Below are 111,336 nucleotides of genomic sequence, written 5' to 3'. Positions count from 1 at the left end.
CAGGAGCACACGGTCCAGGATTTCATCTTCCGGGCGATGAAGCAGCGCGGCTTCACCATGGATCGCTTCGCCATGGACAAGGAGGCGATCGCGGACCATCCCGGCGGTGCTCCCTTCTCCGAGACGCATTCGGAAGCTCCGATCGTCGTCGGCATCCATCGCCCCCGCGAGGAGAAGGGCCGCTCGCTGATCCTACAGGCGCATGTCGACGTCGTCCCGGCCGGCCCTGCCGATCAATGGAAACATGCTCCCTTCGACCCCGTTATCGAGGGCGACTGGATGTATGGCCGCGGCAGCGCCGACATGAAGGCTGGCTCCGCCGCCAATCTCTTCTGCCTGGATGCGCTGCGCCGTATCGGCATGCAGCCGGCGGCCACGGTCTATGTCGAATCCGTCGTCGAGGAGGAATCGACCGGCAATGGCGCGCTGATGACGCATCTGCGCGGTTATCGCGCCGAGGCCGCGCTGATCCCCGAGCCGGAATACGAGATGCTGGCCCGCGCCAATGCCGGCGTGCTCTGGTTCCAGTTCGAGGTGCGCGGCATCCCTGCCCATGTCCGCGAGATGGGCACTGGCGCCAACGCGATCGATGCCGCCTACCGGGTCGTCGCGGCGCTCCGCAAGCTCGAGGAGCAGTTCAATCTCGAGAAGGCCGGCCGCGAGCATTTCGAGGATGATCCGCATCCGATCAATCTGAACATCGGCAAGATCGAGGGTGGCGACTGGGCCTCCTCGGTGCCGTGCTGGTGCCGCGTCGATTGCCGCGTCGGCCTCTATCCCGGCGTCACCGCCAAGGAGACGGCGCAGCGCATCGAGGATTGCATCCGCGAGGCTGCGCGCGCCGATTCCTTCCTCGCGAACAATCCGCCGAAGGTCACCTTCAACGGCTTCTGGGCCGAGGGCTATGTGCTGGAGCCGGGCAGTGAGGCCGAGGCCGTGCTCGCACGCGCCCATGAGGCGGCGCTCGGCAAGCCGCTCAAGAGCTTCATGACGGCCGCCTATCTCGATACCCGCGTCCACGCGCTCTACGACAAGATCCCGGCGCTCTGCTACGGCCCGATGGGCGAGAACATCCACGCCTTCGACGAGCGCGTCAGCCTCGCTTCGGTGAAGCGCATCACCGGAGCCATGGCGCTCTTCGTGGCCGAGTGGTGCGGGCTCGAAAGCATCGAGGGATGAGCGAGAGCAAGCCGGGCAGGGCGCTGCTGCTTGTCCCGCTGCTTGGGCTGCTCTGGGGTTTCAACTGGCCGGCGGTGCGGATATCGCTGACCGAGATCGCGCCCTGGACCTTGCGCGCCGCCGGGATGAGCTTCGCCGGCCTCGTCCTTGTCGCGGTCGCTCTCACGCGCGGCGTCCCGCTCGCGGTGCCGCGCGCGCAGTGGTTGCGGTTGGTCGTCGCCGGCTTCCTCTCGATCGCCGCCTTCAACGTGCTGCTCGCCTTCGCGCAGCTCGCAGCCCCCACCTCGCGCGCGGCGATCCTGACCTTCACCATGCCGATCTGGGCGACGCTGCTCGCCCGCTTCGTGCTGGGTGAGGCCTTCGACGGTAGGCGCCTCGCCGGGCTCGCGCTCGGCATCGCCGGGCTCATCTGCCTCGGCCTGCCACTGATCCTCGCCGGGCAGCTTTCCTTCGGCTTGATGCTGGCGCTACTCGCGGCGGTGAGCTGGGCGCTCGGCACGATCGTGACCAAGCGCTGGCCGGTCTCCGCTCCGGCGCTGACGATCGCCGCCTGGCAATTATTGATCGGCGGGCTCGTCGCCGGCATCGGCATGCTCGTCTTCGAGGGCCTGCCCGTGCCGAAGCTGCTCTCGCCGCGTGTGCTGACGGCGTTGAGCTTCCACATCATCGGCGCGCAGGCACTGGCCTATTTCCTCTGGTTCACGGTGGTGGCGCGCCTGCCGGCTGGGATCGCGAGCCTGGGCACGCTGATGGTGCCGGCGGTCGGCGTGCTCGGTTCGGTGCTGCTGCTCGGCGAGCGGCCGACGCCGACCGATTGGTTCGGCCTCGCTTTGGTGATCGCAGCTTCCGGCGCGATCCTGGTTCCGGCCCGGCGGCCATGAGCCCAGGTGCCATGTCCGATGTCTCCGGCTATCTTTCCCGTCGAAGCGCGTCGGGTCGGGTCTACCGGAACGGCGCCGGTCGCAGTCCAGGGAGACGGAATTGCCCCGATTTTCGCCGATCCTGGCCTTTGTTGTTCTCCTGCTGGCCTTCGGCCCGCAGACAGTATCCGGACAAGCCATGACCGAAACCAGATTGCATGCCGCTGCGGCCAGGGATGATGTCGCCACGATCAAGCGGCTCCTCGTCGAGGGCGCAGTCATCGACGCACGCGACGCGCGCGGCCGGACCGCCCTGCTCGTCGCGACCCATGAGAACCGCGTCGACGCCGCCCGTGCCCTGATCGAGGCCGGCGCCGACGTCAACGCCAAGGACGGGATGAACGACAGCCCTTATCTCTATGCCGGTGCGCGCGGCCACCTCGCCATCCTCAAGCTGACGCTGGAGCATGGCGCGGACCTGAAGAGCACCAATCGCTACGGCGGTACGGCGCTGATCCCGGCTTGCGAGCGTGGCCATGTCGAGACGGTCCGCACCCTGATCGCGGCCGGCGTTGCGGTCGATCACATCAACAATCTCGGCTGGACCGGGCTTTTGGAGGCGATCATCCTGAGCGATGGCGGCGACAGGCACCAGCAGATCGTCAAGGACCTGCTTGCGGCCGGTGCGAATGTGAACCTGGCCGACCGCGATGGCGTGACCCCGCTCCAGCACGCCCGCAGCCGCGGCCAGGCCGGGATGCAGCAGATCCTGCTCGCGGCCGGGGGGCGTTGAACTGAAGGGCGCGATCATGAATCAGGCACAGAGGTTTCTCTGCGAGGCGATCGAACTTGCGCGGTCCAATATGGACAAGGGCGGCCGGCCCTTCGGGGCTGTGATCGTCCGGGAGGGCGAGGTGATCGCGACCGGCGTCAACGAGATCGTCGCGACCAACGACCCGACCGCCCATGCCGAGCTGACCGCCTTGCGCGCGGCGAGCCGCAAGCTGGCTTCGCCGAGCCTCGCCGGCTGCGTGGTCTATGCCAGCGGCCATCCTTGCCCGATGTGCATGGCGGCGATGCGGATCTCCGGCGTCAGCGAGGTCTACTATGCCTATTCCAACGATGACGGCGCGCCCTATGGCCTGTCGAGCGCGGCGGTCTATGCCGATCTGGCAAAGCCCTTCGCCGAGCAGTCGATGAAGATCGCCTATAGTCCGGTTCGCCTCGAAGGCGGGCCCGATCTCTATGCCGAATGGAAGCGGCGTCAGGCAGGGCCGACCTGAGGCCATGGCTCCCCGCGGTCGGGCGCCCTGAAGCGGTCTAGCGGAGTTTCGCGATCCCGATTCCGTCGCGTTTTGCGCGGTCCTTGATGGACTCTTCGCTGCGTGTCATCGCTCTCGCGATCGCCTTCAGGGCCATGCCCTTTCCGGCCAGCAACCTCAGCTTCTGGAGTTCCTCAGCTGTCCAGGGTTGGCGATGCCGTTCAAATCGCTCGGTCACAATCCACTCCGCTTTGCGGTCGCACCTGATCGGTCGACCTATAGTGGCATGAGCGAGCCGATTGATCGATATGTGCTGCCAGCGACGGTCGATCAGTGTACCTGACGCGAAGGCTGGAACGGAGTCCATCCGCTCGCCGCGATGGGTCACCGCCGAGGGGCATGGTCTCCGGCGGAGATCCAGAATGTTCCCTCCAGCGGTGCTGCCAGGAACCGGCTGTTGATCTCGCGCAGCGTGGCGTCCAGGTCGATATCGGAGAAGAGTCCTGGATGCTGCCATTTTGCCAGGGCCTCGATTGCAACGACATGCGCGGGCGTATGGACGAAGAGGTGCCAGAGACCATGGGCGCGGCCCTGCGCGACGGCATCCAGAGCCGCGAGGTCGCGACCTTCGAGGCGTCTGGCGAAGCTGCGGGCGGCTTTCTCCGCCGGTACGGCCGGGCCAAGCGCGAAGGCTTCGGCGTCGGCATTGTCGGAGGTCGTGGTCGCGACGTAGACCTTGGGATTGCGCGTCAGGACGAACTCCAGGCTGAGTTGTCCGACCGCGCCGGGAATCTTCTCCGCGCCGATGTTTTCGCCCCCGGCCAGACGAATGAAGCCGTCGATCGTGCCGGGGCCGGCGGAAAAGCAGCATTCGGGCCTTGCCGCGAAAGCATGCAGGAAAACCGAAGGACGCTCGACCGTATCCTTGGCCAGCCGTGTCGCGATACGGTCGAGATGCTCGCGATAGAAGGCGATGAACGCCTCCGCCTGCGCCTCGCGCCCGATGAGCTTGCCGAGGATGCGCAGGCTCGGCTCCGTGCTCTTCAACGGGTCGAGGAAGAAATCCACGATGGCGACCTGGATGCCCGCCGCCTCCAGCTTCGCGATGCCTGGGGCGGCGTCGGAGCCGTAGCGATAGGCGTCGAAACGGCTGAGCAGGACGAGATCCGGCTGGCGCGCGATGATGGTTTCGATGCCGATGGCCTCGAAGGAGCCACGGCCGACGACCGGAACCCGGTCGATCGCCGGAAACCGGCCGCGCAGGATCGCAGGCTGGATCGTATTGGCGCCGCCTTCCGCCCAGCCTGCGAGCAGGCTGACGGGATCGGGATGCAGCAGCGACAGCGCATCGAGGCTGACCCAGGCGCCGAGCACGATCCGCTTCGCCGGCTCCTTGAGAACCACCTCGCGGCCGGCGAGATCGGTGACGCGGATGTCCTTCGCCGCGGCCGGCGCAGCAAGCAGCAGCGAGAGGGCGAGGCCGACCAGCGCGGCCGCGCGCCTCCCAAGTCCGGTCGCGCGGTTCATCATCCTCACCAGCGATAGCTCAGCGTTGCCAGCACCGTGCGGCGAGAGCCCAGCGTGCAGCCCGGGACGTTGCCGCATTGCGAGACGTAGTAGCGGTCGAACAGGTTCTTGGCGACGACCGACAGCTTGGCGCCGTTCAAGGCCGGCATCAGCTTGCCGAGATCGTAACCGATGGTGGCGTCGACCAGCGTATAGGACGGGATGCGCACGGTGTTGTTGGTGTCGTAGGTGCTGCCGACGAACCTGACGCCGCCGCCAAGCGACAGGCCGGCGAAAGGGCCGCCCTGGATCGCATAGTCGGCCCAGAGCGAGCCCTGATGCATCGGTGTGCCCGGCAGCCGCTTGCCGATATCGGTTGCGATCGAGCTCTTGGTGATCTCGTGGTCGAGGAAGGCATAGGAGGCGATCAGCCCGAGGCCTTCGGTCAGCTGCGCTCTGGCCTCGACGTCGAAGCCGCGCACGGAAACCTCTCCGAGCTGGACCTGCGCGAAGGGATGCGCCGGGTTCGGATCGCCCGTCAGCGTATTGTCCTGGCGAATGTCGAACACCGCGGCGGTGAGGGAGGCATTCATCCATGCCGGCTGATATTTGACGCCGGCCTCGTATTGCCGGGAGGTCAGCGGCTTGAAGGCCGCGCCGGAAAAGTCGGTCGCCGCCGTCGGCTGGAACGACGTGGAAACGCTGACATAGGGTGCGATGCCGTTGTCGAAGACGTAGCTCAATCCGGCACGGCCGCTGAAGGCGCGGTCCGTCGTCGATGTCCGGGTCAGCGTATTGGTCGTCAGGGTCTGCGTGCGCGTCCGGGTCTCGGCGATGTCGTAGCGGCCGGAGAAGGTCGCGATCCAACGGTCGAGCTTGATCTGGTCCTGTGCATAGAAGCCGAGCTGGCGCAGTTCCGCATCCTTGCGCTGGAAGTTGATGCCGGGATCGGCGACGGGCGCGCCATAGACCGGGTTGAAGATCTGGATCGAGGGCGCCGGGCCGCGGCCGACATCGTATTGGCTGATCTCGTTGCGGTAATCGAGGCCGATGAGCGCGGTATGCGACAGCGGGCCGGTGCCGAATTTGGCCTCCAGCCGGTTGTCGAGCGTGAAGGCGCGCGCCGCGGCGTCGATGCGGAAGGCGGCGCGGTTCAGCGTGCGGTTGTCGGCCAGCAATTCGCCGTTGCGGTTGAGCGCCCGCAGATAGACGTCGTTCTGGGTGTAGCGCAGGTTCTGGCTGAAGGTCAGGCTGTCGTTGAAGCGATGCTCGAAGGCATAGCCGATCGAGCCCTGGTCGCGCTCGAAGCGGTCGAAGCCCGGCTCGCCGGCATAGCGGTTCCAGGGCAGGCGACCATTGACGGGATTGGGATGGAGCGTGCCGGAGGTCGGCAGGTAATTGAAGCTGGTCTTGCCGTTGCGCTCACGCAGATACTGGCCCATCACCGTCAGCGTGGTGTCGGCGCTCGGGCGCCAGGTGAAGGCGGGCGCGATGAAGAGCCGGTCGTCATCGATGAAGTCGGTCTGCGTTCCGGAATTCCGTGCGAGCCCGGTCAGACGATACAGGAAGGTGCCTTGCGGATCGATCGGCCCCGACAGGTCGAAGGCTCCCTGAAGGCGCCCGAAGCTGCCCGTCTGGAGTTGGATCTCGCGCAGCGGCGTGGCGGTGGGGCGCTTGCTGACCATGTTGACGAGGCCGCCCGGGCCGCTCTGGCCGTAGAGGACGGAGGAAGGACCCTTGAGAACCTCGACGCGCTCCAGCCCATAGGGCTCGACGACCGAGGTCGTCCAGTCAGCCGTGGCCGCGCCGTCGGGCAGGCGCAATCCGTCGAGGAAGAGATCGCCCTTGAAGCCGCGGATCTGCGTGTAGCTGTCGAATTGCGAGGCGGCTCCATAGGTCTCGCCGCGAACGCCTGCGGTGTAACGCAAGGACTCGCTCACGCTCTGGGCCCCTTGCGCGCGGATCTGGTCGGCCGTGACGACGTTGACGGTCTGCGGCACTTCGATGAGCGGCGTGTCGGTCTTGCTGCCGGTGGCGCTGCGGGTCGCGACATAGCCATTGACCGGGCCGAGTGCCTGCTCGCGGGTGCCTTGCACCTCGATGGTGTCGAGGCGGATCGCAGGCCCGCTCTGCTGGGCCGAAGCGTCCGTAGCAAGCGCAACGAACAGCGCCGGCAGTGAAATCTGTGACAGGGCACAGGCGCGAACGCTTCTTTGTATCGCGGTGAAGCGCCGGAATACGGTGGTGTATAGCATACGCGTCGTCGGCCCTGGATTTGAATTTAATCTATGTTTCTTGACGAATGCTCTTGCGTCGACCTAGTTTGAACTGATTATAAACTGGCTCGACTGCCCTTGAATTATAGCTGCGATCCTTCTACGGACGTGGATCATAATTGACCGTGTCCGGGTCAAATTTGGTCGCACTCATGCGCGTTCAGGAAAAACCACCGAGTTCGGATCAAGCGGGTCCGCAGACCGTCGACAGATTGTGGTTGAGCGAGGAAACGCCTCGTCCGGTCACGGTCCTGCACCAGTCGTTTCTCAACGGCGCCCGCACACGCTGGCACAGCCATCGCCGCATCGAGCTGCTCCATGCCTCCGGCGGGCTGCTCCTGCTCCATACGGAGATCGGCACCTGGACGGTCCCGTCGGGCTATGCGCTCCTCGTGCCGGCCGACCTGCCGCATGAGTTGGCGGCCTATGGCTGCTGCGAAATGCGGGCGGCTTTCTTCACCGACGAGGCGCTCGGCGATGCCGTTCCGCGCAGTTGTCGCGTGATCGCGGTCTCGGAATTGCTCGACGTCTCGCTGCGCGCCCTGGCGAGCGGGCCCTTGCTCTACGATCTCGGTAGCCGCGGCGGGCATCTTGCGGCGCTGATCGTCGACGAGATCCGCGAAGCCAGCGAGATCCAGATCGCGCTGCCGATGCCGCAGACGCCGCCCTTGCGGAAACTGGCTCGCGACATGATCCAGAAGCCGGCGCTTGCCCATGATCTGGATGGCTGGGCGGAGCAGACCGGCGTCAGCCGCTCCACCTTCACGCGCCGCTTTCGCGGCGAGACCGGATTGAGCTTTGCGGAGTGGCGGCGGCGGTTACGCATGCTCCATACGCTGACGCTCCAGGCAAACGGCGTCCCCTTGCGGCAAGCGGCAGTGACCGCCGGCTACCGAAATGCCAATGCGCTGCGCGACATGATGCGCCGGACGCTGACGACGACGGTCTTGCCGCCATCGCCGGAGCTGGACAGATGAAATTGTTCAGCCCGGCTTGATGGGGCAATCAACTGGCCGCTGACTGCCTCACCAGGCGAGGCCGAAGGCTTCCAGCTCCTTTTCCGCATCGGTCCGGTCCTGATGAGGGGCGGTCGCCATCGCCGGCAGGAAGCGGCCGCGCCCGCGTGTGCCGCAGAACTCGTGATAGCGGCTGATCACCTCGCCACGGCTCAGCGTGACCGCCGGCCAGGCCGTGACCTTCAGGCCTTCATAGGGAGTGAAGTCTACGTTGTGATGCATCATCGCGTTGTCGATGACGCGGTCGTAATTCTCGTCCCAGATGCACAGATCGGCGTCGGCTCCGATGGTGAGATCGCCCTTGCGCGGTGCCAGCCCGTAGATCCGTGCGGCATTGGTCGAGGTCAGCTGGACGAATTCAGGCAGGCTGATCCGGCCTTCCTTGACGCATTGCGTGAACAGCAGCGGCATGCGGATCTCGACGCCGGGCACGCCGCTGGCGATCTTGTCGAAGCTCGCGCCGAAGCCGTTCGGGAATTTCTCGACCTCGTCGAACCTATAGGGCGAGTGATCCGAGGAGAGTACGTCGATGCGCCCGTCGGCGACCGCGCGCCAGAGCTCGGCGCGGTTGGCGGCGTCGCGGATCGGCGGGCTGAAGATGCCCTTGGCGCCTTCATGGCCGGGCTTGTCGAGCAGGCTGCCGTCGAGGGTCAGGTACTGGGTGCAGGTCTCGACGAAGAGCGTGGTGCCCTTCGCGCGGGAGAGTGCGACCACGTCGAGCGACCGGCCGGTCGAGACATGCACGATCATGGTCGGCACGTTGAACAGTTCGGCGTAGGCGCAGATCCGAAAGACGGCCTCGGCCTCGGCGATGGTCGGCCGCGAGGCGAGATGGAACTTCGGCGCAATATGGCCCTGCGCCAGCAATTGCTGCGTCACATGGTCGATGATGTCGGTGTTCTCGCAATGGACCATGACCATGAAGCCGTGCCGGCGGGCGGCGGCGAAGACTGTGACGATGTCGCGGTCGGCGATCCCGACGGCGGCATAGGTCGTGAAGATCTTCAGCGAGCGCAGGCCCCCGGCTGCGGCCTGAGCGAGGTCGCGGTCGAAATCGGGATGGGAGGGGTCGGTGACGACGATGTGGAAATTATAGTCCAGGACCGACTTCCGCGCGCGCTCGTGATAGTCGGCCGCCGCCCAGGCGATCCCTTCGCCGCGATGCTGCGGGGCGAAGGGCAGGACCGTCGTCGTGCCGCCGCAGGCGGCCGAGACCGTTCCCGAATAGAAGTCGTCGGCATTGATCCGGCCCTGGCCCTTGCGCTGGTCGATATGGAGATGGCTGTCGACGCCGCCCGGCGTGACCAGCCGGCCCGCCGCGTCGATGATCTCCGGCGCCTTGTCGCCGATGGCGCCGAGCGCGGCGATCCGGCCGTCACGGATGCCGATATCGGCGTTGAAGACGTCGCTGGAGCTGGCGCAGCGGGCATTGCGGATGACGAGATCGAACATGGAATTCTACCGGCTTGAGCTGACGAAGCGACCGCCCGGTCTGGGCACGAGATCGACGACGAGGCTGTAATTGGTCGGGTGGAAGATGCCGTCGATGACGATGAGCGGCCTGTCGGAGCGGTCGTAATAGAGGCGGCGCGAGGCGACCAGGGCCGTGCCTGCGGGCACGCCGAGATTCGAGGCCTGCTCGGCATCGGCGACGATCGCGCCCAGAGTCTGCTGCCCGCGTTGGATCGCGAGCCCGGCCCGGCGCAAACGCACCACGGTCTGCTGCTCGCCCGGCGGCAATTCGGCGTCGTCGACGCGGGGCGAGACCGAGACGGGAATATGGGACGTGCCGATCATCAGCGGCTTGCCGGCCTGCAGGATGAGCGAACGATAGCGGGTCGCGGGCCCCCGGTCGGCCGGCGCGAACAGGGCAGCAATATCGGGCGCCGGCTCAACGTCGTCGATCGCCAGTGTCCGGAAGCTCAGGCGCTCGTCGGCGATCAGGATATCGTCGAGATAGCCGCGCAGCCGCACGCTCTGGCCGACCTTGACGCGATCGTTGACATAGGTGCCGAGCCCCTGGAGCTTCATCACGACGCCGCCGGCCGAGAGCTCCTCCATCGCCTTGCGGATGGTCGCACGGCTGACCCCGTAGCGGGCCTGCAGCTCCGTCTCCGAGGGAAGCTGCTCGCCGACCGGGAAGTCGCCGCGCTCGATCGCTCCCATGATGTCGGCCTGGATCTGCAGATGAAGCGGCACGGGCATGGCGTTTCCGATGTTGCGGGGGACGGTGTTCATGCCGGCTTGAAGGGTTGGCGCTTCTCGATCAGCGAAAGCAAGCGCACGAAGGGCCAGAATATCGCGAGATAGACCAGGGCGGCCATGAGCAGGGGCGTCGGATCATAAACCGCTCCTTGCGCGATTCGCGCGTTGCGCAGCAGTTCGGCGATCGCGACGACCGATGCAAGTGAGGTCGCCTTGGCGAGCTCGAGGACGTTGCTGAGCAGGGGCGGGCGCACCTTCTTCAGTGCCTGGGGCAGGGCGACATAGGCGAGCACCTGAAAGCCGTTCAGGCCGGTTGCCTGCGCAGCCTCGTACTGGCCCTTCGGCACGGCCGCGAGCCCGGCCCGGACGATCTCGGCGAAATAGGCCGAGCCGTTCAGCGTCATCGCCAGGACGAAGGCCGGTATCTCCGGCAGGCGCAGGCCCAGGAAGGGCAGGGCATAGAACACGAAGATGATCAGGACGAGCGGCGGGAAGGCGCGGAAGAAATCGATGTAGAGATAGGCGGCGAGCCGCGCCGGCCGCGATCTCGAATTCGCGACGATGGCGACCAGCGTGCCCACGCCGAAGGCCAGCGGCACGATCAGGATCGCGAGCAGGAGCGTGACCTTCAGCCCCGAGAGCAGGTAGGGAATGGTCAGCGCGACGGTGTCGGGGTGAAACATGGTGCCTACCTCTTCACCGCATAGCGGCTCTCGATGTGCCGGCTGAGCACGACCAGCGGCGCGAACACGGCCAGGTAGAACAGGGCGGCGACGGTGAGCGGCGTCGGGTTGGCATAGAGCGCCTGCTGGCTCGACGCCTGGTTCAGCAGTTCCGAGACCGAGACGACGGAGGCCAGCGCCGTGTTCTTGGTGATGCTGATCGTCTTGTTGGTCAGCGGCGGGATGACCATCTGCACCGCCTGGTAGAGCACGATGTAGAACAGCGTCTGGGTGAAGGTCAGGCCGGTCGAGAGGCCGCCCTCCCATTGCCCCTTCGGGACCGAGGTGATGCCGGCCCAGAAGATCTCCTCGGAGAAGGCGGCGAGCACGAGGCCGAGCGTCAGCACCGTCGCCCAATAGGCGTCGATCCGGATCTCGTATTCCGGCAGCACGAAATAGATGCAGATCAGGATCACCAGCGCCGGCAGCGAACGCAGAATGTCGACGAAGGCGACGATCAGCAGGTTCAGCGCCGTGATGCCGTAGGCGCGGGCGCAGGCGAGTGCGAGCCCGAGCGACAGCCCGAACAGGATCGTCAGGGCGGACAACTGCAGCGTGACGAGGAAGCCCTGGAACAGGAAGGGCAGCACGGCGGCTGCTATGGTGCCGTCGAAGAAGAACTTGCCGATCTCGCCCATTTCTAGGCCTCCTTGCCGCGATAATTGCGCAGGAAGCTGCTGAGGCGCGGATTGATGGACTGGCGGAAGATCGCGTCGGGCGTCCCCTGCTCGACGATGACGCCTTCGTCCATGAAGATCACCCGGTCGGCGGCCTGCCGGGCGAAAGCCATCTCATGGGTCACGACCACCATGGTCTGGCCCTTCGCCTTCATCTCCTGCATCACCGCGAGGACCTCGCCGACGAGTTCGGGGTCGAGCGCGGAGGTCGGCTCGTCGAAGAGATAAAGCTTCGGCGCCATCGCCATCGAGCGCGCGATGGCGACGCGCTGCTGCTGGCCGCCCGAAAGCTCGGCCGGAAAGGCCTTGGCCTTGTGGCGCAGGCCGACCTGCTCGAGCGCTGCCAGCGCCCGCTCCGAGGCTTCCGCAGCCTTCAGCTTCAGCACCTTCGACAGGGCGAGGCTGACATTCCGCTCGGCCGTGAAATGCGGATAGAGATTGAAGGCTTGGAAGACCATGCCGATATCGCGCCGGATCTTGCTCAGGTTGACGCGCTTTCCGGTGATCTCGATATCGTCGAGGTGGATGGAGCCGGCTTGCGGCTCCTCCAGGCGATTGATGCAGCGCAGCAGCGTCGACTTGCCGGAGCCCGACGGGCCGATGATCGCGACCAGCTCGCCGGCGGCGACATCGAGGTCGATACCCTTGAGGATCGGGACGGCACCGAAGCTCTTCTCGATCCCCCGCATCTTCAGCAGGGCCCTGGCAGGCGCGCTTGCGGCCATCACTTGCAATCCGGCTTGTGATAGCTGCGCTCGTAGCCTTCGAGCCCGATCGGGCCATAGCCGGCGAAGACCTTCATGCTGGAATCGGCCGGATCGGGCTGCTCGCCGAACCATTTCTCGTGCAGGCCTTGCAGCGTGCCGTCGAGCTTCATGCATTCCAGCGCGTTCTCGACCTGGTTACGCAATTCCCTGGCGTCCTTGCGGAAGCCGTAGCCGAGATCGTAGTCGACGAAGATCCGGTGCACGACCTTCATGCGGCGGTTCTTCGAGGCCGCGTACTGGCCGACATTGAGGTTGACCACATCGGCATCGGCGCGCTTGGCGATCACGGCCTGCAATGCGTCGCTGTCCTTGTCGTAGCGTTGGATCTTGTAGCCGTACTTGGCCTCGTTCGCCGTCGCCCAGGTATCGGTGAAGCTGCCGCTATTGGTCGCGAGCACCTTGCCGCGCAGGTCCTCGGGCTTGGTGATGCTGTCGTCGTCGGAGCGCGTGACCAGGCCGATCCCGCCGGTCAGGTAACCTTCGGTGAAGAGCAGCTGCGCTGCGCGCTCCTTGGTCATGGACATCGGGGCGACGATCATGTCGTAGCGCCCGGCGAAGAGGCCCGCGAAGATTGCGGAGAAATTGACGTCGACGACTTCGACGCCGGTGCGGCCGATGCGCCGGGCGATGTCCTTCGCGACCTCGATCGAGAACCCCTCGATTTCGCCTGAAGGCTGGCGCATCGCCCACGGCGCATAGCCGACATCGGCCGCGATCTTCAGCGGTTCCGCTGCTGCGCCGGACAGGGTTGCAGCCAGGAGGCTGGCGGCGCCGGCTGCCAGGCTGATCTTCCTTCGCAACAGGAGAATGAAGTCTAACGTCATTGGATTTCCCCTCGTTTGATTGACATTATTTTGATGAACATTAAACGTACGGACGACCGGATGACAACATGATCATCCGTGATATGCAAGGGGGAGGCAGGGCATGGCGGTTCTGAACTACGCATTGATCGGGCTCGGCGGAGCAGGTGCGGGCTTTGCGGTCGCTGTCGCAGCGCGGGGTGCGCGCATTAGCGGATGGTATGACTGCGACGATGCGGTGCGTTCATCGACCGACATGGCCGGGGGGCTGTCCTTCGAGGGGCTGGGCGGGCAGGGGGCGGTTGCCCTGCCGAAAAGTGCGACGGATGGCGCTGCGGCCGTCGCCGGAGCGGATGTCGTCGTGGTCTCCACCACGGCTGACCGGCATGCAGCCGTGGCACGCGAGATCGCGCCCGGCCTCGCGCCCGGCCAGATGGTCGTGCTGCATTGCGGCTATGTCGGCGGTTCCAAGGTCTTCGCCGACACACTGATTTCAGCAGGCAATCCCCAGGGCGTCGCGGTCTTCGAACTCAACAACACGCTGCATCTGGCCGGGAAGCTCAATCCATCGACTGTCGTGCTCAAGGGGCAGAAGCGCTGGCTCGAGCTCGCCGGCCTGCCTGAAGCGAAGGACAATCCGCATTATGCGGCCTTCCTCGAGCAGTTCCCGGAATTCACCTATTCCGCGAACGTGCTCGAAAGCGGCCTGAACAACCCGAACTGCATCGGCCACGTTCCCGCCTATATCGGCGGCGCGATGACGCTGGACCGTGACATGGGCGATCTGACGACCGGCATCCTGCATTTCGACGAGGCGCGCATGGGCCGGGTCAACGTCATCGCCGCCGCGCTGGAGCAGGAGCGCGATCAGGTCATGCGCGCGGCCGGGCTCACGCCGCTGCCGTCCGCCACCTTCTCCCAGCGGGCCTATCCGGCGGGAACGCGGTTGTTCGGCGCTATTCCACGCTTCGGGCCCAAGCTGCAGAAGCGCTTCCTGCATGAGGATGTGCCCTGCTCGCTCGTGCCGCTGGAAGTTCTCGGTCGGCAGGTTGGCGCCACGACGCCGTTGACGACCGCTCTGATCGCCCTTGCGAACATTCTGGAGGCCGTCGATTTTCGGGCGATCGGCCGGGACGAGCGGGTTCTGTCGGCGGACTGGATGCGCATGCACTCCCCCGGCCTGCGCCAATAACAGGTCGGGAACTGAAGGCCGGTCAGCCTGGAACGATATCGGGCGCCGGTCGGCCTGCGCGATCTTGCGCCTGCACGACCATCGCTGCCTTCAGAAGCTGACTCTGATCCGGGCCGATCCACCGAGGCGGCTGCTGTTGGCGGAGAGCTCTCCGTCGAGGTTGAGGCCGAAGGTGACGCGTTCGGAGAGCCTGGCGTTGAGGCCGGCACTGAGGAGGGCGCTGTTGCGGTCTGCCTCGGCTCCGGTCGCGGTGAAGCTCGCGCCCGGCAGCCCGATCAGGCTTGCGGTCAGATCCGCATCGCGCCGGAAATAATGCCCCCAGGCCGCCCGGACATAGCCCGTGACCGGAACCGAACCGAGCACGGTATCGGCATCGAGCTGCAGGCCGAGCTCGCTGCGGGCGGTGACGTCGCTGCGCCCGCCGAGTGCGAGTGCCCCGGCATTGGCGCCGGCCCAGTTTGCCTCGACTACCACAGGGCTATGCGCCCGGGTCGCCTGGATCGCCGCCAGCGGCGAGACCGTGAAGCCGTTCCAGCCGAGCAGCGCGGCACTCGCCTGCAACCTGCCGCTCCAGGCCGTCGTCGCATAGGAGGACGAGAGGCTCGAGCCCAGGGCCGGAATGCCGCGGCTGACATCATTCTCCAGCCGGGCATAGCTCAGCGCCCCGCCGAGCTTCACCAGGCCGAGCTGTGTCATGCCGTAGAGGCCGGCCTGGAACACGTCGGCGTCGATCTTGCCGATCAGGCCCGGCAGCGAGGCCCGCGCCTTGCCGCCCGAGACCGCGATGCCCGCGACCGTCCCCGGCATGAGCCGGATATCGATACCCGTCGCCAGATGCGCATCGTCGATCGTGCGCTTCGCCGAGCCGATCGCGGCGTCACCACCGGTGCGGCCATAGGAGCCATAGGCCGAGCCCCAGACCGAGTAGAACGGGGTGTCGAGGCGTGAGGGAAGGGCGGGTTCGTCCGCGCCCTTGCGCATGAGACCGGAGAACGCCGCTGTGCCCGGTCCGACGCCGGCACCATTCAGCCGCCCGGCCGCGAACGGGTCGAGCATGATACGCAGGAACTGGTCGGAGGCGAGGCTCGCCATCGCCGGCGCCGCGGTATGGATCTCGCCCGACAAGCTGTTCACCGCTGCCGGGATCGCGGCTGCCGGCAGGTTGTAGATCCCGAACAGCGTCGACGGATCGCCGCCATTCTCGACCGCCGTGTCGATCGAGCGCGCGATGGCATAGGCATTGCGCGGATGGGTCACGCCGAGCGTCGGCGAGCCCGGTGGCGAGCCGGGATCCCCGGGCCCCTCGGGCGTGAGCGGCTTCGGCGCGAGCGTCAGCAGCACGTCATTGGTGGTGTAACTCACCGTCGTGGTCACGCCGTCGCCGAAGGTTCCCGCCGTGTCGACCGGGCTGAAGGTGCCTGTTCGTCCCCCCGCCGCCGAGAGCAGCGTGTAGGCGCTGTTGAACGCATAGGCGCCGCCGAGCGGCGCCAGACGCAGCGTGCCTGCCAGTGCGGCCGTGCCGGTCACGTTGACGCGGTCCGCATTCGCGCCCTGGATCTCGGCGAGATAGGTCGAGCCGGGGTTGAAGGTCAGGTTCCCCCGGACCGCCAGCGTTCCGGGAGAGTTGCCCGGCGAAAGCGTCCCGCCGTTGATGATCGTCGTCGGGACCGTGCCCGAGCCGCCCAGCAGCGCGCCGGCCGCGACCGTCACGCCCGAGGACGATGCGATCGAGCCGTTCACGATCAGCGAACCGCCGGTGACGACCGTCGCGCCCTCGTATGTGTTCACTCCGTTCAGGGTGAAGCTGCCGGTGCCGACCTTGGTCAGGGAGCCATCGCCGAAAACGCTGCCGATGGTGCCGCTGAAGACGGTGCTCGTGTTGTTCGTCCCCGTTGTCAGCACCACTCCCAGGCCGGGGATCACACTCGTATCTGCCCCGCCAGCAAGCGAGCCGATCTGCTGGTCGAATAGTATCTCGAATTGCGAGCCGGCCCCCGTCAGGCTGACCGCCCCCGTGGGTGACAGGGCGTTGGGCTCGAAAACGACGAACCGAGAGCCGTTGGAGATGTTGATCGCGGTCGAGTTGCGGATGGACCCGCCCTGGCCAATTCTCAACGTCCCACCGGCGACATTGGTCGGGCCGGAATAGGTGTTGGCCCCAAAGATATTGAGACCCGCCGACCCGGTCTTGGTCAGGCCGCCCGATCCGGAAATATCTCCCCTGAAGACGAAAAAGGCGCTGTTGTCGATGGTCAGCGTCGCCGCGCCCAGATTGACGGCCGTGCCGGCGTCCCCTTCCAGTCTCTTGACGGTCTGGTTGTAGCCGTCGAGGTCCCAGGTGCTGCTGCCCTGAAGACCGATGCCGGCTGAAGAGGCCAGCGCGTTGGCCGCCCCCATCCGCAGCGTGCCGGCATTGACGGTAGTCGTACCCGTATAGCTCTGCTCATTGGTCAGAGTGAGGGAGCCCCCTCCCGTCAACGTGAAGTTGCCATCCCCCGAGATGGTCCGGGAATAGATGCCGCCACCTCCCTGATTGAAGACGACACCGCGCGTGCCGGCACCGGCTGCGAAGGTCAGGTTGCCGGCCATGCTGGCGGCGTTGCCGGCAAGCGTTCCCTCGTTGATCGTCCAGTTCTGGTTGCCGGGGCCCGACAGCGTCCAGGTCGACGACCCCGTCTTCTCGTAGGCCGTGAAGCCGGTATGCGAGGCCACGAGGTTGCCGATATTGACGCTGCCATCCGTGGCGCCACCCAGCGCCAGGACATTGTTGGTGCCGCCGCCCTGAACCACGACATTGCCGTCGGTCGTCGAGCCGGCCCGGATCTCGAAGCGGTTGTTGCTGCCGGAGAGCGCGACCGCATTGGCGCGCGTCACGCCGTCGCCGGAAAGCCCGCCCGCGATCGTCCCCGAATTGATGATGGAGATGCCGCCGCTCGCCGCGCCGACGATGCCGACGCCGCCAACGCCATGGCTGGTGGAGGCGGCGGTGCCGCCACGACCGCCTGAAATCGTCCCGGCATTGTCCAGGCTGGCGATCTGGCCATCCCGGAAGACGATGCCGGCGCCGCCGACGCCCGCGACATAGACTGGGTTGAGGTCGGACTGGTTCCCGCCCGCACCGCCCGTGATGCTGCCGCCCGCCATATTGGCGATCGAGCCGCCCCAGGCTTCCAGGCCGGCACCGCCTCGGCCGTAGCCAGTCCCACCTGCGTTCGAATCGCCTCCCTTGCCGCCTGTGATCGCGGCCCGATTGTCGATGATGCCGAGATTGCTCAGCACGCCGGCACCGCCGGAGCCGGCCCAGGCCCACCCCCCGCCCGCGCCGCCGGTGATCGAGCCGGCCTGATGGGACAGGCTGCCGCCATTGTACAGGAACAGCCCGGCGCCGCCGTGCGCGCCCTCATATTCGTTGCTGCCCTGGCCGCCGGCAATGACGCTGGTACCGCCCGCTCCGGCCGCGACGGTGATCGTGCCGCCGTTCAGCAGCACCAGCCCGGCGCCGCCGCCGCCAGCGCCCGCACCGCCAGCGCCCGCGCCGCCCGAGACAGCGAACCCGTTCGTATTCATGGTGACGCCGGCACCCGTCAGGATGAGGCCGCCACCGCCACCGCCACCGCCGCCGCTGCCCGCTGGGGAGGCGCCAAAGGACCCGGTCGCTCCTGTGCCGCCAGCATAAGCCGAGCCGAGGGAGAGCGGAGACGTTGTCGTGAGGAGGTTGCCGCTGCCGCCGGCGCCGCCCGCTCCGCCATTGCTGGGGAATCCGGGATCATAACCGCCGCGGCCGCCGCCGCCGCCGCCGCCGGCAGAGAGGTCATTGGGAGCGCCCGGCGCCCCGCCTGCTCCGCCGGCCCCACCGACATCGTCGTAACCACGCATTCCCGCGGTCGCCGAACCGCCGGGTGTCTGTGCTGCCGAACCGCCATCGCCCCCAAAAAAGCCGATGGTGCGGTCGCCGCCGCCGCCGCCGCCGCCCGCGATGCCGCCCAGGCCGAAGCGGTCGCCCGCGCCGTTGCCGCCTCCCTGGGTGATCTGCTGCGCGGAAGCGGCGTGCGGCCATAGCGGCAGCCCTGCGCCTAACGACACCGCAAGGGCCAGACAGGCTCGCGACGTCGTCCTGCGCAGGCTGCTGCGCTGCTGGGCAAGAGAACTGGAGACCGGGCCGATGGCTTCACCGGCAACAGCCGGAGACGCAGCATGCGATCCAGATGGGGAGGTCATCGGCGTCGTGGCGCTACGGGATGCGGGCGCGCATTTCGGCAAATCGCGGCTGCGAAGCGTCATCATTCCCCCTGCCGAGCGACCGGATCGGGAGCCCGTTCGTCACTCGTCTCGCGACATCGTCGGTGGCGTTGCGCTCGGCGCCGCGTCGACGGTTCCGGCAACCGCCTGGCGAAGAACGAAGCAAGCCGATTCTCAGGTTAGATTTCTGCCTCCGGTCAGGCTACCGTTGAATTCAGTTGAATTCTGACAGATTCTTACGAAGCCCCTGACGCTACGGCATGTTGTTTCGTATCAATCGGGGCGATAGCCGAGCTTTCGGAGAAATCGCCGCCGGATAATGCTGCAGCAGCCATGGTTGAACGCATGGCGGCTTGATACAAAGCTTCGGAATCATCGTCCACGTCGAATTTCAAGGCCGGATACGCGGGAAGATCCGGTGGTGGGTTGAAGTAAACCTGAGAGACGAAATGCAGGACCTCGGAGCCGTTCGTATCGCAGAGGCCATGCCGAAAGCAGAACCCTCCATCCGGGACCCGGCCACAGTAGCGGGCCGTGACATGCGCGGCTCCATGCACCTTGTTCGACGCCGGTTGCGGCAATCCCGCCCCGGCGATCACCACGCTCCGGACCCGGCCTCGATGAACGCCGCACACCTCGCTGCGCCATTTCACCGCGGCGGATCGTGCCGCCATCCGCAACCAGGGCTCGGCGATGCCACCTCCCGCCTCGGCATCGCGCAACGGAAGGCGAGCCGGGATGAAGACCTCGTCGGTGGGCACCGACCAGCCGGCGGTCCAGCGATCAAGCAACCTGGACTTGAGGGCTTCGACGGCCCCGAACAGCACGCGAACATGCATCCGCAATCTCCCCCTTGTGAGAGCGGTGTCGGCAAGGTGTCTTTTCACGCGGCGATCGGGCCACTGCCCTGTGACCGTCGGTCAGTCTTGTCTCAGTCAGGGCGCCAAAAGTATTTTGTATTGGGTAAATCAAAATGGGGGCGGATTTCTACCTATGAATTCGTTCAGATTCTGACGAAATCAAACATGAATATCTTCTACTGAATCTATACATAGGTTATTAAGGGTAGAATTTTATCCAATATCGAGTATTGGCTGGGGCATGAGAATGCGGCGAGATGCTTGATCTCAAAACGGTCCTGATCGTGGCATTAGCGACTGCAAGTCTGCAGGCGGTGGCCTGGGTCTTCGTCTGGCGGGCCTGGCGCCATCTCTACGAGCTCAAATTCCTTGCGGCGGGCTTTGGAGCGATTGCCGTCGGCCTCCTCCTGATGATCATCCGTGGTCCGGAGCCGGGTGCCCTGGCTATCGTGCTGCACAACACGGTCATCAAATTGGGACTCGTCCTGCTCGCGGAGGGGCTGGCCCGCTTCCTGGGGCAGCCGCGCTATACCTGGATCGGCATCTCGCTCCTGGTTCTGCAGATCGCCGTCTGGAGCGCGGCCGTCGCGATCGACCCGGACGACATCGCGACCCGGATTTACAGCTCGACCGTCTTTACCGTGATCATGATGTCGGTGATGTGCCTGGGCCTCGTGCGAGACCGGACGCAACCCCCGCTCCTGCGCCTGATCACCATCGCCATTCTCGCCGAATACATGGCGGCTAGCATCCTGCAGAGCGTCCTCGAATATCGCCTGCCCGCCGATTTCGACGGCGGCCCGATTCTGGCGGACCGCAACGCCTGGTACCTGTTGCAGGGCACGCTTTTCCTGATCGCGTTGTTCGCCTGCCTGCTCTTCATGGTCAGCTCGCGGCTCTCCGCCGATCTGCGCAGGAAGCACGACGCCCTGTTGCAGGAAGTGGAGGAGCGCCGCAGGCTCGAAAGCCGGCTGAATGCCAGCATCGAGGCCGAGCGGGCCCTGCGCGACGAACAAGCGGATTTCATGCGCGTGGTCAGCCATGAGTTCCGCACGCCGCTCGCGATCATCCGCAATGCCGTCGACATGATCGGTCTCGTCGGCGACAGGTCGCCCGAAGCCACGCGAGAACGCCTCTCCGGCATCGGCGAGGCGCTCAATCGCCTCTTCTCCCTCATCGACAGATTCATGGCGGATGACCGCGAGAACGGCTTCCAGCCCGAACCGGTCCAGCTCGGCTCCCTGATCGGGGATGCGCGCCTGCATTTCGAGATGACGGCACGCGGCGGCAGGCTCCATTTTGCCGTGGCCGACGAAGCCGCCTCCCTTTATGCCGACCCGGAAATGCTGGGGACGGTCATCATCAACCTGATCGACAACGCCTTGAAATATGCACCCGACGACCCGGCGATCCGCATCGAAGCCTGGGAGGAAGCGGCTTCCGTCGTGATCCAGGTTCGCGACCGGGGCATCGGCATTCCCCATGCCGAAGAAAGCAAGATCGGGCGCCGCTTCTTTCGCGCCTCCAACGCCAAGGCGATCACCGGCACCGGCCTGGGGCTCTACGCAGCGCGCAAGTTCCTGGCCTATCACGGCGGAACCCTGCAGCTCGTCTCCGACAACGGCGAGGGTACGACGGCCATCGTGCGCGTGCCGTCGTCGCGTGAGGCCGCCGCCGCCGATTTGCCAGAGGAGACTGCAGCGTGACGCAGGTTCTGATCGTCGAGGACGAAACCAGGCTGCGCAAGGACCTGGTCGATTTCCTGGGGCTGTGCGGCTTCTCGGCCAGCGGGGTCGCATCAGCGCAGGAATTGCGCCAGGCGCTCGCAACCGGCCACACGGCCGACATCATCATTCTCGATGTCGGCCTGCCCGATGGAAACGGCTTCGAGCTCGCCAGCCAGATTCGCGAAACCCATCACTGCGGCATCATCATGCTAACGGCGCTCGGCGACAGCGACGACCGCATCCGTGGCTTCGAGAGCGGCGCGGACATCTACCTCGTCAAGCACAGCACGCTGCGCGAGATCGAGGCGGCCATTCGCAGCCTGCTGCGGCGGAGCGGAAACCTGCCCAGCGCGGCGACCGGCATCAGCGATCAATGGCTGCTGGACGGCACGAATTGGATGCTGGTCGCACCCAATCTCCGTTCGCTCAAGCTCACCGCGACCGAATTCGCCTTCATGAGTGCGTTGTGCAGCCGCGGCGGCGACATCTGCCAGCGCGAGGAATTGATGGAGACGCTTGCCCGCCCACGGTCGAACTTCGGCAACCGCCACCTCGATGCCATCGTCAGCCGCCTGCGCCGCAAGATCGAGGAGCGCACCAGCCTGCCAGCGCCGATCAAGGTCGTCTACGGCGTCGGCTATACCTTTACCGCAACCTTGCAATGACCATCCGTTGAACGGCTGCTGGGGCCCGTTCGCACTCGACGCGCGCTGATGGCTTTCGATCAGGCGGCGGCTCGATCCGGCGCGGGCGCCTGTTCCGCTCCAGGCCCGAGTTTCGGCGGGCTGAGATAGCGCTCGCCGCTATCGGCGATGACCGCGACGATGGTCTTGCCGGCATTTTCGGGCCGCCGACCGAGTTCGGAGGCGGCGTAGAGCACGGCGCCGGAGGAGGTTCCGGCGAGTATGCCCTCCTCCTGCGCCAGCATCTGCGCGAAGTGGCGGGCCTGGGCGGTCTCGGTCACGATGACCTCGTCGACGACACGCGGGTCGAAGTTGTCCGGAAGGTAATCGGCCTCGACTTCGGTGACCTTGTGAACGCCCTCGATGCTGTCCGGATAGGGGTTCTCGACCGAAGGCAGCGAGGCTGCGCCGGGTTCGACCACCACGACCTCCACGTCGCTCTTCTGCTCTTTGAGGAAGCGACCGGTGCCTGAGATGGTGCCGCCGGTGCCGACCGCTGCGACGAAAATGTCGACCTCGCCCTGTGTCGCCCTCCAGATTTCTGGACCGGTCGTCTCGAAATGGACGCGCGGATTAGCCGGATTGCCGCGCTGGTTGGTGTAATACGCATCCGGGTTCTCACGCCGTACCCGTTCGATGATCCGATGGATGGCGCCCGCTTGCAGAAAGACCGCGTTGTCGATCAGCACGACCTCGGCGCCGTATTGCTGGAGCAGCCGGATCTTGTCCTCGCTGATCGTATTGCGCAGGTAGAATTTCGAGCGATAACCCCGCGCCGCGGCGATAGCGGCCAGGCCGATGCCGGTATTGCCGCTGGTCAGGTCGACGATCAGCTGCCCCGGCTTGAGCAGACCCCTTTCTTCGGCGTCGCGGACGATGCCCCAGGCGGTGCGGTCCTTGATGCTGCCGGCCGGGTTCAGATACTCGATCTTCGCGAGCAGCTTCGCCTTGAGGTTCTGCCTGTCTGCGAAGCGTTGAAGCGGCAGCAGGGGCGTGTTGCCGACGAGTGCAGCAAAGTTGTCGGTTCCCATGGCGTTTCTCCCTGAAAAGATCGATGACGGCCGCCCGTCTCACTGACGAGCGGCCGGCGCCGATCTCACTTCCTCGGCAAGCCCGGCGGATTGGTGCGCGATTCGGGGACGGCCTCGCTGGCGAGGTTCCAGCGGGCGAGGACCTTGCCGTAGTTGCCATTCTTGATCTGGCCGTTGAGGGCGGCCGTGATCGCCTCGGCAAGCCCCGCGCCCTTGCGCGTCGTCACCGCGATCTCGGCGGTCAGCGGCCAGCCGCCGCTGAAATTGCCGGCGAGCCTGGTCTTGCCTTGCGTGGACTGGAAGCCGAGCGTCGGATTGGGGCCGAGATAGGCGTCGGCGCGGCCGCTCTCCAGGGCGATATAGAGTACGACGTCGTCGTCGAAATAGAGCGGCTCGACCGGCTTCAGCCCCGCCTTGACGTTCTGCTCGTTCCAGCGGAGCAGGATCTGCTCCTGATTGGTCCCCGACCCGACGATGACCTTCAACCCGGCCACATCCTTGGGCTCGCGGATTTCGATCGGGTTGCTGGCCTTGACGTAGAAGCCGAGCAGGTCCTGCCGATAGGTCGAAAAGTCGAACTTCTCCTTGCGCTCCTCGGTCACCGTCACGTTCGAAAGCACGGCGTCGTATTTTCCGGAGATGACGCCGAGCGGCCAATCCGCCCACGCCACGTTGACGATTTCCAGCCTGCGCCCCAGCGCATCGGCGACCAGGCTGGCAAAATCGATCTCGACGCCGATCTTGGTCCTGTTGTCCTCGGCGAAAGCGGCGAAGGGCAGGCGCACCGAGGCGCTGGCGACGGTAAAGACGCCGTCCTTCACGAATTTTGCGTCCTTGCCGATGGCCTTGATCGCGGCCTCGTCCGGTTCGGCGCGTGGGCGGGTCGCCTGCGCGGCAGAAAGGTCCAGCGCCTGCTGGGCCAAGCCGGGTGCGAGGCTCAGGGCCAGGGAAGCGGCGCTGCCGAGCAGGGCGAGCAGGTGTCTGCGGTGGATCATCGAGTGCTTTCTCCGGGAGTGAGCGGTCACAGGACCTTGGCCAGGAATTCGCGGGTGCGGGGATGGTCGGGCGTGTCGAGGACACGGGCCGGCGGGCCGGATTCGACGATGCGGCCGGCTTCCATGAACACCACTTCGTCGGCGACCTCGCGGGCGAAGCCGATCTCGTGGGTGACGATCACCAGCGTCGTGCCCGAGCGGGCGAGTTCCTTGATGACGTCCAGCACCTCGTTGACGAGTTCGGGGTCGAGCGCCGAGGTAGGTTCGTCGAACAGCAGCACCTTGGGCTTCAGGGCCAGCGCGCGGGCGATGGCCACACGCTGCTGCTGGCCCCCCGACAGCTGGCGCGGATAGGCGCCGGCCTTGTCGGCGAGGCCGACACGCGCCAGCAGATTTCGCGCCTCCGCAAGCGCGTGCACGCGAGGAATTCCGCGCACCGAGACCGGCGCCTCGACGATGTTCTCGATGGCCGTGAGGTGCGGGAACAGGTTGAAGTTCTGGAAGACCATGCCGATATCGACGCGGCGCTTCAGGATCTCGCGTTCCTTGAGCTCGTAGAGCGTGTCACCGTCCTGGCGATAGCCGATCAGCGCGCCGTCGATGGTGATGAAGCCTTGGTCGGCGCGCTCGAGATGGTTGATCGCGCGCAACAGCGTGGACTTGCCGGAGCCCGATTGCCCGATGATCGCGGTGACGCTGCCGGATCGCAGGGTGAGGCTGACATTGTCGAGGACCGTGAGCGGGCCGAAGCTCTTTGAGACGCCGCCGATCCTGATCTCGCCGCCGGGGCGGGTCGCAGCAGCGGATGGTGACGGGGCCAGGGCAACTTGCTCGCCACCGGGAGCGCGACCCGCCGGCACATGCCGCCTGAGCCATGCGAATGCTTGCGTCAGCGCGGAAGCCGGCGGATTGCGCAAGGCGCCGCGCGAATAATGCCGCTCGATATGGTGCTGCACGAAGGACAGCACGCTGAGGATCACGAGGTACCAGACCGTCGCCACCATCAGCAACGGGATGACCTCGAGATTGCGCCGGTAGATGATCTGGATGGTGTAGAACAGCTCGGGCAGCGCCAGGATATAGACCTGACTGGTGCCCTTCGTCAGCGAGATGATCTCGTTGAAGCCGTTCGGCAGGATCGTCCGCATCGCCTGCGGCAGCACGATGCGGGTGAACTGCCGCCGTTGCGGCAGGCCGAGTGCGGCCGCGGCCTCGTGCTGCCCCTGATCGACCGAGAGGATGCCGCCGCGCACGATTTCCGAGGAGAAGGCCGCCGCATGCAGGGTCAGTCCCAGCACCGCCGCGAAGAAAGGCGTGATCAGCTGCGTCGTCGACCAGGTAGCGAAGGTGATGTCGGTGAACGGAACGCCGAGCCAGACAGTGCTGTAGAGATAGCCGAGGTTGTTCAGGATCAGCAGCAGGACGATCAGCGGCACCGAGCGAAACAGCCAGACATAGGCGAAGGACAGGGAGGCCAGCAGCGGCGAGCCCGAGACCCGCGCCAGGGCGAGCAGCGTCCCGAACAGAAAACCGAGCGCGGTGCCCGCGAGCGTCAGCAGCAGCGTGCGACCAAGGCCGGCCAGGACCGGCTCCGAGAAGAACCATTCCGCAAAGACGTCCCAGCCCCAACGCGGGTTGGAGAATACGGAGTTCAGCACCGCGAAGATCACCAGGGCGGCGAAGATGGTGCCGATGGTACGGGCCGGATAGCGTGCGGGCACGATCCGGAACCGGCTGAAATCACCGACGTACGGTGCCGTCTGGGCGCGCGCGGGCAGGCCCGCGAGATCGCTGGCGAGGGTCATGATCTGGCTCGTGTGATGGATGTCGGTGCGTCAGCCCGTCCGCAACTGCGGCCAGGTATCCGGCTGCTTCGCCGGCGAAGCGAGCGCGGGTGGCAGGCGGTTTTCGAAGGGCAGGATCCGATAGCTTTCCGGATCGAACGCCTTGGCCCCGGCTGCGATACGGATGGTCATTGCCGCTCGCCTCAGCCGGCCCTGCGCGCCTGTACGCCCGCGCTGGCATCGACGTAGCGGCTCGTCTTGCGGGGCAGTCCGAGGTGGTCGCGCAACGTCGTGCCCGAGAGCGAGCGGTCATAGACGCCACGCTCCTCCAGCACCGGGATGACCAGCTCGATGAAGTCGGAAAGGCCCTGGCCCAAGACCGGAAAACCGAGCACGAAGCCGTCGGCTGCCTGCTTCTCGACGCGCCCGATCAGCACGTCGGCGATCTCCTCCGCCGTGCCGATCAGATCCGTGCGCGGCGTCGCCGCCTCCAGCGCGGCCTCGCGCAGCGTCTGATGTTTCAGCGCGGCGTTGCGCTTGATGCGGTCGGTGGTGGAGCGGAAACTGTTCTTGCCGATTTCGCCGAGCTCCGGGAAGGGCGCATCGAGCGGATAGGCCGTGAAGTCGTGATGGTCGAAATAGCGGCCGAGATAGGCCAGCGCCTCGTCGATCGAGACGAGATTGCGGATCGCCTGATACTTCTCCTCCGCTTCGGCATGAGTGCGCCCGACGATGGGGCCGGCGCCAGGGAATATCTTGACGTCGTCGGCACTGCGGCCATGGGCGAGCGCGCTGGTCTTGATGCTGCGGTAGAGGGCCTGGGCATCCTCGAGCGGCACATGATTGGCGAAGACCGCATCGGCATGCCGGCCGGCCAGGCCTATTCCGGCTTCCGAGGCGCCGGCCTGGAAGAGCACGGGCTGTCCCTGCGCCGAGCGCTGGATATTGAGCGGCCCCTCCACCTGGAAGAAGCGGCCCTTGTGGCCCAGCGTATGCAGCTTCTCGCGGTCGAAGAAGCGCCCGCTCTGCCGGTCGCGAACGAAGGCGTCGTCATCCCAGGAATCCCAGAGCCCCTTGGCGACATCGAGATATTCCTGCGCGATCTCGTAGCGCAGGGAATGTTCGGGGTGCGGCCGGCTGTAGTTGCGGCCCGAGCCCTCCAACGGTGAGGTCACTGCGTTCCAGCCGGCGCGGCCCCCGCTGATCAGGTCCAGCGAGGCGAACTGCCGGGCGATGGTGAAAGGGTCGCTATAGGATGTCGAGACCGTGCCGACGAGCCCGAGCTTGCGCGTCGTCGTCGCCAGCGCCGACAGGATCGTCAGAGGCTCGAAGCGGTTGAGGAAATGCGGGATCGACTTCTCGTTGATGTAGAGCCCGTCGGCCACGAAGGCGAAGGCGATGCCGTTCTCCTCGGCCTTGCGGGCATTGGCGATGAAGAAGTCCAGGTTGACGCTGGCATCGGCCGGATTGCCCGGGTGCCGCCAGGAGTTCATGTGGCTCCCGGCGCCCTGCAGCATCACCCCGAAGGTCAGGCGGGTCTTGCGCGGCTGTGTCTGGGCCATGGCGAGTCTCCTTTGACGATCAAGCGGCGAGAGCAGGCGCTTCACCGGCCAGCAGGCTGACCGATGTGGCGCGAAGCCGCGTCGCCGCGACGGGGGTGTCGATGATGAATTCCGAGACGCCCAAGCGCGCGTGCAGGACGTCCAGTTCCCGGCGAACATCCTCGGCCGTGCCGGACAGGACATGCGGCCTGCGGACCTCGGCTCTGAAATCCGTTGCGCCGGCCTGCCGCGCAAACTCCGCGGCCTGTTCCTCGCTGCCGAGATTGACGCTTTGGCCGTCCGCCAGCGAAACCCGGACGACCCTGAGCTGATCGGTGATGCTGCGCGCTTCTTCGGCAGTCGGGGCCGCGAGCGCTGCGACGCTCAGCAGCGGCGTCCCGATGCCGCCGGATTTCGCGTAAGTCTCGAAGCTGCTTTCGAGCGCTTTGGGATCGCCGTTGAGCTGGCCCGCGAAAACGAGTCTCCAGCCCAGTCCGGCGGCAAGCGCGGCACTTTCGGCACTGGCGCCCAGCAAGAAGCGCTCCGGCGGAGCGGGCGGTGCTGGAAAGGCCTTGGCGACGTCGATACCCGGCGAAGCCTTGCTTCGGTCGAGCAGATAGTCGTTCAGTTCGCGCAGGAGTTCGCCGAAGGGCGCTGCCTCGGCTTGGCGGGCTCGCAGCGCCCGTGTCGAGAAAGGCAGCCCGCCAGGTGCCTTGCCGATGCCGAGATCGACGCGATCCGGCGCCAGGGTTGCCAGCAGATTGAAGGTCTCCGCCACCTTATAGGGGCTGTAATGGCCGAGCAGCACGCCGCCGCTGCCGATCCTGATGCGCTGGGTGCGGGCCGCAAGATGCGCAATCAGGATCTCCGGCGCGCTGCTGGCGAGCCCAGGGGCTCCGTGATGCTCGGCCAGCCAGAATCGGGCGTAACCCAATCGCTCGGCCGCCTGTGCGAGCGCGACGCTTCGGCGGACGGCGTCGGTGGCGGGCTCGCCGTCCAGGATCGGACTCTTGTCGAGAAGGCTCAGGCTATAAGGCATGACTCCGCTCGCGCTCAAAAGGCCCGAAGGCCGACGGAAGGAAGCGATTGCTGCGGCGATAGCGACGATTCGAAGCGCCCGTCGCGGTAGATCAGGGCTGGTTGCTGACGGCCGACGCGAATCTCGCGGATGCGGCCGATCACGATCGCATGGGTGTGACGCTCGATCAGTTCCTCGACCTCGCAATCCAGCGAGGCCAGCGCGCCATCAAGCAGGGCCGAGCCCGTCACGCCCTCGCTCCAGTGCGCGCCGGCATAGCGCTCTTCGCCCTTCTCGCCGCGGCGGCCGGAGAAGCGCTCGGCAACGTCAGCCTGGGAGGCGGCCAGGAAGTTGACAGCGAAGGCACCTTGCCGGCGCAGCACCAACGCTGTCGAAGACGCCAGATTGAGGCCGAACATCAGGGTCGGTGGTTCCGCCGAAAGTGACGAAACGGATGTCGCGACCAGCCCGGTCCGCCCGCCATCGCGTCCGCTCGTCACAACGCTCACTCCGCCTGGCAGCTGGCGCATCGCCGCCCTGAACGAGCCGGCGGAGACCGGTCCGGACGAAGCCGGCTCCGGATGCGGTGCGCTGCTGACGATCTTGCGGGATGCGAGCGGCACGATGGTCATCGGATACTCCGAACAGGCTGAAGCGGGCAGGCCGCAAGGAAATGGACACAACGGCGCTCAAGCCGCCCGGAGCGAGACCCAGGTTGTCCCAATAATCGGATGGAGGAAAACTTGGTGCGGATCGAAATCGACCCGTCATCACAAGTGTCGGGTTCATCTCTGCTTCGATCAATAGTTCAGATTTGCAAATATTCCGGCCGGTGCAGATCGATTACCTTCTGGACGGCGAACACGCACCGCGATTTCACTTCACGCGGCGTCAGAGCGCGGAGCAGCCAGCCGCAAGGCGATCCGGGTCTCCTGCTCCGCCTTGATGGCTGCGACCCGGGCACTTGCCTCCGCGAAGGATGCGGCTGGCGGATGGATCGGCGTTGCCGGTGTCGTACCTGCCCTGGTCCCGATGGATTTCTCGAAGGGCAGCGACCGATACAGTTCCGGCTCGACGGACATGTCGAACAGGGGCCGATAGCCGAGCGAACGATACAGATTGGTCGCCTCGGGCTGGCGGAAGCCGGTCGTGAGATAGGCCCGCACATATCCTAGCGCTGCCGCGGCGTCCTCCAGGGCCGCAACGATCCGCCGGGCAAGGCCCTGCCGCCGCATATCCTCGCGCGTCCAGATCCGCTTCAGCTCCACGGTCTCGTCGTCATGGCTCATGAAGGCGCCGCCGGCGATTGTCTCGTCACCACGACGGAGGAGGATGAATTCGCCCAGCGGCGGCGCGAAGGCCTCCGCCGGATAGCGCATCAGCTCGGAGCGTGCGCCGCCAGGGCGGCTATTGGCTCCGTAGCGCCCGTCATATTCCGCTATGAGCCCCTCGACCAGGATTTCGGCACGAGGATCTAGCGGGGAGGTCCTGACGATCAGGTCTGGCATGAAAAGGCTCCGGCAGATGGCGCTGGCTACGGCGCATTATCGGTCAGAGCAGAGTATCGGCAGATTCATCTCGATCAATACTGCAGAAAAAATAAGTATGATGTTCCTATCTGGCGCGATTATTCGAAAATTACCTTTTGCCAAACTGAGGATTGGTGAACATATCCTGCTCATGCGGTCGCGAAAACGGACAGGCCTCTGGCGTTTACCTCTGCGAACTGCGCCCCGTTAGATGACTTGGGCGGCATCGACCGGTTCCCGGTCGATCGGCAGTGTCGATGCGAGCCACGCCCGGCCAGGTCGCAGCCGAGATGGATCGCTTTCGTCGCAAGGCCTCGCACCTCTCGCGCCTGCCGCCATCGGACATCGATCTGGCGCACCTCCACGTTTGGGTCAGGCGAAGGCGCCGAGGCTTGGTATCGGGAGGGCGAAGCGCGCCCGCAAGGTCGTCTCCTCATAGCGTTCGCGGAACAGCCCGCGCGCCTGCAATTCGGGCACGACCAGATCGACGAAATCGTCGAGCCCGTCCGGCATGGTGGCGGGGATCAGGTTGAAGCCGTCAGCGCCGCCCTGCTCGAACCAATGCTGAAAATCGTCGGCGATGGTCTTGGGCGAGCCGATGACGATACGGTGCCCATGCGATGCGATGGCGAGGGCCGCGAGTTCCCGCAGGGTGTAATTCTCGGCGCGCGCCTTGTTCAGCAACAGGCGCACCCGGCTCTCGCCATGGATGCGCTCTCCCGGCTCCGGCACCAGGCCGTCAAGCGGATGGGTCGACAGGTCGTAGCCCCAGCGGCCGGAGAGCTGCCTGATGCCGGCCGCAATGTCGGTATGTTCCTGCAGCGCCGTGAATTTCTCCCGCGCCTCGGCATCGGTGCGGCCCACGATCGGCATGACGCCCGGGAGGATCGGCGGCGTCGGACGCCCGGCCGCCTCGGCTACCTCCGCCAAGGCATGGCGGTAGACGCGTGCGTCGTCGATCGTGTCCTGCGCAGTGAAGGCGAGGTCGGCTTGCGCCCCGGCGAGTCCGATGCCGTCGCGCGACGAGCCTGCCTGAACGATCACCGGATGTCCCTGGGGTGGGCGAGAGATGTTGAGAGGCCCGCGCACGGAGAAAAACGCTCCCCTGTGCTCCAGCAGACGCACCCGGCTGGTATCGAGGAACCGCCCGGTCTCGCGCTCCATCACGAGCGCTTCGTCGGCCCAACTGTCCCAGAGCCCGCGCACCACCTGCACGAACTCCCCGGCCCGGGCGTAGCGGGCCGCGTGGTCGGGCAGCGCGGAGAGGCTGAAGTTCTCGGCCGACCGGTCGGATTGCGTCGTCACCACGTTCCAGCCGACGCGTCCGCGGCTGATATGGTCGAGCGAGGCCAGTTGCCGGGCGATGTTGTAGGGCTCGGAAAAGCTGGTCGAGATCGTGCCGACCAGCCCGATCTTCGACGTCGCGATCGCGAGCGCCGAAAGCAAGGTGATCGGCTCGAGGCCGCCCGCCTTGCCCTGCGCGCCCGGCTCGGGGCCGGCCAGGTTGTCGGCCACGAAGAACATGTCGAACAGGCCTTCCTCGGCCTTGCGCGCGTTCCGGATGGCCCAGTCGATATCCTCCGGATGTCCCTGCGCCTCGGCCCGGCGCCAGGCGGCGGGGTGGCGCCCCAGCGGCTGGTTGAACAGGCCGAGATGGAGTTTGCGCTTGCCGGAATGGCGGTGATGCATCGTCATTGGTCTGGGTCGCTTCGATATCGGGAAGGAGATGCGCTCAGTCGAGGCGCGGATCGAGATGGTCTCGCAGCCAGTCGCCGAGCAGGATCACGCCGAGCACGGTCAGCGTGATCGCGATGCCCGGGAAGGTCGCGACCCACCAGCTGGTCGCGAGATACTGCCGGCCCTCGCTGAGCATCTGGCCCCAGGAGATATCCGGCGGCTGAATGCCGAAGCCGAGAAAGCTCAGGGCCGATTCCGCCAGGATCACCGTTCCGACATTCATCGTCGAGACCACCACGAAGGAGGAGAGCGTGTTGGGCAGGATATGGCGCAGCAACAGCCCCAGCGGCCGGGCGCCCAGCGCGCGTGCCGCGGCGACATAATCCATCTCCTTCACGCTGAGCACATCGGCTCTGACGATCCGCGCGGCGCCGACCCAGTTCGTGGCGGCGATGACCACGACGAGCGGCAGCAGCCCGCTCCCGGCCACGAGCGCCACGACCAGCATGAAGAGCATCGTCGGGATCGCCAGCATGGCATCGATCAGCCGCATGATGAGGAGATCGACCTTGCCGCCTGCCATGCCGGCGACGAGACCGAGCGCAAGCCCGATCAGGCTCGACAGCGCCACGGCGGCGACACCGACTGCAAGAGAGGTGCGTGCGCCGAAAAGGATGCGGCTGAACAGATCGCGTCCCTGACTGTCGGTTCCGAGAAGATGGCGCAGATCGCCGCCCTCCAGCCAGGCCGGCGGCATCAGCTTCAGCGACAGGTTGCGTCGCAGCGGGTCGAGCGGCGCCAACTGGTCGGCGGCGAGCGCTACCGCCACCATCATGGCGACGATCAACAATCCTGCGACGCCCGCCTTGTTCGACAGGAGCGATTGCGCCAGGCGCGGAATCACGATTCTGGTTTCGCGCGGGATCGGCAGCGATAACGGTGTCATGTGCCTGGAACTCCGGTCAGTGCCGCAGGCGCGGGTCGATCAGGCGATAGAGCGCATCTGTCGCCAGGTTGATCGTGAGCGCCATGATGGTGATGACGAAGACCGCGATCTGGATGACGGCCATATCCTTGACGTAGACCGCTTGCACGACGAGCTGGCCGAGGCCGGGCCAGGAGAACACGGTCTCGGTGACGAGCGCCCCCCCGAGCAGGGCGATGGCGTGCAGCGAGGTCATCGTCAGGGCCGGGATCAGTGCGTTGCGCAATCCGTGGCGCAGCACGACCAGCGTCTCGGGGACCCCCTTGGCGCGGGCCGTGCGGATATAGTCCTGTCCCATCACCTCGAGCAGGCTGGAGCGGATCAGCTTGGTCAGTTCCGCCGCGAAACCCGTCCCCAGCGTCATCGCCGGGAGAATGAGATGCGCAAAGCCGCCGCTGCCCGAGACCGGCACCAGCCGCAGCCAGACGCCGAAGATGAGGATCAGCATGATCCCGACCCAGAAATTCGGCATCGCCTTGCCCAGCACCGTCACGGCCGAGATCGCGAAATCCGGCAAGCTGTTGCGCCTCAGCGCGGCGAAGATGCCCGTGGGGAGCGCGATCAGGATCGCGACGACGAGCCCGCCGGCTGTCAGCGTCAGCGTGGCGGGGATACGCTCCAGCACGACGGGCAGGGCATCTGTGCCATAGCGATAGGATACCCCGAAATCCCCGCTGAGGATGTTCGCCATGTAGTGCAGGTACTGCGTGTACCAGGGCTGATCGAGCCCCCAGGCTGTGATGAGGGCGAGCCGGTCCGCTTCGCTGGCGTCCTCCGGGATCAGCAGGGCAGAGGGATCTCCGGTCAGGTAGACCAGGACGAAGACCACCAGCGAGACGATGTAGAGCACGGGCACGAATTGCAGCAGGGCCCGCAGCGGGGAGCGCTTGGTCATGGCCGCCCGACATCCTCCGCAGCGATCATCTCGTCGAAGCGGCCGTCATAGACCACGCGGTCGCTGACGCCGTAGATCGACTGCGGCAGCAGCAAACCGATACGCACGCGCTGCTCGGCGACGATCTTCTGCGCCTGCTGCGAGAGCGCGATGCGCTCCGCCTCCGTCTTCGCGTTGCCGGCTTTCCTGGCCAGGTCTTCGAAGGCAGGGTCCGACCAGTCGTAATGGCGCTTGAAGTCCTGCACGAAGATCGAGGAAGCGTCCGTGTAGGAGCCCATGCCCCAGAGGTAGAGTTCCCCGAAGCCGTCGCCGGCAAGCCTGCTGTTGTAGACTGTCCAGTCGAGCACCTCGACCTGCACCCGGAAGCCGACATCCTCCAGATAGCCTCCCACGGCCTCGACGATCTCGCGATCCTTCACATAGCGACCGCTGGGCGTGCTGATCTTGATCGCGGGGCGCTTGCGGCCATCGAACCCGGCCTCTTTCAGCAGCGCTTTGGCGCGTTCAGGGTCGAAGCGGATATTCGTGTTGAGGTCCGGCGCGAAGCCCGGGATGGCGGGCGGGAAGAAGCCGCGGGTCGGCTTGCCATGTCCTTCCAGCACCTGTTTCACGATGGCATCGCGGTCGATGGCGAGGTCGATCGCCTCGCGCAGCTTCGGATCGCCGGTGACGCGGTCCTTGCCGGTGCGTACATGCAGGGCGATGTTGCGCGCGATGTCGAAGGTGATGGCGCGGGTGCCCTTGTTGTCGTTCAGCCGGGCGATGTCCTCGGGCGGGATGTTGACGGCAATGTCGACGCCGCCGGTCAGCAGTTCGGCGACGCGGGTGGTGGTCTCGGGGATCGAGCGGATCACCACCTTGTCCCATTTCGGCGTGCCGCCCCACCAGCGCGGGTTCCGGCTCAGGATGACCTGGTCGGACTTGATCCACTGTTCGAAAACATAGGGGCCGGTGCCGACCGGCTTCTTGAAGAATTCCTCCTTCCCGCCGGCCTTCTCGAAGGCGGCCTTGGGCAGGATGCCCGCGCCGTTGCCGACGAAATAATGCAGCAGCAGCGTGTCGGGCCTGTCCGTCTCGATCACCACCGTCGTGTCGTCGGGCGCCTCGACCGATTTGATGCGACGAAACTTCGAGGCGTTGATCAGCTTCTTGTCTTGCTGGGCCCGTTCGATGGTGAACTTCACGTCTGCCGCAGTAAAGCGATCGCCATTGTGCCAGAGCACGTCGTCGCGCAGTTTGAAGGTCCAGCGGACGTTGTCTTCTGTGCTCCAGGAGCGCGCGAGACGCGGCGTGAAGCGCAGCTGGCCCTGGCTGAAATCCTTGTCGACCAGGTACTCGTAGATATTGACGAGCGCCGACTCGGTACTGTTGTTGCCGTGATTGGCCGGGTCGAGCGACAGGATGTCGTTGCCCTGCGCGATGGTCAGGGTCTGCGCCGCAGCGGCGCCCGCCATGCTGGCCAGGGCCAGGCCTGCCGAGAGGATGAAACCAGACCAGTATGTAGGACGAAACAGGGGCATGCGGAGCGCGTCTCTTGCAAGGTTGTCGTCCTCTAGGATTAGCGTCCTCCGCCTGGAAAAGGCCTCCGAACATCGACGTGATTGGAAAGCGATGCTTTCCGGCTCAGCTGTCGCGCGACAGTTTTATTCTCCCGCCCGCCGTGGGTCAGACCATTTCAATAGCCTTGTCGGGGCGAGGGGAGACGGTCGGGAGAGAAAGCCGGTCCACTTCGGCGACGGCCTGGTCGGCTGCGGAAACAGCGCGTCTCTCCCGAGATCGCTGGAGAATAATCGGCTATCCGGAGAATGGCTGGTGCTGCGAGCGAGGATTGAACTCGCGACCTCTCCATTACCAATGGAGTGCTCTACCACTGAGCTACCGCAGCAGGTCCGGCGGCCGAAGCGTTCGCGGTCGCTTTGAGGCGGTTGCGTGCGCTGGCGTCGTTCCGAAGCGGCGCCCTGATGCCACAACCTTGTGACGGACGCAACCCGCTCTCTCAATCCGGCAGCAATAACCGTGGATCGATCCGGAAGAGCCGGCCGTCGCCAAGCAGATGGGCGCTCAAGCCTTCGCGGAACAGCGGCCGGAAAGCGGCGTCGCGCAGGTTGAGGCCGCCGGCATAGGCGCCCATCGCCGGCATCACGCAACGCCGCGCCGACATCGCGAAGCAGCGCCGCCGGATCGCGCGCCCGCGCATCCGGACCTTGGCGGCCGGATGCAGGTGGCCGGCGATCTCGTATTCGCTTTCGGAAGCTGCCGGCTCGTGGCGCAAGGCCACGCCGGCAAGCACGATCTCCGCCGCACTCTCGCCGCCCATGGCACGGCTGATCGCCGGGTCGTGGTTGCCGGTGATCCAGAGCCAGTCGCGGCCCTGCTGCATCAGGCTGAGCGTGGCTCGTGTCTCGGGCGCAAGGCGGTTTTCGGCATCACGATCGTGGAAGGAATCGCCGAGCGCGATCACGCGGGCCGGCTGATGGCGCCGGATCGCGTGGCCAAGCGCCACGAGCGTTGCAGTGGAATCATAGGGCGGCAGCATCACGCCGCGCGCCGCATAGGCGGAGCCCTTTTCCAGATGCAGGTCCGCGACGACGAGCGTGCGCTCCTCCGGCAACCAGAGCGCGCCCGAGAGATCGGGCACGAGCGCAAGCCGGCCCAGCATGAAGGCCTCGTTCGTCGCTCCGGGCCTCTTGGCCAGCATTGCGGCTGCAACCGTCACGCCATCGCCTCTTCCGTCAGCATCGCCTCTGCTTCCGCCAGGATCTCGTCCGCCGCCTCGCCATAGACCGCCTCGCGCCCGATCTCGAGCATGACTGAGACGCCGAGCGGCGAGACATGGTCGAGCGGCTGATGCACGATTCGGCCGCTGATCCGTGTCAGCATCTCACCAAGCCGGCGAATGTCGAGCAGGCCCGTCGCCGCATCCGCCCGCGCCGCCTTGAGCAGGATATGGTCGGGCTCGTGCCGACGCAGCACGTCGTAGACGAGATCGGTCGAGATCGTCACCTGCCGGCCGCTCTTCTCCTGGCCGGGGAAGCGCCGCTCGATCAATCCGCCGATGATGGCGCAGGAACGGAAGGTGCGCTTCATCAGCGCCGATTCCGCCATCCAGTCCTCCAGATCGTCGCCGAGCATGTCCTGTGAAAACAGCTCGTCGAGATCGAGCGCGCCGCGCGCGATCGCGGCGGTCATGTCGCCGAGCGTCCAGCAGGCCATGCCGTAATCGTTGCAGACGAAGCCGAGCGGGCGCATCCGGGCGCGCTCCAGCCGGCGCGTCAGCAGCATGCCGAGCGTCTGGTGGGCGAGGCGTCCCTCGAACGGGTAGGCGGCGAGATAGAAGCGCCCGCCGCGCGGAAAAGTCTCGACCAGCAGTTCACCCGGCTGGGGCAGCCGCGATATCCGCTTCTGCGCATGCAGCCAGGCCGAGACCTCCTCCGGCAGCGTATGCCAGAGGCTGGGCGAGGCCAGGATCGCGCGCACGCGCGCCGCGAGAAAGGTCGAGAGCGGGAACTTGCCGCCGTCATAGGAGGGAATTTTCGGATCGGTGCCGGGCGAGGCGCGCGAGCAGACCGCCTCGTTCTCGACGATGCCCTCGAAGCGCAGGACTTCGCCGGCGAAGACGAAGGTGTCCCCCGCCACCATGGTCTCGGCGAAATATTCCTCGATCTCGCCGAGCACGCGCCCGCCGCGGGTGATCATGCCGGGCTGGCCCGGCCTGCCGGCGCGCGCCCGGCCGAGCCGGACCTTCAGCATCGTCGCCTCGACGATGGTGCCGACATTCATGCGGTATTGCTGGATCACGCGGGCGTTGCTCGCACGCCAGAGGCCGGCCTTGTCCTGCCTGAGCTTGGCGAAGCGCTCGTAGCTCTTCAGCGCATAGCCGCCGGTCGCGACGAAATTGACCACCGCGTCGAAATCTTCGCGGGTAAGGTCGGCGTAAGGCGAGGCGGTGCGGACCTCCTCATAGAGCGCATCGGCTTCGAACCCATCGGAACATGCGACGCCGAGCACATGCTGCGCGAGCACATCGAGCGCGCCGATGCGCGGTGGTGGCGTGTCCTGCGCGGCCTCGTGCACGGCTTCGAGCGCGGCGCGGCACTCCAAGAGCTCGAATCGGTTGGACGGCACCAGCAGCGCCTCCGAGGGCTCGTCCATGCGGTGGTTGGAGCGGCCGATGCGCTGGATCAGGCGGCTCGCGCCCTTCGGCGCGCCGAGATTGACGACGAGGTCGACATCGCCCCAGTCGATGCCGAGATCCAGCGTCGCGGTGCAGACCACGGCCTTCAGCCGCCCATCCGCCATCGCCGCCTCGACCTTGCGGCGCTGCTGGGCGTCGAGCGAGCCGTGATGCAGCGCGATCGGCAGGTTGTCGTCGTTGAGGTTCCACAAGGCCTGGAAGGCGAATTCCGCCTGCATCCGCGTGTTGACGAAGACCAGCGTCAGCTTGTGCGTGCGGATGGCCTGATAGACCTCGGCCATCGCATGCAGGGTCGTGTGGCCTGCGATTGGCAGGTTGCGCTCCGTATCGAGGATGCCGATGCGCGGCTTGGCCCCACCCGCGACCGTGACGAGCCCCGCCGGCGTCCCGGCGCCGCCGAGATAGCGCTGGAGATCGGCCGGCTCGCGCACCGTCGCCGAGAGGCCCACGGCCGAGACCTGTGGTGCCAGCGCCTTGAGGCGCGCGAGATCGAGCGCCAGCAGGTCGCCGCGCTTTGAGGTGACGAGCGCATGCAACTCGTCGAGCACGATGCGGCGCAAATTGGAGAAGAACGGCGCGGCGTCGCGATGCGAGACCAACAATGCGAGCTGTTCCGGCGTGGTCAGCAGGATATCGGGCGGGCGCTGGATCTGGCGCGTGCGCTTGGCGGCGGAGGTGTCGCCGGTGCGGGTCTCGATCGTGATCGGCAGTGCCATCTCGTGCACGGGCGCTTCGAGATTGCGGGCAATGTCGACGGCGAGCGCCTTCAGCGGCGAGATATAGAGCGTATGCAGCCCGTCATGCCGGCCCTCGCGCTCAGCCAGCTCCACCAGCGAGGGCAGGAAGCCGGCGAGCGTCTTGCCGGCACCGGTCGGCGCGACCAGCAGCGTCGAGCGCCCGGCGCGGGCTTCTTCCAGCAACGCGAGCTGATGCGGCCGCACGCTCCAGCCGCGCCCGGAAAACCAGGCCTCGAAGGCGGGAGGGAGCGGGGAGGGAGCGGCCATGCCGGCCGAAGATAGGGAGTGATGAGGGAGAACGAAAGGGGAATAAGGAGGGTAAGGCTTTGGTTGGCCGCGGGCTGCAGGCTGGTTCACTTCGAGAGGCCGGAATGCCTGCTGGCGGCCCAATGGAAATATTGCGGGGCGCTATCTCGTGTCCTATCCACGATTATGGATGCATTTGCCGACCCCCAACTTGCCGCGCGTTATGCGGAGAACCCACCTCGGATGGTGCCCGGTTTTGCAGACATGCAACGCATGGCCATGCTTCTTATCGCAGAGCGCGCACCAGAAGACGCGAAGGTCCTGGTTCTCGGTGCGGGCGGAGGCCTCGAGATGAAGGTCTTCGCCACGGCGAAGCCCGGCTGGGGCTTCGTCGCGGTCGATCCGTCTGCCCCGATGCTGGACTTGGCGCGATTGACGCTCGGAGAGCTGGCAGCGCAGGCCTCGTTTCACCAAGGGTTCATCGATATCGCGCCGGCGGGGCCGTTCGACGCGGGAGCCTGCATTCTGACGCTTCACTTCATCGAGCGGGAAGAGCGCTTGCGCACGCTTCGAGAGGTCCGCAGGCGGCTGAAACCCGGCGCTCCATTCGTCGTTGCGCATTACAGCATCCCGCAAGACGAGGTCCATCTGTGGATGTCTCGGGTTGCCGCCTTTGCGATTTCATCCGGGATCGAGCCTTCGCATGCCAGGAAGGCGCAAGATGCGGTCGCGGAACGTCTACCCATCCTTTCGCCCGAAGACGACCAGCAGCTTTTATATGAGGCTGGCTTTAGCGAAATCAGCCTCTTTTATGCAGGATTCGCGTTCCGTGGCTGGGTCGCCTACGCCTGACAGCGGCTTTGGTTATCGACCCAGGCGGGCATCCTCACCGCTTCTCCGCCACGACCAGCAGCCCCGGCACGGGGGTGCCGCGATCCTGCCGCGTGCTGGCGGGTTCGACGAGTACGGGAGTGAGCCCGGCTTCCAGGAGCCGCTCTCGTAGCCAGCCTTCCGCATGCGCGAACCGCCTGTCATCACCCACCACGACGCCTTCGCCGTCATGGCTCTGCACCGTGAAGGCCAGGAGTCCGTCCGGTTCCAGCACGCGCGCGCTCTGGGCGAAGCAGGGCGCGAGCTCGCCGAGATAGACGAAGACATCGGCCGCGACGACGAGATCGGCGGAAGCGTCGGGCCGGCTGGAGAGAAAGCTCGTCAGGCCGGTGACGGCGAGCTTATCGTAGAGCGGCGTGCCATCCGGCGCGAGCTTGGTGCGCGCCCGCTCGATCATGCGCGGCGAGAGATCGCAGCCGGCGATGAAGCCGCTCTGCTCGTGGATCGCCTCGCCCATCAATCCGGTGCCGCAGCCGAGGTCGTAGACGATGTCGAACCGGAAGGGCCGGCCGGCGTTGCTGCAGCAGCGGACGAGCGCCGCCTTCAGCAGGTCGGGCGCGTTGTATTGCAGGATTTCGGTCAAATGGCTGTCGAAGCGGTCGGCATAGGCGTCGAAAAGCGCGCCGGAGAAATTCTCCGAGGTCGCCTGCTCGGCCGGCAAGGCGCCGATGCGGGCAAGGTCGAGCCGCGCGCCGAAATGGTCGTTGGGATCGAGGTCGAGGCATTGCCGCCAGGCGGTGGCGGCGTCTTCCTTGTGGCCGAGCGCTTCCTGCGCCAGCCCGTAGAGATGCCAGGCGGCGGTGAAGTGATAGGCTTGCGCCACGGTTTGGTCGAGGATGTCCACCGCGGTTTGTGGATCGCCGTCTTCCAGCGCCGCTTTGGCTCGGCCGTAGCGGCGGTCGAGCACTGGGTCGCCGGAGCTGGCGAAATGCATGGGCGAATCCTCGGAGGTGGGGGAAGCGGGTCTAGAGTAACGCAACGCGAAGCGAAATTCGCCTTTCGAAGCAGTCCAATGCCAATTTCGGGTGGTTGGCGGCCATTCGTCCGCCTCGCCACGCTGCACGGGGGAATCTGACGCTGGCCAGACAAAGCGCCCGCTGGCGCCCCTCCGAATTGCTGCTGCCGACGCCGGCCGGGCTCTATTGCCCGCCCGCCGACATCCATATCGACCCCGTTCGCCCGGTGGCACGGGCGCTGATCACCCATGGCCATTCCGACCATGCCCGCGCCGGCCATGGTGCCGTGCTGGCGACGCGCGAGACGTTGGCGATCATGGCGCTACGCTACGGCGAAGGCTTTACGGGCTCGCAACAGGTTGCAGTGCCCGGCGAGGCAATCCGCATCGGCGAGGTCGAATTCACCTTCGTGCCGGCGGGCCATGTGCTTGGCTCCGCCCAGATCGTGGTCGAGAGCCGCGGCCTGCGGATCGTCGCTTCAGGCGACTACAAGCGCGAGCGCGACCCGACCTGCGCCGGGTTCGAGCCCATGCCTTGCGACATCTTCATCACCGAGGCGACCTTCGGCCTGCCGGTCTTCCGCCACCCATCGGCGGCGGGGGAGGTGGCCAAGCTGCTTGAATCCGTCAGGCTCTTCCCGGAGCGCACGCATATCGTCGGCGCCTATTCACTGGGCAAGGCGCAGCGCGTCATGGCCCTGATCCGCGAGGCCGGCTACAACAGGCCGATCTATATCCATGGCGCGGTCGAGAAGATCACCGCCTTCTACGAAGCCGAGGGCATTCCGCTCGGTGAGATCAGGCTGGTCGCCGAGACCGATCGCAAGACGCTGGGCGGCGAGATCGTCATCTGCCCGCCGAGCGCGGCGCAGGATCTGTGGGCGCGCCGCTTTCCCGATCCGGTCACGGCCTTCGCCTCGGGTTGGATGCGGATCAGGGCGCGGGCGCGCCAGAAGGGCGTCGAACTGCCGCTCGTTATCTCGGATCATGCCGATTGGGACGACCTGCTCGCGACGATCAAGGAGGTTCAGGCGGGCGAGATCTGGGTCACCCATGGCGAGGCCGATGCGCTCGTCCATTGGTGCGGCACGGCGGGCTTGAAGGCCAGGCCGCTGCATCTCGTCGGCTATGGCGACGAGGGCGAGGCCGATCCGGTTGAGGAGGCTGCCGATGCGGCGGCCGTCTAGGTTCCGATCAGCGCGAGGCGGCGACGACCGGGCGCGATGGCGCGGCCATGCCGACCATGGCGTTGGCCATGTCGCGGGCGAGGCAGTCATAGCCCGCATCGCTCATGTGGAAACCGTCGGTCCAGAGCGCGGCCTTGAAGGCTTCGGCATCGCTGCGGTGCCATTCGCGCATCGCGTCATAGCGGCCGAAGACCGGAACGGCCTCGCGCCGGGCGACGTCGCCGACGGCCTCGACATATCGGCCGTAGCGCTGTGGATCGCGCACCGAGGGGAAATACTGCGGGTCGAGGATGGCGAGCGCCGGGCCGGCTTCGCGGACGAGCGAGATGCCTTCGCCCACCATCGCCTTGAAGGCGTCGAGATCGCCGCCCTTGACTGCATCATTGGTGCCGACCTGCCAGATCACGAGATCATAGGAACGCGCGGCAAGCGCGGTCTTCAGGCGGGCAAGTGTCTGCGGAGCGGTCTCGCCGCCGATGCCGGCATTGACGATCTCGACCTGGGACTTGGGCCACGCCTTGCCGAGCAGCGCCTGGAGGCGGGCGGGATAGGTCCTGTCCTTGGCGCTGGCGCCGATCCCTTCGGTCGAGGACGAGCCGATGGCGAGGATGGCGAGCGGCTGGCCCTGCGAGACCTTGGCGGAGAGCGGCGCGAGCGCGGCGTTCGAGCGCACGATCGGCGTCTCGCGGCAGGAGAAGCTCGCCGCCTGCGCGGGGGCTCCGACCGAAAGCGTTGCAGCGATGGCAGGCAAGGCAAAGGCAAGAAACCGCATCGCTGCGCGCATCGGCGTGGCTCTCCCAGCTACTCCGCTGCCGTTAAGGTTTCCTTCATGAACGGTATCTGAACGATGCGCTGTAACACGCATGAAGGAACTCGGTGTGGCGCGGGAGCGACAGCATGAACCGCTTCGCCTGGCTGCTCGATCGCCTGGCCTATGAGCCGCGCCGCAACGCCAAGATCGCGCTGATCGCCGATTACTTGCGCACCACGCCCGATCCCGATCGCGGCTATGCGCTGGCGGCGATGACGGGCGGACTGGTCTTCCGCAATGCCAAGGCCGGATTGATCCGCGCGCTGATCGCCGAGCGCACCGACCCCGTGCTCTTCGCGCTGTCCTATGACTATGTCGGCGATCTCTCGGAGACGGTCGCGCTGATGTGGCCGGCCCGACATGGCGCCAACGCAGTGCCGCATCTGCCGGAGGTGGTCGAAAGCCTGCGCGAGGCCGGCAAGACCGACCTGCCGCGCCTCGTTGCCGGCTGGCTCGATGCGCTCGACGAGACCGGCCGCTGGGCCCTGCTCAAGCTCATTACCGGGGCCTTGCGCATCGGCGTCTCGGCCCGGCTCGCCAAGACGGCCGCCGCCAGCCTAGGTGGCGTGCCGCCGGACGAGGTCGAACAGGTCTGGCACGGGCTGGAGCCACCCTATGCCGAGCTCTTCGCCTGGCTGGAGGGCAGGGGCGCGCGGCCCGAGGCGCGCGATCCCGCGCCTTTCCGCCCGGTCATGCTCTCGCACCCGATCGAGGACGGCGATTTCGACAAGCTCGACCCGGCCGAATTTTCCGCCGAGTGGAAATGGGACGGCATCCGGGTCCAGGCCGTCAGCGGCCGCAAGGCCGACGGCATGCGCGTGACCCGCCTCTATTCCCGCACCGGCGAGGACATCGCCGCTGCCTTCCCCGACCTCGTCGAGGAATTGACGGTGGACGGCGCACTCGACGGCGAATTGCTGGTGATGCGCGAGAGCGCCGTGCAGAGCTTCAACACGCTCCAGCAAAGGCTCAACCGCAAGACCGTCACCGCCAAGATGCTGGGCGAATTCCCCGCCCATATCCGCGTCTATGACCTGCTCGTCGATGGCGAGGAAGATATCCGGCATCTGCCGCTGGAGGACCGGCGCCAGCGTTTGGAGGCCTTCCTGTCGCGCCTCGCCAGCATCCGCTTCGATCTCTCGCCGGTCATCCCCTTCGCCTCCTGGGAGAAACTGACGGCCGCCCGTGCCGATCCGGCTGGTGCGGGGGCAGGCGCCGATGCGGAAGCGGTCGAAGGCTGCATGATCAAGCGCCGCGATTCGCCCTATCTGCCTGGCCGCCCCAAGGGCTATTGGTGGAAATGGAAGCGCGATGCCCGGCTCGTCGACTGTGTGCTGATGTATGCCCAGCGCGGCCACGGCAAGCGCTCCTCGTTCTATTCGGACTACACCTTCGGTGTCTGGCGCGTCGGCGAGGATGGCGGGGAGGAACTCGTGCCGGTCGGCAAGGCCTATTTCGGCTTCACCGACGAGGAGCTGATCGAGATCGACAAATATGTCCGCAAGAACACGCTGAACCGTTTCGGCCCGGTGCGCGAGGTCACGCATGACGCGCAGTCGGGCCTCGTCTTCGAGGTCGCCTTCGAAGGTTTGCAGCGTTCGACCCGGCATAAATCCGGCCTCGCCATGCGTTTTCCCCGGATCAACCGCATCCGCTGGGACAAGCCACCTGGTGAAGCCGACCATATCGAGGTGCTCGAAGCGCTGTTGCCGACCAATGGTTGAGCCGGAATGGGTTGCAGCCTTGCGCTTGCGGTGCTTGTGATGCGCGGCCGGCCTGGGGCAAAATGCCCGGGTCGGACGAATGCATCGGCCCGAAGCGGATAACGCGGTTTCGGGCGGGGGACGGTGCAGGCTTTAAGGAGTGGGGCGATGAGCAAGCAGCCTTCGACGCGGATCGTCATCGCGGACGATCATCCGCTGTTTCGCGGCGCGCTCCGCCAGGCCGTGTCGAGCGCCATCGGCGGTGCCGAGGTCAGTGAAGTCGGCTCGCTCGAGGCCCTGACCGAGGCACTGGCCAGCGGCGGTGATGCCGATCTCGTCCTGCTCGATCTGACCATGCCGGGTGTTCAGGGCTTTTCCGGCCTGCTCTTCCTGCGGGCGGACCATCCGGAGATCCCGGTCATCGTCGTCTCCGCCAATGACGACCCGGCGGTGATTCGCCGCTGCATCGAGTTTGGCGCGCTCGGCTTCCTGCCCAAGACCGCGGACGTCGCGCAAATGGGCGAGGCGATCCGCGCCGTGCTCGACGGCGGGGTCTGGACCCCGCCGGGCGTCGATCTCTCCGCCCCGGTCGATGCCGAGATCGCCGACATGGTCCGCCGCATGTCGACACTGACGCCGCAGCAGGTGCGCGTGCTGATGATGCTGTCGGAAGGGCTCCTCAACAAGCAGATCGCCTATGAGCTCGGCGTCTCCGAGGCGACGGTGAAGGCCCATGTCTCGGCGATCCTGACCAAGCTCGATGTCGACAGCCGCACGCAGGCCGTGATCGCAGCCTCGAAGATCGCCGGCACCGCCTGGGCGACGGCGGGCGCCAGCGCGACAGCTTGAAGCCATCCGTTCAGGCGCCATTCAAGCGCGGCGGGTTTCAGGTTAAGACAGCGCGGAAGCGCCCCGGAACGGCTTGGGGCGCAACGGGATGACGATGGCTTCCATGGAACGGTTTCTCGGCGGCTCGCCCCTCAGTGTCCTCGTCCGCCTGATCTTCATTTCGCTGCTGGTCGGCGCGGCGATGGCCTTCCTCGGCCTGTCCCCGCAGAATCTCTACGAAGCGGCCGCACGCTTCCTCCGCTCGATCACCGGGCTCGGCTTCGGCGCGGTGCGCGAGGTCGCGCAGTGGCTGATCGCCGGCGCCCTGATCGTCGTGCCGCTCTGGCTGCTGATGCGGCTCTTCGCGGCGCGGAAGTAAGGCTTACAGCCCTTCGCCCCGGGCGATCGCCGCGGCGTCGCGCCCGATCAAAGCGGTCAGCCGCGTCAACCCGGCGCGGCGCGCCTGGGCGGCGAGCCCTGCCTTGATCTCTTTGGCGAGGCCCGGTCCCTTGAACACCATCGCCGAATAGAACTGCACCAGCGTAGCCCCAGCCCGGATCTTGGCGAAGGCGGTCTCGGCCGAATCGACGCCGCCGACGCCGATCAGCGGGAACTGCCCTTCGACGCGCAGGAAGGCTTCGGCCAGGATGCGGGTCGAGGCGGTGAAGAGCGGCTTGCCGGAGAGCCCGCCCGTCTCGGCCTTGCTGGTGCTGCGCAGGGTCAGCGGGCGCGTGACCGTGGTGTTCGAGACGATCAGACCATCGATGCTGCGCTTGCGTGCGACCGCGATCATGCCGTCGAGCTCTGGCAGGGTCAGGTCCGGCGCGACCTTGACGAGGACCGGCGTGCGCCTGCCGCCGGTTGTCGCCTCGTCCCGCGCGGCGAGCGTGCGCGCCACGAGGTCGTCGAGTGCGCTTTCCGCCTGCAGGTCGCGCAGGCCCGGCGTGTTCGGCGAGGAGACGTTGATGGTCAGGAAATCGGCATGTGGTGCTAGCCGGCGCGCCAGCGTGGCATAGTCGGCGGCTCGGTCGGCAGAATCCTTGTTGGCCCCGAGATTGACGCCGACGAGCCCGCCGCGTCCCCGCCGGGCTTCGAGCCGCTTCGCGACGACCTCCATGCCCTCGCTGTTGAGGCCGTAGCGGTTGATCACGGCCTCGTCCTCGAGCAGCCGGAAGACGCGCGGGCGCGGATTGCCGGGCTGCGGCAGCGGCGTCACGCCGCCGATCTCGACGAAGCCGAAGCCGAGGCCCAGTGCACCATCGACCGCTTCCGCATGCTTGTCGAAGCCGGCGGCGAGGCCGACCGGATTGGGGAAGGAGAGCCCGAAGGCCTCGGTCGCGAGCACGGGGTCGTCGGCACCTGGCCTCAGGGCAGGCGCCGCGGCCAGTGCCGCGACGGTCAGGCGATGGGCCGTCTCCGCATCCATGCGGTGGATCAGCGGCCGGGCGAGGTTGAACAGGCCGCCGATCATGCGAGCGTCTCCGGAATGGCGTGGCTGCCGTCGCGTGTCAGCGGCATGGGAGCGACCCAGTGAACCGCCTTCGGATCGAGCGGGGCGTAGAGATGCGGAAAGAGCGCCCCGCCGCGCGAGGGCTCGTAGCGCAGGGCCGGGCCGAGGCGCCCGTCGTCGACGGCGATGAGCAGGAGGCCGTCCTGCCCGGCAAAATGCTTCGCTGCGGTCTCGGCGACCTGGGCACCCGTGGAGAAATGGATGTAGCCGTCGGCGAGGTCGACCGGAGCGCCGTCGAAGCGGCCCTTGGCTTCCGCCTCGGACCAGAGCGCGGCAGGGCATATCTTGTAGATCAGGGGCACCGGAGGTCTCGCGCGCGCATGTCGGGCACCGGCTTAAACGCTGGCAGGAGGATTCCGCAAGTCGCTGTCGGATTGCGGCGAGATTCGGATTGAAATCTTATCTGATAGGGGATATTTCCTATCTTCAATCCCCGCCGAACGGCAAGAGCGCAGCGAGGCCCTCAGCGATGCTGTCACATGACCAGATCTGGGGGGCGATCGACACGCTGGCCCAGCGTTACGGCTTCACCGCCTCGGGGCTGGCGCGCAAGGCCGGGCTCGACGCCACCACCTTCAACCGCTCCAAGCGCGTCGCCCCCGACGGGCGCGAGCGCTGGCCCTCGACCGAATCGATCTCCAAGATCCTGGCCGCGACCGGCGCCTCCTTCGACGAGTTCATGAGCGTGGTGCTACGCCGCGATCCCGCGCCTGCCCGGACGATCCCGCTGATCGGTTTCGCCCAGGCGGGCTCGGGCGGCTTCTTCGACGATGGCGGTTTTCCGGTCGGCACGGGCTGGGAGGAGGTCGCCTTTCCCGGCGTCGCCGACGAGAAGGCCTATGCGCTGGAAATCTCCGGTGATTCGATGCTGCCGCTCTACCGCGACGGCGACACCATCATCGTCTCGCCGACCGCGACGGTCCGGCGCGGCGATCGGGTCGTGGTCAAGACGGTGGAGGGCGAGGTGCTGGCCAAGCAGCTCAGGCGCCAGACCGCCAAGACGATCGAGCTCGCCTCGCTCAACCCGGAGCATGCCGACCGCGTGCTGAACCTCGCCGAGATCGCCTTCATGGCGCGGGTGATCTGGGCGAGCCAGTAGGCGCAGATGATCCGTCAGTGCCCGTTTGCGCGGCGGGCCGGCAGCATCACCGCGAAGACCGCGCCGGCATCGGATGGCTCGAGCGCGATCGTGCCGCCATGGAGCCGGACCAGCTCGGCCGCGACCGCAAGGCCGAGGCCGGTCCCGCCGGGTGTCACCGAGCCCCGGAAGGCCTGGAACAGGTTGGCTCGCGCCCGCTCCGGCACGCCGGGGCCGTTGTCGATGATGCGCAAAGCCACCGAGCCGTTCTCCGGCCCGCCCGTCACCGTCAGCACCGGCAGGTCGCCGGGCTCCGCCCCGGCCCGCGTCAGCGCCTGGACCGAGTTGCGCATCAGGTTCGTCAACACGCGCGCCATCTGGTCGGGATCGCAGGGCGCCGACAGTTCGGGCGGAACCCGGTTCTCGAAGCGTGGCTGCTTGCCGTCGCCGAGGCCGAGCATTTCCGCCTGCTCGGCGACGAGCTGCCGCAACGGGACATCGCGGATCGCAGGCGTGGCCTCGGCCGCGCGGCCATAGGCGAGGGTGGCCTGGCAGAAGTCGATGGCGCGCCCCAGCGTCGCGATCAGGCGCGGTGCGAAGCGGCGGATCTTGGCGTCGCGGGTCTCGATCAGCTGGTCGGACATCAACTGCGCCGCCGCCAGCATGTTGCGCAGGTCGTGATTGATCTTCGAGACGGCAAGGCCGAGCTCGGCGAGGTGCTTCTTGGTGCGCAACTCGTCGGCGAGCGTCGCTTCCATGCGGGCGAGCGCGCGTTCCGCCTCGCCGATCTCGTCGGCGCGCAGGGAGGGCTCGATGATCCGCCGCGGGTTCTCGGGATCGGCCTCGAACTCCATGACATTGGCCGCCAGATGCCGGATCGGTCCGATGATCAGCGCATTGAGCGCGATATAGACGGCCAGCGCCGTCAGGCCGGTGATCAGCAGCGAGATCAGCAGCAGGCTCCACGAGAATTTCAGCATCGCCCGGCGCAGCGGCGCCTCGTCGATGACGATCTCGACGAAATCGGCGCCGCCGACGGCTTCGCCGACCACGCGGATCGGCATGGTCGCGGGTGCGACGAGGACGGCGAGCGCCTCCTTGATCGCATTCATCCAGTCGAGGCTGCGCAGGTCGATCGAGCGCGAGACCTCCGGCGGGGGCATCGAGTCGAGGCTGAGCAGCCGGCGTGCGCCGCCGACGCGGGCCGCGATCGCGCGGGCTCCGACGCCCATCAGCAGGCGGTTCTCGCTGCCCTCGGGCAGGCCGTCCTCCGGGGCGCCTTCCAGCACCAGCGCCGCGACCTGGGCGGCGGCGATCCGGTCATGCAGCCAGTTGCGGCGGAAATTCGCGATGGAGGGCAGATAGATCAGCACCTCCGCCAGCATGACGAAGAGCACGGTGACGAGCAGCAGCTTGGCCGAAAGGCCGAGGCGCGTGAGGCCGCGCGGCTGGCTGACCGACAGGGTTGGCTTGGGCGCATGCATCGTCAGCGATCTTAGCCGAAACGCCTGAGAAAGCCGATCAGGCGGCGCAAGGCCGGCCGCGTGGTCAGTGTCGCATGGAACGACAGCGCGGCGCGCCGAGAGGCGTCCGCGCGGGCGAAGGCGGGCAGAGGCATGCCGGCGAGCTCGCTGACGCCGAGCCCGGCCCGCATTGCGATGCACCAAGGGGCGATCAATTCCCCCGCATCGTCCCCGACGATGGTGGCGCCGAGGATGCGGCCCTTGCGGTCGACGACCGCCTTGACGAAACCGTCCGTCTCACCGGCAGCCTGTGCGGCCGCATTCTCGGAGAACGGCCAGCGCAGTACCCGGATCGCTCCGGCCCTGGCAAGGGCTTCAGCCTCCGTCAGACCGATCGCGGCGATCTGGGGCCGGCTCCAGACGACGCGCGGCTCGCTCGCCGGATCGATCTTCACCGGCTGGCGAAACAGGATGCTGCGCAGCACGAGTCCGACATGGTCGTCGCCGGCCCGGTCGGGCGAGGCGGCCGCTGCGCCACCTGCACAGGCCCCCATGGCATGGACGCGGCGATTGCTCGTCCGCAGGCTCCGGTCGACGCTGATACCGGATGCATCGTGACGAATCCCGGCGAGATCGAGGTCGAGGCTGCCGATCGCGGGGCGGCGCTGGCCGCAGACGAGAAGATGCGAGCCTTCGATCGTGGTTTCGCCCGAGGGCGTCGCGAGGACGAGGCGAAGCCCCGAGCGGCTGCGTTCCACCCGCAGCGGCTCACAGCCTTCATGGAGATCCAGCCCCTCGCGCAGCAGCCGGCGCCGCAGGATCATTGCAGCTTCTTCATCGCGATCTGCGAGCAGCCCGTCCGGAGCGACGAGGTTTGCGAGGCAGCCGAGGCGGCGCAGGGCCTGGGCCAGGGCGACGCCCGCGTCGCCGATCACGATCGGCCGTTCGGGCAATCGGGTCAGGCCGGCGAGATCGGACTCATAGAGAACAGGGACGGAATCGAGCCTCGGCATCGCCGGCGACACAACATGCGCGCCGGTGGCGATCACGAAGCGGCGCGCCTTGATCGGGCGGCCATCGACGGTGACCGTGCTGCGGCTGGTGAAATGGGCCTCGCCCCGGATGACGGTGATGCCCAGCGCAGCCAGGCGCTCGGCTGAATGATTGGCGCGGTCGGCGGACAGGGCACGCTGGATATGGTCGTGGATCTGGGCCGGGTTCGGCTGCGGCTCGGCCGCCGCGAGGCCGAGGCGCGCCGCATCGCGCAGCGCCTGTGCCCGGGCGGAGATCGCGATAAGGGCTTGAGTTGCGAGCGGTCCCCGGTCTCCGCCGATGGCGTTGCGCTCGACCAGGACGACCGGGGCGCCGAAAGTCGCGGCGGCGATCGCGAGCGCAATGCCGTTCGCGCCCGCGCCGATGACGCAGATATCGGGTGTCAACGCGGCTGGTTTCGCCGCCTTGGCCGTGCCGTCGCTCACCGGGTGTCCCGTTTTGCTCGCTTGTCCAATCGCTGATGCGTTGCCGGGCCGGCGGAATCAAGGCCGCTGCGCAGGCGCTTCGGAAAAAGAACGCTGCTTGCCCGTTCAGGCCACGCTGCGGCTGCCGTTCCTGGCCTTGATACCGGCGAGCGGCTCGGGGCGGCCGAACAGGAAACCCTGGGCGCGATGGGCGCCGAGGAGCTGGACGGCAATACGCTGCTGCTCGGTCTCGATGCCCTCGACGACGACGTTCATCTGCAGGCGGCGCGCCAGTTGGCAGACCGCCTCGATGACAGCCTTGGAGGCCTCGTTGGTGTGGACCTCGCGCGTGAAGCTCTGGTCGATCTTCACCTGCGCGAACGGGTAGGTCGAGAGATAGGCGAGCGAGGAATAGCCGGTTCCGAAATCATCCAGCGCGAAGGTGACGCCCAGGGCCCGCAACTCGTCGAGCACCGAGAGCGCCAGCTTCTCGTCCTCGATCAGCAGCGATTCCGTCACCTCCAGCATCAGGCGACGCGATTCGAGCTGCGAGGCGAGGAGGGCGTCCTTGACCGTCTCGACGATCCGGCGTGGCTCGCGGAACTGCAAGGGCGAGACGTTGACGGAGACGCCGATGCCCGGCTCCCAGCTTGCGGCATCGCGGCAGGCCTGGCGGATCGCCCAGTCGCCCATGCCGGCGATCAGGCCGGATTGCTCGGCGATCGGGATGAACACGCCGGGCGGCACCATGCCGCGGGTCGGGTGGCGCCAGCGCATCAGCGCCTCGCGCGATACGACCTTCTGGGTCTTCAGGTCGATGATCGGCTGGTAATAGAGTTCGAGCGTGCCGTCGGTGCAGGCCTTGCGCAGATCGATCTCGATCTCGTGCCGCTCCATCATCTCCTCGGCCATGGCCGGGTTGAAGAACATCACGGTGTTCCGGCCAGCCGATTTCGCCTTGTAGAGCGCGGTATCGGCATGGCGCAGCAGGTCGGCCGGATTGGCGCCGTCGTGTGGCGCCATCGCGATGCCGATGCTCGCCGTCACGTAGACGGTCTTGCCGTCGACGTCGAAGGCCCGCGCCATCACGTCGATCATGCGCTGGGCGATGGCGGTGACGACGACATGGTCTGCGGAGGGGAGGATCAGCAGGAACTCGTCGCCGCCGAAGCGGGCGAGCTGGTCGTTGCTGCGGATCGCGCTGCGCAGACGGCTCGCGGTCTCCATCAGCACATGGTCGCCGGTATCGTGGCCGAGGCTGTCATTGACCTGCTTGAAGCCGTCCAGGTCGAGATAGAGCAGCGCGAAGGCATCGCCGGTGCGCTCGAGCTTGGCGAAGGCTTCCGCGATCTGCGTGCTGTACTCGAACCGGTTCGCCAGCCCGGTGAGCTCGTCGAAGCGCGCCATCTGCTCGATGCGCGCCTCGGTCGCCTTGCGCTGGGTGGCATCCTCGGTGAGCATCAGGATGCCGCCCTCGGCAGCAGGCGCCAGCGTCACGACCAGTACGAGGCCGCCCCGCGTCACCAGCTCGCGGCTGGTCGCCTGCTGGGTCGCCTGCAGCTCCGTCAGTGCCGCGCGGATGTCCCGCAGCTGGTCCTGGCTGATCACCTGCCGTTCGACCAGGAAGCGCGCGATCGCCGTCAAGGGTGTGCCGGGCAGGGCGAGCGTCTCCGGCAGGCCGTAGAGCGTGCTGTGGGGGGCATTGCTGACCGCGAGCTTGAGGCTGCGGTCGAACATCGCGAGCCCGTCGATCATCGTGTTGAGCGCGGCGTCGAGCGTCAGGTTCTGCGAGTGCAGGGCGGAGGCGAGCGCCTTCGACTGCTTGTTGGCGTCGCTGAGCGCGAGCAGGTTGCGATGCAGCGAGTTGGTGATCGCGATATTGGCCGCCACGTAGAGGAAGGCGAAATAGCCGATATAGCGGTAATAGGGATTATGGGCGCCGATCAGCCCGATCGCCATCGGGATGCAGAAGGTCAGGAGCTGCACCGCGACGAATTTCGGCCGGCCGGCGTTTCGCGCGACATAGCCGGAGGCGAGCGCGATGGTCGAGGCGACCGAGGTGATATGCGCGGCGGCATCGTCGGTCTGGACCAGCGCGACATAGCAGCTGTAGCCGAGGACGGCGCTGAACGCCGTGGCGCCCAGGAAATAGTCGCGGTCCCAGCGGCGGGTCTCGACATAGCTGTCCTGCGCATGGTTGCGCCGGCGATAGGCGATCACCGTCATGATGCGTAGGATGACGATCAGCGTCACCAGCACGGTGAGGACCATGAAGATGTCCATGTCGGTGGACACCCAGCACAGGAACGGCGTCAGGATGCCGGCGATGCCGCCGGGGACGATCGACGCCGGCGACGAGAACAGCGAGCTGACCAGCAGCGTATAGCCGGTCAGGTCGATGGTCTCGCCCTGCTCGCGCTCGCCAGCTGTCATCAGTCGCTTGAGCGCGCCTGCCATCTACTCCTGCCTTTGCCGCCCCCGCGCATCACGACGCGCGAAGCTCGCACGTCGCGCATTGTGCCGAAGGGTTGTACGAGAGCAGAGGTAAATGCTTCGTGTGGTTTTCCGGGGGCCGTTCCCCCGAAAATCTGGCGGGACCGATACGCGCCTTCGGTCAGACCGGGGCGAGGTGGCGCTGATAGACGCGGGCCAGCATCCGGTCCTGTGTCTGCGCGATGCGTTGCAGCTTCGAGATCGCGCTCGGGCTGAGGCGCAGCATGCAATTCGTCCAGATCTCGCCGAGATGGCCGAGTTCTTCGCGCAGGTCGCCATGGCGACGGTTGAAGGCCGAGAACAGCGCGGTCTTGGCGGCGTGGATCGGCAGCGAGTCGGCGCAGTATTTGCGGATCCAGTCCTCGCCCGTGCCGGTCGGGACCACCGCCTCAAGGCCGCCGGCCGCCATGAACTCCTGCGCGCTCATCTCCTCGCCGGAGAGCAACATCTGCTCGGCGGCGCGCTGGCCCATGCGTCGCGACAGGATCGCCACCGCCGTGATCGGGAAATGGTTGAACTTGATCTCCGGGTAGACGAACGAGGCCTGTTCCTCGGCGATCATGACGTTGCACGAGCGCGGCGCGTCGATGCCGCCGCCGATCGCCTTGGCGTGGATCGTCGAGAGCGTCACCACGAGGCCGTTGAGGCCGCCTGAGTTCCAGATCGCACCTTCCGCCGAGAGCCGGGCGTATTCCGCCAGCGCGGCGCGGTCGTTCTTGGCCAGGCAGTCCAGGTAGAAATCGAGATCGCCGCCGAGCGTGAAGAACGGCCCCGTGCCGCGGAAGGCGAGGAAGCGCACCGGCGCGCGGTGATACTGGTCGGGGGCGCCCCATAGCGCGACGATCGCGCTCTGAATCTTCACCAGGCTGTCGAGCAGTTGCAGCGTGAAGACCGGCTTCAGCTCCGGCCGGATCGTGACCCAGAGCGTCTTGATGTCCGGCTCGTAGGCGATCTCCACCTCCGGCAGGAAGCCTGCCTTGTAGCGGATCGCATCGATGACTTCGCAACTCTCGAGCAGGGTCGGCGCAAGGCTTCCTGCTCTGACCTTCAAGGACTGCAACATGAAGCTACCCCACAAACTCCTTGATGCCCGCAGCGTAAACGAGCTTAACGAAGTGTAAACGAAATCCGGCGGAAATGGTTAATAGCATTAAGCTTTTTTCGATGACGCTGCGTCACGCGATGCGTTCTGAGACGCTCGGACGCCAACCTGGCAAGAGCCGCGCCGCCGTGATGCGAACGATGATTGCGTGGAGAGGCCCGAAGCTGGAAACAAATGAGTCGTGCCGCGGCCTGCGGGAGAAGGATCGTTTCCGGGCGGGAAAACCGGATCGGAGCTGGCTCGCTCCGGCACGATGCTGGCCCGTCATGGGGCAGGGCGGGCGGCGATCGACGGCCTTGTCCACCGGCGGCTGTGGGTCTAACGATACCGCCGCGAATTCGCCGCGTTCCCGCGTTCAAACATCTTTTGCCGAGCTGATGCCGTGACCCGCCAGACAGCCGAGGACGAGAAGCAGGCGCGCCTTGCTGCCGCGCTCCGCGAGAACCTGAAGCGCCGCAAGGCCCAGGCTCGCGCTCGCCGTTCGGACGAAGCGCAAGCGCGTGAGCCGGCCCCGCCCTCTCAGGCCGATTCCTCCCGGACCTGAACTCCCTTATTCTCCCATGCGCCGCCGGCCCTGTGCCCGGCCGGCCGAGCAGGACCCGACGATGGACAAGATCCGCATCACCGGCGGCCAGCGCCTCAATGGCGCCATCCCGATTTCCGGCGCGAAGAACGCCGCCTTGCCGCTGATGATCGCCAGCCTGCTGACGGACGAGACGCTGACGCTGACCAATGTGCCGCGCCTCTCGGACGTGACGGCGCTCTCGCGCATCCTGTCGAACCAGGGCGTCGACCGCACCGTTGCCGGCAAGCGCATCGGCCAGTCCGCAGAGACCGGCCAGACCATCTCGCTGACCGCCCGCCAGATCGTCGACACCTGCGCGCCCTATGAGCTGGTCTCGACCATGCGGGCGAGCTTCTGGGTGATCGCGCCGATCCTGGCCCGGATGGGCGAGGCCAAGGTCTCGCTGCCGGGCGGCTGCGCCATCGGCACGCGCCCGGTCGATCTGCTGCTCATGGCGCTGGAGAAGCTCGGCGCCGAGATCGTCATCGAGAACGGCTATGCGCTGGCGCGCGCGCCGAAGGGTCTGAAGGGCGGCGAGATCGTCTTCCCGAAGGTGACGGTCGGCGGCACCCATACCGCGCTGATGGCCGCGGTACTCGCCCAGGGCACCACGGTGATCGAGAACGCCGCCTGCGAGCCGGAGGTCACCGACCTCGCCGCTTGCCTCGTCAAGATGGGCGCCAAGATCGAGGGCGTGGGCACCTCGCGCATCGTGGTCACCGGCGTGGCGCGCCTCGGCGGCGCGCATCATGCCGTGCTGCCTGATCGCATCGAGGCCGGCACCTATGCGATGGCCGTGGCGATGACCGGCGGAGACGTCGTCCTCGAAGGCGCCCGGCCGGAGCTGCTGCAATCGGCGCTCGATGTGCTGGGTCAGGCCGGGGTGGATATCGACTCGACCAACGAGGGCATCCGCGTGCGCCGCAACGGCCACGGCATCACGGCTGTCGATATCGACACCGATCCCTTCCCGGGTTTCCCGACCGATCTCCAGGCGCAGTTCATGGCGCTGATGACCAAGGCCAAGGGCACCTCGCGCATCCGCGAAACCATCTTCGAAAACCGCTTCATGCATGTGCAGGAGCTCGCCCGCCTCGGCGCGAAGATCCGGCTGGACGGCGATGTCGCCCATGTCGAAGGCGTCGAGAAGCTGACGGGTGCGCCGGTGATGGCGACGGACCTGCGTGCCTCGGTCTCGCTGGTCATCGGCGGGCTCGCCGCCGAAGGCGACACCACGATCAACCGCGTCTACCATCTCGATCGCGGCTTCGAGGCGCTCGAAGCGAAGCTCAGCCGCTGCGGCGCGCTGGTGGAGCGGATCAGCAGTTGATTCTCGGCTGTTGATTGCGGGACTGTTGATTTTCTCGGGGCGGCTCGTCAGAACAGGACCATGTCAGACGCTGCCGCCGACCCGCTGAAGCTCATTGCGCTCGACGCCGATGATCTCGCGATTGTCTCAGCCCATCTCCAGGATGCGGTGCTGAAGGCGGCCGACCTTGTCTACCTGCCGCGCGAGCAGCGTTTCGCACTCGCGCTGCGCCGCTTCGACTGGGAAGGCGCCCAGCACGGCCAGCGACGGCGGCGCCTGACAGCGCTGCATTTCGATCGCGTCCAGGCCGTGCGCAGCGCCAAGCTCGACAAGAACGATCCGGACAAGGTCCTGAATCTCCTCGCCGTCACCTTCGATCTCGGCGAGGACCCTGCCGGCGAGGTGACGTTGCATTTCTCGGAAGGGGCGGCGATCCGCCTTTCGGTCGAATGCATCGAGGCCCAGATGAAGGATCTCGGCCCGGTCTGGGAAGCCGTGGCGATGCCCGGTCATCCCGACGGCGCCTGAGCTCTCCAGCCCTTTTCGACCAATATCCAAGGACCCAGCGATGCCGATCAGGCTCGACGACAGGGATGCCGGCTTCGCCGCGGGCTTCGCGGCGCTGCTCTCCGCCAAGCGGGAGGTCTCGGAGGAGGTCGATCGCGTCGCCGCCGACATCATCGCCGATGTCCGTGAGAAGGGCGATGCGGCGCTGATCGACTATACATCGCGCTTCGACGCGCTCGACTTGACGCCTGAGACGTTGCGCGTCGGCGAGGCCGAGATCGACGCGGCCGTCGCTGCCTGCTCGCCCGAATTGCTGGCGGCGCTGGAGACGGCGCGTGAGCGTATCGAGGCCTATCATCGCCGCCAGAAGCCCGCGGATTCCTGGGTCGAGGATGCAGCCGGCGTCGGGGCCGGCTGGCGCTGGAGCGCGATCGAGGCGGTTGGGCTCTATGTGCCCGGCGGTACGGCGAGCTACCCGTCGTCGGTGCTGATGAACGCCATCCCGGCCAAGGTCGCCGGCGTGCCGCGCATCGTCATGGTCGCGCCGACGCCGCGGGGCGAAACCAATCCGCTCGTGCTCGCCGCTGCCCGGCTCGCCGGCGTCGACGAGGTCTATCGCATCGGCGGTGCGCAGGCCGTCGCGGCGCTCGCCTATGGCACGGCTGCGATCGCGCCGGTCGCCAAGATCGTCGGTCCCGGCAATGCCTATGTCGCTGCCGCCAAGCGCCGCGTCTTCGGCCAGGTCGGCATCGACATGATCGCCGGCCCCTCCGAAGTGCTGGTGATCGCCGATCGCAGCGCCAATCCCGACTGGATCGCCGCCGACCTGCTGGCGCAGGCCGAGCACGACGTCTCCGCCCAGTCGATCCTGATGAGCGACGATGCGGCACTGGCTGCCGAGGTCGAGAAGGCGGTGGCGGCCCAGCTCGCGACGCTGCCGCGAGCGGCGATCGCGGGCAGAAGCTGGCAGGATTTCGGTGCGATCCTGCTCGTCGCCGATCTCGAAGCCGCCGTGCCGCTGGTCGACCGCCTCGCGCCCGAGCATCTCGAGATCATGACGGCCGATCCCGAGCGCCTTGCGGGGCTGATCCGCAATGCCGGCGCGATCTTCCTCGGCGGGCATACGCCGGAAGCGATCGGCGATTATGTCGGCGGCCCCAATCACGTCTTGCCGACCGCGCGTTCGGCCCGTTTCTCGTCCGGGCTCGGCGTCGGCGATTTCATGAAGCGGACCTCACTGCTGAAATGCGGCCCCGCGGGCCTGCGCGTCCTGGCCTCGGCCGCGACGCAATTGGCTGAGGCAGAGGGCTTGCAGGCGCACGGCCGATCCGTGACGATCAGACTGAATATCTGAGCTCCGTCCGACGGGCGGCGCCATGGCCGGAGGAGCGATGCCCGACGTCTCGATTGCCACCAACCAGCGCCTGGTTGGCCTGACCCTCGATGAGACCTCCCTCGGCCGCGGCACGCCTGATCAGGAGCACGAGCGTGCCGTCGCGATCTACGACCTGATCGAGCGCAACAGCTTCGTCGTTCCCGAGCATGACGGCGGGCCGTATCTCGCCCATCTCGCCATGGTCGAGCGGCGTCTCGTCTTCGAGATCAAGGCGGCGGACGGCGCGCCGGTTGTGACGCATCATCTCTCGCTCAGCCCGTTCCGGCGCATCATCAAGGACTACGAGATGGTCTGCGACAGCTATTATGCGGCGATCCGGACCTCGACGCCGGCGCAGATCGAGGCCATCGACATGGGCCGGCGCGGCCTGCACGACGAGGCAGCCGGCATCCTGGCCGAGCGGCTGGCGAACAAGGTCGAGGTCGATTTCGACACGGCGCGCCGCCTCTTCACGCTGATCTACGCCCTGCACTGGAAGGGCTGACGCGCTTGAAGCCCAACGCATTTTCGAGCGAATTGGCCCCCGGCTCGCCTGTCGAAAATGCGCCGAATGCGCGTGACGTTCCGCGCAAGGTACAAAGCGTGCTGTTCATGTGTGCGATGAATGCCGTGCGCTCGCCCATGGCCGAGGCTCTGGCCAAGCACTTCTTCGGCAAGTCGATCTATGTCCAGTCGGCCGGCGCCCGGAAGGGCGAGATCGATGGCTTCGTGTCGACGGTGCTCGACGAGATCGGCATCGATCTCAGCCGCCACAAGCCGAAATCGATCGAAGAGCTGGAGGAATGGGAGGGGCTCAACTTCGACCTGATCATCACGCTCTCGCCGGAAGCGCACCACAAGGCTCTGGACCTGACGCGAACCCATGCCGCCGAGGTGGAATACTGGCCCACCGTCGATCCCACCATTTTCCAGGGCTCGCGCGAGCAGAAGCTCGACGCCTATCGCGATGTCCGGGACGGCCTGATCAAGCGGATCAAGCAGCGCCTCCAGAGTTGACGGGGCTCACCGCACCAGCACGGCCCCGCCGCAGCGCACGCCAGTGACCCAGCTATCGGCCTGGCCGAGGCCGATGCCGAGCGTGCCGAGCACGCCGTTGAGGATCTGGTCGAGCGGCGTCGCCGCGTTGCCGATGACCCCGCTGACCAGCCCGTCGAGGCCCGGCAGGCCGAGGCCGAGCCCCAGGGCCTCCACGCGCAGCTCGAGATCGCCGACGAGCCGCCCCAGCAGGGTGGCGATGAAATTCTGGGTCGAGGTGGTCTTCTTGTCGCCGCGCTGGATCTCCGGATAGCTGAAGCTGACGGCGGCCTCGGAGAGGTTCGTCATCGTCACATGGGCGCGGCCGGTGACCTTGGCGAGCCCTGCGGCGTTGACGAGCGTCGCGGCGGGCGGGTTCGGCGCCTTGCTGAAATTGTTGAATTCCGCCATCGAGACCTGCCCGATCCAGGCGTCGACCACGGCGGGCGTGACGCCGAGCGTGACGCGCGAGGTCGAGACGTCGCCCGGTGAGCACTGGATGCCGGTGATCCGGGCCGTCGCGGCGGCGAGTTCGAGATAAAGCGGCAGCCGGACCAGCGAGGCCGCGCCTGAGCCCACGAGATCGACCGTCAGCAGGAGCCGCGTCTGCGCCGTGTGGACGCTCGATCCGGCGCGCCCGACCCGGACCAGGCTGGTGCCCACCGGCCGCTCGCCGATGCCGAGCTTCAGCGATACCGCCGCAACCCCGGGCAGGTTCAGGTTGAGCCCGACATCGATCTGGCGGTTGCCGTTGGCGATCTGCGCGACCGCCGAGACGATATCCAGCGCCGAGAGCGAGGCCGCGAGCGGCTTCGATCCGGAGAGCGGCTTGTCGCCGGCCGGGCCGAAGGAGATCAGCGAAGCGAGGTTGACCGGCAGGTTGCTCGCCGATGCGGTCGCGATCCGGCCCAGTGCCGCGGTGGCGGTGCCGCTGCGCGTGTCGTGATCGCGGGAGGCGTCGACGATGGCCGCCAGCACGTCGCCGAGGCGGGCATCGGCCTTGAGCACGTCATCATAGGTCGCCGCGGTCAGGTTGAGACGGGTGGCGAGGTGCTTCGAGAAGTCGAACAGGTCCACCCGCGCCTTGATCAGGGCGTCGTAATCCATGACGGAGAGCGACACGCCGCCCCCGAGCAGGCTACCCAGCAGACTGTTGAGCAGGCCGCCATCGAGCTTGAGCAGGCGCGAGCCGACGGCGAACGAGGCCTGGGCATCCTGGAACGCGATGGCGCTGGAACCGATCGGCACGTCCCCGCCGCTGAGGCTCGCCACGGGCTGCGTGCCTCCTGCCGGGTTCTGGGCGTCCGGCGTCGGCGAGGTCGCGGTTGACGATGCCAGGACCCGGCCGAGCAGCAGCGGCGTGGTGGTCCGCATGTCGATCCTGACCGCGTTGACGCTGGCGGCTGCGCTCGGGACGAAGCGTGCCTCGACCGCCAGCTTCGGGTCGGGCGTGTATATGCCGGTCTGCAGTGTCTGGATCGCGTTGCCGGAAAAGCCGTTCTGCATCGTGCTGGCCCGGGCCGCGGCCTGAGCGCGCGGCAGGTCGCTCGCCGCTGCGAGAACGGCAAGATCGTTGGCCGTCTGCAGCTTGCGCTTCTCGTAGTAGAAGTTGCCGACATCGACGGCCATCGCACCGAAGCCGAACAGGACTGTCGCAGAGACCGCGAAAAGGATGGCGGCACCGCCCCTCTGATTCCCGGCGAAGTTCATGAGCCTGAGCATGGGTGCCCCCTTTGGCCTTGAGCCGTCGAAAAAGCGTTCAGTATCCGCCGCGCTGGACGATAGCCCGGCGCTCAATCACGGGTTGTGGAAGCGAAACCAGCCGACTGAGGTCGTCATAGATCGAGCCGCTCATGTCGTAGGCGACGGAGACCTCGAAGCTCTGCATCTGCGGGCCAGTCTGGCCGGTTCGGACCCGAAGCTTCGCCGGATCGATGAAGGCGTAGGCGCCGGCATGAGCCCTGATGAAATCGCGCGCGATCTGGGAGCGCTCGGTGTCGCTGAGGCCCGATACGGACGAGCGTGCCGCTTCGGCTGCGATCTGCTGGATGCTGTGGTAGATGCCGAAGACGTAGCCATATCCCATGATGCCGACGAGGAGCAGCAGCAGGATCGGAGCGATGAAGGCGAACTCGATCGCGGTCGTCGCGTGCTGGTTTCGCAAGAGGCGGGACAGTGCGGGAAGCATGGCCGTTCCTCGATCAGTCAATGCAACTAAAAGTTGTAAATCTCTCCTGTTGACGAAAAGTAAATGCGGGGCGGGGCGGATAATCGCCGTTCATCGCGCGTGAATCGCTTAAGTAAAATTTTACGCGAGTGGATTTGGTTCGCCGATACGCCGCCGCCGCTCCGAGTGATTCACTGCCAATGCCTTCGACATCTCCTGCGGAACCTGCGGCTGGCGCGGAACGGTTGTCGCTTGGCGGCGGTCTTCTCGTCGCTCTCGTCTGCCTGCTGGTCAGCGTCGGAGCCCTTGCGAGCCTGCCGCGGGCGACCGACGGCAGCGCGCCGGTCGCGATCGTCTTTCCGCCCTGGACGGATGGCGTGGAAGCCGTGGCGCGGAGCTTCGCATCCGGTCATCGCGTCCTGCGCAGCGGCCGCTTCACGGCGATCGTCGTGGTCGCCCCGACGCTGAGCGGGCAGGCGCCGGCCTTGCCGAAAGGCGCATGGTTCTCCCTCGTCCTGGCCGGCCTTGCCGGGTGCCTCGACACCCCCGGCCGAACGGAAGCATCGTCATGATCTGGACCTTGTCAGCAGTGCGCCACAGGGTCACGCAGGCCCTGCTCGCGCTCGGGCTGCTGCATGTGCCACTGCTCGCGCTGGGCTTCTGGGCCAACGGCGTGTCAGGTGCGATCCCGGTCGCGATGGCGGCGCTGGCTGCCGTTACGGCTGTGCTGGTCTATCGCCTGGCCGGCCCGGCGATCGTGACGCAGCTGATCATTGCTGTCGTGCTGATCGGGCAGGTCTCGATCCTGGTGTTCAGCTTTGCCGGCCATCCCTGGCAGCCGGACATCCACATGTATTATTTCGCGATCCTGGCGCTGCTGGCCGGCTTCTGCGACTGGCGGCCGATCCTGATGGGCGCCGTGCTGACGGCCGCGCACCATCTCGTGCTGCAATACGCCCTGCCGGCCGCCGTGTTCTATCAGGGCGGCAGCCTGCTGCGCGTGCTGCTCCATGCGGTGATCGTCATCATCGAGACGGCGTTCCTCGCGATCTTCGCCGTGGTCCTGCAGCGCATGTTCGCCGTGAACGAGCAGAACCTGGCGCGGGCGCAGGAAGTGGCCGAGCGTGAGCGGATCGCCGGCGAGAAGGAGCGCAATCTTGCCGAAGAGCTCGGGCGACGTGCCGAGATGCTGCGCGATGTCGTCGTCGATTTTCGTTCGCAGATGGAGCAGGCGATGGCCGTGCTCGATCACTCGGCGGCAGCGATGAACACCGAGGCCGGCGCGCTGACCGAAACCTCCGACCATGTCCGGCGCCAGACCACGATGGTCTCCGATTCCGCCGCCGGCACCATGGACAGTATCGACCATCTCTCCGCCGCCAGCGCCGAGCTCGTCGCCTCGATCGGCGAGATTGGCCGCAACGCCAGCCAATCGGCCGATGGTTCGAAGATGGCCGCAGGGCTCGCCCGTCGTGCCAGCGCCGAGATCGAGCACCTCGCCCAGAGCAGCGAGAATGTCGGCGCCGTCGTCGAGATCATCCGCGGCATCGCCGCCCAGACCAGCATGCTCGCGCTCAACGCCACGATCGAGGCGGCCCGTGCCGGCGAGATGGGCCGCGGTTTCGCCGTCGTCGCCAGCGAGGTCAAGACGCTCTCGGCCCAGACCGCCAGGGCCACCGATGAGGTCTCTCACCAGATCGGCACGATGCAGCAGGCCTCGCAGCGCTCGCTCAAGGCGATCCGCGACATTGTCGAGGCGATCGGCGAGGTCGAGAGCGTTGCCAACGCGATCGCGCTTTCCGTCGACGAGCAGAGCCGCGCCACGGCCGAGATCGCGCATCAGGTCCGCTTGTCCTTCGAGGGCGCGCAGCGCAGCGCCGATGTCGCCGGCGGCTTCGAGGTCATGACCCGCCAGACCCATGGCGCCGCCCAGCAATTGCAGGATGCCGCCAGCGCGCTCGCCCGGCAGGCGCAGGACATCCGCCAGGAGGTCGCGAGCTTCTGCGGCCGGGTTGCGGCGGCCTGACAGCTACCAGGGGCGGCCGGGACCGACAGGTCCGATGCCGAGGAAGGCACTGAGGCTCGCCGCGATATCGGCGAAGCTGCCGCGGCGCCCGAGCGGCTCAGTGCCGATGCCGGGGCCGAAGGCGATAATCGGCACGTGCTCGCGCGTATGGTCGGTGCCGGGCCAGCTCGGATCGTTGCCGTGGTCGGCGGTGATGACGGCGACGTCGCCTAGCCGCAGGGTCGCCTCGATATGCGGCAGGCGACGGTCGAAGGCTTCGAGCGCCGCCGCATAGCCGGGAATATCGCGCCGGTGGCCGAACTCGGTGTCGAAATCGACGAGATTGACGAAGCAGAAGCCGCCATCCGGCAGGCCGTCCCAGGCCTCCAGCGCCGCATCGAGCATCGCCGCATTGCCGAAGGGCTTGATCTCGGTGCCGGTGGCACGATGGGCGAAGATGTCGCCGATCTTGCCGACGGTGACGACCGTCCGTCCCTGAGCCGCCAGCCGGTCGAGGATCGTCTCGTCCGGCGGCGGGATGGCGAAGTCCTTGCGGTTGCCGGTGCGGGTGAAGCCTTCCTCCGGCGATCCCACGAAGGGGCGGGCGATGACGCGGCCGATCCGCAGCGGGTCTACGAGACCGCGCGTGACCTTGCAGAGGGCATAGAGCCGGTCGAGTCCGAAATGCTCCTCATGCGCCGCGATCTGCAGCACGGAATCGACCGATGTGTAGCAGATCGGCTTGCCGGTCTGGATATGCTCCGCCCCGAGCTCCTCGATGATCGCGGTGCCCGAGGCATGCTTGTTGCCGAGGATGCCGGGCAGGGCGCTTTGCTGGACGATGCCGGCGACGAGCTCCGACGGGAAGGAATGCTCCAGATCGGTGAAGTAGCCCCATTGGAACGGCACCGGGCAACCGGCGATCTCCCAATGACCGGACGGCGTGTCCTTGCCCTGGCTCACCTCGACGCCATAGCCCCAGCGCCCCTCGGGCCTGGCCGGCTTCGCGACCCCGGCGAGCGGCCGGCCAGTCGACGCCTCGCAGGCATGGGCGAGCCCGAGCCGCATAAGGTTCGGCAGCTTGAGCGGCCCGCTGCGCAGCCCCTCGCGATCGCCGCGCCCATCCGCGCAGGCCTCGGCGATATGGCCGAGCGTGTCCGAACCGGCATCGCCATAGGCCGCCGCATCGGCCGCCCCACCGCAGCCGACCGAGTCCAGCACGATCAGGAGCGCGCGGGCCATGCTCAGTCCCTCACCGGGGCGGCGCTGGCGGTGTCGAGGTTGAGCGCGGCCGCCAGCAGTGCCTGCGTATAGGCTTCGCGCGGGGAGGCGAAGATCGCCTCGGCCGGGCCTTCCTCGACCACCTTGCCGTTTTGCATCACTACCACCCGATGCGACAGCGCCCTGACGACCTTGAGGTCGTGGCTGATGAAGAGATAGCCCAGCTTGCGCTTCTCCTGCAGCCCGCGCAGCAATTCGACGATCTGCGCCTGCACGGACATGTCGAGCGCCGAGGTCGGCTCGTCCAGCACGACGAATTTCGGATCGAGCGCCATCGCCCGCGCGATCGCGATGCGCTGGCGCTGGCCACCCGAGAACTCGTGCGGGTAGCGGTCCATCGCTGTGGGATCCAAGCCCACATCGGCGAGCGCCTGCGCCACGACCTCGCGGCGCTGCGGGTAGGTCAGGTTCGGTTGCTGGATCGCGAGCCCTTCCGCTACGATCTCGGCCACCGACATGCGCGGCGAGAGCGAGCCATAGGGGTCCTGGAAGACGACCTGCAAATCCTTGCGCTTCGGCCGGACCTGCTTGCTGGAGAGCCCGTCGATCCGGTCGCCGAGGAAGACGATTGGTCCTTCCGAGGAGATCAGCCTGAGGATGGCGAGGCCGAGCGTGGTCTTGCCCGAGCCGGATTCGCCGACGACGCCCAGCGTCTCGCCCTCGCGGACCTTCACCGAGATGCCGTCGACCGCCTTCACATGGCCGGTCGTACGGCGCAGCAGCCCGGACTTGACCGGGAACCAGACTTTGACCGGCCCGGCCTCCAGCAGCGTCGCGGCATCTGCCGGAACCGGGGCAGGGCGGCCCTTCGGCTCGGCCGCGAGCAGGCGCTTGGTGTAATCGTGCTGCGGATTGCCGAAGATCTCGGCTACCGGCCCGTGCTCGACGATCTTGCCCTTCAGCATGACGCAGACCCGGTCGGCGATGCGCCGGACGATGCCGAGATCATGGGTGATGAACAGCATCGCCATGCCGAGCCGGCCCTGCAACTCCTTGAGCAGCTTCAGGATCTGCGCCTGCACGGTGACATCGAGCGCGGTCGTCGGCTCGTCCGCGACCAGCAGCTCCGGCTCATTGGCGAGCGCCATGGCGATCATCACGCGCTGGCGCTGGCCGCCGGAGAGCTGGTGCGGGTAGGCGTCGAGCCGGCTCTTCGCGTCACGGATGCCGACGAGGTCGAGCAGCTCCAGCGTGCGGGCGCGCGCCTTCTCGCCGCGCAGGCCCTTGTGCAGTTCGAGGATCTCGCCGATCTGCCGCTCGATCGTGTGGAGCGGGTTGAGCGAGGTCATCGGCTCCTGGAACACCATGGTGATGTCGTTGCCGCGCACCTGGCGCATCGCGTCCTCGTCGGCAGCGATCAGGTCCTGCCCGTTGAACAGCACCTTGCCGGAGGGGTGATGCGCCGCCGGATAGTTCAGGAGCTTGAGGATCGAGAGCGCCGAGACCGACTTGCCGGAGCCCGACTCGCCGACCAGTGCCAGCGTCTCGCCCTTGGCGATCGAGAAGGAGACATGGTCGACTGCGAGCGTCTCCCGCCCGCCCTGGCGGAAGGCGACGGAGAGATCTTCGACGGAGAGAAGCGGCGCGGTCATGCGAAGGTCTTCCGCGGGTCGAAGGCATCGCGCACGGCCTCGCCGATGAAGATCAGCAGCGACAGCATCAAGGCGATCACGATGAAGCCGGAGAGGCCGAGCCAGGGGGCCTGGAGATTGGCCTTGCCCTGCGCCAGCAATTCGCCCAGCGACGGCGAGCCCGGCGGCAGGCCGAAGCCGAGGAAGTCGAGCGAGGTCAGCGTGGTGATCGAGCCGTTCAGGATGAAGGGCAGGAAGGTGAGCGTTGCCACCATCGCGTTCGGCAGCAGATGCCGGATCATGATGGTGCGGTCCGAAAGGCCGAGCGCGCGGGCCGCCCGGACATATTCGAAATTGCGGGCCCGCAGGAACTCGGCGCGGACGACGCCGACCAGCGCCACCCAGGAGAACAGCAGGAGGATGCCGAGCAGCACGAAGAAGCCGGGCGTGATGATCGCCGCGACGATGATCAGCAGGTAGAGCGCAGGGATCGAGGTCCAGATCTCAATCAGGCGCTGGAAGATCAGGTCCGTCCAGCCGCCGAAATAGCCCTGGATGGCGCCAGCCGTGATCCCGATCACCGAGGAGAAGGCGCACAGGATCAGCCCGAACAGCACGGAGATGCGGAAGCCGTAGATCAGGCGTGCGACGACGTCGCGACCCTGGTCGTCGGTGCCGAGCCAGTTCCATTCGAGATCGCGGCAGGTCGATCCGCCCGTACGTTCCGCGATCGGCTTGCACTGCTCGTCCTTGAGCAGCCAGGTCGGCGGCGCGGGCGCGGGCACCGGCAGGTCGAGATTATGGGTGCGATAGGAGTAGCGGATCGGCGGCCAGATCGCGAAGCCGTTGGCGGCGATCTCCTTGGCGATGACCGGATCGCGATAATCGGTGGTCGCGAGGAAGCCGCCAAACTTCTCTTCCGGGTAACTCACCGCGACCGGGAACAGCCATTCGTCCTTGTAGCGGACGACGAGCGGCCGGTCGTTGGCGATGAACTCGGCGAAGAGCGTCAGCACGAACAGCGCGAGGAAGAGCCAGAGCGACCACCAGCCCCGCTTGTTGGCCTTGAAGTTGTTGAGCCTGCGCCGGTTGATCGGCGAGAGCTTGAGCCAGCCCTGCTTGGCCTCGGCCGGTGCGAGGGGCGTGTCGCTGCGCAGGGCCGGCGGCGGGATGTCGATCAGCGTGTCCATGCTCACGCCTCCCGGCTCTCGAAATCGATGCGCGGATCGACCCAGCTATAGGTCAGGTCGGTGATCAGGTGCACGACGAGGCCGATCAGCGAGAAGATGAAGAGATTGGCGAAGACGACCGGGTAGTCGCGATTGACGATCGCCTCGAAGGACAGGAGGCCGAGCCCGTCGAGTGAGAAGATCGTCTCGATCAGCAGCGATCCCGCGAAGAGCGCATGCACGAAGGCGCCGGGGAAGCCGGCGATGACGATCAGCATGGCGTTGCGGAAGACATGGCCGTAGAGCACGCGCCGCTCGCTGAGGCCCTTCATCCGGGCGGTCAGGACATATTGCTTGCGGATCTCGTCGAGGAAGGAGTTCTTGGTCAGCAGCGTCGAGGTGGCGAAGGCGCCGAGCGCCATCGCCAACACCGGCAGCGTGATATGCCAGAGGTAGTCCTTCGCTTTGCCGAAGAGGCTGAGATCGGCCCAGTTGTCGGAGGTCAGGCCCCTGAGCGGAAAGATCTGCCAGAACGAGCCGCCGGCGAAGAGCACGATCAGCAGGATCGCGAACAGGAAGCTCGGGATGGCGTAGCCGACGATGACGACGGCGCTCGTCCAGGTGTCGAAGCGCGAGCCCTCCTTCATCGCCTTGCGGATGCCGAGCGGGATCGAGATCGCATAGGAGATCAGGGTCATCCACAGCCCGAGCGTGATCGAGACCGGCAGTTTCTCCTTGATCAGCTGCAACACCGGCGCGTCGCGGAAATAGGACCGGCCGAAATCGAAGCGGGCATAGTCGCCGAGCATCTTCAGGAAGCGCTCATGCGCCGGCTTGTCGAAGCCGAACTGCTTTTCCAGTTCCTTGATGAAGGCGGGATCGAGCCCCTGCGCGCCGCGATAGGCTGCGCCGTCGCCCTGCGCCCCGGCATCGCCGCCCTGGCCGCCGCCGACGCGGTCGGCTGCGCCGCCGCTATTGGGGTTCTGGAGCTGCGAGATCACGCGCTCGACCGGCCCGCCCGGCGCGAACTGCACGATGACGAAGGAGACGAGCAGGATGCCGAACAGCGTCGGCACCATCAGCGCGAGGCGCCGGGCGATATAGCTCAGCATGCCCCGCTCACGCCTTTCCGATCCGCTTGGCCTTCTCGGCGTCGTACCACCAGATTCCCGGCGCGCCGGAGGAGTATTTCGGCTTGGTCGCCGGCCGGTCGTACATGTCCCAATAGGCCAGCCATTCCTCGTCGTTCCACCACATCGGGATCCAGTAGCGCCCGGCGCGCAGCAGCCGGTCGAGGCATTTCGCGGCGACGACGCATTCGGCATAGGTCTTGGCCTGGCCGATCGTCTCGATCATCGCGTCGATGGCCGGGCTGGCAATGCCGGCGACGTTGCGTGAGCCACGGGTCTTCGCGGCCTCCGAGCCATAGACGATGCTGAGCGTATCGCTGGGGATCGAACCGCCCGAGAGCGCCATGCTGATGATGTCGAAATCGAACTGGTCGAGGCGGCGCTGGTACTGCGCGGGGTCGACGAGGCGGGAGGTGGCGTTGATGCCGAGCCGCTTGAGATTGGCCTGGAAGGGCTGGGTGTGCGGTTGCAGGGCCGGGTTGGAATCGAGGAACTCGATCTCGAAGGGCTGGCCGTTCGGCAGCTTCATCACATTGCCGTCGCGCTTGCAGCCGGCGGCGCGCAGCATCTCGTCGGCCTTGCGCAAGAGGGCGCGATCGCTGCCCGACCCGTCGGAGACCGGCGGCAGGAAGGGCTCGCCGAAGACCTCGTCCGGCACCTTGCCGCGCCAGGGTTCCAGCAGCGCGATTTCCTCGGCCGAGGGCTTGCCGGAGGCCTTCGAATCCGAGTTCTCGAAATAGGAGGTCATGCGCTCGAAGGAGCCGAACATGATGGTCTTGCGCGTCCATTCGAAATCGAAGGCGAGCCCCAGCGCCTCGCGGATGCGCGGGTCGGCGAATTTCTCGCGCCTGATATTGTAGATCCAGCCCTGCGAGCCGACGGGCTCGGTCTTCGGCAGAGCCTCTTTCTTGACCTTGCCCTCGTGCAGGGCGGGGAAGTCGTACCCCGTCGCCCAGATGCGCGAGGTGAACTCCTCCTGGAAGGTGATGGCGCCCGCCTTGAAGGCCTCGAAGGCGACCTGCCGGTCGCGGAAATACTCCCAGCGCACACGGTCGAAATTATTGGTGCCGACATTCACCGGCAGATCCTTGGCCCAGTAGTCCGGCACGCGTTCGAATTCGATGAAGCGGCCCTGCTCGAGACGCCCGACCTTGTAGGCGCCGGAGCCCAGCGGCGGCTCCAGCGTCGATGCGGTGAAGTCCCGCGTCGACCAGTATTTTTCGGAAAAGACCGGCAGGCCGGCGACGACGAGATGCAGGTCGCGCCCGCGCTTCGGCGAGAGCTTCACCACCAGGATGTCGTCGCCCTCGGCTTCCGACGAGACGAGCTCGTTGAGCAGGAGCCGATAGGAGGGATGACCCTTCGCCTTCAGGATGTTCATCGAGAAGGCGGCGTCGCGCGCCGTCACCCGCGAGCCGTCATGGAACTTCGCTTCGGGGCGCAGCCGGAATCGGTAGGTCAGCTTGTCCGGGGAGACCGCGACGCTTTTGGCGAGCAAGCCGTAGAGCGAGCCCGGCTCATCGCCGGAGCTGGCCATCAGGCTGTCGAAGCAGGCGTCCATGCCAGCCGCGCCGTCGCCTTGCAGGACATAGGTATTGAGCGTGTTGAAGGTGTCGAAGCTCTGGTTGCCGCCGCCGCGCTTGATCTGGACGGTCAGCATGCCGCCCTTCGGCGCCTTCGGATTCACATAGGCGAAATGCGGGAAGTCCGGCGGCAGGGCGAGTTCGCCGAAGGTCGAGAGCCCATGCGATTCGGCATCCTGCGCCAGCGCCGTGCCGGAAAGCCCGGGCAAGGTGCCCGCGACCGCAGCAGTGCCTGCGGCTTCCAGCAATCTGCGGCGTGTGATGCGCATCGCCATCGTTTCGCGTCTCCGTCTGATTCGCCGTTGTCCTGTGTCGCCTGCGTGCGGCGCGACCGCAATGGCTGGTGAGGCGCGGATTGTGCGGGCAGCCGCAGGGCGGGAGCAAGGCACGAAACGAAAAAGCCGGGCAGAGCCCGGCTTCGTGATCGCTGATCGGCTGTTTGCCGGGCCGTCTCAGGGCTTCGGCAGCGGCTTCGGCGCTTCGGAGAGGCTGTTGAGATAGGCGATCACGTCGGCGCGGGTCTCGGGCTTGGCGATGCCGGCGAACGCCATGATTGTGCCGGGCACATACGCCTTCGGGCCCTTCAGGAAATGGTCGAGCCCTTCGGCGTCCCAGGTCTTGTCGTTGCGGCCCTTCATCGCGGCCGAGTAGCCGAAGCCGGCGACCGTGCCTTCGTTGCGGCCATAGACGTCGTAGAGATGCGGGCCGACCTTGTTGGCGCCGCCCTTCTCGAAGGTATGGCAGGCCTTGCAGGCGGCGGTGGCCTTCTCGCCCTTGGCGGGGTCGGCCTTGGCGAGGCGCACCGCGATCGGCTCCTCGGCTGCGGGGGCAGCGGCGGCGCCACCTGCGGCAGCCGGCTCCTCGCTCGGCAGGTCGAAGCCTGTCACTGCCGGCTTCTTCGGCGCGAAGACGATACCGGCCGTCATATTGAGGCCCAGCACGACGAGCAGCGTGGAGAGAACCGCGCCGGCGATCTTGTTGGCTTCGATGTTCATCGTATCCGAACCCTGGTGCCCTCCGCGTCCGAGGCGCGGGAGACGAGATAGCGCTTGGCCGGAGTCTTGAAAGGCTCCAGCTTCCGCCGTTGCTTAACCGCTTTGCGCGCTTCATTGCAACTCGTATAAGCACGCACCGTTTGAGACTTTTTGCCGCCGCCGACTTCTGCCGACGGTGCCCATGCCGAGCACGATCCGAAAATGGCCCATCCGCTGATCCTGATCCCGGCCCGCATGCAGGCGACGCGCCTGCCCGGCAAGCCGCTCGCCGATATCCATGGCGAGCCGATGATCGTGCATGTCTGGCGCCGGGCGGTCGAATCCGGGGCCGGCGATGTGGCGGTGGCGACCGATGCGCCGGAAATCGCGGCCGCGATCGAAGCCGCCGGGGGCAAGGCGGTGATGACCAGCGCCGAGCATCAGACCGGATCGGACCGGATCAAGGAAGCAGCCGACATTCTCGACCCTGACAGGCATTACGACATCATCGTCAATGTGCAGGGCGATTTCCCGACGCTGGCGCCCTCGGCCATCGCCGCGGCGGTGAAGCCGCTTGCCGATCCGGCTGTGGATATCGCAACTCTCGCCGGCGTGATCGACGACGAGGAAGAGAAGACGGCGCCGAGCGTCGTGAAGCTCGTCGGCAGCGAGATTGCACCCGGCCATCTGCGCGCGCTCTATTTCACGCGCGCCACGGCACCTTACGGCGAGGGGCCGCTCTATCACCATGTCGGTCTCTACGCCTATCGCCGCGCTGTGCTCGACCGTTTCGTCAGCCTGCCGCAATCGCCGTTGGAGCTGCGCGAGAAGCTGGAGCAGCTCCGTGCGCTGGAAGACGGCATGCGCATCGACGTCATGGTCATCGACCATGTGCCGCGCGGCGTCGACACGCCGCCCGATCTCGATCGCGCTCGTGTATTGCTGAAGTCCCGATAAAGCCGTTTCCGCAGGGGCCGTATCACGATCCCCCTCTGGAGTGGCGGATAACAAGAAGCTGGAGCCTGAAGTCGTCCCATGTCCTTCGTCGTGTCTTATCAGGGTGAGCCCGGAGCCTTCTCCTCGCAGGCGGCCCTTCAGGTGTTTCCGGACTGCGAGCTTCTGCCCTGTGCCACCTTCGAGGACGCGCTCTCGGCCGTCAGCGACGGCAAGGCACGCTACGGCATGATCCCGATCGACAACTCGATCGCCGGCCGCGTCGCCGATATCCATCATTTGCTGCCGCGTTCGGGGCTGCACATCATCGGCGAGCATTTCCTGCCGATCCGCTTTCACCTGATGGGCGTGAAGGGCGCGACGCTCGCGACGATCCAGACGGTCCAGAGCCATATCCACGCGCTCGGCCAGTGCCGGAAGATTATCCGCAAGCTCGGCCTCAAGGCCGAGGTCGCCGCCGACACCGCGGGCTCCGCCCGGCAGGTCGCCGAGGCCGGCGATCTCACGCGCGCGGCCATCGCGCCGCGCATCGCGGCGGAGGTCTATGGCCTCGATATCCTGATGGAGGATATCGAGGACGAGAAGCACAACACCACCCGCTTCGTCGTGCTCTCGAAATACCCGGAATATGCGCGCCAGGGCGGGGCCAAGACGGTGACCACGCTGATGTTCCGCGTCCGCAACATTCCGGCCGCGCTCTACAAGGCGATGGGCGGTTTCGCCACCAACGGCGTCAACATGACGAAGCTCGAAAGCTACATGGTCGACGGCCATTTCTCGGCGACGATGTTCTATGCCGATGTCGAGGGCCATCCCGACGACCCGGCGCTGCGGCGCGCGCTCGACGAGCTCTCCTATTTCTCCAAGGAGATGAAGATCATGGGCGTCTATGCCGCCAACGACTTCCGCTCGACGATCGAGGAAGCCGGCGAGTAGCCGCTTGTGAACAAGCGACGGCTGTTCGCTGCGCAGGAAGACCGCCTCAGTCCTTGAGGCCGTCTTCGATGATCTCCCGCGCCGCAACGAATGCGGCGGAGTGCTCCGGCGCCGCCCCCTGCTGCTCTTCGAGCAGGAGAAGGGCGGCCTCGTAGATTTCCCGGATGTCGTGGGGCGCCAGGACCCCCTTGTGGAGCAGGCAGCGCAGCAGCGCCGCCGTGGTCGTCGCGGCGACCAACTGGCCGGCCGCCGCCGCATTCGATGCCGTGATGCGCATGGCCGCTCACTGCGCCGACGGCTGGAGCGCTTCCGGCACCTCGTAGCCTGCCGCCGTATAGCTGTTGATCTTGTTGCGCAGCGTGCGGATGGCGATGCCGAGGAGGTTGGCAGCGTGGGTGCGGTTGCCGCCGGTTTCGCGCAGGGTGGCGAGAATCAGATCACGTTCGACATCGGCAACGGGCAGGCCGACGAGCTGCTCCATGATGGTCTGCTCAGGGTCGAGCTCGTGCATGGTCGCGGTCCTTTCCGAGCCCCCAAAAGCCCCGGTGGACAGCGCAAGGGGACGCCCTTCACGGTTAAGGAATGGTAAAAGGTCCCGCTAGATCCGCTCGCCGTCCAGTGCCCAGGCCCGCACCAGCGTGTTGGCGATGGCGATATGCTGCGGGCAGGCGAGCCCGTCGGGATGCTTGCCGTCCAGCATCTGCAGCACCTCTTCACGGGGGAACCAGCGGCCTTCCTCAAGCTCGGTCATGTCGAGCGTGATCTCGTCGCCGAGCGCCTCTGCGATGCAGCCCATCATGATCGAGGAGGGGAAGGGCCAGGGCTGCGAGGCGAGGTAACGGACGGCGCCAACCTTCAAGCCGGCCTCCTCCCAGCTCTCGCGCCTGACCGCGTCCTCGATCGTCTCGCCCGGTTCGACGAAGCCGGCGATGCAGGAATACATGCCCGGTGCGAACCGGGCCTGGCGCGCCAGCAGGCAGGCATCGCCACGCGTCACCAGCATGATCACGACCGGATCGGTGCGCGGGAAATGCATCGCGCCGCAGGCCGTGCATTCACGCCGCCAGCCCGAGGCGCCGGCGACGGTCGGCCCGCCACATTGCGCGCAGAAGCGATGGCGGGCATGCCAGTCGAGCACGGCCTTGGCCTCGCCGAGCGGCCCGACCTCGTCTTCCGGCACGATGCGCTTCAGCGCGACCGAGCGCAGGTCGGTGACGAACAGCTCGGCCCGCTCCTTCAGCGGCTCGGCCAGGGCCTTGTCGAGCAGGCGTCCGAAGCGGGGCGTCCCGTCCTCGGCCGTACCCATGAAGATTTCCTCGGCCGCCGGGCCGAGCATCTCGGTCTCGCCATGGCTGAACCAGACCGTGAGCGCCTCGCCGTCGAGGCGCTTCAGGATCGGCGTCTCGCCGGCGACCACGGCAATCCGTGTGTCCGAGCGGTGGCGCAAGGCCGTCACCGCATTGGGCTGGTTGCGCAGGTCTTCGCGCCGGTCGAGCCGGTTGATCGCGAAACCGGTGAAGGAGGAGCGTTCGCGGCGGGGCAGGGCATCGTTCATGGTCAGGGTCTAGACCCGCGACGCCTTGCCGCGCAAGCGCGTCTCACGCCTGTCCGCGTCCGCGCAGAAGATGGATGATGCCGGAGAAATCCGTGCCACCCTCGCCCCAGGCATTGTGCAGCCCGAAGAGCTGCGCCGCCGCCGCGCCAAGCGGGGTCGAGGCGCCCGCAGCCTGCGCCGCTTCCTGCGACAGTTTCAGGTCCTTCAGCATCAGCGCCGAGGCGAAGCCCGGCTTGTACTCGTTATTGGCGGGGGAGGTCGGCACCGGCCCCGGCACCGGGCAATAGGTCGTCAGTGACCAGCACTGGCCGGACGAGGTCGAGGCGACGTCGAATAGCGCCTGATGCGACAGGCCGAGCTTTTCGGCCAGCACGAAGGCCTCGGAAACGCCGATCATCGAGATGCCCAGGATCATGTTGTTGCAGATCTTGGCCGCCTGGCCGTTGCCGCCGCCGCCGCAATGCACGATCCGCCGCCCCATTTTGGCAAGGATCGGCTCGCCCTGGGCGAAGGCATCCTCGGTGCCGCCGACCATGAAGGTCAGCGTCGCGCCCTTGGCGCCGCCGGTGCCGCCCGAGACCGGGGCATCGAGTGAAAGACAGCCGCGCTCGGCCGCCAGCGCATGCGCCTTGCGGGCGCTTTCGACATCGATCGTCGAGGAATCGATCAGGAGCGTGCCGGGCTTCACCGCCGGGAGGATATCGGCCCAGACGCTCAGCACATGCTTGCCCGCCGGCAGCATGGTCACGACGACCTCTGCATCGGCCACGGCGTCCTTCGCCGAGCCGGCGATGCCAACGCCCAGTTCAGCGGCGGCGTCCTTCGAGGCCTGCACGAGATCGAAGGCTTTGACGGCGTGCCCGGCCTTGACGAGGTTCCCGGCCATCGGGCCGCCCATATTGCCGAGGCCGATGAAGGCGATGTTGGTCATGGTCGTATCCTCTCGTCGTTTTTGTCGTCGCTCTTGGTGTCATTCCGGGCTGCGCGAAGAGCAGACGCGGGATCATCATCAGAGAAAGGTGCTGTCTCGTCTTGTCATCCCAGGTCGCCGTTCGGCGGTCGGGATGACGCCTCCGGCGTCAATTCCCCTTGGACCGGCCGACCAGCCCGCGTGCCACGATCATCCGCATCACCTCGTTGGTGCCCTCGAGGATCTGGTGGACGCGCAGGTCGCGGACGATCTTCTCGATGCCGTAATCGGCGAGATAGCCGTAGCCGCCATGGATTTGCAGGGCGTGGTTGGCGACCTCGAAGCCGGTATCGGTGGCGATGCGCTTGGCCATGGCGCAGAGCTTGGTCGCATCCGGCGTCTTGGCGTCGAGCGCCGCCGCCGCGCGCCAGAGCAGGCTGCGGGCCGCCTCCAGCTCGGTCGCCATGTCGGCGAGCTTGAACTGCAAGGCCTGGAAATCGGCGATGGCCGAGCCGAAAGCCTTGCGTTCCTTGGCATAGGCCAGCGATCGGTCGAGCGCGCCCTGCGCCCCACCGAGCGAGCAGGCGCCGATATTGAGCCGCCCGCCATCGAGCCCGGCCATGGCGATCTTGAAACCGATGCCTTCCGGGCCGAGGCGGTTCGTCACGGGCACGCGGCAGTTCTCGAAGATCACGGCGCGCGTCGGCTGGGCGTTCCAGCCCATTTTCTTCTCGTTGGCGCCGAAGGAGAGGCCGGGCGTGTCCTTCTCGACGACGATGGTCGAGATGCCCCCGGGGCCGGCCTCGCCGGTGCGCGCCATCACGACATAGATGTCGGAGACGCCGGCGCCGGAGATGAACTGCTTCTGCCCGTCGAGAACGTAATGGTCGCCGTCCAGCACCGCCTTCGTCTTGAGCGCAGCAGCGTCCGAGCCGGCGCCGGGCTCGGTCAGGCAATAGCTCGCCAGATGCTCCATCGTGCAGAGCTTCGGCAGGAAGCGCTGGCGCTGCTCGTCCGAACCGTAGCGGTCGATCATCCAGGCGCACATGTTGTGGATCGAGATATAGGCCGCGACCGTCGGGCAGCCGGTCGAGAGCGCCTCGAAGATCAAGGCTGCGTCGAGACGCGAGAGGCCGGAGCCGCCGACATCGTCGCGGATATAGATGCCGCCCATGCCGAGCGCGGCTGCGGCGCGCATTTCCTCGACCGGGAAATGCTTCTCCTCGTCCCAGCGCGCGGCATGGGGCGCCAATGTCTCGGCGGCGAAGTCCTGCGCCATGTCGCGGATCGCGATCTGGTCCTCGGTCAGGGAAAACGGGCTCAAGGCTGGCGCTCCTGGGGCTTGAGGGCGGCGGGCCGCGGCTTCGCGGCCTGAGGGGGGTTGGGCTGCGGATAGGCCCCGTCATAGGGCTGGGCACGGCCGCGATGCGGCGACCGGGCCGCGTCGAGGGCGACGAAATCCTCGGGTCCGGCAGCTTCTCCGGCCTTCCCGACGAAGACGCGCGGTCCCTTGTCGGTCACCACCACATCGCCATAGGCGAGATCGCTGCCGAGGAAGGTTTCGACCGTCACGGGCGCAGGAGTTGGCGGCGGCAGGCTCGCCGCGCGTTCCCGCCGCTGCCGGCTATCCTCGATCAATCCTTCGACATAGCTCCGGCTCCGCTCCCGGGCGGCCTCGACCCGCTCCTGCCAGAGCCGGCGGCAGCGGGCGAGCTCCACTTCGCCGAGGTGCGCGTTCTCGGATGCGCCCGGCTCGCAGAGCGCATCCTCGGACGAGGATGTGGCGTCGGGCGAGGGGCCGGTCGCGAGGGCCGGCCCCATACCGCAGAGGAGGACGAGCGACGATGCGATGATGCGCAGCGGTCGCTCCATGGCCTCCTCCGTCGGTGGCGCCTCAGTTCATCGTCGGGATGACGAAGCTCGCACCATCCTTGATACCGCTCGGCCAGCGCGCCGTCACCGTCTTGGTCTTGGTGTAGAAGCGGATCGCGTCCGGGCCGTGCTGGTTGAGGTCACCGAAGGCGGAGCGCTTCCAGCCGCCGAAGGTGTAATAGGCCAGCGGAACCGGGATCGGCAGGTTGATGCCGACCATGCCGACCTGGACCTTCGAGGCGAAGTCGCGTGCCGCATCGCCATCGCGGGTGAAGATCGCGGTGCCGTTGCCGTATTCGTTGTCGTTGGTCAGCTTCAGCGCCTCGTCATAGGTCTCGGCGCGCACCACCGAGAGCACCGGTCCGAAGATCTCGTCCTTGTAGATGCTCATGTCCTTGGTGACGTTGTCGAACAGGCAGCCGCCGACATAGAAGCCGTTCTCGTAGCCCTGCATCTTGAAGTCGCGCCCGTCGACCAGGAGCTTGGCGCCTTCCTTCACGCCGATATCGACATAGGACTTGATCTTCTCCATCGCCGCCTTGGTCACGACCGGGCCGTAATCGGCGCTGGTATCGGTCGAGGGGCCGATCTTCAGGCTTTCGACGCGCGGGATCAGGCGCTTGACCAGTTCGTCGGCGGTGGCCTTGCCGACCGGGACGGCGACCGAGATCGCCATGCAGCGCTCGCCGGCCGAGCCGTAGCCCGCGCCGATCAGCGCATCGACGGTCTGGTCCATGTCAGCGTCCGGCATGATGATCATGTGGTTCTTGGCGCCGCCGAAGCACTGCACGCGCTTACCGGCCGCGCAGCCGCGGGCGTAGATGTATTCCGCGATCGGGGTCGAGCCGACGAAGCCCACGGCCTTGATCTCGGGATGGTCGAGGATGGCGTCGACCGCTTCCTTGTCGCCGTTGACGACGTTGAGGATGCCGGGAGGGCCGCCGGCCTCGATGAAGAGCTCGGCGAAGCGCATCGGCACGCCCGGGTCGCGCTCGGAGGGCTTCAGGATGAAGGCATTGCCGCAGGCGATGGCGGGGCCGAGCTTCCAGAGCGGGATCATCGCCGGGAAGTTGAACGGGGTGATGCCGGCGACGACGCCGAGCGGCTGGCGCATCGAATAGATGTCGATGCCGGGGCCGGCGCCGTCGGTGAACTCGCCCTTCATCAGGCCCGGGATGCCGAGCGAATACTCCAGGACCTCGACGCCGCGCTGGATGTCGCCCTTGGCATCGGGAATGGTCTTGCCGTGCTCGCGGGCGAGCAGCTCGGCGAGCGCGTCGTTGTTCTGCGCGATCAGGTCGATGAACTTCATCAGCACGCGGGCGCGGCGCTGCGGATTGACGGCGGCCCATTTCGGCTGCGCCTCGGCGGCGTTCCGCACGGCGGCGTCGAGCTCGGCCGTCGAGGCCAGCGCCACCTTGCCGATGATCGTGCCGTCCATCGGCTGGTAGATGTCGGCCGTGCGACCCGACGTGCCCGCGGCATGCTTGCCGCCGATGAAATGTCCAACCTGACGCATGGCGCCCTCCCTACGAACTGATGGTGCGATGATCCCGCATCCTCCCTACCATTCTCGTTTATGCACGGCTATAGCGAGAGTGAAACGTCGGCCGTGCGAAAACACAAATACGGGGAGAGGACCTTGGAGCGCTTCGACTGGGACGACCTCCGCTTTTTCCTTGCCGTCGCGCGTTCCGGGCGCCTGACCGCGGCGGCGCGCCGCCTCGGTGCCGATCATGCCACCGTCTCGCGCCGCATCACCTCGCTGGAGGAGGCGCTGAAGGCCAAGCTCTTCGAGCGCCGCCCGCAGGGCTACATGTTGACCGCTCACGGTGAGCGCCTGCTCGCCAAGGCGGAAAGCATGGAAACCGAGGCGCTCGCGATCCAGAGCGATATCGGCGGCGCCGACATGGCGCTGTCGGGCACCGTCAGGATCGGCGCGCCGGATGGTCTCGGCACCTCGTTCCTCGCGCCTCGCCTGGCCCTGTTCGCGAAATCCTATCCGGGCCTCGAGATCCAGCTCATCGCCATGCCGCGTTTGCTCTCGCTGTCGAAGCGGGAGGCCGATGTCGCGATCACGCTGGCCCCGCCCAAGGAAGGCAAGGTCGTCGCCCGCAAGCTCTCAGACTACCGCCTCGGGCTTTACGCCTCGCCGGAATACCTCGCCGCGATGCCGCCGGTGACCAAGCCGGAGGATCTCTTCGAGCATCGCATCATCGGCTATATCGACGACCTGATCTTCTCGCCCGAGCTCGACTATCTCGACGAGGTCGCCAAGGGCCTGCGCGCCCATGTCCAGAGCTCGAGCGTCATCGCCCAGATGAATGCCGTCGCCGCCGGTGCCGGCATTGGCGTGATCCATCACTTCATGGCGGAAGGAGAGAAGCGGCTCGTGCCCGTCCTGCCCGAGACGGTCTCGATCACGCGCTCCTTCTGGCTCCTGGTCCATGCCGACCTGAAGGATGTCGCGCGAGTTCGCGCCATCGTCGACTTCGTCGTCCGCGAGGTGAAGGCGTCACGTGCCCTGCTGATGGGCGAGCACAGGCCCGAGTCGCGCATCGCAGCGGAATAGCCTCAGGCGGCAGCGGTGCGGACCTTGTCGCGCCCGTCCTGCTTGGCTGTGTAGAGCGCCTGGTCGGCCAGCCCGAGGGCAGCTTCGAGCGCATCGCCGGGGCCGATTGAAGCGACGCCGATCGAGACCGTGAGCGGCAGGATTTCTCCCTCGATGGTCAGCGGCGCGCCGGCGAGGGCCGTCCGGATGCCTTCGCACAGGCGCTCGGCCTCGGCGAGATCGGCACCCGGGAAGATGATGGCGAATTCCTCGCCGCCGATGCGGGCGAGCAGGTTGAAGCCGCGCTCGGCCATGATGCTCAGCGTCCTCGCAACCGCCGTCAGCGCCTGGTCGCCACCGTCATGGCCGTAGCGGTCGTTGAGCCGCTTGAAATGGTCGATGTCGAGAATAGCGATCGAGACCGGGAGGTCCATATCGCGCGCTTCGCCGACGAGCTGCCGGCCACGGGCGAAGAAATGGCGGCGGTTGAACAGGCCGGTGAGGAAATCGCGCGCTGCAAGGTCCTGCAATTGCCTGAGCTGGTCGAGGACCTCGACATTGGAGGCGATGCGGCATTGCAGCTCCTCCAGCACGAACGGGCGCGAGACGAAATCATGCGCGCCGGCCTTGAGGAACCCCGCTGAAGTCTGCCGGTCGGTCGAGGAGGAAATGCCGAGGACGCGCACGTTCGGATGGCGGCGGCGGATGCGCCGGGCCAGTTCGAAGCCATCCATGTCGGGCATGTAGTAGTCGCTGACGACGAGCTGGATGTCGGGATTGCTCTCCAGCATCGCCAGCGCCTCCTGCCCGGAGCCGGCCTCGACCACGGCATATTGCTGGATCGACAGCATCCGGGCGAGCACCTTGCGGGTGGTGCGGGTATCGTCGACGACGAGGATGCGGGTGTTGCGGTTGTTCAGCGCCCGCTTGACCGTGCCGACAATGTTGGGAAGTGCGAATTCATTGTCCTTCAGGACGTAGTCGATCACCTCCCGCTCCATGATCCGCCCGCGCGTGGCGAGATCGAAGGTGGCGGTGAAGACGACCGAGGGGATGCCGTGGGTCACGGTCCAGTCGAGCGCCTCGCCGCGCGGAGCATCCGGCAGGTTGAGGTCGACCACGGCGATCGCGTAGGCGCCGGGCGCCGCGACGATGAGGTCGCTGACCTCCTTCAGCGATGCGCAGGTCGTGACGGGCAGTCCGGTCTCGGCCTGGAGAAGTTGCCGCAGCGCCAGCGAGAAGGTTCGTGAATCCTCGATGACGAGAATCTGGCGATCGTCCGGCACGGGCTCCGGCCTGGCCTGTAATGTCTGATGGGCACCCATGCTCCATCTAGGGCGCCCCCAAGTTTAATTTTCCGTCACATCTGTTGGGACAACGGCTGCTCTTTGATGACCTGCACGGAGAGGCTTCAGATCCGCCAGGGCAGGATATTGTGCTGCCGGTAGCGCCCGATCAGGTCGAGCGCCAGCATCACGACGAGGATGACGACGCAGGCACTGATCGCGACGGCCGCCGCCTCGCCGGCAAGCCCGGCCTCCTTCAGGCTGAACAGCACGACGCCGAGTGTCTCGGTGCCCGAGGACCAGAGCAGGGCCGACACCGTCAACTCGTTGAAGGCGACGAGGAAGACCATCAGCGCCGAGACGGCGGCAGCCGGCGCCAGGATCGGCGCGACGATGAAGCGCAGCATCTGCGGGAGATTGGCGCCGTCGAGCTTCGCGGCATCCTCGTGATGCGCTTCGATCTGGGCCATGGCCGCGACCGGCGCCTTCAGCGCCAGCGGCAGGAAGCGGGCGAGATAGGCGAAGAGGATGATGAAGGGCGTGCCGTAGATGCTGACGCCGATCAGCGGCAACGGCTTCAGGAAGATCAGGATGCAGGCGATGGCCAGGACGATGCCCGGCAGCGCATAGGGCAGTTCGATCATCAGCTCGACGGCGCGACGGAACCTGCCGAGCCGCCTTTCCAGCCCATAGGCGAAAACGATGGCAAGGATAGCGAGGATCAGCGCGGCGCTGCCGGCGAAGATCAGCGAGTTGCGGAAGGCGCGCATGGTCACCGCCTGCCGGAACAGAACTTCCGTGAACTTGTCGAAGGTCAGTGTCTGCCAGGAGAGGGGCACGCCCAAGGCCGGGGTCAGCGCCTCGCTGAGCAGGGCGAGCAGCGGCAAGCCGAGCTTGAGAGCGAGCAGCAGCCAGAGCCCAGCAGCGACAAAGGGCCGGGCCGGGCCGAGCAGCCAATAGGGCTCCAGAGACCGCTCGATCTCGACCTTGCCACGCTGGTTGCGGGCGGCGAGCGCGGCGGCGACGATGCCGAGCGCCGCGACCACGCCGACCAGCACCGCGAGCGCGGCCGTCTCGCCGAGGCTCGACGGGCCGAAGCTCGACAGCCGGCGGTAGATCAGCGTTGGCAGCGTCAGGTAGTTCACGGGCAGGCCGAGCAGGGCCGGAATACCGAAATTGCCGACGCCTGCGACGAAGGCGATCAGCCCGGCGGCGATGATCTGCGGTCGCAGCACCGGGATGACGATCCGCGTGGTGATCGTGGCAGGCGTGGCGCCCTCCATCTGCGCGGCTTCGACCAGCGATTGCGGGATGCTGCGCAGGCCGGTCCAGAGCGTGATCGCGACGAGCGGCGCGTGGTGCAGGGCCATGACCAGGATGATGCCGCCGCGCCCGAGCAGCGGGTTCGGGGTGCCCGGCGGCGGCGCGAGCCCGATCAGCGAGAGGATTGGCGAGTTCGGCGCGAGCAGGCTCAGGAAAGCGAGCGCCGCCACCTGCGGCGCGATCATCATCGAGAAGACGAAGGCGAAGGCGAGGGGGCGCTTGCCCCTGACATCGGTGACGCCGAGCGCCAGCGCGACGATGCCGCCGACAAGGAGCGCGCCGAGCGCCGAGAGCGAGGCCGTTTCCAGCGTATGCCAGGTTGCGGTCATCGCTGCGCGGCTTGCCATCTCGACGAAGGCTTCGCCCGGCGCGAACTGCCAGCCGGGGGCGAACGCCGCAGCGGCCAGCCTGAAGAAGGGCAGGCCGCCGAGCAGCAGTGCGACCGCGACGACAAGCGCAGGCAGGCTCCAGCCTTCCGGCAGGCGCAAACGTGGAGCCGGCGGGGCCGCGATCACGGGCTCCCGCCGGATGTTTCGGGCAAGGGCCAGCGTCACGGCGCTGGCCACCACGGCAGCAAAGCCGTCATCACTCGAAGATCGAGCCGAAGCGCTTGCGGGCGGCGGTCTCTTCAGCGAGCGCCTTGGCCGCGTCGAAGGCCATCAGCTTGATCGCGCTGCGGGCGGGATAGCCGGCCGGCAGGGCGACGTCGGGATGGGCGGCGACATAGCCCTGCTTCAGCGCCAGCTCCTGGCCTTCCTTGGAGAGCAGGAAATCGATGAAGGCCTTGGCGGCTTCCGGGTTCCTGGTGGTCTTCAGGATCGCGACCGGCTCGCTGACGGCGGAGACGCCCTCGCTCGGGAAGACGAACTCGACCGGCGCGCCCTTGGCCTTCTCGCGGATCGGCATGAAGTCGACGATCATGCCGTAGAGCTTCTCGCCGGTGGCGACCTGGCGCAGGATGTCGCCATTGGCGCCGGCGGCGAGCGTGCCGTTCTCCTTGAGTTTCTCGTAGAAGCCCCAGCCGTCCCCCAGGTTGCTGGTGAGGGTGATCGTGTGGATCAGCGCGGCGCCGGAGTTCAGCGGGCTCGGCATGGCCAGCTGATTCTTCGCCTCCGGCTTGATGAGGTCCGTCCAGCTCGCGGGCTTCATCGCGGCCTTGGTGTTGTAGACGATGCCGGTGGTGATCAGCTTGGTCGCGAACCACATCTTCTGCGGGTCGTGGATGCCGGCCGGATAGGCGGCTAAATCGGCCTTGTCATGGGCGAGCAGGCGGCCGTCCTTCTTGAGACCTTCCATGGTCACGGCATCGGCGATGAGCAGCACGTCGGCCTGCGGGGCGCCGGCCTCGAACTCGGCCTTGAGCTTCGCCATCACGCGCGGCGTGCCGTCGCGGACGAAGGAGATTTCGACCTTCGGATATTTCGCCTTGAAGGCGTCGATCGTCTGCTGGGCGTCGGTATTGGGCTGGCTGGTATAGAGCACCAGCTTGCCTTCGATGGCGAAAGCCTGCGGCGCGGCCGCGAGGCTGGCCGCGATGATGAAGGCGCTCAGGGCCTTGCGCTGCATGTCAAACTCCATCTCTTGATCGCGTCTGCGAGATGGCGCTGCCGGTAGTCCCGGCAGATGACAGTTCCATGAAACGGTCCCCGGTTTCCACGCCGCGGACCAGTTGCGCACTCTGGAATTAGAAATACTATTTAGCGGGACTCGCCCGGCTTGTTTCGGGCGGGGCTTTTCGATTAGGGTCGCGGCAAGACGACTAAGGTCGCTTTAAAACGGTTTAAATGGGAGGATATCGGATGAAGCTTGTACGGCATTTCGCCATGGGAACGGCTGTCGCGGCAGTCGTAGCGGGCTGGTCCGGCGCCGCGATGGCGCAGGAGACGCTGACGGCCTGGTTCACCAAGGGCTTCTACAAGGGAGAGGACGACGCGCTGCTGGCGGTCGTCGACAAATTCCAGAAGGCGACGGGCGTCAAGGTCGAGCTCTCGCTCTACGCGACCGAGGACTGCGTCACGAAATCGGTCGGCGCGGTCGATGCCGGCACGCCCCCGGATGTCGGCTTCTGCACGACCTATGATTTCCGCACCACCGGCAAATGGGCCTATGACGGCAAGCTCGAGGACGTCTCGGACGTGATCGAGCCGATGAAGGCCGAGTTCCAGCCGATGGCGGTCTCGACCACCTTCCTGATGAACGGCAAGACCGGCAAGAAGTCATACTATGCCTTCCCGGTCGAGCAGCAGATGATGCACATCACCTACTGGAAGGACATGCTCGAGGAGGCCGGCTTCAAGGAGGCCGACATCCCGAAGACCTGGAACGGCTACTGGGACTTCTGGTGCGACAAGGTCCAGGGCGCGCTGCGCGCCAAGGGCAAGCGCGTCTATGGCATCGGCCACCCGATGGGCATCGCGGCGTCCGACACCTTCTATTCGTTCCTGACCTTCGCCAACGCCTATAACGCCCAGGTCGTCGACGAGAACGGCAAGATCGTGCTCGACCAGCCCGCCAACAAGAAGGCGATGGTCGAGGCGGTGAAGTCCTACGCCAACATCTTCCAGCGCGGCTGCACGCCGCCCTCCTCGGTAAACTGGCTCGACCCCGACAACAACGTCGCCTTCCACAATCGCACCACCGTCGCCACGCACAACGCCACGATCTCGATCGCCGGCAAGCACATGGACGACATGAGCAATCAGGCTCTCACGGCCGAGCAGCGGGCGACAGCCAAGAAGAACTACGAGGACAACATCCGCACCGCCGAGTTCCCGCTCAAGGCGGACGGCAGCAAGATGACCAACCTCGCCGCCGTGAAGACCGCGGTGATCTTCGCCGATGCCAAGAACAAGAAGCGCGCCAAGGAGTTCATGGTCTTCTTCATGAAGGACGAGAACCTGCGGCCCTTCGTCGAAGGCTCGGCCGGGCGCTGGGTGCCGACGACGCTGAAGGCGATCGAGGCGCCGTTCTGGTCGGATGGCAAGGATCCGCATCGCGCGGTCGTCTACAAGCAGTACAAGGACGGCACCGTGCCGTTCCAGTTCGTCTACAACTATAATTTCACGACCGTGAATGCCGAGAACGTCTGGGCCAAGGCGGTGAACCGCGTCGTCCAGGACAAGATCCCGGCCGAGCAGGCCGTGGACGAGATGATCGCACGCATCAAGCAGATCGCCGGCTGAGCATCGGCCCGAAAAGTGGCTCCCACTTTTCGGGCCAAGCCGATGCTAGGACAGTAGAGCCCGGTCCTCGTTCCGCTTGCATCGACGACCCGCCGCGGCAATCCTTGCCGCGGCGTATCTTTCACAGGGTGACAATTCCACGGAGAGTCCATGAGCTCAGCCGTCATGACCGCGCCGTTTGCGGCGCCACGCGAGGATAACTCGGGCTTCACCCGCGACCGCGCGATGTGGGGTGCCATCATGCTGGCCCCTTACGTCCTCGTCTTCGCCGTCATGGTGGTCTACCCGGTGGCCTATGGCCTCTGGCTCGGCCTCAACTGGAATTCCTACCGGGCGCTCTTCGCCGACCCGATCTTCCTGCGCACCGTCGTCAACACGGTCATCTTCCTGTTCGTCGCGGTGAACCTGAAATTCCTGATCGCGCTCGCTCTCTCCGGCTTCTTCATACAGCAGCGGCCCTGGATCCGGATCGTGCTGGTGCTGTTCATCCTGCCCTGGGCGGTGCCCTCGATCCCGACCATCCTGTCCTTCCGGGTGATGCTGAATCCCGAGAACGGCATGGTGAACCAGCAGCTCTTCCAGTGGTTCGGCATCATGGAGGGACCGGGCTGGCTGACCGACCCGACGCTCGCTTTCATCTCCTCGATCTTCGTCCACATCTGGAAGTCGCTGCCGTTCTGGACGCTGATCCTGATCACCGGCCGGCTCGCCATCGCGCAGGACCTCTACGAGGCCGCCAGCGTCGACGGCGCCAATCGCTGGCAGCAGTTCCGCTTCATCACCTGGCCCTCGCTGGCGACGCTCTACGTCACCTCGACGATGCTCTCGATGATCTGGACGCTGGGCGATTTCAACAGCGTCTACCTGCTCACGGGCGGCGGGCCGGGCGACCTCAACCATGTGCTGGCGACGCTCGGCATCCGCTACATGCGCAACAACAATCTCGATCTCGGCATCGCCTCGATCATCGTCGCCATGCCGCTGATCCTGCCGATGGTCTTCGTGATGGTGAAGCGCCTGTCGAAGGGGCCCGACGCATGAGAAAGCTCCTCGACGAAGGCAAGCTGCTGCTGATCGCGATCCCCGTCCTGGTCTGGACGCTGCTGCCGATCTATCACCTCTTCGTGCTCTCGATCTCCAACCAGGAATCGATGCTCGCCGGAAAGCTCTGGCCCGACCAGCCGACGCTGCAGAACTTCCAGATCGTCTTCGCCCAGCAGCACTACTACCTGCACAATTTCTGGCGGCAGATGTTCAACAGCTTCTTCATCGCGGTGGCGACCGGGCTGATCACGCTCTTCGTCGCGACCTTCGCGGCTTTCGCCATCGCCCGCCTCAAGGTGAGGGGCGGGCGCATGATGATGAACCTCGCGCTCGCGACCTATCTGATCCCGGCCGCCTTCCTCGCCATCCCCATGTACAAGGCGATGGGCTCCTACGGCCTGCTCAACACGCAGGCCTCGCTGATCCTGGCGATGGTCGCGCTCGCATCGCCTTACGCGATCTGGGTGCTGAAGCAGGCGTCCGACAAATTGCCGAAGGAGCTCGACGAGGCCGCTGTGATGGACGGCGCCACCTCGATCCAGCTCTTCCGGCTGGTCTATCTGCCGCTGATGAGGCCCTCGATGGTGGTTATCGGCATCTACGCGCTGCTGCTCGCCTGGAACGAGTATCTCTACGCCTTCCTGCTCCTCTCCTCGGAGAAGGCCGTGCCGCTGGCGGTGGGCCTCGGTCTCTTCCTATCGGCCGACGACGCGCCCTGGAACCTGCTGATGGCGGCGGGCCTGCTCTATGCCATCCCGCCGGCGGTGATCTACTACCTGTTCCGCAAGAACATGGTCGGCGGCCTGACCTCGGGCGCGGTGAAGAGCTGAGGGAGTCCCCCACGCGTCATTCTCGGGCGAAGCGCAGCTTCGACCCGAGAAGCTCAGGCCGGAAAAGGCGCCCTTCCTTCACGGGATGCCCGGGGCATGACGCGGGCGTCAGCTCGCCGCATGGCGGAACTGCTTCATCGCTCTCGCCATTGCGGTGAACAGGCGCCACATTGAATGCGTTACGACAAGAAGAATTGCCGAGGATAGACCGATGACCGCCTCCAAGCTCGACCAGCTCCGCCAGATGACCACCGTCGTCGCCGACACCGGCGACATCGAGGCCGTGCGTCGCCTGAAGCCCGTCGACTGCACCACCAACCCGACCCTCATCCTGAAAGCGGTGGAGACCCCCGCCTATGCCCATCTCGTCGACGAGGCGATCGGCTGGGGCAAGAAGCAGGGCAGCGGCGAGAAGGCGGTCCATGCTGTCTGCGACCGCCTCGCCGTGAGCTTCGGCGCGGAACTGACCAAGATCGTCCCCGGCCGGGTCTCCACCGAGGTCGACGCCGATCTCTCCTTCGACACGGAAGCGACCATCGCGAAGGCGCGCGCCATCATCGCCGCCTACAAGGAGCGTGGCGTCGAGAAGGACCGCATCCTCATCAAGATCGCCTCGACCTGGGAGGGCCTGCAGGCCGCCAAGGTGCTGCAGGGCGAGGGCATCGACTGCAACCTGACCCTGCTGTTCGCGCTGCCGCAGGCGGTCGCGGCGGCTGAGGCCAACGCCTTCCTGATCTCGCCCTTCGTCGGCCGCATCCTCGACTGGCACGTCAAGGCCGGCGGCGGCCCCTACACGGCCGAGACCGATCCGGGTGTCGTCTCGGTCAAGAGCATCTACGCCTATTACAAGGCCTTCGGCATCAAGACGGTCGTGATGGGTGCCTCCTTCCGCAACACCGGCGAGATCGAGGCGCTGGCCGGCTGCGACCGCCTGACCATCGGGCCTGGCCTGCTCGACGAGCTCGCCGCCGCGACCGGCGACCTGCCGCGCCGCCTTTCGCCGGCTTCGTCGCCGCAGATGGAAGGGGGCGTCGCCAAGAAGCTGGGTTACGACGAAAAGGCTTTCCGCTTCGCCATGAACGAGGATGCGATGGGCACCGAGAAGCTGGCCGAAGGCATCCGCGGCTTCGTCAAGGACCTGCGCGGCCTGCGCAAGCTCGTCGCCGCGAAGCTCGGCTGAGCCCAGCCATGGCGGAGCGGCGGATCGCCGTCGTCACCGGCGGCGCCAAGGGCATCGGCGCCGCGGTCGCCGATCGGCTGGAGCAGGACGGCCTCGTCCCGGTTGTCTGGGATATCGCGACGCCCGCGACAGCGGGCCGCCGGCATCTCGCCTGTGACGTCTCGGACGAGGCTTCCGTCGCACAGGCCCTGGCCGCAACAGAACGCGAGCACGGCCCCATCGCCGTACTCGTCAACAATGCCGGCCTGACCGGCCCCTCGACCACAGTGGCAGAGACGCCGCTGGCACAATGGCAGAAGGTGCAGGCGATCAACCTGACCGGTACCTTTCTCTGCTCGCAGGCTGTGGCGAAAGCGATGCTGCCGCGCGGTTACGGCCGCATCGTCAACACCGCCTCCCTCGCCGGCAAGGAGGGCACGCCGACGCTTTCCGCCTATAGCGCCGCCAAGGCCGGCGTCATCGCCTTCACCAAGGCGCATGGCAAGGAGCTGGCTGGCACGGGTGTCCTCGTCAATGCCGTCGCGCCGGCCGCGATCGAGACCGATCTGCTCCAGCAGATGAGCCCCGAGACGGTTGCAACGATGATCGGCAAGAGCCCGCTGAAGCGGCTCGGAACGGTCGATGAATTGGCGGAACTCGTCGCCTGGCTCGCGAGCGAGCGCTGCAGCTTCTCGACCGGTGCGGTCTTCGATCTCTCGGGCGGTCGCGCGACCTACTGACGGCGCGCCTTGCGCCATATCATTGACGCGGCTTGCGCGCGGGCTTCTGATAGCGACCTGCACTGACGAGGCCGCCCCGGCTGTCGCGGCCCGTCCAATCGGAGTCGGCCATGACCACGCCCGCAGAATCCGCGCCCCGCTCGGGCTCCTCTCTTGCAACGCATCTCGTCCCGCTTCGGCGCAATTCCGGCTGGCTGATGGCGGCAGGCGTCGCCCTCATCATTCTCGGCGTCGTCGGCCTCGGAGCGGTCGCGCTGCTCAGCCTTGCCAGTGCGATCTGGTTCGGCGCGATGATCCTGGTCGGCGGCATCGTCGTGCTGATCGACGCCTTCCGGCATCAAGGCTGGAAGAGCCGCCTGCTGCATATCCTCATCGGCCTGCTCTATGTCGCGGTCGGCCTGATGACTTTTGCCAACCCGCTGCTCGCCACGGCCTCGCTGACGCTGCTGGCCGGTGCGGCGCTGGTCGCGACCGGCGTGCTGCGCCTCGTCGTCGCCTTCCAGAACCGGGAACTGCCAGCCTGGGGCTGGATCGCCTTCTCAGGCGCGCTGTCGCTGCTGCTCGGCGGCATGATCCTGGCGCAATGGCCGGGTTCGAGCCTGTGGGTGCTCGGGACCTTCTTCGCGGTCGAATTGATCTTCCAGGGCTGGGCCGCGATTGCGCTCGCCCGCGCGATCCGCTCGACCTTCGATGGGGTGAAACCGCGCTGAAGCCGGCCGCCTACTCGGCGGCCTCGGCCGTCACGGAAGCCTTGGCCGGCGTGCTGAGATCGCTGAAGCGAGCGCGCCCGCCGGCCGCTGCGGTCTGCAACTGCTGCTTCCAGCCCTTGGCATCGTTGCCGCCGAGCGCGACGAAATCGGCCGGACGCGCCGCATCGGCGCTGCGGCCCTGATAGACCAGCACGCCGCCCGCGGTGACCACGATGTCGCCGCGCCGCAGCGTCGGGTCCTTGAGATACCATTCCTTGTCGGCCTGGGGATCGAGCTGCACGACGGGTGGCTTGGGTTTCGAGGAAACCTCCGGCGCGCGGGCGCGGGGCGCCCGCCTGCGCGGTTCGTCGTCATATTCGTAGATCGGCGAGGCCCGCAGGCGCGGCCCGCCGCCGAACAGCGCGCGAGCGAGATCGTCGAAGAGGCCTGCCGCCTGGGCGCTGGGCGCAGCCGAAAAGGCGAGCGCTGCGACAGTCGCCAATCGCATCATCCATGCCCGCGTCATCGCCTTGCCTCCACGTCGTCGTCTTACCAACGACGAGTGGTCGCGAAAGGTTCGGTCCGGGTTCACGAAAGCGGTTAAGAATCTTTCCCGCGGAGGCCGGGCTTCCTCACAACTGCGTGTCTGCCCCTGCCAGCCGGTGGGGAGCCAGGCCTAAGATGTGGGCCATCCGGCTGCCGAGGAGCCATGCCATGATGATGCGTGCGCTGCTTGCCGTGGCCCTCCTGGGGCCGTCGTCCGCTTCTGCCTTCGCGCAGGACGTCTGGTCCTTGTCGAGAGACGGCGGCACGGTCGCCTTCGTGGCGCGTCATTTCGGCATCCCGACGGCGAGCGGCCGTTTCGGCACTGTCGACGGCACCATCGCACTCGATTTCGACCGGCCGGAGCGCAGTCGGATCAGAATGACGATCCAGACCGCATCCCTGCGAACGGGCGCCGATCTCGTCGACGGCTTCATCAAGGGGCAGACGATGCTCGACGTCGCGCATTATCCGGTTGCCAGCTTCGTCTCCCAACAGGTGGCGCGCACCGGTGAGCGCAGCCTCTCGATCACGGGCCAGCTCACGATCCGGGGCGCGTCGCAGCCTGTCACGGTTATCGCCGTCGCCGAGAGCGATCCGGCCGGCATGCGCGCGGGCGGCACTTTGCCCTTCCATGCCAGCGCGAGTTTCTCGCGTGCAGCCTTCGCGATCGGGCGCGAGGTCAATATCGTCGACGATCAGGTCGAGATCGACATCAAGGGCGTGATCTCGCGCTAGGATGGCCGGCGATGCGCTCCCGCACCTGGCATCCCCTGATCATCCTGCTGCATTGGGCGACGGTGATGCTTATCCTGCTGCAATATGGGCTGTCCCGCCTGATGGGCGACGAGACACGCGACCTGCTTTCCCGCTTCGCGCTCTACCAGTGGCACAAGTCCTTCGGCCTGACACTCGCGGGGTTGGTTCTGTTGCGCCTCATTGTCCGGCGTCTGCTGCCGACGCCCGCGCCGGTCCCGATGCCGCGCTGGCAGCGAGCCGTGGCTGCGACGGTGCAGGGCGGGCTCTATCTCTGCCTGCTGGCGCTGCCGGTTTCCGGCTTCCTGATGGCTGCTGCCGCGCCGATCCAGATCCCGACGCTGTTCTTCGGGCTCTTTTCCGTGCCGCATCCGATCGGCCCGGATCAGGCCATCTATGATGCGATGCTGCGGGCGCATGCGGCGCTGTTCGATATCATGGCCGCGCTCGCCTTCATCCATGCGGGCGCGGCCCTGCTGCATCAGTTCGTCCTCAGGGATGGGCTGATGCAGCGGATGTGGTTCGGCCGTTCTTAGTCTTTCCTCTGAGCCGCGAAGGCCTCGGCGCGGATTGTCGAGAGCGACTTGGCAGGCGTGATCGCCTCGGGATCGAGCAGGCAGTGGATGATCGCGGGCTTGCCGCTCTTCACCGCACGCTCGAAGGCCGGAGCGAACTCCGAGGTCTTCTCGACGCGCTCGCCATGGCCGCCGAAGGCCTTGGCATAAGCAGCGAAATCCGGGTTCTTCAGCGTCGTCGCCGAGACGCGGCCGGGGTATTCGCGCTCCTGATGCATGCGGATCGTGCCGTACATGCCGTTATCGACGACGACGACGATGACGGGCAGGTCGTATTGCACGGCCGTCGCGAAATCCTGGCCGTTCATCAGGAAGCAACCGTCGCCGGCGAAGGCGATGACGGTGCGTTCCGGGAAGAGCCGCTTGGCGCCGATCGCCGCCGGAACGCCATAGCCCATCGAGCCGCAGGTCGGTGCGAGCTGCGTCGCGAATTTGTTGAAGCGATGGAAGCGATGCACCCAGGTCGCGTAATTTCCGGCGCCGTTGCATAGGATGGCGTCCTCGGGGAGCTGGCTGCGCAGCCAGCGCACCATCTCGCCGGGATGGAATTCGCCGGGCACGGGCGCCGGCTGCTCGCTCCAGGCGATATAGGCTTCATGCGCGGCAGCGCCGGCGCCCTTCCAGGCCGGGGCCTTGGGCGGCTCGATCGTCTTGAGCGCGGCGCAGAAGCCGGCGGGAGAGGCATTGATCGCCAGCGTCGGGCGATAGACCCGGCCGAGCTCTTCCGGATCGGCATGGACATGCACCAGCGGCCGGCCCGGATTCGGGATGCCGAACAGGGTGTAGGACTGGCTCGGCATCTCCGAGAGGCGCCCGCCGACCAGCAGGACGAGATCGCTCTCCTTGATGCGGGCGAGCAGCTTCGGGTTGGGACCGATGCCGAGATCGCCCGCGAAGTTCGGATGATCGGCCGGGAACAGCATCTGCCGGCGGAACGAGACTGCGACGGGCAGGTCGAAACGCTCGGCAAAGGCCTGAAAATCGGCGATTGCCTCCGGGCTCCAGCGCGAGCCGCCGAGGATCGCGACCGGCGACTTGGCAGCAGCAAAGCGCTTGGCGAGATCAGCCATCTGCGCCGGGGCAGGGTGCTGCTCCGTGACCTGATAGGGCTCGGCGTCGGCGACATCCGCGAGATCGGTCAGCACGTCCTCGGGCAGCGCGATCACGACCGGGCCGGGGCGACCGGAGGTCGCGACATGGAAGGCGCGGCTGATGATCTCCGGGATGCGCGCGGCATCGTCGATCTCGGTCGCCCATTTGGTCATGGTGCCGAAGACGGCACGGTAGTCGAGCTCCTGGAAGGCCTCGCGCTCGCGCATGCTGCCGTCGATCTGGCCGACGAAGAGGATGAGCGGGGTCGAGTCCTGGTCGGCGATATGGATGCCGGGCGAGGCGTTGGTGGCGCCGGGACCGCGCGTCACGAAGCAGATGCCGGGCTTGCCGGTGAGCTTGCCTGCGGCTTCCGCCATCATGCAGGCGCCGCCTTCGGCCCGGCAGATGGTGACCTTCATCGAGGCGTCGTGCAGCGCGTCGAGCACGGCGAGATAGCTCTCGCCCGGCACGCAGAAGGCGTCGGTGGCGCCGTGGATCAGAAGCTGGTCGACGAGGATCTGCCCGCCAGTGCGATTAGCCATGCTGCGGCCCTCCCCAGGCCGGGTCGTTCAAGATGTCGTCGGCATGTTCGCCGAGCCGTGGGCTCGGACTTCCTGCCACCTGCCGCACGCCGTTCATGACGATGGGCGAGGCGACAGTCGGAATGCTGCCCGCTTTCGCAGCCGCGCTCGACAGGTCGACTCGGACGCCGCGCGCGATCACCTGCGGATCGGCGAAGACCTCGCCGATATCGTTGATCGGGCCGGCGGGCACGCCGACCTTCTCCAGCGCGGCCAGCAGATCGAGCTTGGCATAACGCTGGCAGAGCAGGTGCAGTTTGGCGGTCAACGCGACGCGGTTCTTCACGCGCGATTTGTTGTCGAGATAGTCGGGATGGTCGGCCAGCGTCGGCTCGCCCAGCACTTCGCAGAGCTTGCGCCACTGCGCGTCATTGCCGGTCGCGATGATGATATGGCCGTCCGCGACCGGGAACACGTCATAGGGCACGATGTTCGGGTGGGCGTTGCCGAGCCGCGGCGGGGGATTGCCGCCGACGAGATAGTTCATCGCCTGGTTGCCGAGCACCGCGACCTGCGAGTCGAGCAACGCGAGATCGAGCGTCGCACCCTCGCCGGTGGCGTCGCGCTGGCGCAAAGCCGAGAGGATGCCGACCGTGGCATAGAGCCCGGTATAGATGTCCGCGACCGCATAGCCCGCCTTCATCGGCGCGCCCTCAGGCTCGCCGGTGATCGACATCGCCCCGCCCATGCCCTGGACGAGGAAGTCGTAGCCGGCGCGCGGCGCATAGGGGCCGTCCTGCCCGAAGCCGGTGACCGAGCAATAGACCAGGCGCGGGAATTTCTTGCGCAGCGAGGCCGCGTCGAGCCCGTACTTGCTGAGGCCGCCGACCTTGAAATTCTCGATCACCACATCGGCATGAGCGGCGAGGCGCCGGACCAGCGCCTGCCCCTCCGGCGTGCGGAAATCGGCGGTGATCGAGCGCTTGCCGCGATTGGCGGCGTGGAAATAGGCGGCGGAGAGATGCTCGTCGCCGGTGCCCTCGACGAAGGGCGGGCCCCATTTGCGGGTGTCGTCGCCCTCGGGCGCCTCGACCTTGACGACATCGGCGCCGAGATCGGCCAGGAGCTGGCCGATCCAGGGACCTGCGAGGATGCGCGCCAGTTCGAGGACGCGCAGGCCGGCAAGAGGGGAGGTCGTCATGGCGGGTTCGACTCGGGCGTCATGGTCGGGCTTGACCCGACCATCTCCGGGGAGGTTCGCGTGGGACGAGATGCCCGGGTCAAGCCCGGGCATGACGGCTGACGGCGCTCAGAAGAACGCCTGCAGGCCGGTGATCGCGCGGCCGAGGATCAGCGCATGGACGTCATGCGTGCCCTCGTAGGTGTTCACCGTCTCGAGGTTCGCGGCGTGGCGCATCACCTGATACTCGATCTGGATGCCGTTGCCGCCATGCATGTCGCGGGCCTGGCGAGCGATGTCGAGCGCCTTGCCGCAATTGTTGCGCTTGACCAGCGAGATCATCTCCGGGGCCATCTTGCCGTCGTCGAGCAGGCGCCCGACGCGGAGCGAGCCCTGCAGGCCGAGCGTGATCTCGGTCAGCATGTCCGCGAGCTTCTTCTGGTAGAGCTGCGTCTGGGCCAGCGGCTTGTTGAACTGCTTGCGGTCGAGCCCGTACTGGCGGGCGCGGTGGAAGCAATCTTCGGCGGCGCCCATCACGCCCCAGGAAATGCCGTAGCGGGCGCGGTTGAGGCAGCCGAACGGGCCGGAGAGGCCCGAGACGTTCGGCAGCAGGTTCTCTTCCGGCACGATGACGCCGTCCATGACGACCTCGCCGGTGATCGAGGCGCGGAGCGAAAGCTTGCCGCCGATCTTCGGCGCGGACAGGCCCTTCATGCCCTTTTCGAGGATGAAGCCGCGGATCTGGTTGTCATGCGCTGATGACTTCGCCCAGACGACAAAGACGTCGGCGATCGGCGAGTTCGAGATCCACATCTTGGAGCCGGTCAGCTTGTAGCCGTCGGCAACCTTCTCGGCGCGGGTCTTCATGCCGCCCGGATCGGAACCGGCATCCGGCTCGGTCAGGCCGAAGCAGCCGACCCATTCGCCCGAGCCGAGCTTGGGCAGGTACTTCTTGCGCTGCTCTTCGCTGCCATAGGCGTAGATCGGGTACATCACGAGCGAGGACTGCACCGACATCATCGAGCGATAGCCCGAGTCGATGCGCTCGACCTCGCGGGCGACGAGCCCGTAGGAGACGTAATTGGCGCCGGCGCAGCCGTAATCCTCGGGAACGGTGACGCCGAGCAGGCCGAGCTCGCCCATTTCGTTGAAGATCGAGCGATCGGTCTTCTCGTCGAGATAGGCTTCGGTGACGCGGGGAGCGAGCTTCTCCTGCGCATAGGCGCGGGCCGTGTCGCGGATCAGCCGCTCGTCCTCGTTCAGCTGCTCGTCGAGCAGATAGGCATCGTCCCAGGTGAACTTCGCGAGCTTGTGGCTGCCGGCCATGGTGTTCGTCTCCCTGATATTCAGACCGTCATGGTCGGGCTTGACCCGACCATGACGGAAACCAGTGTCTTCTTGTCATGAGATTCCCGGGCCGCCGCTATCAGGCGCCCGGGAATGACGTTCTGTGTCACGCATCCACGTCGAAGCTGACGCCCTGAGCCAGCGGCAGCGTGGTGCCGTAGTTCACGGTGTTGGTGGCGCGGCGCATATAGGCCTTCCAGGCGTCGGAGCCGGCCTCGCGGCCGCCGCCCGTCTCCTTCTCGCCGCCGAAGGCGCCGCCGATCTCGGCGCCCGAGGGGCCGATATTCACGTTGGCGATGCCGCAATCCGAACCCTCGTCGGAGACGAACAGCTCGGCCTCGCGCATGTTGAGCGTGAAGATCGAAGAGGACAGGCCGGCGCCGACCGCGTTCTGGATCGAGATCGCCTCGTCGATGGACTTGTACTTCATCACATAGAGGATCGGGGCGAAGGTCTCGCGCTCGACCGGGCCGCACTGCTTGGGCATCTCGACCAGCGCCGGGCGGACATAGAAGCCGCCGGAACCGACATCGACCTTCTCGCCGCCATGGACCTTGCCGCCCTCGGCCTTGGCCTCGGAGAGCGCCTTCTGCATGCCCTGATAGGCGGCCTCGTCGACCAGCGGGCCGACCAGCACGCCGGCCTCGCGGGGATCGCCGATCTTCACGGAGCCGTATACCTTGGCGAGCTTCGGCACGAGCGCGTCATAGACGCTTTCATGCACGATCAGGCGGCGCAAAGTGGTGCAGCGCTGGCCGGCTGTGCCCATCGCCGCGAAGGCGATGCCGCGCAGGGCGATATCGAGATCGGCGGAGGGAGCGACGATCGCGGCGTTGTTGCCGCCGAGCTCGAGGATGGCGCGGGCGAAACGCGCGGCCAGCTTCTGGCCGACTTCCTTGCCCATGCGGGTCGAGCCCGTGGCCGAGACGACCGGGACGCGATGATCCTGGACCAGGATGTCGCCGAGTTCGCGGCCGCCGATCAGGACTTCCGACAGGCCGATCGGCGCTTCGGGGCCGAAGCGCTTCATCGTCTTCTCGACGATGGCCTGCACGGCGAGCGCGGTTAGCGGGGTCTTCTCGGAGGGCTTCCAGACGACGCTGTCGCCGCAGACGAAGGCGAGCGCCGCGTTCCACGACCAGACCGCGACCGGGAAGTTGAAGGCCGAGATCACGCCGCAGATGCCGATCGGATGCCAGGTCTCCATCATGCGATGGTTCGGGCGCTCGGTGGCGATGGTCAGGCCGTAGAGCTGGCGCGACAGGCCGACGGCGAAGTCACAGATGTCGATCATCTCCTGGACCTCGCCGAGGCCCTCGGAGGTGACCTTGCCGGCTTCCAGCGTCACCAGCAGGCCGAGATCGGTCTTGGCGGCGCGCAGCTCTTCGCCGAGCAGGCGGACGAACTCGCCGCGGCGCGGCGCCGGCACCTTGCGCCAGGCGAGATAGGCGGACTGGGCCCGGCCGATCGCGGCCTCGGCCTCGGCCGGCGACGTCTCGCGCAGGGTCACGACGGTCTCGCCGGTGATCGGCGAACGGGCCGACAGGCCGGCATCGGCGTAAGACGCTTCGGAAACGCCGAGGCGCTTGAGCAGGGCGAGCGTGTCTTTCGGCAGGGATGTGGCCATCTTTGTCTTCCAGCGGTCGCGAGCGGGAGCCAAAGGGCGCATGCCCTAGGGCGCATGACATAAAGGCGCGGGAACCGGAGGCCGCCGCGCTTGAGGCCTGCAGAATGCCCTCTTTCTTGGGGCGGCGGCAACCGATATGTTCTCATCACTTGGTGAGAATTTATCATGGATGATATTCTGGTTCCCGGCCGGCTCTCGGTGCCTTCGCTGTCCGCGCTCGCCGCCTTCGAGGCGGCGGCCCGGCATGGCAGCTTCACGCGCGCAGCTGAGGAGCTGAACCTGACGCAGGGCGCGGTGAGCCGGCAGGTCGCGCATCTCGAAAAGGTGCTCGGCGTCAGCCTGTTCGAGCGCGTCAAGAAGCGTGTCAGCCTGACGGCGGCGGGCGCGGCCTATGCCAACGACATCCGTGACGGCCTGTCCCGTCTCGCAGCCGCGACCGTCTCCGCCATGGCCTTTCGCGGTGCGGCCGGCGTGCTTAATCTCGCGATCCTGCCGACCTTCGGCACGCGCTGGCTGATCCCGCGCCTGCCGCGCTTCATCGAGGCTCATCCCGGCATCACCATCAACTTCACCACCAAGCTGGTGCCCTTCGACTTTGCCCGCGAGCAGGTCGACGCCGCCGTGCATTTCGGCGCCGATAGCTGGCCGGGCGCAAGGCTGCATCGCTTGATGGGCGAGGAGGTGGTGCCCGTCGCTGCGCCCTCCCTGCTGGCGCGCGTCGGGATCACGGAGGCGGCCGACATGCTGCGTGCGCCGCTGCTGCAGCAATCGACACGGCCGCGTGCCTGGGCGAACTGGCTGGAGCAGCAGGGTCTCGCTCCCGAACGGGCCTTGATGGGCCCGCGCTTCGAGCAGTTCGCCATGATCGCGCAGGCGGCAGTGGCGGGCCTAGGGCTCGCCATCGTGCCGCGTTTCCTGGTCGAGGAGGAGTTGCGCTCCGGCTCGCTGGTCATCCCGATCGACCGGCCGGTGACCGGCAAGGAGGGCTATTATCTCGTCTATCCCGAGGAGAAGGCCAATCTGCCGACCGTGATCGCCTTCCGGGATTGGCTGCTCGGGGAATGCGCGCCGGCAAACTGAAGCGCCTCTCGACAAGCGCCTCGCGCTCGTTCATTCATGCGCGAAATTCACCAACCCGGCTTTCCTCAGCGAAGTCGGCTGCGCGAGGCCTGCCATGCCGCCCGTCTCCGAAAGCGCCGATGTCGTGATCTGCGGTGGCGCCGCGATCGGCTCCTCCGTCGCCTATCATCTCGCCGCCGATCCCGGCTTCACCGGCAAGGTCGTGGTGATCGAGAAGGACCCGACCTATCGCTTCTCTGCCTCGGCGCTCTCGGCGGCCTCGATCCGCCAGCAATTCTCCAGCGCGGTGAACATCCGCATCTCGCTCTTCGGCATCGATTTCCTGCGCAATATCGGGAAGCACCTGGCTGTCGACGGTGAGGTTCCCGCGATCGACCTGCATGAAGGCGGCTATCTCTATCTCGCGAGCGAGGCCGGCGCCCCCATCCTCGAGGCCAACCAGAAGCTGCAAGCCACTGAGGGTGCCGATATCGCCCTTTACGATCCCGCGACGCTGAAGCAGCGTTTCCCCTGGCTCAACACCGAGGATCTTGCCTGCGGCACCTTCGGCGTCAGCGGCGAGGGCTGGTTCGACGGCTGGGCGCTGCTTCAGGCTTTCCGCAAGAAGGCGCGCAGCCTCGGCGTCGAATACCGGCAGGGCGAGGTTGCCCGCTATGTCACGGACGGCGGACGCGTCACCGCTGTCGAGCTCGCCGATGGCAGCCGCATCGCCTGCGGTGCGGTGGTCAACGCCAGCGGCACTCATGGCGCGAAGCTCGCCGCGACGGCAGGGATTGAAATCCCGGTGAAGTCGATGAAGCGCTATGTCTTCACCTTCACTTGCAAGGGCGATGTCGATGGCTGCCCGCTCCTGATCGACACGACCGGCGCCTGGTGCCGGCAGGAGGGCAAGCGCACGGCGGAAGGCCAGCTCTTCATCGGCAGCTGCTCGCCGCTGACGCCGGAGCAGGATGTCGAATGGATCGAGAACGACCCGGCGGCCGAGGATGTCGACTGGGGCTTCTTCGAGGAGGTGGTCTGGCCCTCGCTCGCCACCCGCATCCCGGCCTTCGAGCAGATCAAGCCCGGCCGCGCCTGGGCCGGTCCCTACGACATGTGCGGGCTCGACCATAACGCCATCATCGGCCCGGCGGTCGGCCTGCCCAATCTCTATCTCGCCAACGGCTTCTCAGGCCACGGCCTGCAGCAGTCTCCGGCGGTCGGGCGTGGCCTTGCCGAGCATATCGCGCATGGCCGCTATCGCGCGCTTGACCTTGCCGATCTCGGCCACGCGCGCATCGTTGAGGGCAGGCCGCTCAAGGAGGCCAACGTCATCTGAGGAGGAGGCCGCCATGGTCGATCCGGCTTTCGTCCAGACCATGGCCCGCTACAACGCCTGGCAGAACCGCAGCCTGATGGCGGCGGCGGACGGCTTGACCGACGAGGCCCGCAAGCTCGACCGTGGCGCCTTCTTCAAGTCGATCCACGGCACCTTCAACCATATCCTCTGGGGCGATGAGACTTGGCTGAGCCGCCTCATCGGCAGCGAGAAACCGGCCGTTGGCGGCCGTGATTCGGCTGTCTATTTCGAGGGCTGGGCGCAGTTCTGCGCGCGCCGGCGCCAGCGCGATGAGTTCATTCTTGATTGGGCGGACAAGGTCACGGCCGATTGGCTGCGCGGTACGCTGATCTGGTATTCCGGCGCCGCCGGCCGCGAGATGGGCAAGCCGCGCGGCTTCGTGCTCGCGCATTTCTTCAACCACCAGACCCATCATCGCGGCCAGATCCACGCCATGCTCACGGCGGCGGGGGCGAAGCCGGATGACACCGATCTGCTCCTGGTCGACGAGCTGCGGTGAGCGGTGTTTCATTTCAAACGCGAGTCATCCCGGGCGACCGCAGGGAGACCCGGGATCCATGCCTGAACGCCCTATCGGATAGGTTCAGGCATGGATCCCGGCTCTGCGCTTCGCTTCGGCCGGGATGACCCGCGTTTGGGGTTCGGCGCCGAAGACTTCGTTTCAAAACTCTCCCCTTCCTCATCCTCCTTCCGATCCGGAGGCACGGCCGCCGTCGCGTTCTGGCTGAGCTTTTGGAACAGGCCGAGCCCGACCAGCGCCAGCACGGCCAGCAGCATCAGCAGGCCGGGATAGACGACGTCGCCCATCGTCTCGCGCGAGGTCTTGGCGATCAGCACCAGCGATTCCAGCGAGAGCGCCACGATCATGATCGACATGAACTTGGTCAGCGATCCCCGCGCCTCGGCCGGACGGCGCATCTCGCGATCGGCGACCACCTCTTCCTCGAACAGGAATTTCCCGACATCGGCGACGGCGACGGCGATAATCACGAGCCCGATCGCATCGAGCATCGTGTCGAGTGCGCCTTCGCCGGTCCAGAAGCCCTGCGAGGTCCGCCAGACCGCCACGCCGATCAGCACGATCGAGGCGCCGAGCAGCGCGACAGAGATGATGGTGTAGAGAAGTCGGCTGAACAGCGTCATGTTTCCCCCCGATCCGCTTGCAGGCGACAACCGTCGGAAAACCGGTGGGTTCCCTTGCGGCGGGGCGAGGCTCCCAGCATGGCGACGCTTGCATGGCCGCTCCCATGGCGCAGCCGATTGCCGGCTCTCGCGATCCATGGTCCAAGCGCTGAGTTCCGCCGGAGCGCTTCAGATGCCCGAGACGACGACCCTCATCACCTTCTCGCTGATCGCGCTCGGCATGGTGCTGACGCCCGGCCCCAACATGATCTACCTGATCTCGCGATCGATCGCGCAAGGCAGGGGCGCGGGGCTGATCTCGCTCGGCGGCGTCATCCTCGGCTTCTTCGTCTACATGTTCTGCGCCGCCTTCGGCATCACGGCGCTGCTCTTCGCGGTGCCCTATGCCTATGACGTGCTGCGGCTCGGCGGCGCGGCCTATCTGCTCTGGCTCGCCTGGCAGGCGGTGCGACCGGGAGGACGCTCGCCCTTCCATGTCCGCGATTTGCCTCATGACGGGCCGCGCAAGCTCTTCGCCATGGGCTTCCTGACCAGCCTGCTCAACCCGAAGATCGCGATGTTCTACCTCGCGCTGCTGCCGCAATTCATCGACCCGGCCGCCGGCCATGTGCTCAGCCAGTCGGTCGTGCTCGGCTTCGTCCAGATCGCGATCAGCGGCAGCGTCAACGCCCTGATTGCGACGGCCGCCGGCAGCATCGCGCTGTTCCTGCGGACGCGGCCGTTCTGGTCGCTGGTCCAGCGCTGGATCATGGGCACCGTGCTCGCCGGCTTCGCGCTGCGCATGGCGATGGAATCGCGGCGCTAGCCAACCCGGATGTCGACCCTCGAAACCGCATCGGAAGCGCCGCGGCCGAGCCTGCCGGACCTGTTCACCGGCTTTCTCAAGATCGGCCTGATGGGCTTCGGCGGCGTGGGGCCGATCGCGCGCCATATCATCGTCACCGAGCGCAACTGGCTCGACGATCGCGGCTATGCCGAATTGATCGGCATCTGCCAGGCGCTGCCCGGCGCCAACACCGTCAATGCGGCGGTGATGCTGGGCGACCGCTTCCGCGGCGGTATCGGCGCTCTGACCTGCGTCTTCGCGCTGATGGCGATGCCGCTGCTTTGCCTGGTCGCGCTCGCCAACGGCTATGATGCCGTCTCCGGCCACCCCTTGGCGCAGATCGCCCTGACCGGCGCCGCCGCCAGCGCCGCCGGGCTCATCCTCGGTACTGCCCTGCGGCTCCTGACGAAGGCCGGGCTTGCGCGCTGGGCCTGGGTCATGGCTGCCGCCGCCTTCGTCGCGGTTGGCCTGCTGCGCTTGCCGATGTTGCCGACCCTGCTGGTGTTGGTGCCGCTCGGCTTGGTCGCGGCGACGCTGGGAGCGCGGCGGGTCTGATGGAGCGCGGCGTCTTCTTCCAGTTGGTCGTCACTTTCGGCACGATCTCGCTCATGGCGATCGGCGGGGCCAATGCCGTGGTGCCGGAAATCCACCGCCAGGTCGTCGAAATCCTTGGCTGGATGGATGCACCGACCTTTGCCCGCCTCTTCGCCATCGCGCAGACCGCGCCCGGCCCCAACATCATGCTCGGCAGCGTCATCGGCTGGCATGTCGCCGGCACCGCCGGCCTACTGGTCGCGACGACGGCCCTCTTGCTGCCCTCCTGCCTGCTGGCGCTCGCCTCGAGCCGCGGTCTCCAGCGCTTCGGTGGCCATCGCGTGGTCCGGATCGCCACGCTTGCGCTGGTGCCGATCGCGCTCGGCCTGATGCTGGCGAGCGGCGTCGTTGCGACGCTGGCCGCTGATGCCGGCGTCATTGGCTATGCGATCACGGCGGCGACGGCGCTGGTGACCTATCGCTCCAAGGTCAATCCTCTCGTGCCGATGGCGGTCGGCACGCTCGCCTATGTCCTCGCCTGGTATGCGGGTATCGCCTGAGCGCGAGCGGCAGCACCGGTCGTGCATTCGGGGGATGGCATGACGCTACCCCCGCCATCATGCTAGCATCTCCCAACGTCACCCCGGTGCGTTGTCAGGGAGGTCGGCATGCCCAGCTTGCTCTCGCGGATGGCCTTCCTTGTCCTCGCACTGCCGATGCTTTCCATGCTCGGCTCGCAGACGGCCCAGGCCCAGAAGGCCGGAACGGTTGCGCTCTGCAAGGATGATCGCACCGAGAAGGGGCTCGCCGCCTGCAACACGCTGCTGAAGGGGCGCCCCGACCGCAAGGTCAAGGCGATGGCCCATGTCGCGCGCGGCCATACCCAGCTCGCGCTCGGCCGTCCCGCCGAGGCGGAGAAGGACTACACGGAGGCGCTGGCCATCGCGCCGAAATTCGCGCCGCTCTACCGGGATCGCGGCCGCGTCCGCTTCACGCTGGGGAATCGCGACGGGGCCATGGCGGATTTCACCGCAGCCGTCGAGAACGATCCCTTCGACCCCGACAACCACGCCAATCGCGGCTATCTCAGGTTGTTGCAGTATGATTTCGCCGGGGCAGGCGAGGACCTGCGCAAGGGCCTGTTCTGGCAAAAGCAGCATCCACGCAGCGATTATCTCCTCGGCCTGCTCGCTTATGCCACCGGCCGCTATAGCGACGCCGTCGCGCATATCGACAAGGCGCGCGAGGGCGGCTTCCGTACCTCGGAAACCTTCATCACCCGCGCCCGCAGCCTGTATTATCTCGGCACCTTCGAGGCCGCGGCGAAGGAAGCGACCGAGGGGCTTGTCGCCTTCCCGAAGCAGGTCGATTTGATCGAGATCCGCGCCCGGGCGCGATTGGCGCGTCGCGAATTGCCGGAAGCGCTCGCCGATGCCGAAATCGTCGCAGAAGCGCAGCCCCGTTTCGGACGCGCCTATGCGACGCGTGGTGCGGTGAAGCTGGCGATGAAGGACATTGCCGCAGCCACGGTGGATGCCGACAAGGCGATCGAACTCGATCCCGGCCTGTTCGATGCCCATGAGCTCAAGGCGGACATCCTGCTCGCTTCGGGCGATCAGCCCGGCGCCCGTGCCATCCTCGCCCGTTCCGCGGCGCGCACGGATGCGAAGATGGTCTATGATGTCGCCTCGAAAGAGCGTCACGCGGCGCGGGTCGCGGAATTCGACAAGCCGAAGCCCATCGTCGTGGCCGATCTCGGCGAGGCCGAACTGAAGAAGCGCTGTGCCACCCGCGACGATCCGCTGCGCATGCAGAGCTGCGACCGGCTCGTCGAAACGGCGACGACCCCGCAGGACAAGGCCGACAGGCTGATCCTGCGGGCCGGGGCCAGGCCCTTCGCCGACCGGCTGGGAGATTTCGAACTGGCCGTGGCAGCGGCACCCGATTATCTCCCCGCCACCCTGGCGCGGGCCTACGCGCATATGGCGGATTATCGTTATGACAAGGACATGTCGCCTTTCGATCGCGCCTGGGCCGACGCTGACAGTGCCGTCCGTCGCTCTGGTGCCGACAAGGAGATCTGGGCGCGAGCCATGCTGGCGCGGGCCGCGGTCTCGCAGGGCAGGGGAAACTACGATGCGGCGGTCACCGATCTGACCGCGCTCGTCGAGCACGACCCCAAGGCGCGGTACTATCGCGAGGAGCGCGCCAACGCCTTTCTCATGGCTGGCCGGCCGGCCCAGGCCTTGGAGGATATGCGCGAGAAGGCGCGGCTGCCGATGGATGCCCCCACGGGACCGGAGGGCGAGGATGATCTCGTCGTGGCGCTCATCGAAACCGGCGCGCTCGACGAGGCCGTCTCGATTCTCGATAACTGGCGCAGCAACCGCTTGCCGGGTGCCTATGCCGAGCAGGCTCTGCGGGCTCGCGTTGCGCTGGTCCGGGGCGACATGGCTGCGGCGCGGGAGCAGGCTGCGGCTGCGCTCACTGACAACCGCTTCAACATCGCGGCGCGGGCCGTCAATGGCCTTGCCGCCGCCCGATTGGGCGATGTGCTCGACGCGGAATCGGACCTGAGCAAGGTCATCGACGATGCGGTCGACATCCCGTTCCGCGCCCGCAACTCTGGCCTGACGCCGGGCTTCGTCGCCGATCTCTTCCTCTGGCGTGGCCTTGCCCGCGTGCAACTGAACCGGATCAACGCTGCGCGCGCCGATTTCGCCGAGGTCATCAAGCGGGCGCCCGATCGGGCCCGCGCCTATGCCGAGCGGGCCGCATTGAACCTGCGCTCCGACAATCCGGCCGCCCTGACCGATATCGCGATGGCCCTGCGGATCGAGCCGAGCGAGCTGCGCTGGCAGGCGCTTGCAGCCCGGATCAATCTCGCGACCGGCGATCCCGCTGCCGCCGAGCGTTTCGCCACCGCCGCGCTCGCCGCGCCTTCGCCGGAAGCCGACCTGCTGCTGCTGCGGGCCAAAGCGAGGCTCGGCCTCGGACGCTTCGCTGAAGCGGCGGAGGATGCGACGGCCCGGCTCGCAGTGGCTCCCGGCGATGCGGATGCCCTGCTGCTGCGGAGCGATGCCCGGCTCGGACAGGGCGATGCCGCTGCCGCGCTCGCCGATGTCGAGACGGCGCTCGGGGCGAAGGCAAACGACCCGCGCCTCCTGCTCGCGCGGGCGGAATTGAAGGCCAAGCTGGGCGACGTGCCCGGCGCGATCGGCGCCTTCGAGGCTGCTGCGGCACGGTCCGAAGCGTCTCTCCAGGCCAACAAGCGTCTGGGCGATCTCTATGCCGGGATCGCCTCCGACCAGCTCGCGCTCGGCTACTATGCCAAGGCGCTGGAACAGCCGGCGCGCGCGCCGGCCGATGAAGCGACCCGCGACGCTACCCGCACGGCTCGCGATGCCTTGATCCGGCGGATGGCCGCCCGGAAATAGGCTTGGGGGCTTAAGGCCATGCGCGACATGAATGGCATGGCCGCCACCGCTCGCCATTGCCGCTCGCGGCATTGGCGATAAGCTGCCCGCATTGTCCCATCCGGAACGAATGCGAGTGAGCTGATGAGCGCCCTGACCCCCGAGGAGAAGAAGGTCACCGAGTGGCTGGCGAGCCGCAAGGAGGGCATGGTCGCGCTGCTGCGCGAGCTGGTCGACACCGACTCCGGTTCCTATGACAAGGCCGGCGTCGACCGGGCCGGCGATGTCGTCGCGCGCTTCCACAAGGCGAACGGGCTCGATGTCGAGATCGTGCCGGATAGCCGCTTCGGCGACGCGGTCCGTGCACGCTTGCCCAATCCCACGGCCAACGACCAGCGCCCGGTCATGCTGCTCGGCCATCGCGACACCGTGTTCCCGCAAGGTGAACCGACCCGCCGACCCTTCACCATCAAGGGCGGCCGCGCCTATGGGCCGGGCGTCGCCGACATGAAGGCGGGCGTCATGATCTCGGCCTTCGTCGCTGCCGCCTTCGCCGAATGCGGCGGTCTGGCCGCACCGCTGCTGATGCTGACGACCAGCGACGAGGAGATCGGCTCGCCGTCCTCTCGTCCGGTCATCGAGGCGGCGGCCCGCGAGTCGCGCTGTGTCTTCAATGCCGAGCCCAGCCGCCTGCCGGCCGGCACTGAATTCGCCAGGGACCAGAAGCAGTCGGTCACCAGTGGCCGCAAGGGCGGCGTCTTCATGCGCGCCGAGTTCACCGGCAAGCCCGCCCATTCCGGCGCGAATTACGAGAAGGGCGCCTCGGCCATCGTCGATCTCGGCCACAAGATCCCGAAGCTTCAGGGCCTCACCGATCTGGAGAAGGGCATCACCGTCAATGTCGGCCTGATCGGCGGCGGCCAGACCGTCAACACCATCGCGCCCAGCGCCTGGTGCGAGATCGACCTGCGCTATGTCACCGCCGCCCAGCGCGACGAGATGGTCGGCAAGATCAAGGCGATCATCGAGAAGCCCGAGGTTGCCGGCACCAGCGCCGTGCTCTCGATCAAGGGCGAGTTCCTGCCGCTGGAGCGCTCTTCGGATTCTGCCGCGCTCTACGACACCTATCGCGAGGCGGCTTCCGCCTTCGGCATCGGCGTCACCGCGGAATTCACCGGCGGCTGCGCCGATTCCGGCTTCACCGCCGCGCAGGGCACTCCGACGCTCTGCAGCGTTGGCCCGATCGGCGGCATGGCCCATACGCCGGACGAGTTCCTGGAGGTGGAGAGCATCGTCCCGGCCGCGCAGGTGCTGGCGCTCGCCGTGATGCGTGCTGCCGCCAAGGTGGAGTGACGGAGCTCAGCGGCAGAGCAGGTCGATCTTGCGGCTGAGCGAAGGTTCGTCCTCGCTCAGCCGGTCGGTCAGCACGTGCAGCCAATTGAAGCCGACCCAGAGCTCCAGCCGGTCGTCGATCTCTTCCGGCGAAAACTCGCCGCGCTCGGCGGCGCGCACGAACATTCGGCGCGGTGAGGCGAGGCGTTCCGGCATGAACTTGAAGCGCAGCGCGGCAAGCGCCTCCGCGCTGGTCTGCGCCTCGGCGATCAGTCCGCGGAAAACGCGCCCCGCCGCATCCTCACGCCAGAAGCGCCAGAGATCCCTGGTGTAGCGCAGCAGGTCGGCGCGCAACGAGCCTTCATCCGGGACGGGAATGGCGGCGTCCTTTTCGACCCCGTAGATCGCGATGAAGAGCTCGGCCTTGTTCGGCCACCAGCGATAGATCGTCGGCTTGCCCGCGCCGGCGCGGCGGGCGACTTCCTCGATCGAAAAGCCGGCATAGCCTTTCTCGGCTAGCAGCTCCCGCGCCGCCGCCTTCACCGCGGCTTCCGTCTCGGGACTGCGGCGAGCGCCGATCGAGGCCCGGCGCTTCGGTTTTGGCTCCATCCTATCGAACTCCTCGCACGGGCCGCTCGCTCCTTGACATAACGAAACGGTCCGTTTAGTTCAACAAATAGAAACGGAACGTTTCGTTACGTGGAGAAGCTTGATGGCTCTGTCTTTCCTGTCGCGCCTCGCCTCGCGTCTGCGCTTTCTGGTTGTCGCGACCCTGGGCGCCTATGCCGCGATCAATCTTGTGCTGGCCGCGTTGGCGCCCTTCACCGCGGGTTGGCCCATTTTCGGCGTCACGGCGCTGGCCGTGCCGCCCATGGTGCTGGCGATGGTCTACGGGGTGATCCCGGTCGCCTTCCGCTTTGGCGCGCCGCGTTGAAGGGCCACGGGCCCGGAGGGCAGGCCCGCTAAGCAGATCGCCTCAGAACGCCTCTTCCCAGTCCCGGCTCAGGCGCATCGCGCAGTTGATCAGGCCGACATGCGAATAGGTCTGCGGGAAATTGCCCCAGAGCTCGCCGGTCTTGAGGTCCGCATCCTCCGAGAGCAGGCCGAAGCTGTTGCGCCGCTGCAGGATGCGCCCGAACAGCTCCTTCGCCTCCTCGCTGCGTCCGATCGCGTTCAGCGCGTCGACATACCAGAAGGCGCAGATCAGGAAGCCGGTATGCATGTAGCCGAAATCGTCCTGCGTGGCGTAGCGCAGCAGGAGGTCGCCGCGCTTGAGGTCGCGGCCGATCGCCTCGACCGTGGCGACGAAGCGGGCATCGTCGGCCTTGACGAAGCCGAGTTCGGCGAGAAGCAGCAGCGTCGCATCGAGCTCTTCGCCGCCGAAGGTCGAGACGAAATGGCCCTTCTGCTCGTTCCAGATCTGCTCGGCGATGGTGTTCTTCAGGCGCTTGGCCTCGCCTTTCCAGTACTCCTTCCGGTCGGCGCGCCCGAGCGTGCCGGCGATGCGGGCGAGCCGGTCGCAGGCCGCCCAGCACATCACGCTCGAGAAGGCGTGCACCGCCTCCTTCTCGCGCAACTCCCAGGGGCCGGCATCGGGCTTGTCGAACACGGCGATGGCGATCTCGCCCATGCGCTCGAGCTGTCCGAACAGCGTCTCCTTGCCGGGCTGGATCAGGCGGCGGTCGAAGAAGGAATGCGTCGCCGCCAGCACGACCGCGCCATAGCCGTCATTCTGGATCTGCACGGCCGCGCCGTTGCCGAAGCGCACCGGCTGGTGCCCGCGATAGCCTGACAGGTTCTTCGCCTCGAACTCGGTGAGCGAGCCGCCTCGCGTGATCGGATAGAGCGGCGGCAGATGCTCGGCCCCGCTCTCGGAGAAGGTGTCGACGATATTGGTGATGAAGCCGAGATAGTCCTCCATCGTCCGCGTCGTGCCGAGCCGGTTCAGCGCATGGACGACGAAATAGGCGTCGCGCAGCCAGCAATAGCGGTAGTCCCAGTTGCGTTGCGTGCCCGGCGCCTCCGGGATCGAGGTCGTCAATGCCGCGACGATCGCGCCGGTCTCCTCGAAGGAGCAGAGCTTCAGCGTGATCGCGGCCCGGATGACTTCCTTCTGGTACTCGAACGGGACGGAGAGCGAGCGCACCCAGTCGCGCCAGTAGTCGGTGGTCTTGTCGAGGAACTCGCGCGAAGTCGTCTCGATCTCGGCGCGCAGCGCCTCGTCCGAGCCGATGAAGAAGGAATAGGCCTGGTCGACGGCGAAGGGCGTGCCCTCGACGACATAGGAAAGCGGTGCGTTGGTCGTCAGCCGGATCGTCTGGTCGGCGCCGACGAAGCGGACATGGTTGGAGCCGCGCGTCATCTCGTCGGGCTCCTCGCCGATGCCGAGGCAGGGCCTGACGAGGACGCGGATGCGCGGCCGGCCCGAGACGCGCCGGACCCGCCGCACCAGCTGCGGCGGCCGGAAGAAGCGCTCGTAGCGCACGAAGCGCGGTGCGAAATCGAGGATCTCGATCGCATTGCCCTGGTCGTCGGAGAGCACGGAGGACAGGATCGCGGTGTTGTCGAGATAGCCCTGCTCGCACCGGGTCATGCCGACGAGCTCAATGGCGAAGACGCCCTTTTCGGGCTCGGCATCGCCGTCCTCGGCCTTGTTGTCGATCAGCGAGCAGAAGACGGGGTCGCGGTCGAAGCGCGGGAAGCAGCCCCAGACGATGCGGGCGCGGCGGTCGACAAGGGCGGCGATCGAGCAGTTGCCGATCACGCCGAGGTCGAGCGAGGCGGAGTGCTGCCCCGCGGTCGAAGTCGTTACGGTCATGATCAGTCCTGCTTGAAGCTGGAAGCGGTAAGATGGCCACCTTCGGCGGCTTCGAGAAGGATATGCCGCAGGGCGGTCGGCGAGGCCAGCCGGCAGGTGGCATGGCTCTCGCGGTCGGCGCCGATGCGGACCGAGACGCCGCCCATGGCGTTGACCGCCTCGAAGCCGTCCTCGTCGGTGATGTCGTCGCCGATGAAGACCGGGATGCGGCCGGCATAGACCGGCGTCGCCATCAGCCAGGCGATGGCACTGCCCTTGCTGGCGCCGGCGGGAACCAGCTCGGCTACGGCTTTGCCTTCCTGCAGGCGCATGCCCGGCCCCAGCTTCACGGCGATGCTGCGCATCAGCGCCAGGGCCTCGGCCTCCAGCGAAGGCGCCAGGCGCCAGTGCAGTGCGATCGAGATGCGTTTGTCCTCGACGATGATGCCGACATGGCTGTTGGCGAAGCGTACGAGATCGCGCAGCGCCCCATGCATGCCCTCATGCGTATCGGCCTGCGAGCGGATCTCGCCGTCAACGCGGATCTGAGCCCCGTGCAGCCCGGCGATATCGAAGCGGTGCGGTGCAAGGACGCCGTCGAGGAAGCCGATCGGCCTGCCGGAGACGAGCGCCAGCGCACCGCCGAGCTGGGCACGCAGCGCCATCAGCGCCGGAGCCACCCGTCGGTCGAGATGCACGTCCTCCGGTGAAGGGGCGATTTCCACGAGCGTTCCGTCGAAATCCAAAAAAAGAGCGATCTCGCTGCCCGGGGAAGCGATCTCATCGGGCCTTGAGGCAGTATCGGGTTCGATCAATATCGTCATCGTTTCGTATCTGGGCAGAGAAGGCGGCAGAAGAGCGGCCAAGCGACCAAGGACATCCTTTTCTGTCCTGTCGCCTAGCCATAGCTGCGTCGAAAATAGAGGTCGAGGGGTTGCCTCGATCTGTCGAAAGCCTACCATGTCGTCGCGATTTCACCGCACGGCTGCCACAGCGCTGCCATGTGACCGCGTCCGCACCACGGAAACATTACGCTTTCGGAAGCGTTCTGTTCCTGCCGCCGATGGCGAAATGCGGGCGGCCCCTGCCGGAGAATGCGAGTTTATGCGTCTTGTCATCGTTTCCAATCGCGTCACGATTCCCGATCGCCATGAAAAGGTGATGGCCGGGGGGCTGGCGGTCGCCCTGCGCGAAGCGCTGGAGCAGCGCGGCGGTCTGTGGTTCGGCTGGAGCGGGGCGGTCAGCGAGGGCGCGCCGGCGCCGGTCAGGCAGGTCGAGCATGGCAATGTGACCTATGCCGTGACCGATCTGAGCGAGGCCGAGCGCCAGAGCTACTATCTCGGCTTCTCGAACCGGGCGCTCTGGCCGCTGATGCACTATCGTCTCGGCCTCACCGAGTTCCAGCGCAGCGACTATATGGGCTATCTCGGCGTCAATCGGC

General features: G+C 66.7%; 102 protein-coding genes and 1 tRNA gene (2 of these 103 cut by a window edge). 43 read left to right on the top strand and 60 right to left on the bottom strand.

The window, feature by feature from the left end; all coding sequences use genetic code 11:
* From BLQ70_RS05390 to BLQ70_RS05375, 4 genes are all read left to right on the top strand, one after another.
* Positions 1-1,179 carry the 3' portion of an ArgE/DapE family deacylase gene (locus tag BLQ70_RS05390; protein ID WP_091856081.1) on the top strand. 111 nt of this gene lie to the left of the window's left edge, so the window shows 1,179 of its 1,290 coding nt (coding positions 112-1,290); the start codon falls outside the window, past its left edge; it ends in the stop codon at positions 1,177-1,179.
* Entirely contained in the window at positions 1,176-2,060 is an 885-nt protein-coding gene (locus tag BLQ70_RS05385) for a DMT family transporter (protein ID WP_091856080.1), read from the top strand. Before BLQ70_RS05390 ends, BLQ70_RS05385 begins: the two co-directional genes overlap by 4 nt.
* Positions 2,061-2,238: 178 nt before the next feature.
* Positions 2,239-2,832, top strand: a complete 594-nt coding sequence (locus BLQ70_RS05380) for an ankyrin repeat domain-containing protein (RefSeq protein ID WP_082617237.1) — start codon at positions 2,239-2,241, stop codon at positions 2,830-2,832.
* A gap of 16 nt (positions 2,833-2,848) precedes the next feature.
* Entirely contained in the window at positions 2,849-3,322 is a 474-nt protein-coding gene (locus BLQ70_RS05375) for a nucleoside deaminase (RefSeq protein ID WP_091856079.1), read from the top strand.
* 363 nt (positions 3,323-3,685) lie between these two features.
* Here the strand turns inward: BLQ70_RS05375 and BLQ70_RS05365 are convergent, their stop codons facing one another.
* Positions 3,686-4,828 carry an ABC transporter substrate-binding protein gene (locus tag BLQ70_RS05365; protein WP_170843320.1) on the bottom strand — a complete coding sequence of 381 codons (1,143 nt, stop codon included), beginning with the start codon at positions 4,826-4,828 and terminating at the stop codon, positions 3,686-3,688.
* Positions 4,829-4,833: 5 nt separating this feature from the next.
* On the bottom strand, positions 4,834-7,062 hold the full coding sequence (locus BLQ70_RS05360) for a TonB-dependent siderophore receptor (protein WP_091856077.1): 2,229 nt from the start codon (positions 7,060-7,062) through the stop codon (positions 4,834-4,836).
* A gap of 239 nt (positions 7,063-7,301) precedes the next feature.
* Here BLQ70_RS05360 and BLQ70_RS05355 point away from each other — a divergent pair, with 239 nt between their 5' ends.
* Positions 7,302-8,060 (top strand): AraC family transcriptional regulator, encoded by a 759-nt coding sequence (locus BLQ70_RS05355; RefSeq protein ID WP_244511906.1) that lies wholly within the window; start codon positions 7,302-7,304, stop codon positions 8,058-8,060.
* 48 nt (positions 8,061-8,108) lie between these two features.
* Here the strand turns inward: BLQ70_RS05355 and hydA are convergent, their stop codons facing one another.
* The 6 genes from hydA to BLQ70_RS05325 are packed head-to-tail and all read right to left on the bottom strand — an operon-like array spanning position 8,109 to position 13,294.
* The gene (hydA, locus tag BLQ70_RS05350) at positions 8,109-9,551 is read right to left on the bottom strand and encodes a dihydropyrimidinase (protein WP_091856075.1); all 1,443 of its coding nucleotides are present in this window, start codon (positions 9,549-9,551) and stop codon (positions 8,109-8,111) included.
* A 6-nt stretch (positions 9,552-9,557) separates the two neighbouring features.
* Complete coding sequence (locus BLQ70_RS05345) at positions 9,558-10,304, bottom strand: GntR family transcriptional regulator (protein ID WP_162260068.1); 747 nt, start codon at positions 10,302-10,304, stop codon at positions 9,558-9,560.
* 29 nt (positions 10,305-10,333) lie between these two features.
* Positions 10,334-10,987 carry an amino acid ABC transporter permease gene (locus tag BLQ70_RS05340; RefSeq protein WP_091856073.1) on the bottom strand — a complete coding sequence of 218 codons (654 nt, stop codon included), beginning with the start codon at positions 10,985-10,987 and terminating at the stop codon, positions 10,334-10,336.
* Positions 10,988-10,992: 5 nt separating this feature from the next.
* The gene (locus tag BLQ70_RS05335) at positions 10,993-11,664 is read right to left on the bottom strand and encodes an amino acid ABC transporter permease (protein ID WP_091856072.1); all 672 of its coding nucleotides are present in this window, start codon (positions 11,662-11,664) and stop codon (positions 10,993-10,995) included.
* Between the two features lie 2 nt (positions 11,665-11,666).
* Positions 11,667-12,428: an amino acid ABC transporter ATP-binding protein gene (locus tag BLQ70_RS05330; RefSeq protein ID WP_091856071.1), complete on the bottom strand. Its 762-nt coding sequence runs from the start codon at positions 12,426-12,428 to the stop codon at positions 11,667-11,669.
* The gene (locus BLQ70_RS05325) at positions 12,428-13,294 is read right to left on the bottom strand and encodes a substrate-binding periplasmic protein (protein WP_091856070.1); all 867 of its coding nucleotides are present in this window, start codon (positions 13,292-13,294) and stop codon (positions 12,428-12,430) included. Before BLQ70_RS05325 ends, BLQ70_RS05330 begins: the two co-directional genes overlap by 1 nt.
* A 103-nt stretch (positions 13,295-13,397) precedes the next feature.
* Between BLQ70_RS05325 and BLQ70_RS05320 the strand changes: the two genes are divergently transcribed.
* Positions 13,398-14,465: an NAD/NADP octopine/nopaline dehydrogenase family protein gene (locus BLQ70_RS05320; RefSeq protein ID WP_091856069.1), complete on the top strand. Its 1,068-nt coding sequence runs from the start codon at positions 13,398-13,400 to the stop codon at positions 14,463-14,465.
* 90 nt (positions 14,466-14,555) lie between these two features.
* On the opposite strand, the gene BLQ70_RS05315 is transcribed toward BLQ70_RS05320, so the two are convergent.
* Positions 14,556-18,548 carry an autotransporter outer membrane beta-barrel domain-containing protein gene (locus BLQ70_RS05315; RefSeq protein ID WP_170843319.1) on the bottom strand — a complete coding sequence of 1,331 codons (3,993 nt, stop codon included), beginning with the start codon at positions 18,546-18,548 and terminating at the stop codon, positions 14,556-14,558.
* Positions 18,549-18,940: 392 nt separating this feature from the next.
* On the bottom strand, positions 18,941-19,543 hold the full coding sequence (locus tag BLQ70_RS05305) for a hypothetical protein (RefSeq protein ID WP_091856067.1): 603 nt from the start codon (positions 19,541-19,543) through the stop codon (positions 18,941-18,943).
* Positions 19,544-19,821: 278 nt separating this feature from the next.
* Here BLQ70_RS05305 and BLQ70_RS05300 point away from each other — a divergent pair, with 278 nt between their 5' ends.
* Both BLQ70_RS05300 and BLQ70_RS05295 read left to right on the top strand, forming a co-directional pair.
* Positions 19,822-21,270 carry a sensor histidine kinase gene (locus tag BLQ70_RS05300; protein WP_091856066.1) on the top strand — a complete coding sequence of 483 codons (1,449 nt, stop codon included), beginning with the start codon at positions 19,822-19,824 and terminating at the stop codon, positions 21,268-21,270.
* Positions 21,267-21,956 carry a response regulator transcription factor gene (locus BLQ70_RS05295; protein WP_091856065.1) on the top strand — a complete coding sequence of 230 codons (690 nt, stop codon included), beginning with the start codon at positions 21,267-21,269 and terminating at the stop codon, positions 21,954-21,956. Before BLQ70_RS05300 ends, BLQ70_RS05295 begins: the two co-directional genes overlap by 4 nt.
* A gap of 59 nt (positions 21,957-22,015) precedes the next feature.
* Here BLQ70_RS05295 and BLQ70_RS05290 read toward each other — a convergent pair whose 3' ends face one another.
* The 15 genes from BLQ70_RS05290 to BLQ70_RS05225 form a co-directional block, all read right to left on the bottom strand.
* Positions 22,016-23,005: a PLP-dependent cysteine synthase family protein gene (locus tag BLQ70_RS05290; RefSeq protein ID WP_091856064.1), complete on the bottom strand. Its 990-nt coding sequence runs from the start codon at positions 23,003-23,005 to the stop codon at positions 22,016-22,018.
* A gap of 65 nt (positions 23,006-23,070) precedes the next feature.
* Positions 23,071-24,000, bottom strand: a complete 930-nt coding sequence (locus tag BLQ70_RS05285; RefSeq protein WP_091856063.1) for an ABC transporter substrate-binding protein — start codon at positions 23,998-24,000, stop codon at positions 23,071-23,073.
* Between the two features lie 26 nt (positions 24,001-24,026).
* Entirely contained in the window at positions 24,027-25,805 is a 1,779-nt protein-coding gene (locus BLQ70_RS26110) for an amino acid ABC transporter permease/ATP-binding protein (RefSeq protein ID WP_091856062.1), read from the bottom strand.
* Between the two features lie 30 nt (positions 25,806-25,835).
* Positions 25,836-25,976 carry a hypothetical protein gene (locus tag BLQ70_RS25565; RefSeq protein ID WP_170843318.1) on the bottom strand — a complete coding sequence of 47 codons (141 nt, stop codon included), beginning with the start codon at positions 25,974-25,976 and terminating at the stop codon, positions 25,836-25,838.
* A gap of 11 nt (positions 25,977-25,987) precedes the next feature.
* Positions 25,988-27,346, bottom strand: coding sequence for an LLM class flavin-dependent oxidoreductase (locus tag BLQ70_RS05275; protein WP_091856061.1), 1,359 nt, complete (start codon positions 27,344-27,346; stop codon positions 25,988-25,990).
* A 19-nt stretch (positions 27,347-27,365) separates the two neighbouring features.
* Positions 27,366-28,364, bottom strand: a complete 999-nt coding sequence (locus BLQ70_RS05270; RefSeq protein WP_091856060.1) for an MsnO8 family LLM class oxidoreductase — start codon at positions 28,362-28,364, stop codon at positions 27,366-27,368.
* A gap of 14 nt (positions 28,365-28,378) precedes the next feature.
* On the bottom strand, positions 28,379-28,975 hold the full coding sequence (locus tag BLQ70_RS05265) for a flavin reductase family protein (RefSeq protein ID WP_091856059.1): 597 nt from the start codon (positions 28,973-28,975) through the stop codon (positions 28,379-28,381).
* Between the two features lie 249 nt (positions 28,976-29,224).
* Complete coding sequence (locus BLQ70_RS05260) at positions 29,225-29,851, bottom strand: GNAT family N-acetyltransferase (protein WP_091856058.1); 627 nt, start codon at positions 29,849-29,851, stop codon at positions 29,225-29,227.
* Positions 29,852-30,244: 393 nt separating this feature from the next.
* Positions 30,245-31,567 carry an LLM class flavin-dependent oxidoreductase gene (locus tag BLQ70_RS05255; protein ID WP_210184235.1) on the bottom strand — a complete coding sequence of 441 codons (1,323 nt, stop codon included), beginning with the start codon at positions 31,565-31,567 and terminating at the stop codon, positions 30,245-30,247.
* Between the two features lie 37 nt (positions 31,568-31,604).
* Positions 31,605-32,495, bottom strand: a complete 891-nt coding sequence (locus BLQ70_RS05250; RefSeq protein ID WP_091856057.1) for an ABC transporter permease — start codon at positions 32,493-32,495, stop codon at positions 31,605-31,607.
* Between the two features lie 16 nt (positions 32,496-32,511).
* A complete protein-coding gene (locus BLQ70_RS05245) occupies positions 32,512-33,429 on the bottom strand; it encodes an ABC transporter permease (RefSeq protein WP_091856056.1) in 918 nt (305 codons plus the stop codon).
* Positions 33,426-34,949, bottom strand: a complete 1,524-nt coding sequence (locus tag BLQ70_RS05240; protein ID WP_091856055.1) for an ABC transporter substrate-binding protein — start codon at positions 34,947-34,949, stop codon at positions 33,426-33,428. Before BLQ70_RS05240 ends, BLQ70_RS05245 begins: the two co-directional genes overlap by 4 nt.
* A gap of 290 nt (positions 34,950-35,239) precedes the next feature.
* Positions 35,240-35,314: transfer RNA gene (locus BLQ70_RS05235), tRNA-Thr, on the bottom strand.
* Positions 35,315-35,425: 111 nt separating this feature from the next.
* A complete protein-coding gene (gene pdeM, locus BLQ70_RS05230; RefSeq protein WP_091856054.1) occupies positions 35,426-36,127 on the bottom strand; it encodes a ligase-associated DNA damage response endonuclease PdeM in 702 nt (233 codons plus the stop codon).
* Between the two features lie 14 nt (positions 36,128-36,141).
* On the bottom strand, positions 36,142-38,628 hold the full coding sequence (locus tag BLQ70_RS05225; protein WP_091856053.1) for a ligase-associated DNA damage response DEXH box helicase: 2,487 nt from the start codon (positions 38,626-38,628) through the stop codon (positions 36,142-36,144).
* A gap of 165 nt (positions 38,629-38,793) precedes the next feature.
* Between BLQ70_RS05225 and BLQ70_RS05220 the strand changes: the two genes are divergently transcribed.
* A complete protein-coding gene (locus tag BLQ70_RS05220) occupies positions 38,794-39,459 on the top strand; it encodes a class I SAM-dependent methyltransferase (RefSeq protein ID WP_091856188.1) in 666 nt (221 codons plus the stop codon).
* A gap of 34 nt (positions 39,460-39,493) precedes the next feature.
* Here BLQ70_RS05220 and BLQ70_RS05215 read toward each other — a convergent pair whose 3' ends face one another.
* On the bottom strand, positions 39,494-40,432 hold the full coding sequence (locus BLQ70_RS05215; protein ID WP_091856052.1) for a class I SAM-dependent methyltransferase: 939 nt from the start codon (positions 40,430-40,432) through the stop codon (positions 39,494-39,496).
* 179 nt (positions 40,433-40,611) lie between these two features.
* On the opposite strand from BLQ70_RS05215, the gene BLQ70_RS05210 reads away from it, so the two are divergent.
* On the top strand, positions 40,612-41,640 hold the full coding sequence (locus BLQ70_RS05210; protein ID WP_342028476.1) for a ligase-associated DNA damage response exonuclease: 1,029 nt from the start codon (positions 40,612-40,614) through the stop codon (positions 41,638-41,640).
* A gap of 7 nt (positions 41,641-41,647) precedes the next feature.
* Here the strand turns inward: BLQ70_RS05210 and BLQ70_RS05205 are convergent, their stop codons facing one another.
* Positions 41,648-42,424: an SGNH/GDSL hydrolase family protein gene (locus tag BLQ70_RS05205; protein ID WP_170843317.1), complete on the bottom strand. Its 777-nt coding sequence runs from the start codon at positions 42,422-42,424 to the stop codon at positions 41,648-41,650.
* 113 nt (positions 42,425-42,537) lie between these two features.
* On the opposite strand from BLQ70_RS05205, the gene BLQ70_RS05200 reads away from it, so the two are divergent.
* The 3 genes from BLQ70_RS05200 (at position 42,538) to BLQ70_RS05190 (ending at position 45,361) form a co-directional block, all read left to right on the top strand.
* Positions 42,538-44,175: a cisplatin damage response ATP-dependent DNA ligase gene (locus BLQ70_RS05200; RefSeq protein WP_091856050.1), complete on the top strand. Its 1,638-nt coding sequence runs from the start codon at positions 42,538-42,540 to the stop codon at positions 44,173-44,175.
* Between the two features lie 147 nt (positions 44,176-44,322).
* A complete protein-coding gene (locus BLQ70_RS05195; protein WP_061965284.1) occupies positions 44,323-45,003 on the top strand; it encodes a response regulator transcription factor in 681 nt (226 codons plus the stop codon).
* A 103-nt stretch (positions 45,004-45,106) separates the two neighbouring features.
* Positions 45,107-45,361, top strand: coding sequence for a DUF6460 domain-containing protein (locus BLQ70_RS05190; RefSeq protein WP_244492708.1), 255 nt, complete (start codon positions 45,107-45,109; stop codon positions 45,359-45,361).
* Between the two features lie 3 nt (positions 45,362-45,364).
* Here BLQ70_RS05190 and BLQ70_RS05185 read toward each other — a convergent pair whose 3' ends face one another.
* Entirely contained in the window at positions 45,365-46,453 is a 1,089-nt protein-coding gene (locus BLQ70_RS05185; protein WP_091856049.1) for a quinone-dependent dihydroorotate dehydrogenase, read from the bottom strand.
* A complete protein-coding gene (locus BLQ70_RS05180; protein WP_091856048.1) occupies positions 46,450-46,794 on the bottom strand; it encodes a DUF952 domain-containing protein in 345 nt (114 codons plus the stop codon). Before BLQ70_RS05180 ends, BLQ70_RS05185 begins: the two co-directional genes overlap by 4 nt.
* 167 nt (positions 46,795-46,961) lie before the next feature.
* On the opposite strand from BLQ70_RS05180, the gene BLQ70_RS05175 reads away from it, so the two are divergent.
* Positions 46,962-47,591, top strand: a complete 630-nt coding sequence (locus tag BLQ70_RS05175; RefSeq protein WP_061965276.1) for a S24 family peptidase — start codon at positions 46,962-46,964, stop codon at positions 47,589-47,591.
* A gap of 14 nt (positions 47,592-47,605) precedes the next feature.
* On the opposite strand, the gene BLQ70_RS05170 is transcribed toward BLQ70_RS05175, so the two are convergent.
* The 4 genes from BLQ70_RS05170 to BLQ70_RS05155 all read right to left on the bottom strand — a co-directional run bounded on the left by BLQ70_RS05170 (position 47,606) and on the right by BLQ70_RS05155 (position 54,046).
* Positions 47,606-49,054 carry a sensor histidine kinase gene (locus tag BLQ70_RS05170; RefSeq protein WP_091856047.1) on the bottom strand — a complete coding sequence of 483 codons (1,449 nt, stop codon included), beginning with the start codon at positions 49,052-49,054 and terminating at the stop codon, positions 47,606-47,608.
* An 11-nt stretch (positions 49,055-49,065) separates the two neighbouring features.
* Positions 49,066-50,511, bottom strand: a complete 1,446-nt coding sequence (locus BLQ70_RS05165) for a dihydrolipoyl dehydrogenase family protein (protein ID WP_091856046.1) — start codon at positions 50,509-50,511, stop codon at positions 49,066-49,068.
* A gap of 105 nt (positions 50,512-50,616) precedes the next feature.
* A complete protein-coding gene (locus tag BLQ70_RS05160) occupies positions 50,617-52,947 on the bottom strand; it encodes a putative bifunctional diguanylate cyclase/phosphodiesterase (protein WP_091856045.1) in 2,331 nt (776 codons plus the stop codon).
* Positions 52,948-53,104: 157 nt separating this feature from the next.
* A complete protein-coding gene (locus tag BLQ70_RS05155) occupies positions 53,105-54,046 on the bottom strand; it encodes an enoyl-CoA hydratase-related protein (RefSeq protein ID WP_091856044.1) in 942 nt (313 codons plus the stop codon).
* A 421-nt stretch (positions 54,047-54,467) separates the two neighbouring features.
* Here BLQ70_RS05155 and BLQ70_RS25560 point away from each other — a divergent pair, with 421 nt between their 5' ends.
* From BLQ70_RS25560 to BLQ70_RS05130, 6 genes are all read left to right on the top strand, one after another.
* Complete coding sequence (locus tag BLQ70_RS25560; RefSeq protein ID WP_170843316.1) at positions 54,468-54,629, top strand: hypothetical protein; 162 nt, start codon at positions 54,468-54,470, stop codon at positions 54,627-54,629.
* Between the two features lie 61 nt (positions 54,630-54,690).
* A complete protein-coding gene (gene murA, locus BLQ70_RS05150; protein ID WP_061965651.1) occupies positions 54,691-55,980 on the top strand; it encodes a UDP-N-acetylglucosamine 1-carboxyvinyltransferase in 1,290 nt (429 codons plus the stop codon).
* 60 nt (positions 55,981-56,040) lie between these two features.
* Entirely contained in the window at positions 56,041-56,487 is a 447-nt protein-coding gene (locus BLQ70_RS05145; RefSeq protein WP_091856043.1) for a DUF2948 family protein, read from the top strand.
* A gap of 40 nt (positions 56,488-56,527) precedes the next feature.
* Positions 56,528-57,820 (top strand): histidinol dehydrogenase, encoded by a 1,293-nt coding sequence (gene hisD / locus BLQ70_RS05140; protein WP_091856042.1) that lies wholly within the window; start codon positions 56,528-56,530, stop codon positions 57,818-57,820.
* 37 nt (positions 57,821-57,857) lie between these two features.
* Complete coding sequence (locus tag BLQ70_RS05135) at positions 57,858-58,346, top strand: UPF0262 family protein (protein ID WP_061965262.1); 489 nt, start codon at positions 57,858-57,860, stop codon at positions 58,344-58,346.
* A gap of 107 nt (positions 58,347-58,453) precedes the next feature.
* On the top strand, positions 58,454-58,858 hold the full coding sequence (locus tag BLQ70_RS05130) for an arsenate-mycothiol transferase ArsC (protein ID WP_082617235.1): 405 nt from the start codon (positions 58,454-58,456) through the stop codon (positions 58,856-58,858).
* Positions 58,859-58,864: 6 nt separating this feature from the next.
* Here BLQ70_RS05130 and BLQ70_RS05125 read toward each other — a convergent pair whose 3' ends face one another.
* The gene (locus BLQ70_RS05125; RefSeq protein WP_091856041.1) at positions 58,865-60,598 is read right to left on the bottom strand and encodes a pilus assembly protein TadG-related protein; all 1,734 of its coding nucleotides are present in this window, start codon (positions 60,596-60,598) and stop codon (positions 58,865-58,867) included.
* 37 nt (positions 60,599-60,635) lie between these two features.
* Positions 60,636-61,064: a TadE/TadG family type IV pilus assembly protein gene (locus tag BLQ70_RS05120; protein ID WP_091856040.1), complete on the bottom strand. Its 429-nt coding sequence runs from the start codon at positions 61,062-61,064 to the stop codon at positions 60,636-60,638.
* A gap of 179 nt (positions 61,065-61,243) precedes the next feature.
* Here BLQ70_RS05120 and BLQ70_RS05115 point away from each other — a divergent pair, with 179 nt between their 5' ends.
* Together BLQ70_RS05115 and BLQ70_RS05110 are read left to right on the top strand one after the other, a co-directional pair.
* Positions 61,244-61,615: a hypothetical protein gene (locus tag BLQ70_RS05115; RefSeq protein WP_139163488.1), complete on the top strand. Its 372-nt coding sequence runs from the start codon at positions 61,244-61,246 to the stop codon at positions 61,613-61,615.
* Positions 61,612-63,069, top strand: coding sequence for a methyl-accepting chemotaxis protein (locus tag BLQ70_RS05110; protein ID WP_244511903.1), 1,458 nt, complete (start codon positions 61,612-61,614; stop codon positions 63,067-63,069). The genes BLQ70_RS05115 and BLQ70_RS05110 overlap by 4 nt, the downstream gene beginning before the upstream one ends.
* A 3-nt stretch (positions 63,070-63,072) precedes the next feature.
* Here the strand turns inward: BLQ70_RS05110 and BLQ70_RS05105 are convergent, their stop codons facing one another.
* From BLQ70_RS05105 to BLQ70_RS05080, 6 genes are all read right to left on the bottom strand, one after another.
* Complete coding sequence (locus tag BLQ70_RS05105; protein WP_091856037.1) at positions 63,073-64,290, bottom strand: phosphopentomutase; 1,218 nt, start codon at positions 64,288-64,290, stop codon at positions 63,073-63,075.
* Positions 64,291-64,292: 2 nt separating this feature from the next.
* On the bottom strand, positions 64,293-65,921 hold the full coding sequence (locus tag BLQ70_RS05100; protein WP_091856036.1) for an ABC transporter ATP-binding protein: 1,629 nt from the start codon (positions 65,919-65,921) through the stop codon (positions 64,293-64,295).
* Positions 65,918-67,090, bottom strand: a complete 1,173-nt coding sequence (locus BLQ70_RS05095) for an ABC transporter permease (RefSeq protein ID WP_091856035.1) — start codon at positions 67,088-67,090, stop codon at positions 65,918-65,920. The genes BLQ70_RS05100 and BLQ70_RS05095 overlap by 4 nt, the downstream gene beginning before the upstream one ends.
* 2 nt (positions 67,091-67,092) lie before the next feature.
* Entirely contained in the window at positions 67,093-68,181 is a 1,089-nt protein-coding gene (locus tag BLQ70_RS05090; protein ID WP_091856034.1) for a microcin C ABC transporter permease YejB, read from the bottom strand.
* A 7-nt stretch (positions 68,182-68,188) separates the two neighbouring features.
* Positions 68,189-70,057 carry an extracellular solute-binding protein gene (locus tag BLQ70_RS05085; RefSeq protein WP_170843315.1) on the bottom strand — a complete coding sequence of 623 codons (1,869 nt, stop codon included), beginning with the start codon at positions 70,055-70,057 and terminating at the stop codon, positions 68,189-68,191.
* Positions 70,058-70,234: 177 nt separating this feature from the next.
* Positions 70,235-70,777: a c-type cytochrome gene (locus BLQ70_RS05080; RefSeq protein ID WP_061965247.1), complete on the bottom strand. Its 543-nt coding sequence runs from the start codon at positions 70,775-70,777 to the stop codon at positions 70,235-70,237.
* Between the two features lie 201 nt (positions 70,778-70,978).
* Here BLQ70_RS05080 and BLQ70_RS05075 point away from each other — a divergent pair, with 201 nt between their 5' ends.
* The gene (locus BLQ70_RS05075; protein ID WP_061965643.1) at positions 70,979-71,713 is read left to right on the top strand and encodes a 3-deoxy-manno-octulosonate cytidylyltransferase; all 735 of its coding nucleotides are present in this window, start codon (positions 70,979-70,981) and stop codon (positions 71,711-71,713) included.
* 78 nt (positions 71,714-71,791) lie between these two features.
* Positions 71,792-72,646 carry a prephenate dehydratase gene (locus BLQ70_RS05070; RefSeq protein ID WP_061965246.1) on the top strand — a complete coding sequence of 285 codons (855 nt, stop codon included), beginning with the start codon at positions 71,792-71,794 and terminating at the stop codon, positions 72,644-72,646.
* Between the two features lie 46 nt (positions 72,647-72,692).
* On the opposite strand, the gene BLQ70_RS05065 is transcribed toward BLQ70_RS05070, so the two are convergent.
* The 7 genes from BLQ70_RS05065 to BLQ70_RS05035 form a co-directional block, all read right to left on the bottom strand.
* Complete coding sequence (locus tag BLQ70_RS05065; RefSeq protein WP_091856033.1) at positions 72,693-72,923, bottom strand: hypothetical protein; 231 nt, start codon at positions 72,921-72,923, stop codon at positions 72,693-72,695.
* A 6-nt stretch (positions 72,924-72,929) separates the two neighbouring features.
* Complete coding sequence (locus BLQ70_RS05060) at positions 72,930-73,157, bottom strand: helix-turn-helix domain-containing protein (RefSeq protein WP_061965241.1); 228 nt, start codon at positions 73,155-73,157, stop codon at positions 72,930-72,932.
* An 87-nt stretch (positions 73,158-73,244) separates the two neighbouring features.
* On the bottom strand, positions 73,245-74,201 hold the full coding sequence (nudC, locus tag BLQ70_RS05055; protein WP_091856032.1) for an NAD(+) diphosphatase: 957 nt from the start codon (positions 74,199-74,201) through the stop codon (positions 73,245-73,247).
* Between the two features lie 43 nt (positions 74,202-74,244).
* Positions 74,245-75,132 carry a 3-hydroxyisobutyrate dehydrogenase gene (gene mmsB / locus BLQ70_RS05050; protein ID WP_061965237.1) on the bottom strand — a complete coding sequence of 296 codons (888 nt, stop codon included), beginning with the start codon at positions 75,130-75,132 and terminating at the stop codon, positions 74,245-74,247.
* 148 nt (positions 75,133-75,280) lie between these two features.
* Positions 75,281-76,435: an isobutyryl-CoA dehydrogenase gene (locus BLQ70_RS05045; protein ID WP_170843314.1), complete on the bottom strand. Its 1,155-nt coding sequence runs from the start codon at positions 76,433-76,435 to the stop codon at positions 75,281-75,283.
* Positions 76,432-76,983 (bottom strand): hypothetical protein, encoded by a 552-nt coding sequence (locus tag BLQ70_RS05040; protein ID WP_091856031.1) that lies wholly within the window; start codon positions 76,981-76,983, stop codon positions 76,432-76,434. The genes BLQ70_RS05045 and BLQ70_RS05040 overlap by 4 nt, the downstream gene beginning before the upstream one ends.
* Positions 76,984-77,005: 22 nt before the next feature.
* On the bottom strand, positions 77,006-78,502 hold the full coding sequence (locus BLQ70_RS05035; protein ID WP_061965233.1) for a CoA-acylating methylmalonate-semialdehyde dehydrogenase: 1,497 nt from the start codon (positions 78,500-78,502) through the stop codon (positions 77,006-77,008).
* A 123-nt stretch (positions 78,503-78,625) separates the two neighbouring features.
* On the opposite strand from BLQ70_RS05035, the gene BLQ70_RS05030 reads away from it, so the two are divergent.
* Positions 78,626-79,555: a LysR family transcriptional regulator gene (locus BLQ70_RS05030; RefSeq protein WP_091856030.1), complete on the top strand. Its 930-nt coding sequence runs from the start codon at positions 78,626-78,628 to the stop codon at positions 79,553-79,555.
* A gap of 2 nt (positions 79,556-79,557) precedes the next feature.
* On the opposite strand, the gene BLQ70_RS05025 is transcribed toward BLQ70_RS05030, so the two are convergent.
* The 3 genes from BLQ70_RS05025 to BLQ70_RS05015 form a co-directional block, all read right to left on the bottom strand.
* Positions 79,558-80,859 (bottom strand): GGDEF domain-containing response regulator, encoded by a 1,302-nt coding sequence (locus BLQ70_RS05025; protein ID WP_091856029.1) that lies wholly within the window; start codon positions 80,857-80,859, stop codon positions 79,558-79,560.
* A gap of 86 nt (positions 80,860-80,945) precedes the next feature.
* On the bottom strand, positions 80,946-82,712 hold the full coding sequence (locus BLQ70_RS05020; protein ID WP_244511902.1) for an ABC transporter permease: 1,767 nt from the start codon (positions 82,710-82,712) through the stop codon (positions 80,946-80,948).
* Positions 82,713-82,728: 16 nt separating this feature from the next.
* The gene (locus BLQ70_RS05015; protein WP_091856183.1) at positions 82,729-83,709 is read right to left on the bottom strand and encodes an ABC transporter substrate-binding protein; all 981 of its coding nucleotides are present in this window, start codon (positions 83,707-83,709) and stop codon (positions 82,729-82,731) included.
* Positions 83,710-83,942: 233 nt separating this feature from the next.
* Between BLQ70_RS05015 and BLQ70_RS05010 the strand changes: the two genes are divergently transcribed.
* The 6 genes from BLQ70_RS05010 to BLQ70_RS04985 all read left to right on the top strand — a co-directional run bounded on the left by BLQ70_RS05010 (position 83,943) and on the right by BLQ70_RS04985 (position 89,808).
* Positions 83,943-85,325 carry an ABC transporter substrate-binding protein gene (locus BLQ70_RS05010; protein ID WP_091856028.1) on the top strand — a complete coding sequence of 461 codons (1,383 nt, stop codon included), beginning with the start codon at positions 83,943-83,945 and terminating at the stop codon, positions 85,323-85,325.
* Between the two features lie 165 nt (positions 85,326-85,490).
* Positions 85,491-86,366: an ABC transporter permease subunit gene (locus BLQ70_RS05005; protein WP_091856182.1), complete on the top strand. Its 876-nt coding sequence runs from the start codon at positions 85,491-85,493 to the stop codon at positions 86,364-86,366.
* Complete coding sequence (locus BLQ70_RS05000) at positions 86,363-87,199, top strand: carbohydrate ABC transporter permease (RefSeq protein ID WP_091856027.1); 837 nt, start codon at positions 86,363-86,365, stop codon at positions 87,197-87,199. Before BLQ70_RS05005 ends, BLQ70_RS05000 begins: the two co-directional genes overlap by 4 nt.
* A gap of 211 nt (positions 87,200-87,410) precedes the next feature.
* Entirely contained in the window at positions 87,411-88,379 is a 969-nt protein-coding gene (tal, locus tag BLQ70_RS04995) for a transaldolase (protein ID WP_091856026.1), read from the top strand.
* An 8-nt stretch (positions 88,380-88,387) separates the two neighbouring features.
* Positions 88,388-89,098 (top strand): SDR family NAD(P)-dependent oxidoreductase, encoded by a 711-nt coding sequence (locus BLQ70_RS04990; RefSeq protein WP_091856025.1) that lies wholly within the window; start codon positions 88,388-88,390, stop codon positions 89,096-89,098.
* Between the two features lie 110 nt (positions 89,099-89,208).
* Complete coding sequence (locus tag BLQ70_RS04985; protein ID WP_082617101.1) at positions 89,209-89,808, top strand: HdeD family acid-resistance protein; 600 nt, start codon at positions 89,209-89,211, stop codon at positions 89,806-89,808.
* Positions 89,809-89,818: 10 nt separating this feature from the next.
* Here the strand turns inward: BLQ70_RS04985 and BLQ70_RS04980 are convergent, their stop codons facing one another.
* Entirely contained in the window at positions 89,819-90,313 is a 495-nt protein-coding gene (locus BLQ70_RS04980) for a hypothetical protein (protein ID WP_139163487.1), read from the bottom strand.
* A 188-nt stretch (positions 90,314-90,501) separates the two neighbouring features.
* On the opposite strand from BLQ70_RS04980, the gene BLQ70_RS04975 reads away from it, so the two are divergent.
* Both BLQ70_RS04975 and BLQ70_RS04970 read left to right on the top strand, forming a co-directional pair.
* Complete coding sequence (locus tag BLQ70_RS04975; RefSeq protein ID WP_170843312.1) at positions 90,502-91,068, top strand: YceI family protein; 567 nt, start codon at positions 90,502-90,504, stop codon at positions 91,066-91,068.
* Positions 91,069-91,079: 11 nt separating this feature from the next.
* Positions 91,080-91,622 (top strand): cytochrome b, encoded by a 543-nt coding sequence (locus BLQ70_RS04970; protein ID WP_091856022.1) that lies wholly within the window; start codon positions 91,080-91,082, stop codon positions 91,620-91,622.
* On the opposite strand, the gene BLQ70_RS04965 is transcribed toward BLQ70_RS04970, so the two are convergent.
* From BLQ70_RS04965 to amaB, 4 genes are all read right to left on the bottom strand, one after another.
* Positions 91,619-93,295, bottom strand: a complete 1,677-nt coding sequence (locus BLQ70_RS04965) for a thiamine pyrophosphate-binding protein (protein ID WP_091856021.1) — start codon at positions 93,293-93,295, stop codon at positions 91,619-91,621. The genes BLQ70_RS04970 and BLQ70_RS04965 overlap by 4 nt on opposite strands.
* Positions 93,288-94,475, bottom strand: coding sequence for a CaiB/BaiF CoA transferase family protein (locus tag BLQ70_RS04960; RefSeq protein WP_091856020.1), 1,188 nt, complete (start codon positions 94,473-94,475; stop codon positions 93,288-93,290). Before BLQ70_RS04960 ends, BLQ70_RS04965 begins: the two co-directional genes overlap by 8 nt.
* Before the next feature lie 108 nt (positions 94,476-94,583).
* A complete protein-coding gene (locus BLQ70_RS04955) occupies positions 94,584-95,780 on the bottom strand; it encodes an acyl-CoA dehydrogenase (protein WP_091856019.1) in 1,197 nt (398 codons plus the stop codon).
* A gap of 127 nt (positions 95,781-95,907) precedes the next feature.
* On the bottom strand, positions 95,908-97,428 hold the full coding sequence (gene amaB / locus BLQ70_RS04950) for an L-piperidine-6-carboxylate dehydrogenase (protein WP_091856018.1): 1,521 nt from the start codon (positions 97,426-97,428) through the stop codon (positions 95,908-95,910).
* Positions 97,429-97,593: 165 nt separating this feature from the next.
* On the opposite strand from amaB, the gene BLQ70_RS04945 reads away from it, so the two are divergent.
* The 3 genes from BLQ70_RS04945 to BLQ70_RS04935 all read left to right on the top strand — a co-directional run bounded on the left by BLQ70_RS04945 (position 97,594) and on the right by BLQ70_RS04935 (position 100,346).
* The gene (locus BLQ70_RS04945; RefSeq protein WP_091856017.1) at positions 97,594-98,508 is read left to right on the top strand and encodes a LysR family transcriptional regulator; all 915 of its coding nucleotides are present in this window, start codon (positions 97,594-97,596) and stop codon (positions 98,506-98,508) included.
* Positions 98,509-98,602: 94 nt separating this feature from the next.
* Positions 98,603-99,826, top strand: a complete 1,224-nt coding sequence (locus BLQ70_RS04940) for an NAD(P)/FAD-dependent oxidoreductase (protein WP_091856016.1) — start codon at positions 98,603-98,605, stop codon at positions 99,824-99,826.
* Positions 99,827-99,839: 13 nt separating this feature from the next.
* Positions 99,840-100,346, top strand: a complete 507-nt coding sequence (locus tag BLQ70_RS04935) for a DinB family protein (RefSeq protein ID WP_091856015.1) — start codon at positions 99,840-99,842, stop codon at positions 100,344-100,346.
* 71 nt (positions 100,347-100,417) lie between these two features.
* Here the strand turns inward: BLQ70_RS04935 and BLQ70_RS04930 are convergent, their stop codons facing one another.
* On the bottom strand, positions 100,418-100,990 hold the full coding sequence (locus BLQ70_RS04930; RefSeq protein WP_091856014.1) for a hypothetical protein: 573 nt from the start codon (positions 100,988-100,990) through the stop codon (positions 100,418-100,420).
* Between the two features lie 172 nt (positions 100,991-101,162).
* Between BLQ70_RS04930 and BLQ70_RS04925 the strand changes: the two genes are divergently transcribed.
* From BLQ70_RS04925 to BLQ70_RS04905, 5 genes are all read left to right on the top strand, one after another.
* A complete protein-coding gene (locus BLQ70_RS04925; protein ID WP_061965193.1) occupies positions 101,163-101,795 on the top strand; it encodes a LysE family translocator in 633 nt (210 codons plus the stop codon).
* Positions 101,796-101,804: 9 nt separating this feature from the next.
* Entirely contained in the window at positions 101,805-102,371 is a 567-nt protein-coding gene (locus BLQ70_RS04920) for a chromate transporter (RefSeq protein WP_091856013.1), read from the top strand.
* Positions 102,371-102,910: a chromate transporter gene (locus BLQ70_RS04915; RefSeq protein ID WP_091856012.1), complete on the top strand. Its 540-nt coding sequence runs from the start codon at positions 102,371-102,373 to the stop codon at positions 102,908-102,910. The genes BLQ70_RS04920 and BLQ70_RS04915 overlap by 1 nt, the downstream gene beginning before the upstream one ends.
* Before the next feature lie 108 nt (positions 102,911-103,018).
* Positions 103,019-105,787: a tetratricopeptide repeat protein gene (locus BLQ70_RS04910; RefSeq protein ID WP_091856011.1), complete on the top strand. Its 2,769-nt coding sequence runs from the start codon at positions 103,019-103,021 to the stop codon at positions 105,785-105,787.
* A gap of 123 nt (positions 105,788-105,910) precedes the next feature.
* Entirely contained in the window at positions 105,911-107,119 is a 1,209-nt protein-coding gene (locus BLQ70_RS04905; RefSeq protein WP_091856010.1) for a M20 family metallopeptidase, read from the top strand.
* Between the two features lie 6 nt (positions 107,120-107,125).
* On the opposite strand, the gene BLQ70_RS04900 is transcribed toward BLQ70_RS04905, so the two are convergent.
* Positions 107,126-107,707, bottom strand: a complete 582-nt coding sequence (locus BLQ70_RS04900) for a TetR/AcrR family transcriptional regulator (protein WP_091856009.1) — start codon at positions 107,705-107,707, stop codon at positions 107,126-107,128.
* A 103-nt stretch (positions 107,708-107,810) separates the two neighbouring features.
* On the opposite strand from BLQ70_RS04900, the gene BLQ70_RS04895 reads away from it, so the two are divergent.
* Complete coding sequence (locus BLQ70_RS04895) at positions 107,811-108,032, top strand: putative antibiotic biosynthesis monooxygenase (protein WP_091856008.1); 222 nt, start codon at positions 107,811-107,813, stop codon at positions 108,030-108,032.
* A gap of 42 nt (positions 108,033-108,074) precedes the next feature.
* Here BLQ70_RS04895 and BLQ70_RS04890 read toward each other — a convergent pair whose 3' ends face one another.
* Positions 108,075-109,916, bottom strand: a complete 1,842-nt coding sequence (locus BLQ70_RS04890) for a glycoside hydrolase family 15 protein (protein WP_061965179.1) — start codon at positions 109,914-109,916, stop codon at positions 108,075-108,077.
* Between the two features lie 2 nt (positions 109,917-109,918).
* Positions 109,919-110,719, bottom strand: a complete 801-nt coding sequence (gene otsB / locus BLQ70_RS04885; protein ID WP_061965177.1) for a trehalose-phosphatase — start codon at positions 110,717-110,719, stop codon at positions 109,919-109,921.
* Positions 110,720-110,999: 280 nt separating this feature from the next.
* Here otsB and BLQ70_RS04880 point away from each other — a divergent pair, with 280 nt between their 5' ends.
* Positions 111,000-111,336 carry the 5' portion of an alpha,alpha-trehalose-phosphate synthase (UDP-forming) gene (locus BLQ70_RS04880; RefSeq protein ID WP_091856007.1) on the top strand. The gene runs 1,229 nt beyond the window's last position, so 337 of the gene's 1,566 nt are visible here — the first part of the coding sequence; its start codon is at positions 111,000-111,002; its stop codon lies beyond the right edge, outside the window.

This window comes from Allobosea robiniae, from assembly GCF_900102525.1.
Lineage (GTDB): Bacteria > Pseudomonadota > Alphaproteobacteria > Rhizobiales > Beijerinckiaceae > Allobosea > Allobosea robiniae.
Note: the sequence above shows the minus strand (reverse complement) of the source record. Positions and strands in the feature narration are given on the sequence as shown.

Bases quoted from the DNA above. Each gene is read 5' to 3' on its own strand.
- BLQ70_RS05095 (WP_091856035.1), bottom strand. From the start codon at position 67,090: ATGGACACGCTGATCGACATCCCGCCGCCGGCCCTGCGCAGCGACACG.
- BLQ70_RS26110 (WP_091856062.1), bottom strand. From the start codon at position 25,805: ATGACCCTCGCCAGCGATCTCGCGGGCCTGCCCGCGCGCGCCCAGACG.
- BLQ70_RS05255 (WP_210184235.1), bottom strand. From the start codon at position 31,567: ATGACGATGCATCACCGCCATTCCGGCAAGCGCAAACTCCATCTCGGC.
- BLQ70_RS05185 (WP_091856049.1), bottom strand. From the start codon at position 46,453: ATGATCGGCGGCCTGTTCAACCTCGCCCGGCCGCTGATCCACCGCATG.
- BLQ70_RS05125 (WP_091856041.1), bottom strand. From the start codon at position 60,598: ATGCTCAGGCTCATGAACTTCGCCGGGAATCAGAGGGGCGGTGCCGCC.
- BLQ70_RS05100 (WP_091856036.1), bottom strand. From the start codon at position 65,921: ATGACCGCGCCGCTTCTCTCCGTCGAAGATCTCTCCGTCGCCTTCCGC.
- BLQ70_RS05040 (WP_091856031.1), bottom strand. From the start codon at position 76,983: ATGGAGCGACCGCTGCGCATCATCGCATCGTCGCTCGTCCTCCTCTGC.
- BLQ70_RS04895 (WP_091856008.1), top strand. From the start codon at position 107,811: ATGGCTCTGTCTTTCCTGTCGCGCCTCGCCTCGCGTCTGCGCTTTCTG.
- amaB (WP_091856018.1), bottom strand. From the start codon at position 97,428: ATGGCCACATCCCTGCCGAAAGACACGCTCGCCCTGCTCAAGCGCCTC.
- nudC (WP_091856032.1), bottom strand. From the start codon at position 74,201: ATGAACGATGCCCTGCCCCGCCGCGAACGCTCCTCCTTCACCGGTTTC.
- BLQ70_RS05340 (WP_091856073.1), bottom strand. From the start codon at position 10,987: ATGTTTCACCCCGACACCGTCGCGCTGACCATTCCCTACCTGCTCTCG.
- BLQ70_RS05250 (WP_091856057.1), bottom strand. From the start codon at position 32,495: ATGACACCGTTATCGCTGCCGATCCCGCGCGAAACCAGAATCGTGATT.
- BLQ70_RS05065 (WP_091856033.1), bottom strand. From the start codon at position 72,923: ATGCGCATCACGGCATCGAATGCGGCGGCGGCCGGCCAGTTGGTCGCC.
- mmsB (WP_061965237.1), bottom strand. From the start codon at position 75,132: ATGACCAACATCGCCTTCATCGGCCTCGGCAATATGGGCGGCCCGATG.
- BLQ70_RS04905 (WP_091856010.1), top strand. From the start codon at position 105,911: ATGAGCGCCCTGACCCCCGAGGAGAAGAAGGTCACCGAGTGGCTGGCG.
- BLQ70_RS05225 (WP_091856053.1), bottom strand. From the start codon at position 38,628: ATGGCCGCTCCCTCCCCGCTCCCTCCCGCCTTCGAGGCCTGGTTTTCC.
- otsB (WP_061965177.1), bottom strand. From the start codon at position 110,719: ATGACGATATTGATCGAACCCGATACTGCCTCAAGGCCCGATGAGATC.
- BLQ70_RS04900 (WP_091856009.1), bottom strand. From the start codon at position 107,707: ATGGAGCCAAAACCGAAGCGCCGGGCCTCGATCGGCGCTCGCCGCAGT.
- BLQ70_RS05110 (WP_244511903.1), top strand. From the start codon at position 61,612: ATGATCTGGACCTTGTCAGCAGTGCGCCACAGGGTCACGCAGGCCCTG.
- BLQ70_RS04930 (WP_091856014.1), bottom strand. From the start codon at position 100,990: ATGACGCTGTTCAGCCGACTTCTCTACACCATCATCTCTGTCGCGCTG.
- BLQ70_RS05025 (WP_091856029.1), bottom strand. From the start codon at position 80,859: ATGGGTGCCCATCAGACATTACAGGCCAGGCCGGAGCCCGTGCCGGAC.
- BLQ70_RS05135 (WP_061965262.1), top strand. From the start codon at position 57,858: ATGCCCGACGTCTCGATTGCCACCAACCAGCGCCTGGTTGGCCTGACC.
- BLQ70_RS05190 (WP_244492708.1), top strand. From the start codon at position 45,107: ATGGAACGGTTTCTCGGCGGCTCGCCCCTCAGTGTCCTCGTCCGCCTG.
- BLQ70_RS05090 (WP_091856034.1), bottom strand. From the start codon at position 68,181: ATGCTGAGCTATATCGCCCGGCGCCTCGCGCTGATGGTGCCGACGCTG.
- BLQ70_RS05060 (WP_061965241.1), bottom strand. From the start codon at position 73,157: ATGCACGAGCTCGACCCTGAGCAGACCATCATGGAGCAGCTCGTCGGC.
- BLQ70_RS04975 (WP_170843312.1), top strand. From the start codon at position 90,502: ATGATGATGCGTGCGCTGCTTGCCGTGGCCCTCCTGGGGCCGTCGTCC.
- BLQ70_RS05285 (WP_091856063.1), bottom strand. From the start codon at position 24,000: ATGATCCACCGCAGACACCTGCTCGCCCTGCTCGGCAGCGCCGCTTCC.
- BLQ70_RS05075 (WP_061965643.1), top strand. From the start codon at position 70,979: ATGGCCCATCCGCTGATCCTGATCCCGGCCCGCATGCAGGCGACGCGC.
- BLQ70_RS05290 (WP_091856064.1), bottom strand. From the start codon at position 23,005: ATGGGAACCGACAACTTTGCTGCACTCGTCGGCAACACGCCCCTGCTG.
- BLQ70_RS05220 (WP_091856188.1), top strand. From the start codon at position 38,794: ATGGATGCATTTGCCGACCCCCAACTTGCCGCGCGTTATGCGGAGAAC.
- BLQ70_RS04920 (WP_091856013.1), top strand. From the start codon at position 101,805: ATGTCGACCCTCGAAACCGCATCGGAAGCGCCGCGGCCGAGCCTGCCG.
- hisD (WP_091856042.1), top strand. From the start codon at position 56,528: ATGCCGATCAGGCTCGACGACAGGGATGCCGGCTTCGCCGCGGGCTTC.
- BLQ70_RS05365 (WP_170843320.1), bottom strand. From the start codon at position 4,828: ATGAACCGCGCGACCGGACTTGGGAGGCGCGCGGCCGCGCTGGTCGGC.
- BLQ70_RS05155 (WP_091856044.1), bottom strand. From the start codon at position 54,046: ATGTTGCAGTCCTTGAAGGTCAGAGCAGGAAGCCTTGCGCCGACCCTG.
- BLQ70_RS04925 (WP_061965193.1), top strand. From the start codon at position 101,163: ATGCCCGAGACGACGACCCTCATCACCTTCTCGCTGATCGCGCTCGGC.
- BLQ70_RS05325 (WP_091856070.1), bottom strand. From the start codon at position 13,294: ATGACGTTAGACTTCATTCTCCTGTTGCGAAGGAAGATCAGCCTGGCA.
- BLQ70_RS05245 (WP_091856056.1), bottom strand. From the start codon at position 33,429: ATGACCAAGCGCTCCCCGCTGCGGGCCCTGCTGCAATTCGTGCCCGTG.
- BLQ70_RS05170 (WP_091856047.1), bottom strand. From the start codon at position 49,054: ATGCATGCGCCCAAGCCAACCCTGTCGGTCAGCCAGCCGCGCGGCCTC.
- BLQ70_RS05070 (WP_061965246.1), top strand. From the start codon at position 71,792: ATGTCCTTCGTCGTGTCTTATCAGGGTGAGCCCGGAGCCTTCTCCTCG.
- BLQ70_RS25565 (WP_170843318.1), bottom strand. From the start codon at position 25,976: ATGACCATCCGTATCGCAGCCGGGGCCAAGGCGTTCGATCCGGAAAGC.
- BLQ70_RS05120 (WP_091856040.1), bottom strand. From the start codon at position 61,064: ATGCTTCCCGCACTGTCCCGCCTCTTGCGAAACCAGCACGCGACGACC.
- hydA (WP_091856075.1), bottom strand. From the start codon at position 9,551: ATGTTCGATCTCGTCATCCGCAATGCCCGCTGCGCCAGCTCCAGCGAC.
- BLQ70_RS04955 (WP_091856019.1), bottom strand. From the start codon at position 95,780: ATGGCCGGCAGCCACAAGCTCGCGAAGTTCACCTGGGACGATGCCTAT.
- BLQ70_RS05085 (WP_170843315.1), bottom strand. From the start codon at position 70,057: ATGGCGATGCGCATCACACGCCGCAGATTGCTGGAAGCCGCAGGCACT.
- BLQ70_RS04890 (WP_061965179.1), bottom strand. From the start codon at position 109,916: ATGACCGTAACGACTTCGACCGCGGGGCAGCACTCCGCCTCGCTCGAC.
- BLQ70_RS05080 (WP_061965247.1), bottom strand. From the start codon at position 70,777: ATGAACATCGAAGCCAACAAGATCGCCGGCGCGGTTCTCTCCACGCTG.
- BLQ70_RS05145 (WP_091856043.1), top strand. From the start codon at position 56,041: ATGTCAGACGCTGCCGCCGACCCGCTGAAGCTCATTGCGCTCGACGCC.
- BLQ70_RS04965 (WP_091856021.1), bottom strand. From the start codon at position 93,295: ATGGCTAATCGCACTGGCGGGCAGATCCTCGTCGACCAGCTTCTGATC.
- BLQ70_RS05335 (WP_091856072.1), bottom strand. From the start codon at position 11,664: ATGGGCGAGATCGGCAAGTTCTTCTTCGACGGCACCATAGCAGCCGCC.
- BLQ70_RS05260 (WP_091856058.1), bottom strand. From the start codon at position 29,851: ATGCCAGACCTGATCGTCAGGACCTCCCCGCTAGATCCTCGTGCCGAA.
- BLQ70_RS05195 (WP_061965284.1), top strand. From the start codon at position 44,323: ATGAGCAAGCAGCCTTCGACGCGGATCGTCATCGCGGACGATCATCCG.
- BLQ70_RS05385 (WP_091856080.1), top strand. From the start codon at position 1,176: ATGAGCGAGAGCAAGCCGGGCAGGGCGCTGCTGCTTGTCCCGCTGCTT.
- BLQ70_RS04985 (WP_082617101.1), top strand. From the start codon at position 89,209: ATGACCACGCCCGCAGAATCCGCGCCCCGCTCGGGCTCCTCTCTTGCA.
- BLQ70_RS04945 (WP_091856017.1), top strand. From the start codon at position 97,594: ATGGATGATATTCTGGTTCCCGGCCGGCTCTCGGTGCCTTCGCTGTCC.
- BLQ70_RS04990 (WP_091856025.1), top strand. From the start codon at position 88,388: ATGGCGGAGCGGCGGATCGCCGTCGTCACCGGCGGCGCCAAGGGCATC.
- BLQ70_RS05265 (WP_091856059.1), bottom strand. From the start codon at position 28,975: ATGACCATCGTGCCGCTCGCATCCCGCAAGATCGTCAGCAGCGCACCG.
- tal (WP_091856026.1), top strand. From the start codon at position 87,411: ATGACCGCCTCCAAGCTCGACCAGCTCCGCCAGATGACCACCGTCGTC.
- BLQ70_RS05360 (WP_091856077.1), bottom strand. From the start codon at position 7,062: ATGCTATACACCACCGTATTCCGGCGCTTCACCGCGATACAAAGAAGC.
- BLQ70_RS05175 (WP_061965276.1), top strand. From the start codon at position 46,962: ATGCTGTCACATGACCAGATCTGGGGGGCGATCGACACGCTGGCCCAG.
- BLQ70_RS05000 (WP_091856027.1), top strand. From the start codon at position 86,363: ATGAGAAAGCTCCTCGACGAAGGCAAGCTGCTGCTGATCGCGATCCCC.
- BLQ70_RS05275 (WP_091856061.1), bottom strand. From the start codon at position 27,346: ATGGCCCAGACACAGCCGCGCAAGACCCGCCTGACCTTCGGGGTGATG.
- BLQ70_RS04935 (WP_091856015.1), top strand. From the start codon at position 99,840: ATGGTCGATCCGGCTTTCGTCCAGACCATGGCCCGCTACAACGCCTGG.
- BLQ70_RS04960 (WP_091856020.1), bottom strand. From the start codon at position 94,475: ATGACGACCTCCCCTCTTGCCGGCCTGCGCGTCCTCGAACTGGCGCGC.
- BLQ70_RS05375 (WP_091856079.1), top strand. From the start codon at position 2,849: ATGAATCAGGCACAGAGGTTTCTCTGCGAGGCGATCGAACTTGCGCGG.
- BLQ70_RS05160 (WP_091856045.1), bottom strand. From the start codon at position 52,947: ATGGCAGGCGCGCTCAAGCGACTGATGACAGCTGGCGAGCGCGAGCAG.
- BLQ70_RS05215 (WP_091856052.1), bottom strand. From the start codon at position 40,432: ATGCATTTCGCCAGCTCCGGCGACCCAGTGCTCGACCGCCGCTACGGC.
- BLQ70_RS05300 (WP_091856066.1), top strand. From the start codon at position 19,822: ATGCTTGATCTCAAAACGGTCCTGATCGTGGCATTAGCGACTGCAAGT.
- pdeM (WP_091856054.1), bottom strand. From the start codon at position 36,127: ATGCTGGCCAAGAGGCCCGGAGCGACGAACGAGGCCTTCATGCTGGGC.
- murA (WP_061965651.1), top strand. From the start codon at position 54,691: ATGGACAAGATCCGCATCACCGGCGGCCAGCGCCTCAATGGCGCCATC.
- BLQ70_RS04915 (WP_091856012.1), top strand. From the start codon at position 102,371: ATGGAGCGCGGCGTCTTCTTCCAGTTGGTCGTCACTTTCGGCACGATC.
- BLQ70_RS05200 (WP_091856050.1), top strand. From the start codon at position 42,538: ATGAACCGCTTCGCCTGGCTGCTCGATCGCCTGGCCTATGAGCCGCGC.
- BLQ70_RS05015 (WP_091856183.1), bottom strand. From the start codon at position 83,709: ATGCAGCGCAAGGCCCTGAGCGCCTTCATCATCGCGGCCAGCCTCGCG.
- BLQ70_RS05380 (WP_082617237.1), top strand. From the start codon at position 2,239: ATGACCGAAACCAGATTGCATGCCGCTGCGGCCAGGGATGATGTCGCC.
- BLQ70_RS04910 (WP_091856011.1), top strand. From the start codon at position 103,019: ATGCCCAGCTTGCTCTCGCGGATGGCCTTCCTTGTCCTCGCACTGCCG.
- BLQ70_RS05105 (WP_091856037.1), bottom strand. From the start codon at position 64,290: ATGGCCCGCGCGCTCCTGATCGTGCTGGACTCGGTCGGCTGCGGTGGG.
- BLQ70_RS04980 (WP_139163487.1), bottom strand. From the start codon at position 90,313: ATGACGCGGGCATGGATGATGCGATTGGCGACTGTCGCAGCGCTCGCC.
- BLQ70_RS04970 (WP_091856022.1), top strand. From the start codon at position 91,080: ATGCGCTCCCGCACCTGGCATCCCCTGATCATCCTGCTGCATTGGGCG.
- BLQ70_RS05115 (WP_139163488.1), top strand. From the start codon at position 61,244: ATGCCTTCGACATCTCCTGCGGAACCTGCGGCTGGCGCGGAACGGTTG.
- BLQ70_RS05130 (WP_082617235.1), top strand. From the start codon at position 58,454: ATGTGTGCGATGAATGCCGTGCGCTCGCCCATGGCCGAGGCTCTGGCC.
- BLQ70_RS05005 (WP_091856182.1), top strand. From the start codon at position 85,491: ATGACCGCGCCGTTTGCGGCGCCACGCGAGGATAACTCGGGCTTCACC.
- BLQ70_RS04940 (WP_091856016.1), top strand. From the start codon at position 98,603: ATGCCGCCCGTCTCCGAAAGCGCCGATGTCGTGATCTGCGGTGGCGCC.
- BLQ70_RS05035 (WP_061965233.1), bottom strand. From the start codon at position 78,502: ATGCGTCAGGTTGGACATTTCATCGGCGGCAAGCATGCCGCGGGCACG.
- BLQ70_RS05320 (WP_091856069.1), top strand. From the start codon at position 13,398: ATGGCGGTTCTGAACTACGCATTGATCGGGCTCGGCGGAGCAGGTGCG.
- BLQ70_RS05240 (WP_091856055.1), bottom strand. From the start codon at position 34,949: ATGCCCCTGTTTCGTCCTACATACTGGTCTGGTTTCATCCTCTCGGCA.
- BLQ70_RS05330 (WP_091856071.1), bottom strand. From the start codon at position 12,428: ATGGCCGCAAGCGCGCCTGCCAGGGCCCTGCTGAAGATGCGGGGGATC.
- BLQ70_RS05010 (WP_091856028.1), top strand. From the start codon at position 83,943: ATGAAGCTTGTACGGCATTTCGCCATGGGAACGGCTGTCGCGGCAGTC.
- BLQ70_RS05270 (WP_091856060.1), bottom strand. From the start codon at position 28,364: ATGCCTTATAGCCTGAGCCTTCTCGACAAGAGTCCGATCCTGGACGGC.
- BLQ70_RS05345 (WP_162260068.1), bottom strand. From the start codon at position 10,304: ATGCCCGTGCCGCTTCATCTGCAGATCCAGGCCGACATCATGGGAGCG.
- BLQ70_RS05205 (WP_170843317.1), bottom strand. From the start codon at position 42,424: ATGCGCGCAGCGATGCGGTTTCTTGCCTTTGCCTTGCCTGCCATCGCT.
- BLQ70_RS05305 (WP_091856067.1), bottom strand. From the start codon at position 19,543: ATGCATGTTCGCGTGCTGTTCGGGGCCGTCGAAGCCCTCAAGTCCAGG.